General features: G+C 38.8%; 94 protein-coding genes, 1 tRNA gene and 1 rRNA gene (1 of these 96 running past the window's edge). 43 read left to right on the top strand and 53 right to left on the bottom strand.

Annotated features, from left to right (window positions below; all coding sequences use genetic code 11):
* Positions 1–332, bottom strand: the 5' end (the start) of a protein-coding gene (locus tag Q4534_RS12780) for an MOSC domain-containing protein (RefSeq protein ID WP_303613565.1). 463 nt of this gene lie to the left of the window's left edge; 332 of the gene's 795 nt are visible here — the first part of the coding sequence; it begins with the start codon at positions 330–332; its stop codon lies beyond the left edge, outside the window.
* 195 nt (positions 333–527) lie between these two features.
* Here Q4534_RS12780 and dnaK point away from each other — a divergent pair, with 195 nt between their 5' ends.
* From dnaK to Q4534_RS12765, 3 genes are all read left to right on the top strand, one after another.
* Complete coding sequence (gene dnaK, locus Q4534_RS12775) at positions 528–2,450, top strand: molecular chaperone DnaK (RefSeq protein WP_303613564.1); 1,923 nt, start codon at positions 528–530, stop codon at positions 2,448–2,450.
* Between the two features lie 261 nt (positions 2,451–2,711).
* Positions 2,712–3,086 carry a co-chaperone GroES family protein gene (locus tag Q4534_RS12770; RefSeq protein WP_014020692.1) on the top strand — a complete coding sequence of 125 codons (375 nt, stop codon included), beginning with the start codon at positions 2,712–2,714 and terminating at the stop codon, positions 3,084–3,086.
* Positions 3,087–3,452: 366 nt separating this feature from the next.
* A complete protein-coding gene (locus tag Q4534_RS12765) occupies positions 3,453–6,056 on the top strand; it encodes a PAS domain S-box protein (protein ID WP_303613563.1) in 2,604 nt (867 codons plus the stop codon).
* A gap of 91 nt (positions 6,057–6,147) precedes the next feature.
* Here the strand turns inward: Q4534_RS12765 and Q4534_RS12760 are convergent, their stop codons facing one another.
* The 5 genes from Q4534_RS12760 to rocD form a co-directional block, all read right to left on the bottom strand.
* Positions 6,148–7,317, bottom strand: coding sequence for a porin (locus Q4534_RS12760; RefSeq protein ID WP_303613562.1), 1,170 nt, complete (start codon positions 7,315–7,317; stop codon positions 6,148–6,150).
* Positions 7,318–7,435: 118 nt separating this feature from the next.
* Positions 7,436–8,734: an ammonium transporter gene (locus tag Q4534_RS12755; RefSeq protein ID WP_407933573.1), complete on the bottom strand. Its 1,299-nt coding sequence runs from the start codon at positions 8,732–8,734 to the stop codon at positions 7,436–7,438.
* A gap of 497 nt (positions 8,735–9,231) precedes the next feature.
* Positions 9,232–10,200, bottom strand: coding sequence for a porphobilinogen synthase (hemB, locus tag Q4534_RS12750; protein WP_303613560.1), 969 nt, complete (start codon positions 10,198–10,200; stop codon positions 9,232–9,234).
* A gap of 68 nt (positions 10,201–10,268) precedes the next feature.
* Entirely contained in the window at positions 10,269–10,925 is a 657-nt protein-coding gene (locus Q4534_RS12745; protein WP_303613559.1) for an HAD family phosphatase, read from the bottom strand.
* Between the two features lie 2 nt (positions 10,926–10,927).
* Complete coding sequence (gene rocD / locus Q4534_RS12740; protein ID WP_303613558.1) at positions 10,928–12,211, bottom strand: ornithine--oxo-acid transaminase; 1,284 nt, start codon at positions 12,209–12,211, stop codon at positions 10,928–10,930.
* Positions 12,212–12,432: 221 nt separating this feature from the next.
* Between rocD and rpmB the strand changes: the two genes are divergently transcribed.
* The 8 genes from rpmB to Q4534_RS12700 all read left to right on the top strand — a co-directional run bounded on the left by rpmB (position 12,433) and on the right by Q4534_RS12700 (position 21,701).
* The gene (gene rpmB / locus Q4534_RS12735) at positions 12,433–12,675 is read left to right on the top strand and encodes a 50S ribosomal protein L28 (protein WP_014020701.1); all 243 of its coding nucleotides are present in this window, start codon (positions 12,433–12,435) and stop codon (positions 12,673–12,675) included.
* A gap of 34 nt (positions 12,676–12,709) precedes the next feature.
* Positions 12,710–12,892, top strand: coding sequence for a 50S ribosomal protein L33 (gene rpmG, locus Q4534_RS12730; RefSeq protein WP_014020702.1), 183 nt, complete (start codon positions 12,710–12,712; stop codon positions 12,890–12,892).
* Between the two features lie 31 nt (positions 12,893–12,923).
* Positions 12,924–13,076, top strand: a complete 153-nt coding sequence (locus Q4534_RS12725) for a DUF4295 domain-containing protein (RefSeq protein WP_014020703.1) — start codon at positions 12,924–12,926, stop codon at positions 13,074–13,076.
* Between the two features lie 89 nt (positions 13,077–13,165).
* Positions 13,166–14,122 carry a signal recognition particle-docking protein FtsY gene (gene ftsY / locus Q4534_RS12720; RefSeq protein WP_303613557.1) on the top strand — a complete coding sequence of 319 codons (957 nt, stop codon included), beginning with the start codon at positions 13,166–13,168 and terminating at the stop codon, positions 14,120–14,122.
* A 265-nt stretch (positions 14,123–14,387) separates the two neighbouring features.
* Entirely contained in the window at positions 14,388–17,888 is a 3,501-nt protein-coding gene (locus Q4534_RS12715) for a family 78 glycoside hydrolase catalytic domain (protein ID WP_303613556.1), read from the top strand.
* A gap of 158 nt (positions 17,889–18,046) precedes the next feature.
* On the top strand, positions 18,047–18,937 hold the full coding sequence (locus tag Q4534_RS12710) for a cation diffusion facilitator family transporter (protein WP_303613555.1): 891 nt from the start codon (positions 18,047–18,049) through the stop codon (positions 18,935–18,937).
* Positions 18,938–19,343: 406 nt separating this feature from the next.
* Positions 19,344–20,231, top strand: coding sequence for a dienelactone hydrolase family protein (locus Q4534_RS12705; protein ID WP_303613554.1), 888 nt, complete (start codon positions 19,344–19,346; stop codon positions 20,229–20,231).
* Between the two features lie 120 nt (positions 20,232–20,351).
* A complete protein-coding gene (locus tag Q4534_RS12700) occupies positions 20,352–21,701 on the top strand; it encodes a M28 family metallopeptidase (protein ID WP_303613553.1) in 1,350 nt (449 codons plus the stop codon).
* Positions 21,702–21,734: 33 nt separating this feature from the next.
* On the opposite strand, the gene Q4534_RS12695 is transcribed toward Q4534_RS12700, so the two are convergent.
* Positions 21,735–23,291, bottom strand: a complete 1,557-nt coding sequence (locus Q4534_RS12695) for a serine protease (protein WP_303613552.1) — start codon at positions 23,289–23,291, stop codon at positions 21,735–21,737.
* Positions 23,284–24,153: a hypothetical protein gene (locus Q4534_RS12690; protein ID WP_303613551.1), complete on the bottom strand. Its 870-nt coding sequence runs from the start codon at positions 24,151–24,153 to the stop codon at positions 23,284–23,286. Before Q4534_RS12690 ends, Q4534_RS12695 begins: the two co-directional genes overlap by 8 nt.
* Positions 24,154–24,487: 334 nt before the next feature.
* Here Q4534_RS12690 and Q4534_RS12685 point away from each other — a divergent pair, with 334 nt between their 5' ends.
* From Q4534_RS12685 to Q4534_RS12655, 7 genes are all read left to right on the top strand, one after another.
* Positions 24,488–24,769 (top strand): YciI-like protein, encoded by a 282-nt coding sequence (locus Q4534_RS12685; RefSeq protein ID WP_303613550.1) that lies wholly within the window; start codon positions 24,488–24,490, stop codon positions 24,767–24,769.
* A 206-nt stretch (positions 24,770–24,975) separates the two neighbouring features.
* Positions 24,976–25,884 (top strand): hypothetical protein, encoded by a 909-nt coding sequence (locus tag Q4534_RS12680; protein ID WP_303613549.1) that lies wholly within the window; start codon positions 24,976–24,978, stop codon positions 25,882–25,884.
* Between the two features lie 385 nt (positions 25,885–26,269).
* A complete protein-coding gene (locus Q4534_RS12675) occupies positions 26,270–27,223 on the top strand; it encodes a ThuA domain-containing protein (RefSeq protein WP_303613548.1) in 954 nt (317 codons plus the stop codon).
* Positions 27,224–27,395: 172 nt separating this feature from the next.
* Complete coding sequence (locus tag Q4534_RS12670; protein WP_303613547.1) at positions 27,396–28,910, top strand: sulfatase-like hydrolase/transferase; 1,515 nt, start codon at positions 27,396–27,398, stop codon at positions 28,908–28,910.
* A complete protein-coding gene (locus tag Q4534_RS12665; protein WP_303613546.1) occupies positions 28,900–30,612 on the top strand; it encodes a sulfatase in 1,713 nt (570 codons plus the stop codon). The genes Q4534_RS12670 and Q4534_RS12665 overlap by 11 nt, the downstream gene beginning before the upstream one ends.
* Positions 30,613–30,677: 65 nt before the next feature.
* Complete coding sequence (locus Q4534_RS12660; protein ID WP_303613545.1) at positions 30,678–31,691, top strand: zinc-binding alcohol dehydrogenase family protein; 1,014 nt, start codon at positions 30,678–30,680, stop codon at positions 31,689–31,691.
* 67 nt (positions 31,692–31,758) lie between these two features.
* Positions 31,759–32,748, top strand: a complete 990-nt coding sequence (locus Q4534_RS12655; RefSeq protein WP_303613544.1) for a bile acid:sodium symporter family protein — start codon at positions 31,759–31,761, stop codon at positions 32,746–32,748.
* A 142-nt stretch (positions 32,749–32,890) separates the two neighbouring features.
* Here Q4534_RS12655 and Q4534_RS12650 read toward each other — a convergent pair whose 3' ends face one another.
* The 9 genes from Q4534_RS12650 to Q4534_RS12610 form a co-directional block, all read right to left on the bottom strand.
* Complete coding sequence (locus tag Q4534_RS12650; RefSeq protein ID WP_303613543.1) at positions 32,891–33,691, bottom strand: queuosine precursor transporter; 801 nt, start codon at positions 33,689–33,691, stop codon at positions 32,891–32,893.
* 2 nt (positions 33,692–33,693) lie between these two features.
* On the bottom strand, positions 33,694–34,608 hold the full coding sequence (locus Q4534_RS12645; RefSeq protein WP_303613542.1) for a ribonuclease Z: 915 nt from the start codon (positions 34,606–34,608) through the stop codon (positions 33,694–33,696).
* A gap of 12 nt (positions 34,609–34,620) precedes the next feature.
* Positions 34,621–35,004 (bottom strand): STAS domain-containing protein, encoded by a 384-nt coding sequence (locus Q4534_RS12640; RefSeq protein WP_303613541.1) that lies wholly within the window; start codon positions 35,002–35,004, stop codon positions 34,621–34,623.
* Positions 35,005–35,127: 123 nt separating this feature from the next.
* Positions 35,128–36,063: a phosphoribosylaminoimidazolesuccinocarboxamide synthase gene (locus Q4534_RS12635; RefSeq protein ID WP_303613540.1), complete on the bottom strand. Its 936-nt coding sequence runs from the start codon at positions 36,061–36,063 to the stop codon at positions 35,128–35,130.
* Positions 36,064–36,196: 133 nt separating this feature from the next.
* Positions 36,197–36,997, bottom strand: coding sequence for a toxin-antitoxin system YwqK family antitoxin (locus tag Q4534_RS12630; RefSeq protein ID WP_303613539.1), 801 nt, complete (start codon positions 36,995–36,997; stop codon positions 36,197–36,199).
* A 25-nt stretch (positions 36,998–37,022) separates the two neighbouring features.
* Positions 37,023–38,222, bottom strand: coding sequence for an acetyl-CoA C-acyltransferase (locus Q4534_RS12625; protein WP_303613538.1), 1,200 nt, complete (start codon positions 38,220–38,222; stop codon positions 37,023–37,025).
* Positions 38,223–38,237: 15 nt separating this feature from the next.
* Positions 38,238–38,876: a hypothetical protein gene (locus tag Q4534_RS12620; protein WP_303613537.1), complete on the bottom strand. Its 639-nt coding sequence runs from the start codon at positions 38,874–38,876 to the stop codon at positions 38,238–38,240.
* A complete protein-coding gene (locus Q4534_RS12615) occupies positions 38,860–39,513 on the bottom strand; it encodes a hypothetical protein (protein ID WP_303613536.1) in 654 nt (217 codons plus the stop codon). Before Q4534_RS12615 ends, Q4534_RS12620 begins: the two co-directional genes overlap by 17 nt.
* A 23-nt stretch (positions 39,514–39,536) precedes the next feature.
* Positions 39,537–40,502: a VWA domain-containing protein gene (locus tag Q4534_RS12610; protein ID WP_303613535.1), complete on the bottom strand. Its 966-nt coding sequence runs from the start codon at positions 40,500–40,502 to the stop codon at positions 39,537–39,539.
* A gap of 441 nt (positions 40,503–40,943) precedes the next feature.
* Here Q4534_RS12610 and Q4534_RS12605 point away from each other — a divergent pair, with 441 nt between their 5' ends.
* Both Q4534_RS12605 and Q4534_RS12600 read left to right on the top strand, forming a co-directional pair.
* On the top strand, positions 40,944–43,358 hold the full coding sequence (locus Q4534_RS12605; protein ID WP_407933572.1) for a TonB-dependent receptor: 2,415 nt from the start codon (positions 40,944–40,946) through the stop codon (positions 43,356–43,358).
* Positions 43,359–43,361: 3 nt separating this feature from the next.
* Complete coding sequence (locus tag Q4534_RS12600) at positions 43,362–44,192, top strand: DUF4249 family protein (RefSeq protein ID WP_303613533.1); 831 nt, start codon at positions 43,362–43,364, stop codon at positions 44,190–44,192.
* A 76-nt stretch (positions 44,193–44,268) separates the two neighbouring features.
* Here the strand turns inward: Q4534_RS12600 and Q4534_RS12595 are convergent, their stop codons facing one another.
* Positions 44,269–45,105 (bottom strand): SDR family NAD(P)-dependent oxidoreductase, encoded by an 837-nt coding sequence (locus Q4534_RS12595; RefSeq protein WP_303613532.1) that lies wholly within the window; start codon positions 45,103–45,105, stop codon positions 44,269–44,271.
* A 284-nt stretch (positions 45,106–45,389) separates the two neighbouring features.
* Between Q4534_RS12595 and Q4534_RS12590 the strand changes: the two genes are divergently transcribed.
* From Q4534_RS12590 to fucP, 4 genes are read left to right on the top strand one after another with little or no spacing between them, the layout of a single operon-like run.
* Complete coding sequence (locus Q4534_RS12590) at positions 45,390–46,211, top strand: 1-acyl-sn-glycerol-3-phosphate acyltransferase (RefSeq protein WP_303613531.1); 822 nt, start codon at positions 45,390–45,392, stop codon at positions 46,209–46,211.
* A 5-nt stretch (positions 46,212–46,216) separates the two neighbouring features.
* Positions 46,217–47,170 (top strand): GNAT family N-acetyltransferase, encoded by a 954-nt coding sequence (locus tag Q4534_RS12585; RefSeq protein WP_303613530.1) that lies wholly within the window; start codon positions 46,217–46,219, stop codon positions 47,168–47,170.
* A gap of 33 nt (positions 47,171–47,203) precedes the next feature.
* On the top strand, positions 47,204–48,238 hold the full coding sequence (locus tag Q4534_RS12580; RefSeq protein WP_303613529.1) for an aldo/keto reductase: 1,035 nt from the start codon (positions 47,204–47,206) through the stop codon (positions 48,236–48,238).
* A gap of 24 nt (positions 48,239–48,262) precedes the next feature.
* Positions 48,263–49,561 (top strand): L-fucose:H+ symporter permease, encoded by a 1,299-nt coding sequence (gene fucP / locus Q4534_RS12575; RefSeq protein WP_303613528.1) that lies wholly within the window; start codon positions 48,263–48,265, stop codon positions 49,559–49,561.
* A 219-nt stretch (positions 49,562–49,780) separates the two neighbouring features.
* On the opposite strand, the gene uxaC is transcribed toward fucP, so the two are convergent.
* A complete protein-coding gene (gene uxaC, locus Q4534_RS12570; protein WP_303613527.1) occupies positions 49,781–51,211 on the bottom strand; it encodes a glucuronate isomerase in 1,431 nt (476 codons plus the stop codon).
* Between the two features lie 240 nt (positions 51,212–51,451).
* Between uxaC and Q4534_RS12565 the strand changes: the two genes are divergently transcribed.
* Positions 51,452–52,348 carry a sugar phosphate isomerase/epimerase gene (locus tag Q4534_RS12565; protein ID WP_303613526.1) on the top strand — a complete coding sequence of 299 codons (897 nt, stop codon included), beginning with the start codon at positions 51,452–51,454 and terminating at the stop codon, positions 52,346–52,348.
* 129 nt (positions 52,349–52,477) lie between these two features.
* Here the strand turns inward: Q4534_RS12565 and Q4534_RS12560 are convergent, their stop codons facing one another.
* The 5 genes from Q4534_RS12560 to Q4534_RS12540 all read right to left on the bottom strand — a co-directional run bounded on the left by Q4534_RS12560 (position 52,478) and on the right by Q4534_RS12540 (position 58,267).
* Positions 52,478–53,863 (bottom strand): DUF1080 domain-containing protein, encoded by a 1,386-nt coding sequence (locus Q4534_RS12560; protein WP_303613525.1) that lies wholly within the window; start codon positions 53,861–53,863, stop codon positions 52,478–52,480.
* 411 nt (positions 53,864–54,274) lie between these two features.
* Positions 54,275–55,102: a universal stress protein gene (locus Q4534_RS12555; protein ID WP_303613524.1), complete on the bottom strand. Its 828-nt coding sequence runs from the start codon at positions 55,100–55,102 to the stop codon at positions 54,275–54,277.
* 170 nt (positions 55,103–55,272) lie between these two features.
* On the bottom strand, positions 55,273–55,869 hold the full coding sequence (locus Q4534_RS12550) for a DUF1080 domain-containing protein (RefSeq protein ID WP_303613523.1): 597 nt from the start codon (positions 55,867–55,869) through the stop codon (positions 55,273–55,275).
* A 237-nt stretch (positions 55,870–56,106) separates the two neighbouring features.
* Positions 56,107–56,853, bottom strand: a complete 747-nt coding sequence (gene ppgK / locus Q4534_RS12545) for a polyphosphate--glucose phosphotransferase (protein WP_303613522.1) — start codon at positions 56,851–56,853, stop codon at positions 56,107–56,109.
* 685 nt (positions 56,854–57,538) lie between these two features.
* Complete coding sequence (locus Q4534_RS12540) at positions 57,539–58,267, bottom strand: hypothetical protein (RefSeq protein ID WP_303613521.1); 729 nt, start codon at positions 58,265–58,267, stop codon at positions 57,539–57,541.
* Positions 58,268–58,554: 287 nt separating this feature from the next.
* Between Q4534_RS12540 and rfbA the strand changes: the two genes are divergently transcribed.
* Entirely contained in the window at positions 58,555–59,418 is an 864-nt protein-coding gene (gene rfbA, locus Q4534_RS12535; RefSeq protein ID WP_303613520.1) for a glucose-1-phosphate thymidylyltransferase RfbA, read from the top strand.
* 180 nt (positions 59,419–59,598) lie between these two features.
* Entirely contained in the window at positions 59,599–59,958 is a 360-nt protein-coding gene (locus tag Q4534_RS12530; RefSeq protein WP_303613519.1) for a response regulator, read from the top strand.
* Positions 59,959–60,159: 201 nt separating this feature from the next.
* Here the strand turns inward: Q4534_RS12530 and Q4534_RS12525 are convergent, their stop codons facing one another.
* From Q4534_RS12525 to Q4534_RS12515, 3 genes are read right to left on the bottom strand one after another with little or no spacing between them, the layout of a single operon-like run.
* A complete protein-coding gene (locus Q4534_RS12525; protein WP_303613518.1) occupies positions 60,160–61,692 on the bottom strand; it encodes a Ppx/GppA phosphatase family protein in 1,533 nt (510 codons plus the stop codon).
* On the bottom strand, positions 61,689–62,417 hold the full coding sequence (locus Q4534_RS12520) for a succinate dehydrogenase/fumarate reductase iron-sulfur subunit (protein WP_303613517.1): 729 nt from the start codon (positions 62,415–62,417) through the stop codon (positions 61,689–61,691). Before Q4534_RS12520 ends, Q4534_RS12525 begins: the two co-directional genes overlap by 4 nt.
* Positions 62,417–64,351 (bottom strand): fumarate reductase/succinate dehydrogenase flavoprotein subunit, encoded by a 1,935-nt coding sequence (locus Q4534_RS12515; RefSeq protein ID WP_303613516.1) that lies wholly within the window; start codon positions 64,349–64,351, stop codon positions 62,417–62,419. Before Q4534_RS12515 ends, Q4534_RS12520 begins: the two co-directional genes overlap by 1 nt.
* A gap of 284 nt (positions 64,352–64,635) precedes the next feature.
* Between Q4534_RS12515 and Q4534_RS12510 the strand changes: the two genes are divergently transcribed.
* Positions 64,636–65,517, top strand: coding sequence for a sterol desaturase family protein (locus tag Q4534_RS12510; RefSeq protein ID WP_303613515.1), 882 nt, complete (start codon positions 64,636–64,638; stop codon positions 65,515–65,517).
* A gap of 435 nt (positions 65,518–65,952) precedes the next feature.
* Positions 65,953–66,453 (top strand): GreA/GreB family elongation factor, encoded by a 501-nt coding sequence (locus tag Q4534_RS12505; RefSeq protein WP_303613514.1) that lies wholly within the window; start codon positions 65,953–65,955, stop codon positions 66,451–66,453.
* Positions 66,454–66,508: 55 nt separating this feature from the next.
* Here Q4534_RS12505 and Q4534_RS12500 read toward each other — a convergent pair whose 3' ends face one another.
* The 4 genes from Q4534_RS12500 to Q4534_RS12485 form a co-directional block, all read right to left on the bottom strand.
* Positions 66,509–67,549, bottom strand: a complete 1,041-nt coding sequence (locus Q4534_RS12500) for a DUF3500 domain-containing protein (RefSeq protein WP_303613513.1) — start codon at positions 67,547–67,549, stop codon at positions 66,509–66,511.
* Between the two features lie 43 nt (positions 67,550–67,592).
* Complete coding sequence (locus tag Q4534_RS12495) at positions 67,593–68,762, bottom strand: VCBS repeat-containing protein (protein WP_303613512.1); 1,170 nt, start codon at positions 68,760–68,762, stop codon at positions 67,593–67,595.
* Between the two features lie 79 nt (positions 68,763–68,841).
* Entirely contained in the window at positions 68,842–69,507 is a 666-nt protein-coding gene (locus Q4534_RS12490) for an SDR family oxidoreductase (protein WP_303613511.1), read from the bottom strand.
* 207 nt (positions 69,508–69,714) lie between these two features.
* The gene (locus tag Q4534_RS12485; RefSeq protein WP_303613510.1) at positions 69,715–70,554 is read right to left on the bottom strand and encodes a purine-nucleoside phosphorylase; all 840 of its coding nucleotides are present in this window, start codon (positions 70,552–70,554) and stop codon (positions 69,715–69,717) included.
* Between the two features lie 275 nt (positions 70,555–70,829).
* Here Q4534_RS12485 and Q4534_RS12480 point away from each other — a divergent pair, with 275 nt between their 5' ends.
* Positions 70,830–71,354 (top strand): NADPH-dependent FMN reductase, encoded by a 525-nt coding sequence (locus tag Q4534_RS12480; protein ID WP_303613509.1) that lies wholly within the window; start codon positions 70,830–70,832, stop codon positions 71,352–71,354.
* A gap of 3 nt (positions 71,355–71,357) precedes the next feature.
* Here the strand turns inward: Q4534_RS12480 and ftsZ are convergent, their stop codons facing one another.
* From ftsZ to Q4534_RS12410, 14 genes are all read right to left on the bottom strand, one after another.
* Positions 71,358–72,965 (bottom strand): cell division protein FtsZ, encoded by a 1,608-nt coding sequence (gene ftsZ / locus Q4534_RS12475; RefSeq protein WP_303613508.1) that lies wholly within the window; start codon positions 72,963–72,965, stop codon positions 71,358–71,360.
* Between the two features lie 50 nt (positions 72,966–73,015).
* Positions 73,016–74,332, bottom strand: coding sequence for a cell division protein FtsA (gene ftsA / locus Q4534_RS12470; RefSeq protein WP_303613507.1), 1,317 nt, complete (start codon positions 74,330–74,332; stop codon positions 73,016–73,018).
* 11 nt (positions 74,333–74,343) lie between these two features.
* A complete protein-coding gene (locus Q4534_RS12465; protein ID WP_303613506.1) occupies positions 74,344–75,111 on the bottom strand; it encodes a cell division protein FtsQ/DivIB in 768 nt (255 codons plus the stop codon).
* Complete coding sequence (gene murC / locus Q4534_RS12460) at positions 75,098–76,498, bottom strand: UDP-N-acetylmuramate--L-alanine ligase (protein WP_303613505.1); 1,401 nt, start codon at positions 76,496–76,498, stop codon at positions 75,098–75,100. Before murC ends, Q4534_RS12465 begins: the two co-directional genes overlap by 14 nt.
* Entirely contained in the window at positions 76,495–77,607 is a 1,113-nt protein-coding gene (murG, locus tag Q4534_RS12455; protein ID WP_303613504.1) for an undecaprenyldiphospho-muramoylpentapeptide beta-N-acetylglucosaminyltransferase, read from the bottom strand. Before murG ends, murC begins: the two co-directional genes overlap by 4 nt.
* A 4-nt stretch (positions 77,608–77,611) precedes the next feature.
* Positions 77,612–78,781, bottom strand: a complete 1,170-nt coding sequence (locus Q4534_RS12450; protein WP_303613503.1) for an FtsW/RodA/SpoVE family cell cycle protein — start codon at positions 78,779–78,781, stop codon at positions 77,612–77,614.
* Positions 78,781–80,127: a UDP-N-acetylmuramoyl-L-alanine--D-glutamate ligase gene (gene murD / locus Q4534_RS12445; protein WP_303613502.1), complete on the bottom strand. Its 1,347-nt coding sequence runs from the start codon at positions 80,125–80,127 to the stop codon at positions 78,781–78,783. Before murD ends, Q4534_RS12450 begins: the two co-directional genes overlap by 1 nt.
* Complete coding sequence (gene mraY, locus Q4534_RS12440; protein ID WP_303613501.1) at positions 80,128–81,339, bottom strand: phospho-N-acetylmuramoyl-pentapeptide-transferase; 1,212 nt, start codon at positions 81,337–81,339, stop codon at positions 80,128–80,130.
* Between the two features lies 1 nt (position 81,340).
* Positions 81,341–82,807, bottom strand: coding sequence for a UDP-N-acetylmuramoyl-L-alanyl-D-glutamate--2,6-diaminopimelate ligase (locus Q4534_RS12435; RefSeq protein ID WP_303613500.1), 1,467 nt, complete (start codon positions 82,805–82,807; stop codon positions 81,341–81,343).
* A complete protein-coding gene (locus Q4534_RS12430; RefSeq protein ID WP_303613499.1) occupies positions 82,804–84,912 on the bottom strand; it encodes a penicillin-binding protein in 2,109 nt (702 codons plus the stop codon). Before Q4534_RS12430 ends, Q4534_RS12435 begins: the two co-directional genes overlap by 4 nt.
* On the bottom strand, positions 84,909–85,289 hold the full coding sequence (locus tag Q4534_RS12425) for an FtsL-like putative cell division protein (protein WP_303613498.1): 381 nt from the start codon (positions 85,287–85,289) through the stop codon (positions 84,909–84,911). The genes Q4534_RS12430 and Q4534_RS12425 overlap by 4 nt, the downstream gene beginning before the upstream one ends.
* 2 nt (positions 85,290–85,291) lie before the next feature.
* A complete protein-coding gene (gene rsmH / locus Q4534_RS12420) occupies positions 85,292–86,197 on the bottom strand; it encodes a 16S rRNA (cytosine(1402)-N(4))-methyltransferase RsmH (protein WP_303613497.1) in 906 nt (301 codons plus the stop codon).
* Positions 86,190–86,639 (bottom strand): division/cell wall cluster transcriptional repressor MraZ, encoded by a 450-nt coding sequence (gene mraZ / locus Q4534_RS12415; protein WP_303613496.1) that lies wholly within the window; start codon positions 86,637–86,639, stop codon positions 86,190–86,192. The genes rsmH and mraZ overlap by 8 nt, the downstream gene beginning before the upstream one ends.
* 327 nt (positions 86,640–86,966) lie before the next feature.
* A complete protein-coding gene (locus Q4534_RS12410; protein WP_303613703.1) occupies positions 86,967–87,941 on the bottom strand; it encodes a polyprenyl synthetase family protein in 975 nt (324 codons plus the stop codon).
* 118 nt (positions 87,942–88,059) lie between these two features.
* Between Q4534_RS12410 and Q4534_RS12405 the strand changes: the two genes are divergently transcribed.
* The 3 genes from Q4534_RS12405 (at position 88,060) to Q4534_RS12395 (ending at position 91,708) form a co-directional block, all read left to right on the top strand.
* The gene (locus tag Q4534_RS12405; RefSeq protein WP_303613495.1) at positions 88,060–89,754 is read left to right on the top strand and encodes a 1-acyl-sn-glycerol-3-phosphate acyltransferase; all 1,695 of its coding nucleotides are present in this window, start codon (positions 88,060–88,062) and stop codon (positions 89,752–89,754) included.
* A complete protein-coding gene (locus Q4534_RS12400) occupies positions 89,732–90,793 on the top strand; it encodes an NAD(P)H-dependent glycerol-3-phosphate dehydrogenase (RefSeq protein ID WP_303613494.1) in 1,062 nt (353 codons plus the stop codon). The genes Q4534_RS12405 and Q4534_RS12400 overlap by 23 nt, the downstream gene beginning before the upstream one ends.
* A 105-nt stretch (positions 90,794–90,898) precedes the next feature.
* Positions 90,899–91,708 carry a metallophosphoesterase gene (locus Q4534_RS12395; RefSeq protein WP_303613493.1) on the top strand — a complete coding sequence of 270 codons (810 nt, stop codon included), beginning with the start codon at positions 90,899–90,901 and terminating at the stop codon, positions 91,706–91,708.
* 251 nt (positions 91,709–91,959) lie between these two features.
* Here Q4534_RS12395 and Q4534_RS12390 read toward each other — a convergent pair whose 3' ends face one another.
* Genes Q4534_RS12390 through Q4534_RS12380 form a run of 3 tightly spaced genes read right to left on the bottom strand, consistent with a single transcriptional unit; the run spans position 91,960 to position 95,077 of the window.
* Positions 91,960–92,748, bottom strand: coding sequence for a phytanoyl-CoA dioxygenase family protein (locus Q4534_RS12390; protein WP_303613492.1), 789 nt, complete (start codon positions 92,746–92,748; stop codon positions 91,960–91,962).
* A 37-nt stretch (positions 92,749–92,785) separates the two neighbouring features.
* The gene (locus Q4534_RS12385) at positions 92,786–94,015 is read right to left on the bottom strand and encodes a M48 family metallopeptidase (RefSeq protein WP_303613491.1); all 1,230 of its coding nucleotides are present in this window, start codon (positions 94,013–94,015) and stop codon (positions 92,786–92,788) included.
* 12 nt (positions 94,016–94,027) lie between these two features.
* Positions 94,028–95,077 (bottom strand): type IX secretion system membrane protein PorP/SprF, encoded by a 1,050-nt coding sequence (locus Q4534_RS12380; RefSeq protein WP_303613490.1) that lies wholly within the window; start codon positions 95,075–95,077, stop codon positions 94,028–94,030.
* A gap of 146 nt (positions 95,078–95,223) precedes the next feature.
* Between Q4534_RS12380 and Q4534_RS12375 the strand changes: the two genes are divergently transcribed.
* The 3 genes from Q4534_RS12375 (at position 95,224) to wecB (ending at position 102,330) form a co-directional block, all read left to right on the top strand.
* A complete protein-coding gene (locus Q4534_RS12375; protein ID WP_303613489.1) occupies positions 95,224–100,248 on the top strand; it encodes a gliding motility-associated C-terminal domain-containing protein in 5,025 nt (1,674 codons plus the stop codon).
* Between the two features lie 3 nt (positions 100,249–100,251).
* Positions 100,252–101,004 (top strand): peroxide stress protein YaaA, encoded by a 753-nt coding sequence (gene yaaA, locus Q4534_RS12370; protein WP_303613488.1) that lies wholly within the window; start codon positions 100,252–100,254, stop codon positions 101,002–101,004.
* Positions 101,005–101,232: 228 nt separating this feature from the next.
* Positions 101,233–102,330: a non-hydrolyzing UDP-N-acetylglucosamine 2-epimerase gene (wecB, locus tag Q4534_RS12365; protein WP_303613487.1), complete on the top strand. Its 1,098-nt coding sequence runs from the start codon at positions 101,233–101,235 to the stop codon at positions 102,328–102,330.
* Positions 102,331–102,359: 29 nt separating this feature from the next.
* Here wecB and Q4534_RS12360 read toward each other — a convergent pair whose 3' ends face one another.
* The gene (locus tag Q4534_RS12360; protein ID WP_303613486.1) at positions 102,360–103,124 is read right to left on the bottom strand and encodes a class I SAM-dependent methyltransferase; all 765 of its coding nucleotides are present in this window, start codon (positions 103,122–103,124) and stop codon (positions 102,360–102,362) included.
* Between the two features lie 197 nt (positions 103,125–103,321).
* Between Q4534_RS12360 and Q4534_RS12355 the strand changes: the two genes are divergently transcribed.
* The 3 genes from Q4534_RS12355 to Q4534_RS12345 are packed head-to-tail and all read left to right on the top strand — an operon-like array spanning position 103,322 to position 107,485.
* On the top strand, positions 103,322–104,635 hold the full coding sequence (locus Q4534_RS12355) for an efflux RND transporter periplasmic adaptor subunit (protein WP_303613485.1): 1,314 nt from the start codon (positions 103,322–103,324) through the stop codon (positions 104,633–104,635).
* A 53-nt stretch (positions 104,636–104,688) separates the two neighbouring features.
* Positions 104,689–106,002, top strand: coding sequence for an ABC transporter permease (locus Q4534_RS12350; RefSeq protein WP_303613484.1), 1,314 nt, complete (start codon positions 104,689–104,691; stop codon positions 106,000–106,002).
* Entirely contained in the window at positions 105,995–107,485 is a 1,491-nt protein-coding gene (locus Q4534_RS12345; protein WP_303613483.1) for a TolC family protein, read from the top strand. Before Q4534_RS12350 ends, Q4534_RS12345 begins: the two co-directional genes overlap by 8 nt.
* 217 nt (positions 107,486–107,702) lie before the next feature.
* Here the strand turns inward: Q4534_RS12345 and Q4534_RS12340 are convergent, their stop codons facing one another.
* From Q4534_RS12340 to asnS, 3 genes are all read right to left on the bottom strand, one after another.
* Complete coding sequence (locus tag Q4534_RS12340; RefSeq protein WP_303613482.1) at positions 107,703–108,155, bottom strand: hypothetical protein; 453 nt, start codon at positions 108,153–108,155, stop codon at positions 107,703–107,705.
* A 126-nt stretch (positions 108,156–108,281) separates the two neighbouring features.
* Entirely contained in the window at positions 108,282–109,799 is a 1,518-nt protein-coding gene (locus Q4534_RS12335; protein WP_303613481.1) for a hypothetical protein, read from the bottom strand.
* Positions 109,800–110,090: 291 nt separating this feature from the next.
* Positions 110,091–111,542: an asparagine--tRNA ligase gene (gene asnS, locus Q4534_RS12330; protein ID WP_303613480.1), complete on the bottom strand. Its 1,452-nt coding sequence runs from the start codon at positions 111,540–111,542 to the stop codon at positions 110,091–110,093.
* A 178-nt stretch (positions 111,543–111,720) separates the two neighbouring features.
* Between asnS and rpoN the strand changes: the two genes are divergently transcribed.
* Positions 111,721–113,175 carry an RNA polymerase factor sigma-54 gene (gene rpoN / locus Q4534_RS12325; protein WP_303613479.1) on the top strand — a complete coding sequence of 485 codons (1,455 nt, stop codon included), beginning with the start codon at positions 111,721–111,723 and terminating at the stop codon, positions 113,173–113,175.
* On the top strand, positions 113,175–113,798 hold the full coding sequence (locus Q4534_RS12320; protein WP_303613478.1) for a phosphatase PAP2 family protein: 624 nt from the start codon (positions 113,175–113,177) through the stop codon (positions 113,796–113,798). Before rpoN ends, Q4534_RS12320 begins: the two co-directional genes overlap by 1 nt.
* A gap of 67 nt (positions 113,799–113,865) precedes the next feature.
* Here Q4534_RS12320 and Q4534_RS12315 read toward each other — a convergent pair whose 3' ends face one another.
* On the bottom strand, positions 113,866–114,600 hold the full coding sequence (locus Q4534_RS12315; RefSeq protein ID WP_303613477.1) for a porin family protein: 735 nt from the start codon (positions 114,598–114,600) through the stop codon (positions 113,866–113,868).
* A 188-nt stretch (positions 114,601–114,788) separates the two neighbouring features.
* Here Q4534_RS12315 and Q4534_RS12310 point away from each other — a divergent pair.
* A tRNA-Arg gene (locus Q4534_RS12310) sits at positions 114,789–114,862 on the top strand.
* Positions 114,863–115,270: 408 nt separating this feature from the next.
* Positions 115,271–115,343 (top strand): 16S ribosomal RNA (locus tag Q4534_RS12305); the annotation flags it as partial.

Genomic DNA, 115,343 nt, shown 5'->3' with positions numbered 1-115,343 from the left:
AACCAGGTGTCGGCGGCTGAGGATACATGTAAAGCCTCCACAGGGTCATCCCATACTTGGCTTTTAATGATTTTGCCAGAGCTTTGATTGAAAGGGATTTCTATTCCGTTATTCGGATTAGATTGATGGTAAACATACAGGTTGTTTTCTCGAATTTCATTCTGGAACAAAGCCATTTCCGGCTTGGTTCTCTGGGTAAGGAATTTTCCATTTTCATCCACCAGCATCCAATTTCTGTCATATTGAAAACCTGACGTTTCTACAATTCCATCAGTTAAATTTATTCCTCCTAGTGATTTGATGGGGAAGATATTGATTTGAGAGACTTTCATTCTAAATAATCGATTGACCTATTTTGTAAATATCGGCTTCTTTTGCGGTAAAACGATGAGAAATATTGACATTTTTATAGATAACCTGTCACGATTTATGACAATGTGGCATTAATTTTTTGAATATTTCACTTGGCACATTGGTTGTTAGAATAGTTTTGTGTTTAAAACGAAAACGACAAAATATATATAATTATGGGAAAAATTATCGGTATTGATTTGGGTACCACCAACTCATGTGTCGCTGTAATGGAAGGGAATGAGCCTGTTGTCATTCAGAACAGTGAAGGAAGAAGGACCACACCTTCAATAGTGGCATTTTTGGATAATGGAAATGGAGAGAGAAAGGTTGGGGATCCGGCTAAACGTCAAGCGATTACCAATCCTGCAAATACAATTTCTTCTGTTAAGAGGTTTATGGGAAAGAAATTTTCCGAAATTTCAGAAGATAAAAAACATGCTTCTTATAAAGTAGAAAAAGGACCAAATGACACTGTAGCAGTTAAAATTGGCGACAGGTCATACACTGCTCAGGAGCTATCAGCTATGATTTTACAAAAAATGAAATCAACTGCTGAAGATTTCTTGGGTCAGGAGGTTTCAGAAGCAGTTATTACTGTGCCTGCTTACTTTAATGACTCTGAAAGACAAGCAACCAAGGAGGCAGGTCAAATTGCCGGACTTGATGTAAAACGTATCATCAACGAGCCAACCGCAGCAGCACTTGCTTATGGTCTAGATAAGAAAAATGCAGACATGAAAATTGCTGTATTCGATCTTGGTGGAGGTACTTTTGATATTTCTGTTTTAGAACTAGGCGATGGTGTATTTGAAGTTAAATCTACTAACGGTGATGTTCACCTTGGAGGAGATGACTTTGATCAAGTAATCATCAACTGGCTTGCAGAAGAGTTTAAAGCCGAAGAAGACATTGATCTTAAAAATGACCCAATGGCGCTTCAAAGATTAAAAGAAGCTGCTGAAAAGGCTAAAATAGAACTTTCTAGTTCTTCTGCTACAGAAATTAACCTGCCCTATATTACTGCCACTCAGACAGGGCCTAAGCACTTGGTTAGAAGTCTTTCTAGAGCGAAGTTTGAGCAACTTTCTGACAGCCTTGTGAAAAGATCTATGGAGCCTGTGCGTAAAGCAATGGCAGATGCTTCTTTATCTCCTTCTGATATAGATGAAGTAATCCTTGTGGGTGGATCAACTCGAATTCCTAAAATTCAAGAAGAGGTAGAAAAGTTCTTTGGCAAAAAACCTTCTAAAGGTGTAAACCCTGATGAGGTTGTAGCCATAGGTGCTGCTATCCAAGGTGGGGTACTTACAGGAGAGGTTAAAGATGTATTATTACTTGACGTAACACCTCTGTCTTTAGGTATTGAAACAATGGGAGGAGTGTTCACCAAGTTAATTGAGTCTAACTCCACTATCCCTACGAAGAAGTCTGAGGTGTTTTCTACAGCAGCAGATAATCAGCCTGCGGTAGATATCCACGTGCTTCAAGGAGAAAGATCCATGGCTAAAGATAACAGAACAATTGGTAGGTTCCAGTTGTCAGATATCCCACCATCTCCTAGAGGTGTACCTCAAATTGAGGTTACTTTTGATATTGATGCTAATGGTATTCTTAATGTGTCTGCCAAAGACAAAGGTACCGGTAAAGAGCAAAAGATTAAAATTGAAGCTTCTTCCGGTTTGACTGAAGAAGAAATCGATAGAATGAAGAAGGAAGCTGAAGCAAATGCTGCTACAGATAAAGAAGAGAAAGAAAAAATCGATAAAATCAATCAGGCGGACAGCTTAATTTTTCAGACAGAGAAACAACTCAAAGAATTTGGGGATAAATTATCTGAAGGAAACAAAACAGCTGTTAACGGAGCATTGGAACAGCTGAAAGCTGCTCACCAAAGTCAGGATTTAGCTGCCATTGATTCTGGAATGGAAGCCCTGAATACTGCTTGGAGTGCTGCTTCTCAGGAGATGTACAGTCAAACGCAAGGTGCTGAAGGTGCTGCCGGTCAGCCGGGACCTGATGCTGCTGCTGCGGATGATGCCGGAGATGGCGTTTCAGATGTGGATTATGAAGAAGTAAACGAAGAAGACAAGAAATAAAATATTCCATTTCTTTATTTTAAATTTCATATAATGGTGTCCCTGAGTGTCGGGGATGCCATTATTTTTAAAGGGGGGATGATTCAATTCCATGAAAACTGGATAGGGCAGGATGATCAAGGTGTTGATTTCTGAACAGCTGACTTAGATACCTAATCAAAAGGTCGGTTTAAATAATGCGGAGTCATATGCCTTCGTGTACCTGCTTAATGAAAGTTTAGTACTTAGCAAGGGGTTACTCCCATTTTAATTTAAAACGGTATGCAGTTAACATCTGAAAATAAACTTAAGAATTTAATTATAGTTGGTGATCGGCTACTTATTAAATTGAAGAAGCCCAATCAAAAAACTTCAAGTGGACTTTACCTTCCTCCAGGTGTACAGGAAAAAGAGAAAGTTCAGCAAGGCTATATCATTAAAGCCGGGCCTGGGTATCCGATTCCATTGCCTGTAGAAAACGATGAGCCTTGGAAAGATCCAAGTGAAGAAGTGAAATATATTCCCCTACAGGCCAAAGAGGGTGATTTAGCCGTCTTTTTATTGAATGGAGCTTATGAAGTGATGTATGAAGGAGAAAAGTACTATATCGTTCCTCAAAGCGCTATATTGATGCTAGAGCGAGAAGAAGAGCTTTAATTTCAGTTTATTCTAATTTATTAAAAAGTGAACTTACATTAAGTTAGTTCACTTTTTTTTTGCCATTTTTTTAACAATTGTGGGCAATGTAGGGTTTTGTCTTGTAAAGAGTCGTTAAAAGGAAAATATTTTCAGGTTGCATCGTTGTAATCATGGTTTGTTTTTATGTATTTTGTCTTTTACTTTACATTTTGCATATAAATAATTTCACATATTGTGTTTTGAACTAAATTAATTGTAGTTTAATTAGGTGGTTGTCAAGGGGAGACAATTTTATCGTGTTTGTGTCTTGATCGCCAGAAAGTTTTCAAGGTTATTGTTTATACTGGTCTCAAAAGTTAGTTTTTTTTAATTTAAAAATAGGAAATGATCACATCATCTTCTTTAGGTAGTATTAAGAGTACTGAGTTGTTTAATTTTTTGCGAGCTCATTTTAATGAAGGAATGCTTGTTTTTGAAAAAAAGGAACGGTGGTATTGCGATGGTGATGAATCCATGATGAATACCCTCGGGTTTTCAAACGTAGATAAGCCTATCCCGGATCTATTTGATTTGATTAGAGATAATGAAAAGTTTATTTTTATAGATTTTCTGAATAGTGGAATTCAGTCCAAACCCGGGGAATTGCTAAGTCGAAAGATAGTAATTCAAACGGCTCAAGGTAGATTGTTGACTTTAAAATTAAATGGCTTTCCTACAAAAGAATCAGGAAACGAAAGTCAAATTAGGTTGATTTTCTTTGTTGAGGATTTGACAGAAAGGCTTGATAGAGAAAACTTTCACCATCAGTGTAATCTTAATTCGGGTATAGGTTATTGGAGTATAAATTTTGAAAAGAACAAGCCGGAATGGAGTGAGGTTACCCGATTGATTCATGAAGTCCCTGAAGACTTTGAGCCTACCATGGATAAAGCCATAGAATTTTATAAGGAAGGTTGGAGTAGAGAGGTCATCAGTAAGGCTTTTAATAAAACGATTGAGACAGGAGAACCTTTCGAGCTTGATTTAATAATTGTCACCTATACAAAAAAGGAAAAATGGGTGAGGTCAGTAGGACAGGCAGAGTATGTAGATGGAAAGCTTGTTAGGGTATATGGTACTTTTCAAGATATCCATAACAGAAAAATTACTCAGTTGAAATGGGAGGAAGAGCAAAATAAATTTAAGTATGCGATTCAAGGTACGAACCTTGGGACTTGGGAATGGGATATTCAAACAGGCACTACCGTTTTTAGTGATCGATGGGCTGAAATCCTCGGCTATAGCTTGAGCGAATTGGAGCCAATAAATTTTCAAACCTGGGTAAATCTTATGAACCCTGAAGATTTAAAAGTGGCCAATTCAAAATTGAAAAGCTGTTTTGAAGGAGAGTCAGATTTTTATGACTGTGAGTTTAGGATGAAGCATAAAGATGGGTCTAAAAAATGGATTCATGCCAGGGGTAAAGTAATTGCGTGGACAGAAAATGGAGATCCTAAATTAATGTTTGGAACCCATGAGGATATCAATCATTCTAAAGCCCAAGTTCAAAAGCAGGCAATTTTTATTTCTCAGGCACCCCTAGCAATAGCCATGTTTGACAGGGAGATGAGGTACCTTGCAGTTTCCTCCAAATGGCTGTCAGATAATGGTCTGGTCAATCGATCTGTTATTGGTAAATATCATTATGAGATTTTTCCTGAGTTAGGTGAGTACTGGAAAGATATTCATAGAGAATGCTTGAAAGGGGCGATCAGGTCTAGTAAGGAGGATAAGTTAGTTAGGAAAGATGGATCAGTTCAATGGCTCAAATGGGAAGTGAAACCCTGGTATGAGGAAGCCGGCTCCATTGGAGGTATCATTATGGTTACAGAAGATTTGACCGAACATAAGCTTGTAGCTGAAAAATTGAATATATCTCTGAATGCATTTCAACGAAATTTTGAAAATGCTGGCATTGGTATGGCTATAGTCTCTCAGGAGGGTAAGTGGTTGAATGTCAATGATAAAATTTGTCAAATGCTGGGCTATGAAAAGGAAGAATTTAGTGAGTTGACCTTTCAGGATGTTACACATTCTGATGATCTAGCATTAGACCTTGAGTATTTGAAAGAAATCATTGCGGGGAAACGACAAACCTACCAAATAGAAAAAAGATACATTCATAAAAATGGTCATGAGGTGTCTGCAATTTTGGCAGTCTCGGTAGTAAAGGATTCTAGAAATACGATTTTATACTTTATCTCTCAACTTATTGATATTACAGCAGTTAAAGATGCTAAAACCCAAGTTTCTAAATTATTGAAAACGACCCAGAAACAGAATGAGCGTCTAAAAAATTTCGCCCATATAGTGTCCCATAATTTAAGGTCTCACTCCTCTGGAATGAATATGTTAATGGAGTTACTGGAGTTTGAGCACCCTGATTTTTTTAAAATGGAAATCATGACCTTGCTGAAAAAGGGCGGGGTAAACCTTTCGGATACAATTGAACATTTAACCGATATTGTTAATATTAATTTAAATGAATCTGCTGAGAAAGAACTTGTAGACCTAACCAAAGTTATTGACAAAACAATGGAGAGTGTTTATCCAATTGCCAAGAAGGAAGGGGTTGAGTTAATCTATGAAGTTCCACCAGAGACCTATGTGGTGGGTATTTCTGCTTATATCGAAAGCATAGTGTTAAATTTTATTACCAACGGTATCAAATATAAATCACCTGAAAGAGACAGTTATTTGAAAGTTCAAACTGTGTCAGATAAAGATGCTGTTGAGATTCGATTTGAAGACAATGGTTTGGGTATTGATCTTAAAAAAAATGGGGAAGCCTTGTTTGGGATGTATAAGACATTTCACAGGCATAAAGATTCAAGAGGTATAGGTTTGTTTATTACTAAAAACCAAATCGAAAGTATTGGTGGAAGTGTGGAAGTTGAAAGTGAGGAAGGGGTAGGTACCACATTTAGCGTGTTTTTGCAAAAGGAATAGGAGCCCTTTCCTTCTGATACGAAGCTTTAGGCATAAAAAAGCCATGGTGAAATTTCCACCATGGCTTTTAAATAGATCTTAGGATAAAGTCTTAGAAAGAGAATACGCCTGCGACCAAAAATGAAGCTAAATTTTTAGAATCTTGGTAATCATTGTTGATAAAGAAGTCATCAGACATTATGTCTAGCCTAGTTTCTGGAATAATGGTAAAGTTATCAGTGATTTTGATGTTTCCAGACAGGGTGCCTGCTACAACTCTACCATCACCAACACCGTTTAAACCAACTACACCATCCAGTCCATCATTGAAGACTTTAAAGTATTCTCCCCTTGCTCCAATAGAAAATTTATCAGAAGTGGCGAATTGTAGGTAACCGGCAACACCATAGAAACCATAACCATCTCCTGTGGCATCTTGAATAGAAGTGCCACTATACATTTGTCCGGCAGCAGTAGTGTTATAAGTGGTGTTTAGTCCTAAATACATTGATTCGGTAACATCATAACCAGCAGTAAGGTCTATTTGGAAAGTGTTTCCCATAGAACTGGGACCGAAAGATGATAAAGTATTCATGTCTAGTTTGCCATCTTGATCTCCATACAATACGTTCAAATAAGTTCCTCCGGCATCAGTAGCATAAGCCAGTTGACCGCCCAAGGTGTATGATCCATTGAAGTTAAACTCTGTCATGTCGGTTGGGTTCATTATAGCAGCCATAAATGACCAGTTGTCAGAAAGCTGAAAATCTGCTTTAAGACCGGTGTGTGAGAATGGACCGTATGAAAACATATACGATGTGGAATAATTGAAGTTCCCGGTTGGTGAAATTACCTCGTAACCCAAGTAAGTGTTAAAGTTACCCATAGTAAGTGTTACTACATCACTTACATTGTAATACATGTAGAGTTGGTTTACAATTTGAGAACTACCTGCCAATCCTCCGGTGTACATTGGAGAGCCAAACACTGCATCTTCACCTCTTGGGCCAAATACCAAGTCGGCTACAAATCCTACTTTTTCACCTTCATAAGTAGCAATTACATTGGCCATGCCTAATGAAAAGCCGGGAAGGTTAGCAAATGAAGTTGCAGGTGCTTGTGCGGCTTCGCCTTTATTTGGTGCGTTAAGATTGCTTCTGAAATAAGCGTCAACAGATCCTGAAAGTGAAAATTTTGAAGGTGTTTCTTGTTCTTCTTGAGCAAGGATAAATGTTACAGGAATTAAAAAAAGTACTGTTAAAATAGTAAATAATTTTTTCATTTTGGTTTTGATTAAATTTGGGAAATGGGAAAGATTTGTAAAGGATCCTGCCAAGAAATAATTTTAAAAAAATTGGCAGGATCCTAAAGTATTATAGTCCTAATAATGAGGTATTAAATTATTCATCATAAATGATGGTATATCCTCTGATGCCATGCTCGTGACTATCAAGTCCGGATATTTCATGTTCTTCAGAGACTCTGATACCAATGGTTTTCTTCAATATGAAGAAGATAGCAAGGGCTGAAAAGAAAGCCACAACACCACAAATTGCGATGCCTGCTAGTTGTGTTAATACGGAGTGTTCGGGGTTGGTAGAAAATAGACCTACAGCCAAGGTTCCCCAAACACCACAGGTAAGGTGTACAGATACAGCACCTACTACATCATCAAGTTTCAATTTATCTAATAAGATTGCTGACAATACCACCAAGATACCAGCGATAAAGCCTACCAAAAGTGCAAATATCGGATTGATCACATCTGCTCCTGCGGTGATACCAACCAATCCTGCGAGGATTCCATTAAGCACCATTCCTAGGTCAAGTCGTTTGAAAGCAATATAAGCAGCAAAAAAGCCACCGAGTCCACCTGCACAAGCAGCAAGAGATGTTGTTACAAGTACAAAAGACACTAATCCAGGGTCAGCAGAAAGAACAGATCCTCCATTAAAACCAAACCAACCTAACCATAGTAGGAAAACACCAATCACGGCCAAAGGAACACTTGAGCCAGGCTTTTCAATGGTTTTGCCATTAACATATTTTCCAATTCTTGGACCTACCATGATAACACCTGCTAAAGCTCCCCAGCCACCTACGGAGTGAACCAAGGTTGAACCAGCAAAATCATAGAATCCCATGGCGTCTAAAGCGCCACCGCCCCATTTCCAACTACCAATTATTGGGTAAACTATCCCTACAAAGATCACGGTGAAAACTAGGTATGCCCAAAGCTTAACTCTCTCTGCAATGGCACCAGATACAATTGTTGCGGCTGTGGCTGCAAACATTGCTTGGAAAAGAAAATCGGTCCAATAAGTATAACCTGCATCAGCATATTCAGTGCTAACATCTGCACTTGCAGGGCTAAACCAGAACATGCTCCATCCTGCTCCATCAAATCCGAACCAGCCTGGCACGTCAAAACCAGGATACATTAGGAAGAAACCAAGCAAGCCATAAGACAAAATACCAATTATCGGAGTAACGGTATTTTTAAAAAGTATATTCACTGTGTTTTTTGCTTGACCAAAGCCAGCTTCTACACCGGCAAAACCAAGGTGCATAATGAATACAAGAGCCGTTGCTAGCATCATCCAAACATTGTTTGTTGTGAGGAGATTCTGAGCGATTGCATCAGCATAGTCAATTCCACTAGAATCAACTTGTAATAAAGGTGGTAAAATGTTTTTCATAAGAAACCTAGAATTAAAGGGTTACAGGTTAAACTTTCACTTACAATTGTAATTTGAACAAATTTAGGTAATTAATAGTCAAAAAAACAACTAAAATCGACAAGATAAGTGTATAATTTACAAGAAATGGGTTAAAAAAAACCCGAAAAACAGGATTATTGCTGTTTAAAATATGCAAAAGGGTGAAAATTACACCTAAATTAAAAAAATAATATAAATCTGAAATTTCGGTATTTTGTAAACTTATATATTGTAAAAATCTTATCACCTTTTGTTAAAGGTGAGTTTAAATAAAAAAAGCCATCACTTATTTTAAATAAGTGATGGCTTGAGGTATTTTTTGTAAAAGGAATTAAATTGTATTATTCCAATAATTAATTTATTTTCATTTTTCTTACAAAAGTTGCATAAAAATTAACTATTACTCATCTATTTCAAATTAAATAGACTTGTTTTGCAATAATAACAGTAGGTTGTTGATAAAGTTACAGTATTGCCTATTGTTTTAGAAGAGCGAATTCCTTGGCAAAATAGGTGAGTATGATTTTTGCACCAGCCCTTTTAATGCTGAGTAATGATTCTGTCATTGCTCTTTCTCCATCCAACCAGCCATTGGCAGCAGAAGCTTTGATCATGGCGTATTCCCCACTTACATTATATGCAGCTATGGGTAAGGGGAATTTATCATGAAGCAATTTAATGATGTCCAAATAGGCTAGGGCGGGTTTAACCATTAGGAAATCTGCTCCTTCTTCAAAATCCAATTGTCCCTCAATTAATGCTTCCTGGCTATTGGATGGATCCATTTGGTAGGTTTTTTTGTCACCGGCTTTTGGGGCAGAGTCTAATGCATCACGAAATGGATTATAAAAAGCACTTGCATATTTTGCTGTATATGACATTAGTGAAACATCTTGAAAGCCATTCTTGTCAAGTAATCCCCTTAGGTATCCGATTCGTCCATCCATCATGTCTGATGGACCTATAATGTCGGCCCCTGCTCTTGCTTGTGCCAAGCTCATTTTCCCTAATATCTCAAGGGTTTCATCATTTAGTATTTTTCCGTCTTCAACCAATCCATCGTGCCCGTCTATACTGTAGGGGTCCATGGCTACGTCAGTCATGACACATGCCTCAGGAAAAGTTTGCTTGATGGTAAAGATGGCTTTAAGGTAAAAGGTATCCTCTTTATGGCTTTCACTTGCCCAACGATCCTTTTTCTCTTCCGGATAAGCAGGGAAAATATCGAAAGTAGAAATACCTAACTTCAAGCAACTTTCAATTTCTATTAGCATTTGATCCAGAGAATACCTGAAAATCCCCGGCATGGAATTTACGGGTACCTTTTGGTTAATTCCGTCAATTAAAAATAGTGGAAGGATTAAATCTTTGACAGATAATCTTGTTTCTTCCACCAAGGCACGTATAGCAGGGGATTTTCTATTTCTTCTTGGCCTTCTTAACATGGCTTTATATAATTAGGAGTGCTGTTGTATAATAATGGTAATTCGTGTTTTCTGCTTAAAAGCATTTCTCATTTCATTAGTTCCCGAACAGTATCAAGATTGACTTCAGAGTAATCGTTGATGTACAACTGACATGGGGGCAATTCTTCTTGCTTGTGTGAAGAAAGCACGCCGACCACCTTCATTCCGGCATTGATTGCTGCGGTAACTCCTGAAAAAGAGTCCTCAAAAACCAAACAGTTTTCGGGATTTACATCAAGTAATTTTGCTGAGGTAAGGTAAACCTCAGGGTCAGGTTTATGGTTTCTAACATTTTCACTGGCCAATATAGACTCCATCTTGGGCGCAAATTTAAGGGTGCCCATTATTAAGTCTAGATTGGCTCTTGGGGCAGAGGTGGCAACTCCGGTTCTGAAACCGTCATTTTTTAATGTTTCCAAGAATGGGAGAAATTCCGGTAGAGTAATGATTTTGTCTGCATAAATCTCTCTGAAAAGCCCTTCTTTTTCGTTTTCCAGACTAATGAATTCTTCGCCGACTATTTCTCTCCCCAAGAAATGTTTGAAAATGTATTTGTTGCTTTTGCCATACATGTGTTTTTCGAATTCCTCTTCGGTAGGGTTGAGCCCTCTTTTTCCAAAAAACACCTTAAAAGCTTCAGAGTGAAATGGGTTGGTGTGGCAGATTACCCCATCCATATCGAAGATTACTGCTTGGTTTTTCATTTTTATTTGGCAGGTTTTTCAAAATTTAAGATAGTATGTTCAATGATGTCACAGCAATCATGTAATTCTTCTTCAGTCATCACCAGTGGAGGAGCAAAGCGGATAATATTTCCATGTGTAGGTTTTGCCAGCAAGCCATTTTCTTTAAGTCCTACGCAAATATCCCAAGCGGTAGTGCTTTCCGGTTGGTCATTGATGACTATTGCATTCAGTAATCCTCGACCCCTTACTAGGGTTACCAGATCCGTTTTCGTGATTAGCTTCTCCATTCTTTCTCTGAAAAGTATCCCTAAACGTCTGGCATTTTGTGCTAATTTTTCCTCTTTTACCACTTCCAATGCGGCAATGGCTACTCTTGCGCCCAAAGGGTTTCCTCCAAAGGTGGAACCATGCTGTCCGGGGTGGATGACCTCCATAGTAGGGTTGTTGGCAAGTACAGCTGAGACTGGGAAAAAGCCTCCTGAAAGCGCTTTGCCTAAAATAAGGATGTCGGGCTCCACATAGCTGTCTTGCTTTTCACAATGCCCTGTGCATGTACAGTCACCACATACGGCTAATAAAGAGCCGGTTCTTGCAATGCCCGTCTGAATTTCATCCGCCATTAATAAAACATTGTGAGTCTCACACATTTTTTTGGCCTCTCTTATATAGTTCTGGTCCGGAGTAATTACTCCGGCTTCTCCTTGGATGGGTTCTATCAAGAAACCAACCACATCAGGATTGTTGACCAGTGCAGCATTAAGGGCGGTAAGATCATCGTAAGGGATTTGTATAAAGCCCGGTGTGTAAGGTCCAAAATTATTACGGGCATCATCATCTGTAGAAAAAGAGACAATGGTTGTGGTTCTACCATGAAAGTTTTCACTTGCGACAATGATCTTTGCCTGATGAGGTGCTACTTCCTTTTTGTCATAGCCCCATTTTCTAGCGATTTTAATAGCTGTTTCTACTGCTTCAGCTCCGGTATTCATTGGGAGAACCTTGTCGAAACCAAAATAGGAAGTAATGTATTCCTCGTAAGGGCCTAAAATATCGTTAAAAAAAGCCCTGGATGTTAGGGTTAGGTTGTTGGCTTGTTCAATAAGGGCATCTTTTATTTTAGGGTGGCAATGCCCTTGATTAACGGCAGAGTAGGCGGAGAGAAAATCATAATACCGTTTGCCCTCTACGTCCCAGAGGTAAACCCCTTCACCTTTGCTTAATACAACCGGTAATGGGTGATAATTGTGTGCTCCGAATTTATTTTCTAATTGAATAGCTTCTTGACTTGTCTTGATATCCTTCATTCTGGATCTCTTTTTTATGCATTTTAAATAGGTGTTGGCTACGTATTTGCCGTATTTTGACAAATATAACAAAAGGGTTTTGGAATCATGAATCAAAACCAAAAACTTGGAGTGCAGGGATTTATTAAATAATTATGGGGTACACTTTTGTTATTTAATATAATCTTCCGATATTTGCAAACCCAATTGAAAAAAGTCAATCATTACTGGATACATATATCATGGCAAAAATTTGTGACATTACTGGAAAAAGGCCTCAGGTAGGAAATAACGTATCACACGCCAATAATAAAACGAAGCGTAGATTTTACCCTAACCTGCATAAGAAGAGCTTTTATATCCCTGAAGAAGACGCATGGATCACTTTAAAGGTGTCGTCTTCCGCTTTGAGGACGATAAATAAAAAAGGAATCAGCGCTGTGTTAAAAGAAGCGCAGAAAAAAGGAGAGATTATTATTAAATAAGACTTGCCTCACACCAATATTAAATTAACAGGAAATGGCTAAGAAAGGTAATAGAGTTCAGGTGATTTTAGAGTGCACTGAACATAAAACAAGTGGAATGCCCGGGACATCTCGGTACATCACCACGAAGAACAGGAAAAACACCACAGAGAGGTTGGAACTTAAAAAATTCAATCCTATCTTGAAAAAGGTGACCGTTCATAAGGAAATTAAATAATCACACACCCCAAGGGTAAAACGATAATATTATGGCTAAGAAAGTAGTAGCAACACTGAAAAAAGAAGGTGGCGTCACTTATGCCAAAGTGATAAAGGCCGTTAGATCTGAGAAAACCGGAGCCTATACCTTCAAGGAGGAAATGGTGCCAAGCCAGATGGTTAAAGAAGTGCTTAAAAAATAAGGCTTCAGGGCTTACTAAGATTTTTACTATCCCTTTCGATTCCAATCGAAAGGGATTTTTGCGTATATTCGGCTCAGATTTAAAAAATTATGGGAATATTTGATTTTTTTTCTAAAGAGAAAAAAGAAAGTTTAGATAAAGGACTGGAAAAATCCAGTGAAAATCTATTTTCTAAGCTTGGAAAGGCCATCGTAGGCAAATCTAAGGTGGATGATGAAATCTTAGATGAGTTGGAAGAAATACTCATTACATCGGATGTAGGAGTAGATACTACGATTAAGATTATTCAGCGAATTGAAGAGAGGGTTGCCAAAGACAAGTACATCAGTACTGCTGAGCTTGACGTTTTGCTTAGAGAGGAAATCGCGGGCCTCTTGGAAGAAAATAATACCTTGGATATTGGAAGCTTTGACCTGCCTTCAGATAAAAAGCCCTATGTAATTATGGTGGTTGGTGTCAATGGAGTAGGCAAAACAACCACAATCGGAAAATTGGCTCATCAGTTCAAGCTGGCAGGAAAGTCAGTGCTGCTTGGTGCTGCAGATACCTTTAGGGCCGCCGCAGTCGATCAACTCATTCTTTGGGGTGAGCGGGTGGACGTGCCTGTGATTTCGCATGGTATGAATACAGACCCCGCATCTGTAGCCTTCGATACCGTAAAAAAAGCAGTGGACATGGACGCCGATGTGGTAATCGTGGATACTGCGGGAAGGCTACATACCAAGGTAAACCTAATGAATGAATTGACGAAGATTAAAAGGGTAATGCAGAAATTTATCCCTGATGCTCCTCATGAAATTTTATTGGTTCTTGACGGGTCTACAGGACAAAATGCTTTTATCCAAGCCAAAGAATTCACCAGAGCCACTGAAATTAGTGCATTGGCCATTACCAAGCTGGACGGTACCGCCAAAGGAGGTGTGGTGATAGGAATTTCTGACCAATTCAAAATCCCCGTAAAATACATAGGCGTTGGTGAGAAAATGACAGATTTACAGGTTTTTAACCGCAAGGAATTTGTTGACTCGCTATTCCAGAAAAAATAATTTTTAAGTTGAGCTATTGTTCTGTGAATGGCGCTACATGTTTGGATAAAGCTGCTTTGATTGAAAGCGGTGGTTAATACTGTAAGTGTTGAATAGGACTTACTTTCATTCTTCATATAGCCTTACCTTAACTTTAGCTTATTGAGTTAGGTTTCAGTGCAAATGCTTGGCGGAAGGAAGGTGTTAATTTGCCTTCAGGCAGGTAAGTGCAGTACGGTCAATTGATCGAATAGTAGTACATTTATATTTCATTAATTATAATCCCATGTATTCCATTTCTATAAGATTGGTGCTACTGCTGTTAGCCCTTAATGTTTTCAATTCCATTCAAAGTAAAGCGCAAGACCAGCGGCCTAATATTATTTTTATCCTAACTGATGACCAAAGATATGATGCCCTTGGTTATTCCGGCAATGATTTGATCCATACTCCGGAGATGGACAAACTTGCCGAGGAGGGAAGTTACTTTAAAAATGCATTGGTGACCACTCCCATCTGCGCAGCCAGTAGGGCTACGATTTTTACAGGACTATATGAGCGTAGTCATGCTTATACTTTTCAAACAGGACCCATTAAATCGTCCTATATGGACACATCTTATCCCAAATTGCTAAAAGAGGCGGGGTATAAGACCGGGTTTTTCGGGAAATTTGGTGTCAACTATAGCAACTTGGAAGGTCTTTTTGATTCTTTTGAATCTTACGATAGAAAAGGAAGTTTCCCGGATAGACGTGGCTATTTTTACAAAACCCTTGGAGCCGATACGGTACATTTGACTCGTTATACAGGACAGCGAGCATTAGACTTTATAGAAGAGGCAGATGCTGATCAACCCTTTTGCCTCTCACTTTCTTTCAGTGCACCACATGCACATGATAACGCAGAGAAACAATATTTTTGGCAGGATGAAACTGCTCCCTTGTTGGAAGGAGTGACTATTCCTGAAGCCAAAATTTCTGACGATAAGTATTTTGAAGCACAACCGGAAATTGTAAAAAGTGGATTTAACCGACTTCGATGGACCTGGAGGTACGATACACCTGAAAAATACCAGCACAGTGTAAAAGGCTATTACCGGATGATTTCCGGGATTGACTTGGAAATCGCAAAGATCAGGCAGCAGCTGAAAGCCAAGGGGATGGATAAAAATACAGTTATTATCCTGATGGGAGACAATGGCTATTTCTTGGGAGAAAGACAAATGGCAGGTAAATGGTTGTTGTATGACAATTCCATTAGGGTTCCCTTAATTGTAATGGACCCTAGGCAAAAGAAACCAGTTGATTCTGAAGAGATGGCAGCTAATGTAGATGTTCCCTCTACCATTTTGGATTTGGCAGGTGTAGAAATTCCTTCTGATTACCAAGGGAAAAGTTTACTTCCTGTAATCAAAGGGGCGCCATTAAATAGAGATACGGTGCTTGTAGAACACTTATGGGATTTTGAGAATATCCCTCCTAGTGAAGGATTGAGAACTAAAGGATGGAAGTATTTTCGCTATATCAATGACCAGTCGATTGCGGAGTTGTATGACTTGACTAAGGATCCAATGGAGATTAATAATTTAGCAAAGGATCCCAAATATGCTTCCAAGGTTGCTGCATTTGACAAAAAATTGGATGCCATGGCTACCGGATTATCAAATAACAGCACCGCAGCACCCGTTAATCGCCATGTAGAGATGATAAGGCGATCTTCTGAAAAGAAAATTATTGATAAAAGTCCTGAATTTGGTTGGCAAGTCCCGGAAGGAATCAATTTTCAATCTGCCTATCAATTATTGGTTAGTAGCACTGCTGAAAAGAGCAAAAAGAATATTGGAGATGTATGGAATAGCGGAAAAGTGGTGGATGGCAATGTGAGCAATATTCAATACATGGGCCCTGAGTTAAATGAAGGTAAAACCTATTACTGGAAGGTCAGGATTTGGGATGAAGACAACAGAACCGGTCGATATTCAGAAAGTCAAAGCTTTACTATTGGCACAGCAGAGCATTATATCACTACAGGTAATATTTTTGAAGTAGAAGAAATCTCCCCTTCTTCTATTGAGGAAGTAGAAAAGCAAACCTGGCTTGTAGATTTTGGTAAAGCAGCCTTTGCCAATATGTCCTTTGAATATAAAACTTCAAAGAATGAAACAATCACAGTAAGGATAGGTGAGCAATTAAAAGAGGGAAGGCTTAATTCTGATCCCCAAGGTAATATTCGATTTGAGGAAGTAGCCGTTGAGGTTAGTCCGGGTAAATTAAAATACACATTGGATTTGCCAAAAGATAAGCGAAATACAGGTTCTGCTGCTGTAGCACTTCCGGATAGTTTCCCCGTGCTGCTACCTTTCAGGTACGCAGAAATCGAGGCAGAAAACAAACCTGAGAAACTTACTCAGCAAGCTTATTTCAGTTTCTTTGATGAGGGTCAAAGTAGATTTTCAAGTTCAGATACCATTTTAAATCAAGTATGGGATCTCTGCAAATATTCAATGAAAGCTACTTCCTTTGCGGGAATTTATGTAGATGGTGATAGAGAAAGGATCCCCTATGAGGCCGATGCCTACATTAACCAACTGAGCCACTATGCGGTTGATTGGGAATACCCGATTGCGAGAAAGACCATCGAGTATTTTATGGAAAACCCTACTTGGCCCACTGAATGGCAGCTGCATGTGGCCTTGATGTTTTATGAGGACTATATGTATACCGGGAATCTAGAACTTGTAGAAAAATATTATGATGAACTAAAGCACAAAACGCTGATGGAATTGGCCCGTGAGGATGGGTTGATAAGCTCTGAAAAGGGCAGTCCCGAGTTCATGAAAAAATTGGGGTTCAAAGACCCCAAAGTCAAATTGAAGGATATTGTTGATTGGCCACCGGCTCAAAAAGATACCGGTTGGAAACTGGCCACTCCGGAAGGAGAGCGGGATGGTTTTGTGTTTACCCCTATTAATACGGTGATCAATGCCTTATACTTCCGTAATTTGGAGATTATGGGTGAATTTGCACGCCTTTTGAATAGGAATGATGAGGCCAGAGAATATGAATTGATGGCAGTTAAAGTGAAAAAGGCGGTTAATGAAAAGTTGATGGATCCTGAAAAAGGTGTTTATCTTGATGGTGAAGGTGCGGGGCATTCCTCTCTTCATGCCAATATGATGCCTTTGGCTTTTAATATGGTGCCGGAAGAAAAGGTAGCTTCAGTCGTCGATTTTATTAAATCCAGAGGGATGGCTTGTAGTGTTTATGGCTCTCAATACCTGATGGATGGCTTATATAACGCAGGAGAAGCAGATTATGCATTGGAGCTGATGACTGCTACACATGACCGTAGTTGGTGGAACATGATTGCCATAGGGTCTACGGTCACCTTGGAAGCATGGGACATGAAGTACAAGCCTAATGCAGATTGGAACCATGCCTGGGGAGCTGTTCCCGGCAATATTATTGCCCGCAAAATGTGGGGAATTGTACCTAAAACACCCGGAGCGGGCTTGTTGGAAATCAAGCCCCAGTTGGGTAGTTTGACAGCGACAGAAATAACCGTTCCATTTCTAACTGGAAAGGTGAATGCTTCCTACAAAAAAGTTAACAATCGGTTGCAACGCTATATTTTTGAATTGCCACCTAATGTTTCAGCGGAATTGCTACTGGAGTACAATACAGGTGATGCCATTTCCCTCAATGGGGAAAAGGTAAATACAAGTTTTGGCTCTATAAGGCTTTCCCCGGGAAAAAATGAAATTTTGCTACAGGTCAATTCATTTTAATAAGTATCTTGTAAATCATGGTTTTGTAAAAATAGGCAGATTGCTTTCAAAGTATGCCTTTTCGAGATTTTAATCCGGAGTATGTAATAGAAGGCCTATAGCATATTTCGGATTTAACAGTAATTGCATCATTGTTTTAGACTGGCTGAAACTATAATATGGGAGCGCACCATCATCACCACCATCAATCAGGGAAAAATCTGAAAATCGCATTTTTTTTAAATTTGGGATTTACCCTTTTGGAAATTGTAGGTGGCTTGTATGTAAATAGTATTGCAATCATTTCAGATGCAGTACATGACTTGGGAGATAGCCTTGCCTTAGGGTCTGCTTGGTATTTGGATAAAAAGTCTGAACAAAAATCAGACGCAAAATTTTCATTTGGCTACTCTAGATTTTCTCTATTAGGCGCGCTTATCAATAGTCTCGTGTTGATTGGTGGCTCTGTGTATGTGATAAGTGAGGCTGTCGGTCGCTTGCTAAACCCGGAGCAATCAGATGCTGCAGGAATGTTTTATTTTGCCATATTAGGTATACTTGTCAATGGTTATGCTGCATGGAAAATGAGTGGAGGAAAAACCCTAAATGAGAAAGTGGTTTCTTGGCATTTACTTGAAGATGTTTTAGGGTGGGTAGCAGTTATGATTGTAGCGATTGTTTTGTACTTCAAGGATATACCCTATTTAGATCCTGCTCTTTCTCTTTTTATAACGGCATATATTCTATGGGGAGTGATGGGGAGATTGAAGGAGACTTTGTATGTGTTTCTCCAAGGGGTTCCCAAAGAAATTGATTTGGTGAAAATTGAAAAAGAATTACTTTCAATAGATCATGTACAATCCTTACATCACACCCATATTTGGTCTTTAGAGGGCGAACATCATGTTTTCTCTACTCATTTGAAACTGGAGAGAATTGACTCGTTTGATCATATATTGAATGTGAAAAATGAAGCTAAGACCCTTTTGAAAAAATACCATTTTAAACATTTTACTATTGAGACTGAATTGGATACTGAGAATTGTACTTTGGTTTCAGAGGATAGTTAGTCCGTTTTTTTGAGGGCTTTTAAGCCTGTCAGTAGGCGGAATTTGAAATTGAACGCATAAGGCTTTATAATACCCATTAAATGTCAGCTAGTAATATTGAAAGGCTTCATTTTCATTGCATCAGTTAAATGAAAATTAAGTGATAGAATTTTTTATGTTTTATTTTTAGGCCTATACGACAATCTCAATGGGGCCATTAGGTTAAATAGACACTTTCGCGTGGGTAAAGAAATGAAATGCGTGGAAAAGAGACAGATATCTATTATATTTTTTATATTGAATAACATTATCAGGAGTTGGTCTCTAGGGCCTCGTAGGTAAGCAGCATCAATTAAGGTCACCTATAGTATCTTAATACTAGACAACTTTTGATGATATTCCATTTTAAACCTATAAAAACCAAGCCATGAAAGACTTAAAAAAGGAAGACCTTGACCAAGAAGTTTTTGACCTATATGACGATTATGCACACAGTAGGATCGAGCGAAGAGATTTTGTAAATAAGCTATCCAAATTTGCGGTTGGGGGCCTAACAGTGTCTGCCATCATGGGTTTTTTGACGCCAAATTATGCCAAAACAAGTCGGTTTTCTGCTGTGGATCCTCGACTAGTGGAAGAAACGATTACCTACGATTCACCAAAAGGTGCAGGAAAAATGAAAGCCCTTTTGGTACGTCCAAAAGAAGCAAAAGGTAAATTGCCGGGGATAGTGGTGGTGCACGAAAACAGAGGGCTCAATCCCTATGTCGAGGATACAGCCCGACAGGCTGCCTTGGATGGTTTTATTGCATTGGCTCCCGATGCCTTGTCACCTATGGGAGGATACCCCGGTACGGACGACGAGGGTAGAACAATGCAGGGGAAAAGGGACAGAGAAGAAATGTTACAGGATTTTATTGCGGGGTTTGAAACCTTGAAAGCCCATGAACATTGCACAGGTAAAGTAGGGGTAGTAGGATTTTGCTTTGGAGGATGGGTTTCCAATATGATGGCAGTGAGAGTACCTGACCTTTCTGCCGCTGTGCCATTTTATGGAGGCCAACCCTCAGCTGAAGAAACTGCAAAAATTCAAGCTCCTTTAATGTTACATTTTGCGGAATTGGATAAAAGAGTAAATGCAGGATGGCCGGATTATGAGGAAGCATTAAAGGCGAATAATAAAACGTATACTGCTTATATGTATCCAGAGGTGAACCATGGTTTTCACAACCATTCTACCCCACGATATGATGAGGCTGCAGCAAAACTTGCTTGGGGAAGAACCATTGATTTTTTTAAGGAAAAATTGAGTTGAAAATCTATTCCTTTGAGCCAATTCCCTAGTGAGACTTCTCACAGAGAAGGTTCATTTTGAGTCTTAGTGAAATTAATTCTGTATCGGGTGTACTGGCCTGATCCATTTAAATTTATACAAATGAAGGTTGTTTTTTTTGGATTTCTTTTCTTCTGGGCCATGTCCGGTTTTTCTCAAGTGACTACTATCATACGAAACCCTGAAATTCAAGAAATGACAGCGCAGGTTTCTTCTGATAGTTTAGCTTATTATTTGGAAGGATTGGTTGCATATGGTACCCGTCACTCCTTAAGTGAAGAGACTGAGAATAGAGGGATTGAAGCAGCCAGAAAATACGTTTTGGCAAAGTTCAAGTCATTTGAAAGTCAATCCAGAGGCAGGCTTAGCTCAAGCATCGATTATTTCCCTGTTTATACCGATGGAAAGCGGGTAAACAGGGAAGTGAAGATGGGGAATGTAATGGCAACGCTAAAAGGAAGCAACCCGAATGATGACAGGGTTTTTGTAGTGAGTGGGCATATTGACAGCAGGGTTTCAGATATCATGAATCAAGAGAGTGATGCACCCGGTGCTAATGATGATGGATCCGGCGTGGTGGCTTTAATAGAGATGGTAAGGATTATGTCAGCGCGGAGTTTTCCTGCCACCATAGTTTTTGTGGCTGTATCCGGAGAAGAACAAGGTTTGATAGGTGCTAGTCATTTGGCCAAAAAAGCCAAAGAGGAACATTGGAATTTAGTAGCAATGATCAACAATGACATGATTGGAAATAGCCAATCAAGCGGTACTGGAATTAGGGACAATTTAAAGTTAAGGGTCTTTAGTGAAGGAGTGCCCCTTTATGAAACGGAGGATATGGCTGCCTTTAGACAGCGGACCAATGCAGAGAATGACAGTAAGTCAAGGCAACTTGCCAGGTATATCAAAGAGGTGGCAGAACGCTATGTTGCTCATTTGGAAATAAAATTGATTTATAGAAATGATCGTTTTTTAAGAGGAGGAGACCATACTCCATTTTCCAGAGAAGGGTTTACCGCAGTACGGCTTTGCGAGATGAATGAAAATTATACCCAGCAGCATCAGGACCTAAGGGTAGCTGATGGCATAGCCTATGGGGACAAAGTGGAGCATATTGATTTTGAATACTTGCGAAAAAATACGGCTGCCAACCTAGCGGTTTTGGCCAACCTGGCAGGAGCGCCATCTGTACCTCAAAATGTGGGGATACGCATTAGCGAGCTCACAAACAGCACTCAATTGGTTTGGGAAGAACCAAAAAATGGGCAGGTTGCAGGTTACTATGTTTTACTTCGGGAAACCAGTTCCTCAATGTGGGAAAAGAAATTCTTTATCAAAGAAAAATCCATTGATTTGCTTTACTCAAAAGACAATTATTTCTTTGCTGTTCAAGCCGTAGGGGAAAATGGTCAAGAAAGTCTTGCTGTATTTCCTAAGCCTGTAAGGGATTAGCAAGGTGAAGTGCATAGTGGATGGATTATTAGTTTAATATGCGAAATTTAGCAAATGAGCTGCCGAAAAGGTTTTAAATACCTTATTGAAGTAATCACAGTATTCAGCAAACATCCCCGGATTATTGCAGTCCATACCGGATGATATCGCAAATGCAACTACCTCTGCCGGAATAGGTATGGTGGCAATTGACATAAAAGTCTTTTCTTCCGTCATCAGTAGGGTCATGTATACATAAAGTCCGTATTGAAGTCCATCCTGCCCCATAAGGTATTCGTTACCTAAGGATAATATCCACGCTATTTTCCTTCCTCCATCAAATTCATTCCAAAGAGAGTATTCAGTATCAATGGTGAAACCACTAACACCAAAGCGCATGGCAAAGTTTTGATTGATTATTTCACCAACAGCTACCAAAAGGTCTTCAAAGTTGGTCTGTGAAAAATCATTTTGCACACCATAAAAGTAAAGCTGCATGTCATTATTATCCGGATTAATGGCTTGAAATGCTTCTTCGGAAGGGTTGTACATAAGTGAGATCCCTTCGGGTACAGCAATGACTACTCCGGTATTGATGTCTTCATAAATATCAAAACGCATGGCGTCGTAATCCAATTGAATATTCATATCAAGCTCAAATTCATCTGAAAGCATGAGTAGGTTTTCAGGGTCATCAGAGGACTCAATCATATCGGTTAGGGATCTGTTCTTTGTAGGGTGAAATTCAAAACCAATGGCTTTGATAGGGGCGATATTTGTCCTTGCGGAACTTGATCCGGACAAAATCATTTTATTCGAATCAAATGATGTTGGGTTAGTACTTGGGGACTCAATAATGGCTGCAGCGGAAAAAAGTTGGCTTAAGTTTTCAAAACCACTGGGAAGGGAATTAGTTGATGAGTTTTCCAGTTCGGTTAGATATCCTGCGGGAATAATCCAGCTTACATTGCTGGCGCCTTTTTCAAGTCCGCCATCTCCTATACCAATGAGCTTGCTCTGCTGGTCAAATACCGGTGCCCCAGAAAATCCGGGTAAGAGGCTTCCCTCAAGGTAAAGGATATTGAGGTCAAGGGCCGGGAATCCGATTTTAGCCAAAGCTTCTTTGTCCTTTTTAGGTATCAGATGGCTGAGCGTTTCAGGGTTTACAAATCCTTTTTTCATTTGTCTAGAAGAACTTCCAGTCGCGCCCCCATTGTACCCAATCGCAAACACATCAGTTCCAAATTTCACCTTTGAAGTATTAAATTGGCTAATGGGGACCACTGTTGAAGGGGGAGGGGCTTGTCCTTCAATCAATTCCAAAAGAACCAAATCGGCTTTTTGAAGCACTTTTTTTATCCTTGCCTTTCGCCAAGCTTGCCCTTGATACAATATTCTTATTTCACCGTTTCGGCTCATGCCATGAAGGGAGGTAACCACTTGATTCGGTGTTTTCCATACAAAACCTGTTAAGGCATTGGAAGTATTGTTTTTTACCGGGACGATCACTTTAACCAAGGCATTTTTCACTTTATCCGGATCAAATTGTCTGGCAGAAATTTTATAGGAGAGTAACAATGACAGGACGAGGCACCAAATTATCTTATTCATGGTTGAAAATTTTAATCAGCGAATGAAGAATCATTTCCACTTCATCTGGTGTAAATTGATTTTTTAATCCATTTATCACCTCTGGCCAAGGGGCTTTGGATTTTTCAAAAGCAAGGATCATTTCTTTTAGACTGCTTTTTTGATTGAGTTGTGTGATTTCCTGGCCCACTATTATGCTGGAAGTAGCATTTAGGTTATCTCCACAGAAACTGTCTCTCAATATCAATAATGTTTCGATACTCAGCGGTTCAGCTAGGTCATTTTTAAAATTGATCGCCAATTCTTCCCATATTCCGCCGGCTGAGAGAAAAGTATTGTGGATTTCTTCCGGAGGGGTTTCGGAATTGGCATACACCAAAAAATCACAAGCTTCAATTTTAAACTCAGTGGTGTAGAGAACATTGGCCTCTCTTTTGGCGATGGTGGAGTCTGCCTGGATGAAACCTGTTACAAATTGCCTCGCCTCTTCCTCGGTATAGCCAATTTCAGTATAAGCAGTCATTTTATCAGCTAAGCTAGGGGCAAATGGATTGTTTGCTCGGATATAAAGCCCTAATAGAATTCCAACAACTGAAAATAAGCCAAAAGAACCTATTCTCAGACTTTTGATCGGATCCAAGAATTTTTCATTTAATCCCACCAAAATAGCCAATAAAGAAGAAATGGTTCCTATTACGCCGCTCACTACTGGGGAGACAGATAATCCCAAAAGCAAACCTAAAAATGCGCCAATCCCTAATCCATTGAAAATAGCAGCAAAAGCCTGAAACTTTCCAGGCTTATGGTTCCCTTGTCCATCAGGGATCAAATCTTTTAATGGTTTATCAGAAGAATTGCTTGTGGAGGGGTTCTGCTCTTCCATTACCTGAAGGGTTTGGTTATTGTAATGAAATGGTAGAAAATGTGGTTGTGCTTACTCTAATTTAACAAAAAAATCGGGATAGATAGATAATTAAGGATTTATTTCGTTTCGGGTCCATGTCTAGAATGTTCATTTTGTGGATGACTAGCTGATTTGTTTTCAGAAAAAACACTAAGGGGCCTAAATAACCAAAAATCCTTAGCATGTATAGTTAGGTACGATTACTGCTCTGATATTATATCAACAAATGTGAAGATAAATATTAGATAAAATTTTTCGTTGAGAAAGTATATTTTGATGATGTGTATTCAATAAATAATTAAAATAGAGAGCTATGAAATACTATATGTTAACTTATTTGTTATCTGAAGGCTATATGGAAAACAGGGGTGAGTTTAGAGAAGATCACTTGGCACTAGCAGATGAGTTTTATAAAAAAGGGGTGTTGTTAATGGGGGGAGCACTTTCAAGACCTGCAGATAAAGCTGTTTTGATTTTCCGATCTGAAGGAGAAAATGATGCTAGAGATTTTATAAAAGCGGATCCATACGTTACAAATGGACTTGTGGAAAGCTGGGAGCTGAGGGAGTGGAAAGTAGTTGTTGGAGTTGTTTGATCGATTATAGGGTCTCTGTTATAATTTTGCTTCCCATAAGGCTTCCCGTTTGTTCGAGGTTTAAGCTTGCTTTTTTTTAATTAATTTTTTATATTCATCATATATTAATTTTTTAATGGGGTTATTTTATAGTTTAAATATGGTTTGTTTTAAATATACTTTTATTGATAATAAAATATTTTGTAGCATTCTAATTTTATTTTAAGATGAGATATTCAATCGTTTTTGCATTTTTATTGATCTGTGAAAGTGTTATTGGTCAATCCACAGATAATAAAATTCAATCAAAAGGAAATATAGGTATAGGCACCCTCAATCCGGAAGATAAATTAGAAGTGGTTGGACGAACAGTGTTGCGTGGAGATCTATATATAATGGGAGACGAATTTGTGCAGTTTGTACAAGGAAAGGATAGTGATAAAAGAGGTGTATCCATTGGTGTTAATGATTTTGGACTTAAGACAAGGTATAGAAGGTGGAGTGGTGGTTCTAGGGCATATAATCAGATTTGGTATGATCAGGGCGGTAGTGATTTCTTTTTTGGAGGGTCGACACTTCCAATTTTTTCTATCTCAAATAAAGGTGTAGGTGTAGGGACAAAAGAGATCTCCCATAATCTCACCATAAATGGTTCAGGTAAATTTTTGGGAGGGGAGTCGAGTTACACCGAAATCAATTCAAACAATAGTGGTGCTTACATGCGTCAATACGGTAAAGGAGGAGCAAATTTGAGTTGGATCATTCGAGGTTATTCTAGCAATAATTTGCAAGCGGAATTTAATATGGGCGGAGTTTTAGTTAAAGGAAAGGTTCAGGCTGAAGAAGTGAATATTTCCTTAGATGGATGGGCGGATTATGTTTTTAAGGAGGGCTATCACTTAAGGAGCTTAGGGGAACTAAAATCGTTCATTAAGGAAAATGGACATTTGCCAGGAATACCAAAAACTGCAGAAGTGATAAAGGATGGGGTCAATTTAGGTGAAATGAACGCCAAATTATTAGAAAAAATAGAGGAGCTAACCCTTTATATCATTTATCAGGAAGAGCAGATTCAAGAGCTTCGAAAATTACAAGATGAAGTGAAAAAATTGAAAGAAGCAATGATTACCGATTAGGCTATCTTTTTAAGTTCCAATTTGTTACTCAAGATACCCTTACAAGAATAATTGGCATGACCGGGCGTACTTATTTTCGAGTATTTGATTAATAATTTTTTCATTAATTATTAAATAAGGAAATTGAACATAGCCTTTTTCATTATGGGTAATGCCAAGCCTTTTTTCCAAAGTGGAGGTTATTTATAATTTATTTTTTTAGATTAGTACATTGGAGTCCTACGCAATAAAAAATGATAATTCGGATGAGGATGTAGGGATTAGATTAGGGTATGTTCCATTTTACTGAATAAACGTTTTATCATTGTGTCAATTTAAGTTGTTTTGGACGGACAATGACAGCTTTGTATCTAAAAAATAAGTCATAATTATGTATTTAAAATCTATGTTTTTAATAGTATTGAGCCTATTGGTTCAATTTTCCTATGCCAACCCTGAAAACGATAAGATCAAGGTGTTAATCGTGGATGGGCAAAACAATCATTCAGCTTGGCCTAAGACAAGTTTGATGATGAAAAGTCAGTTGGAGGAAACCGGTCTTTTCGAAGTGACCATTGAGCGAACCAAATTTACCTGGAATGGTGCTGAAAACAGTTCTTATTTAACTAAAGCCGAGGCTGGTAAAACGGAAGATTTAAAGGAGCCAAAAGCAGATCCTGAATTTAGCCCAGACTTTATGTCTTATGATGTGGTGGTTTCCAATTTTGGTTGGAATGCAGCTCCATGGCCTGCTAAAACCATGAAGAAATTTGAGCAGTTTGTCCATTCAGGTGGAGGTTTTGTTAGTGTGCATGCTGCAGACAATTCATTTCCGGAATGGGAGGCATACAATGAAATGATAGGCATAGGAGGCTGGGGAGGTCGAAATGAGAAGGATGGGCCATATGTATATTATGATTCCGAAGGGAAATTGGTCAGGGACAATAGTTCGGGCACTGCCGGAGCACACGGAGCCAAAAATAATTTCACCATACATTTGACAGATGAAAGTCATCCAATTACAGCAGGTATGCCTAAAAGTTGGATTTCAGCTAAAGACGAGTGTTATGCCAGGCTGAGAGGCCCTGCCAAGAACATGACAATTTTAGCAACAGGTGAAGACCTCACCAATAAAAATAGAGATGGTCGATATGAACCGGTCTTTATGGTGATAGATTATGGAAAAGGAAAAGTGTTCCATACCACGCTTGGTCATGACCAAGGGTCTCTAGAAGGTGTAGGGTTTATTACCTCATTTACAAGGGGCGTGGAATGGGCTGCTACGGGGAAAGTTACCATTCCTATTCCAAATGATTTCCCAACAAAAGAGGCCTCCAAATCTAGGTCTTTTACCTTTTGAGAAAAGCTTTACTTTCAAATTGATAGCACTAATAAGTACCATTGTATCAATCAGTGTTTATTAATGAATTGGAAGAACAAATACTGAGTGATTATAATCAAGAATATAGCAATTAACCATTAAATTATTTCCTCTTTGCCTATTAATAGGCATTTACTAAATCTAATAATTGATGAAAAAAATTAAACCCTGCCTTTTTTTACTGAGCATATTTCTCCTCAGCTGTGGAACAAACGAGGTCCAACAGGAAAGCCAAGAAAAAAAACCAAACATATTATTTGTTTTTGCTGATGACATGACTTTTGAGGTCTTAGATCAGTTGGAACAAAATGAAATATATACACCAAACCTCGATAAGTTAATGACCGAGGGCACATCATTTAGAAAAGCCTATAATATGGGTAGTTGGTCCGGTGCAGTATGTACAGCATCTAGGAGCATGATGATTTCCGGAAGGAGCGTATGGAATGCATTTAATATTAAAGAGGAGTGGAAGAAAGGAGATAAAACAGATTTTACTTTGCCCAAGTTGCTTGAGAACTCCGGTTATGAAACCTATATGACAGGTAAATGGCATGTTGATGTTCCTGCAACAGATATATTTAATCATGCTGTTAACATTCGACCGGGAATGCCTAGGGATGCCTGGTCAGGAAATAATATGGGTGCGAAGTTTGATTCCATTAGTAAAATTGGAGTTGATCCACAAACCATCATGCCGATAGGCTACAATAGGCCACTCAGTGAAAATGAGGACAATTGGTCGCCTTCGGATCCGGCTTTTGGTGGTTTCTGGGAAGGAGGGACTCACTGGAGCGAAGTGGTAAGGAATGATGCCTATGCGTTTTTAGACAGTGCCTCTAATTCGAATAATCCATTTTTTATGTATTTGGCTTTTAATGCTGTCCATGATCCAAGACAATCCCCAGGAAGCTTTTTAGACCTTTATTCTGTGGATGATATAAAAATTCCTAAAAACTTCATGCCTGAATATCCCTATAAAGATGAGATAGGAAATGGACCTGCATTAAGGGATGAAGCATTGGCACCTTATCCCCGCACGCCTTATTCCGTTAAAAAGCATCTTCAAGAATATTATGCCATTATTTCACATATGGATCATCAGATAGGAGAAATATTTAATGAACTGGAAAGGAAAGGCCTTCGAGAAAATACCTATATAATTTTCACAGCTGATCATGGTCTAGCTATGGGGAGCCATGGCTTAATGGGGAAACAAACCATGTTTGACCATAGCATGGCTGCACCCTTTATCATTTCTGGACCCAACCTACCAAAAGGACAAAGGTTAGAACAAGACATCTATATTCAAGATGCTATGGCCACGATATTAGATATTGCGGGGGTAGAAAAACCGGATTATGTAGAGTTTAATAGTCTTTTGGGTCTTATTCATGGGAATGAGGAGCGGATTTATGAAGACATTTATGGGGCTTATTTGAAAAATCAACGGATGATAAAAAAAGATGGTTATAAGCTTACTGTCTATCCGAAGGCAAAAAAATTACTTTTATTTGATATGGAAAAAGACCCTTTTGAAATGAATGATTTAGCAGATCAACCAGAATATCAAGATAGAATTAAAACGCTATTTGCAGCACTTCAGCAAAAACAAATTCAATTAAATGATGCATTGGTTTTAAATGCAGCGGATTATGACATTTAATATTTCAGACACTTCTACTTTTAAGCAATTCGCCTCTTTTAATTCATTATGGTTGGTAATGTTATTGTTTTCATGCGGAACAGAAAACAAGAACGATAGCCAATCTCCAGAGAGGCCCAGGCCCAATATTATATACATTATGGCTGATGATCATACCAGTCAGGCATTCGGTGTGTATGGTAGTAGACTGGCAGGCTTAAACCCCACCCCTACTTTGGATAGCTTGGCCAAATCGGGTATGATATTTGTGAATTGTTTTGTCAATAATTCTATTTGTGTACCCAGTAGGGCTGCCGTCTTAACAGGTCAACGTGCCCAAACAAATGGTGTGATTGACCTAGAGGGTAGTCTAGCTCCTGAAAAACAATATTTGCCTTTGGAGTTAAAAAAACTTGGCTATCAAACAGCCATTATAGGGAAGTGGCACCTCAAAGAAGAACCGGCATCATTTGACTATTATAAAGTTCTTGAACAGCAAGGGACTTATTTTGATCCAACTTTTAGGGTGCAAGGGGAGAAGCCTTGGCCTTCAAATGAAGTTCAATATGAAGGACATTCTTCCGATGTTATCACTGACCAAGTAATAGATTGGTTTGAAAAAGAGAAAGAAGAGGATAAGCCATTCTTCCTCATGTACCATTTTAAAGCGCCTCATGATGATTTTGAAAATGCTCCAAGGTATGAGGATTATTTGGAAGAGGTTTTTATTCCTGAACCGGAAAGTTTATATGACAATGCAAACAATGGTTCGGTGGCGACAAGGGGTGAAGGAGATCGTTTGACCAGATACATAGGCTCTTCTGTTTCACATAGGAATTTGATAAGAAATCAGGCCATGAATATTTGGCAGGGGCCTAATCATAAAAACTATAGAAATGCAGCGGATATTTTACCCGGTGAATTGGTAAAATGGGAAATGGATGAGGACGAGAAGGCTTATGCTTCAAGTGTTTACCAAAGCTATTTGAAGAAATACCTTCGCTGTGTCAAGGGAATAGATGACAATATGAAGCGCTTTTTAGCCTATTTAAAAGAAAATGGATTGATAGAAAATACGATTATTGTTTACACCAGTGATCAAGGTTTTATGCTTGGGGAGCATGATTATATAGACAAGCGCTGGATGTATGAAGAATCCTTAAGAATGCCATTTTTCATTAGTTACCCTGACAAAATTCAAGCAAATACCAGGACAGATGCAATAATTAACAATACGGATTTTGCTCCAACGCTAATAGCAATGGCAGGAGGTGAAAAGCCTGAATATATGCAAGGGAATAGTTTCAGGGAAATACTGGAAACCAATGAAGAACCTGAAGATTGGCAAAAATCAACTTATTACAGGTATTGGATGCATTTGGCTCATCGGCACGGAAACCCTGCACATTTTGGGGTGAGGACCAAACGCTATAAATTGATTTTTTATTATGGGAAATATTGGGTAGATACAGAAGATCCCAATGCGGATTGGAATAAAGCTAGCTGGGGGAATGATTTTACTACCCATACCCCGGTAGCCTGGGAGTTTTATGATTTAGAAAAAGACCCTAAAGAAATGAATAATCTTTATGGTGATCCTGCTTACTCCGACACCATAGCTGAATTGAAAAAAGAGTTGAAAAAATTAAGGAAGGAATTAAACGAGACTGATAAAGATTACCCCCATATCCAAAAGGTAATCGACGCGCATTGGAATGATTAGCTTTATGGATAGCTGATTATCCAAATAAGAATAGTGAACGGTTAAATATAAAAAGAGGAAAGAAGATGAAGGCCATAGGATTTAGAAGATCGCTCCCAGTTACTGAAGAAGAAAGTTTTATTGCGTTTGACACTGACAAACCCAGTCCGTCGGGATTTGATATACTAGTAGAAGTTGCGGCAGTAGCTGTGAATCCGGTAGACTTTAAAGTCAGACAAAATGCGGCAAAAAGTATAATTCTAGACAGTCCAAAGATCATAGGTTATGATGGACTGGGAACCGTTGTGGAGGTAGGTGATAAGGTAAGCCATTTTGAAGTTGGGGATGAGGTATATTACGCGGGTGATATCAGCAGGAGTGGGAGTAATGCAAGGTATCAATTAATGGATGAGCGAATTGTAGGGAAAAAGCCTAAGACCTTGTCAGCAGCTGAGGCGGTGGCTTTACCATTGACCGGGCTTACTGCCTGGGAGTCTATATTTGACCGTATGAAGGTGGATCCTAAGACAGACAAAGGAAAGTCCATACTAATCCTTGCCGGTGCCGGAGGTGTAGGCTCAATTGCCATACAAATTGCAAAACAAGTAGCAGGGCTTACAGTGATCGCCACAGCTTCTCGTGATGAAACTGAACGTTGGTGCAAGTCCATGGGAGCTGACCATGTGGTAAATCACCATGAGCTAAAAACCAGTTTAGAGCAAATTGACTTCAAGGAAGTAGATTATGTACTCGACTGTGTGGATATCAATGGATATTGGGAAACGCTTGTAGATATCGTCAAACCGCAAGGGCATATTGTTACCATTACAGGCAGTGAAAAACCACTAAATTTGATGTTGCTGAAAGAAAAAAGTGTGACCTTCTCTTGGGAATATATGTTTACTCGTTCCCTGTTTATCACTTCAGATATTTTAAAGCAACAGCGAATCCTTAATGAATTGGCCGATTTAATTGATCGGGGAGTGTTAAAAACCACACTAAATACTATTTTCAATGGTTTTAGTGTGGATAATTTTAAAAAGGCGCACAAGCTTCAAGAATCAGGAAAAACTATAGGTAAAACTGTTATAGTATTTTAAGGGTGGGTTTATACTTGTTACATTTTGTGTAATTTGTGGAGACTTAAATTTGCATTATACTATAGGCATGGCTTCACTTAAAACCCAACTGGCTAAAGCCGGGATTAATAATTTTTTCTTTTTATTGCTGGGCACCATTTTATTGGCTTACCTATTTCCCGACTGGGGAATAGCTAGGGGAGATCTAAGCATAGATAAGTTAACCTATTATGGGGTATCTCTTATTTTCTTCTTTTATGGTGTGAAAATTAGTCCTTCTACCTTAAGATCGGGTTTGTCTAATTGGAAGTTACATCTGCTAATTCAAGGAACAACTTTTCTGGTTTTCCCTTTATTGATATTATTGTTTTATGGCCTTTTTGGCATTGAGGGTAATTTGTTTTGGCTAGGAGCCTTTTATTTGGCGGCTTTACCTTCCACTGTTTCCTCCTCCGTTGTAATGGTGTCGATTGCAGGAGGGAATCTTCCAGCTGCAATATTTAATGCCAGTATATCCAGTATTGTAGGCATATTAATTACTCCCTTATGGATGGGGGTTTTCCTTAGTGCCGAAAATGCCGATTTTGAAATTTTCAATACTGTTTGGGCACTGGTACAGCAAATTTTTATTCCTGTGGTGATAGGTTTTTTGCTTCATAAATGGCTTTTTTCTTGGGTGCAGACCTACAGTAAAATACTTAAAAACTTTGATCAACTGGTAATCCTATTGATTGTGTTTTCTGCTTTTTCTCATTCATTTGGGGGCAATATGTTTGAAGGCCAAAATATTTTAGGCTTAGGACTTTGGATGTTGCTCTTGTTTGTTTTTATGGCTTTGGGAATGTATCTGTTGGGGCGGTCGCTTTCATTCAATAGGGCTGATAAGATTACTGTCTTATTTTGCGGGTCTAAAAAATCTTTGGTGCAAGGAGCAGTCATGGGTAAGATTTTATTTCCTGATCCCACCATTTTTGGGGTGGTGTTGCTGCCGTTGATGTTGTACCATACCTTACAACTTATTCTAGGCAGTGCTTTGGCAGAAAGGCTGGCCCTTCAGCAAAACAAAGAGCAAGTTTAAGCGAAAAGAGCTATCAATAGAATTTTAATGTAAAACCTATATGCAGGTGCCACTCACCTGATATTAGCAATTAATTATTCACCAAGGCCCGAAATAGCTTAAGGGAATGATTACCGCAAGTCGAGATAAAACCTTTTTAACCTTAGGTAAATGATTGATCTCCTGAAGCTTCAGCGGTTAATCTTTCTGCAATTTCTTTACCTAAGTATCGATCGATTAATCCATGTCCTGCATACAGCACAGGAGTAAGCACTACGGCCACAGTAAATTTATAAACGTAATTGATTATTCCTACGGCTATGATCTGTTGTAGAGACCAATTTCCGAACACATAAAATGCGATACCAAGCACTACAAAAGAGTCAATAAACTGCGAAACTAAGGTAGAGCCGGTAGCCCTAAGCCAAATCATTTTTGCACCGGTTATGCGTCTTAATTTCTGAAAAATATAGACATCCAGTAACTGGCCAATTAAAAAGGCAACAAGTGAACCTATGATAATCCCTAAGCCTTGCCTAAAAATGGTGTTAAAGGCGTAGTCAATATTAAAAGGATTTCCTTGATTGTCCACTTGATTTACCTCTAGCCAGAAAGTTGCCGGAGGAAGTTTGGTGACAAGGGAGATAACTATAAAAACATAGGCTATAAGTGCAGCAGTGATAAAGCTGATTTTACGAACTCCTTTTTTTCCGAAGTATTCATTGATAATATCAGTGGTGATAAAAACCACCGGCCAAATTACCGCTCCCGCGGTCAGGTTAAAATCCAATATGTATGCATCAAAAAAGGTCCAATTGGCGGGAGTTAAGCCTAAAGTTTGCTCCCCTGAAAAAATTTTAACCCCAATAATTTCTGCTAAAATGGCATTGGTGAGAAAGACCCCTCCTAGAATTATAAATAAATTCGTTTTTTTGGATTGATAAACTTTCTCGTTGATGTTCATATTTATTTGATAGAATAAGAATTACCTTCTTCACTTAAAGAACTTCTCTCAAATATTTCTTTGGCTTCTTTTAGTAGCGGATCTAATTTGGAATACCTGCTCGAATAATGACCCAATAGCAATTGCTTTACCTTTGCTTCCTTGGCAATAAAAGCGGCTTCTTTGGCTGTACTATGCTTGGTGATTTTTGCTCGTTTTTTCTCATCCTCCATAAAAGTAGACTCATGATAGAGTAAATCTGATCCTTTGATGTGAGGAACTAAGTCTAAATTAAAAGCAGTATCGGAACAATAACTGTACTTTCTTGGTGGAGATACCTCACAGAAATCATCAGCTTTATACAGTACATTGCCTGCTTTGTCAAGAACATCTTTTCCGGTTTGCAGGGTGTGTATGGCTGTTACCTCAGGCTTATAATTGGCCATCATCTCTTTATTCAGGTGTACTCTTTCTTTCTTTTCTTCAAAACTAAATCCTGTGCAAGGTATTCTATGCTCCAAAGGATAAGAGTAAATTGTCAGGTCTCTGATTTCCACTAATTTTATTTTCCCCTGTGGAACAGTAGGGTGGAAAATTAATGGAAAGTTTAGCGTGCTGGCGGAGTACTTTAGCTGAATGGTGATAATTTCATCAAGTCCTTTAGGACCATATAAGTGTAAAGGGACCTTTCTGTTGTTGAGGCTATAAGTGTTGATCAATCCCATCAATCCCAAATAATGGTCGCCATGAAGATGGGATATAAAGATATGGTTGATTTTGGAGTATTTAATTTTAAACCTTCTGAGTTGTAGCTGTGTTGATTCTCCACAATCAATCAAAAATGATTCACCATCCCAGGAAATCAATTGAGATGTTTGGTTGCGTCCATGTGCAGGAATGGCTGAATTGGAACCTAGAATGGTGATATTAAAATCCAAAAGCGTATAGGGTTATTCTTCTTCTTCGTCTTTCTCGCTACCACTTTCTATTTCATGAATGAAAATAGCTTCTGCAGCTGCTTCATTGTCATCCACTACTTTAAAAACTTTATCAAGCATAGAAATTTTCAATAATTTAATTACATGCTCTTGGAGGGAGGACAATACAAAAACTCCACCTACTTCATTGAAAGCTCTATTTCCAACCAATAATGCACTTAACCCACTAGAGTCTGCATATTTCACACTTTCCATATCCAAAATTAAGTTTTTGTACCCTTCAGCATGAACGGTAAGCAATTCAGATTTTAATTGTGGAGAAAGTGTGCTGTCAAGCTTTTCTTCCAATAAGGTGAAAACAACAAATTGTTCTTTTTTATCTACAGCGTATTTCATTATTCTTTATGTATTTACCTATTTTGAACATGAGTGAAAGAAAAATGTTCCATTCATGTGTTTTTTTTAGATACGGATTTAAAATTAATTCAAAAACTGATGGGGCCAAAGGGATCCATTCAATTAAATATTTGCCAATATAGCTTCTTTTATTCTTTTTGAGGTGTCATTACTTGTCCCCGGCTGAAATTTCTTGCCGGTGATATGTTCATATAATTCAATGTACCTATTGGAAATGGACTCAATTAGATCAGGGGTCATTTCAGGAATTTCCTGACCTTCCTTGCCCTGAAAGCCATTTTCAATCAGCCATTGCCTTACAAATTCCTTTGACAATTGTTTTTGTTCCAACCCTTCTTGCTGACGTTTTTCATAGCCTTCCAGATAAAAGTACCTTGAAGAGTCAGGTGTATGTATTTCATCTATAAGGAGAATTTGATCTCCAAATTTACCAAATTCATATTTGGTGTCCACTAGGATCAAGCCTTTGCTTCGGGCCATATCACTTCCCGACTGAAACAAGTCTCTTGTATACTGTTCCAATTGCAAATAATCTTTTTCACTAACGATGCCTTCACGCAGGATGTTTTCTCTTGAAATATCCTCGTCATGACCTTGATCAGCTTTGGTAGTTGGGGTAATGATAGGGGTGGGCAGTTGATCGTTTTCTTTTAACCCGTCAGGAAGGGCTACACCGCAAATACTGCGTTTTCCTACTCTATACTCTCTCCATGCATGACCTGCCAAGTATCCCCTAATCACCATTTCAACTTTAAATGGAACACATTTTTTACCTATGGTGACATTGGGGTCAGGGGTAGAAGTGACCCAGTTGGGAACAATTTTTGCCGTAGATGCTAGAAAATAAGAGGCAATTTGGTTAAGAACTTGCCCTTTATAGGGTATAGGCTTGGGTAAAACTACATCAAAGGCGGATATCCTATCAGTAGCAACCACCGCGATTACTTGATCAAATATATAGACATCCCTTACTTTGCCTTTATAAAAGCCTAGCTGTCCCGGGAATTCGAATTGTGTATTTTTTATACCTTGGTTCATTGTGCCTTTGATTTTAAACACAAAAATAGAAAATAATCTGATGCTTGTTCTAAATTTTCAATGTTCCTGAAAATCTCTGTAATAAATTCTAAATGACTGCCTAAATTAACTCAGTAAATTTGAAGCAAAAGGTTTACCTGTTATCTTCCATGCCTTCCTTATAATTTTTTTCTTTGGTGATGTTGCCGGACTCGTCCTTCCAGATGAATTTCCCATGCCTAAAGCCACGCTTGTAATTGCCTTCAATAGCAATTTGACCGCTTGCATGGTAGTTGACAAAATCCCCATGCTTGATACCGTTTTGATAATTTATTTCTGTGGACTTGATGCCATTGGTGAAATAGGTGATAAAGGGTCCATGTAAACTTCCATTTCGGTAATTTTTTTCATGGGTTAATTGACTTGTAGAATCGAATTCGGATTGAATTCCATCTAACACCCCATTCCTAAAGGATTGCTTCTCATGAATGGCCCCATTTTCAAAATAAGTAATATGAGGTCCATGTGGTTTTCCTTTTTCAAATAAGGTCTTGCTTTTTAGTTTTCCTGATGGAAAATAACCAATAATCTCCCCCTCAATTCGCCCCTCATGGTAAGAAGCCATCTGAGATACCATGCCATTTGGATAGTAAGATTTTGCATTGCCGTGTGGTTGGTTGTTTTTATAGGGGGTGGTTTTTAGCGTATCTTGACTGATTGGATGTAAATCATAAAATATTCCTGAGAGATTACCATTTTCATACTGTCCTACTTGGATTAGATGGCCTTGCGGGTCATACAGCATATAGGGACCATTGGGCACCCCTTCTATAGTTTCAAACTTTTCCTTAAGGATGGTTTGTCCGGCATCATAATAGGTATTGTGAATTTGGGCGTACGATTTACCGGCGAAACAAGTAATTTGGAGCAGGAAGTAAAAAGTAAGTAGTTTCATTTATCTCCAATTTTCTTTTGTGTGTCTACCGAATATTTATTGCCCTTGTTTTTTCTATCACCATTGCAGAAGCCCCCCCGCCGCCGTTGCAAATCCCTGCTACACCTATATTACCGTCCTCTTGGTGCAAAATAGACAATAAAGTAGTGATGATTCGGCTTCCTGAACAGCCCAATGGGTGCCCCAGTGCCACAGCTCCTCCATAAACATTCAGTTTGTTTTCAGGGATTTGGAGCAATTGCCGGTTGGCCAATGCGACAGCAGAAAAAGCTTCGTTGATTTCAAAAAAGTCAATGTCTTTTAATTGGAGTCCAGCGATTTTCAAAGCTTTAGGGATGGCCAAAGAAGGAGCTGTGGTAAACCACAAGGGCTCTCTTGCTGCATCGGCAAAAGCTAGGATTTTACCAACAATAGGTAGGTTTAAGGCTAAGGCTGTTTTCTTTTCGACTAGTAATACGGCAGCAGCACCATCGCTTATATTTGAGGCATTGGCAGCGGTAACTGTTCCCTCAGGCGAAAAAACCGGTTTTAATTGAGGGATCTTCTCATAATTCACCTTACTAAAATCTTCGTCCTCAGTTATGGTATTAATGCTATTCCCCTTACTTGCTAATGTAATGGGGCTTACCTCATTTTTGAACAAGCCTTTTTCCCAAGCCCGGGCTGCCAATTGATAGCTTTTAATAGCATAATCATCCTGAGCTTCACGGCTTAATTCCATTTTTTTGGCAGTGTTTTCAGCACAATTCCCCATTGGAAAGTTGTGATAAACTTCCTGTAAACCGTCTTTCTGCAGGCCGTCCACCAAGCTGCCATCTCCATATTTATATCCAAAACGAGCCTTGGGTAGGTAATAAGGGACATTGCTCATGCTCTCCATTCCTCCGGCAACTACTATCTTTGCTTGTCCGCACATAATGGCCTGAGCACCCAGCATTATCGCCTTCATGCCTGAAGCACAAACTTTATTGATAGTGGTGCATGGGATTGAAGTAGGTAGTCCGGCTTTTATTGCTGCTTGTCTTGCCGGAGCTTGCCCTAGGTTTGCAGAAAGCACATTTCCCATCAATACCTCATCTATCGCTTCGAAATTTTGTAAACCACTCTTCTCCAAGACTGATTTGATCGCAATACCGCCCAACTCACTAGCTGAAAGTGAAGATAGCTTCCCTCCAAATCCACCGATGGGAGTTCTAGTAGCTGCAACGATATATACCTCTTTCATTTTGGTTAAGTGGTTTTAATAATCAGGAAGGCCTCTTTTAGGTTGTTGAGTAGGTTTCTTTTTGTTTTGTTGTATATACCGGAGTTCATTGCTGTTCATGGCGTCCAGAATCTGAGCTGCTTGCTCAGGGGTAATATTCATTTGCTCCAGTCTTTGCTTTAGTTCTTCCATGGCTTTTTCTCGCTCACTTAGGTCACTTTCCATATCACTTTGCTCGTCAGAATTTTCATTTTCTTCCGTTTGTTCTCCGCGCTGTTCTTCCATCTCATCCGACTCATCAGCACCATCTTCCTCGGTTTGTTCTTCGCCTTCTCCACTTTCCTGATCCTGACTTTCTTGGTCTTGTTGCTCTTGCTGATCTTGTTCTTGCTGTTCCTGTTGCTCTTGGTTTTGCTCGTCTTGATTTTCTTGATCTTGTTTCTCCTGATCCTCTTGATCATTTTTGAGCTTTTCCCAAAGCGCATTTAGCTTGGCATCCTCCGGGTATTTTTCAAGTCCCTCAGCCAGTAATTGACTGGTACCTTGGATGTCATCATTTACATATTGTTTCGCTGCTTTATTAAAGTAATCATCTTGAGATTGAGCCTTTCCGATGAAAGGAATCAATGCGATTACAAAAAGGGCGATTAGTTGATATTTATTGATTGATTTCATTGATATCCTTTAAGTGATCCATAAACTTTTGGTAGGAAGCTACTGTTTCGTCAATCTCCAAGGCACTTTCCATCGTTTTCATAGCCTCTTCAAACTCAAATCGATCTACCAGCTCATCAGCCTGTGCCTTCATCCTTTTTGCATAATTGGATGGTTCGGGTTTGTCTTCCTGCTCTTGATTTTCTTCGTTTTCCTGGTTCTCTTCATTTCCGTCCAACCATCTACTCAACAGCTCATAATTATAACGTGCTTTTTCATTTCCGGGGTCGTTTAGTAAAGCTTTTTTGAAGAGTGCCAAGGCCTCCTTGTATTTTTTTTCATTTCCAAGCATTACCCCTTGCTGATTAGAAGCAAAAGATGAGATTTTACCAATAGTATTATTGGACAACTCCTCATACGTTTTCTTTGCATCTTCTTCCTGTCCATTGTTTTGGTAACTTAAAGCCAGGTTGAATTTAATTTCCGGTTGCTTCATCCCATGCTCATCAATTAAAGCAAGGTGCTGTCTCACTGAATTTTCATAGTCTGCCTCTTTAAACGAAGTTGCCGCCGTGGTGATCGCCTCATTGGTAATCGCTATGTTTTTCCAGTCACTCGGCAGTAAAAGTAAAATCCATAGTATATATCTGGAAACCATTGTATTGATTTTTTTCTGTTAAATTATAATGATAAGGTTCTGACCGGTAGTATAGCATCTATAATGGCTAGAAATAATGCTGCCAAAAGGAAGTAGAAATACTTGTTTGAGGAGGCCTCAACAGTTCTACTGGCCATAACGGTGCCTTCCAATTTAGAGATTGCATCGATCAACTGAGGGATGTCATTTTGATCACTGCTTAATTCAAAGTAACCCCCTCCGGTATCGGTTGCGATCTTTTTTAAATTGTCTGAAGTTAGTTTCGAAATGGCAGGTCTATTCGTTGATTGGTCTATTACCACACCGCTGCCTCGAGGGATTGTACTGCCATTGGCTGTGCCTATTCCCATGCTGAAAACTTTGATGCCGTCCGCATTTAGATCATTTAGTGTCTGTTCCAAGCCCTCTCCAAAATCTTCACCATCACTTATTAATATAATCGCTTTCGATTTAGGCTCTTGACTCTCATCCGACTGAAACTTACTAAAAGCGAGTTTTAACGGAGCAGCTATATCAGTCCCTGAATTTGGAACCAATCCGCTATTCAAGCCATCTAAGTGCAGTTGTATCACATTTTGATCAAAGGTTAAGGGACATTGAATAAAAGCTTCCGAGGAGAAAATAATAATTCCTAACCTGTCGGAGCTGAAGTTTTTCACCAAGTTTTTTAATTCAAATTTAACCCTTTGAAGCCTGCTGGGATTAATGTCTTCCGCATTCATAGATCTGGAAAGATCGATGGCGAGGAAAATATCTTTGCCTTCCTGTTTAATCTCTTTCATTGCACTACCTATGGAAGGTCCTGCCAAAGCGATAAGAAATAAGGAAAAATACAAGCTGCGTAAAATCATTTTCCATATCAACCGCCGCTTCTTAACAGTGATTTTTTGATTGATTTTCCAAAATCGGTATAGATATAAACCGTATAGCAAAACGAATATTGCTATCAGTGTTATCATTAAACTATTGTCAGGATATGCCCAAATCATAAGTTGAAATTAATCATTATAACTTAAAACGGAATGAATGAAGATGAATTATTGATTTTTGGCAAAATTTTCATGCCATTGGCTTTTTTGCTCGGGTAGAAACAATAGGCCTTACTTGCTGGTTTTAAGGTTGAATTGTTATAAACTAATTAAAATTTCATGTATTACATTAATTAATCGATCACAAACTTAACAATTTTGTGGAGATACCGTTAATTCAATGATTCTTAAACCCATCTTAATTGCAATAGTATTCCCCTTACCTTTGGGATTGGCTGAATAATTAAGCAAAATCAAGTTGTTTGGAATCAAATGTAACCTGCTTAAACAACAGTGAAGACATGGTTTATTTTATTAGTTTATTATGCGTTAAATATCAATACTACATTTCCATCAGGTTTTCAATTTCTAGACTATTCTCTTTTAATCTCACAGTATATAATGAACCTTTTCTACGCGCTACCATTAAGGCAAATATTCGTTATTTTTATTACTGTAAATTTATTCACTGCCTATGAATCTATGAGCCAAAGCCAAGGCAATTTAAATGGACAGGTTTTTGACAATGGTTCAGGAGAGCCTTTGCTTGGCGCAACTGTATTCTGGACTAGCCAGCCTACTAGGGGAACGATTACAGATGAAAATGGTTTCTTTTCTCTAGAAATTGATTCGCTTCCCAATGTGTTGAACATTAGATTTTTAGGTTATGAATCAGTAAGCAGGCCTGTTAATGAGAAAGTTGAGTTAAAATCCATGAAATTTTTCCTCAGCCCAGAAGAGATGAACTTGTCTGAAGTAGTGGTTTCTGAGCGCAAACAAGACTACAACGTGAAAAGTACTGCCATTGGAAAAAATGAAATTTCCGGTGCTGAATTAAAAAGAATTCCAGCGCTTTTTGGAGAAGTGGATTTGTTAAGAAGTATTCAGCTTCTGCCGGGAGTAAATACCGCGGGAGAAGGAACTACCGGTTTATTTGTCAGAGGAGGTTCTTCCGATCAAAATTTAATTCAAATTGATGGCGCACCAATTTACAATCCTTCTCATTTTTTTGGTTTCTTCTCTGTTTTTAACCCGGATGCTATCAGTGATGTAACATTGTATAAAGGGAATATTCCAGCCAATTTTGGTGGAAGGGCTTCTTCTCTAGTAGATATCTCCTTGAAAGAAGGTAATACTCAAAAATTAAGAGGTGAAGGAGGAATAGGAAGTATCAGTTCAAGGATAACTTTGGATGGCCCTTTGTTTTCTGAGGATGCCTCATTTCTCGTGTCAGCCAGAAGAACCTATGCAGACGTATTTTTGGGATTTTCATCTAACGAGTCAATAAGAGAAAATCAATTGTACTTCTATGATTTAAGTGGCAAATTAATGTGGCGCAACGGTGAAAAGAATAAATTCACTTTCTCAACTTACTACGGTAGCGATTTCCTTGGTTTATCAGAACAGTTTGGCTTGGGATGGAACAATTGGGTTAATTCTTTCAAGTGGGATAGACAAATCAATGACCGGATGTTTTTGGATGTAACTGCTTATTATAGTTTTTATAAATACAAAATTACGGTCAGTGATGAAGACAATGGGTTTGACTGGTCTAACTATTTTTCAGAAAGTGGAGGAAAAGCTACTTTTAACTATGTCCCCAATGAAAATATTGATCTTAAGTTCGGGCTACACAGCCAGCTTTATTATTTTGCTCCTGTAGATCTGGAATTTACCGATTCAGAAAACTTAGTGCCTTTTGAATCAAGTACGAGAGTTGGGTTCCAAAACAGTTTTTTTATCGCCGGCAATGCTGAACTGACAGATAAACTGAGTGTAGAGGCAGGCCTTAGGTGGTCTGCTTACCAACAAATCGGCGATGGTGTAAATTACCTTTATGAAAAAGATGATCCAACCGTAGATGGTGTGGTATCCGATACATTGAGTTACAGTTTTGGAGAAAGGATGAAATTTTATGAAGGCCTTGAGCCAAGGTTAGCTTTAAGGTATCTTATTTCTGATGATTTGGCGCTAAAAGGAAGTTTTAACCGTAATTTACAATACATTCAGGTAGCCTCTAATTCTTCTGCAGGGCTTCCGATAGACCGATGGATTCCTGCGGGTAAATATATTGAACCCATAAGGAGCGATCAGGTTTCGGTAGGTGTTTTTAAAAACCTAAATGACAACCAGTGGGAGCTGTCTTTAGAAGGTTATTATCGTGATTTCAGAAATATTATTGATCTTAAACAAGATGCCAATGTGTTGTTTAAAGACAATGTAGAGACAGAGATATTGACGGGTGATGGTTGGGCATATGGACTGGAGTTTTTATTAAGGAAAAATATTGGTAAAACCACAGGGTGGTTGAGTTATACTTGGTCAAGGGTTTTCAGACAAATAGAAGGGATCAATCAAGGTCTTCCCTATAATCCTCGTTTCGATAGGCCTCATGATGTGAGTTTGGTGCTCACCCATGAACTTTCAGACCGCCTCTCCTTGTCTGGAACTTTCCTTTATACCACAGGAGTTGCAGTTACCTTTCCGGTAGGTTCCTATGTTGTCGATAATCAAAGAATACCGCTGTATGATGCTTATAGGAACAACAGCCGTTTCCCGGATTATCATAGAATGGACTTGTCATTGACGCTCAAGAATAAAGATAAAGGGCGATGGTGGAAAGGAAGTTGGAATTTTAGTGTATACAACCTATATGGCAGGAAAAATCCATTTTCCTACGAGTTTAGGGATATAGAAAACAACGATATTAATTTTGATCCTAGTGAAGGAATGGCTGTCACCTCTCAGAGACCCGGAGTGGTAATGACCTATTTGTTTGGAATATTGCCTTCAGTAACATACAATTTCACCTTTTAGAAAATGAAAAAAATTGGAATTATTATAGGCCTAATTTCTCTTTTATCTTGTCAGGAGGAGGTACAACTTGATTTAGGTAATGTATCAAAGAAACCGGTAATTGAGGCTGTTTGGACAAATGATGCTTCGGAGAACTTTGTCAAGATCTCTTATACAAGAGATTATTTTGACACCTTGGCCAATGAAATAGTGGACTATGCTTCAGTTAGCATCATAGACAATGCTTCCGGAACATTGGTTGATTTTATCTTTGAAAATGAATTGGGGTACTATGTCCCATTAAATGAACAATCAGCAATTCCCGGACACAGCTATACCCTGAAAGTAATAATGGATGAAAATGAATATACAAGTGAAGGATTGACCCAAGAGCCCCCCATTTTAGACAGTATTACTTATGTGTATGAGGAGGAAAGCTTTTTCTCCGACGAAGGGTATTATTTGACAGTTTATGGTAAAATTCCTTTTGAGGAAGGTAATTTTTACCGCTTGCTCCTCACTAAAAATGACACACTATTGAATGATAGAGGTGATTATTTTCTTTTTGATGATACCTTTGGGACCAATGTACTGGACAATGGTTTTGAATTGAATGGCTTTTCTTTTGAAGAAAACGATAAAGTCAAATTGCAATTGATACGACTGAATGAAAATGCATATGATTATTTAAATCAATTCGTTTCATTATTATTTAATGATGGTGGACTTTTTAGCCCTCCCCCGGAAAATCCTGAATCGAATATTCAGCCAATCGATGGAGAAGAGCAGGTTTTAGGATACTTTATGACAGGGTCAATAATCTCAAAAACAATACGTATAGAGGCATCGGAATAATTGCTCTGCTGAGGTGGAGCTGTTTACAAAAGTGGGGCTTGCTTTTTCCTGTAAATAAGGAAAACCTTTTTTATGCTTATTTATTTCCCAAAAATGGTTGTATCTGCTTTATGCTGTATTCCCATAGGAGATTTCTTAGCTTTTTAGAGGAGGCATCCTTTGTGGCTTTAGCCAATTTTCTCTTTTTGAAATACCCACCATTGCTCCTTTGGTCCAATTGGTTTGTAGCCAGATATATACCTGTTTGCGCTCCTTTTTTAGGACTAATCATAAAAGGTTTTGCCAAGAAAAGGATGAATTTAAATATCCCTTTGCTTTGGTTACCGAAATTGGTGTTGACCACTCCTGGGTGTAAAGCATAAGCCTCTATTCCTTTGTCACTGAATTTCTCCGCCAGAGATTTTGTAAAGAGCAGGTTGTATAGCTTGACATTGGCGTACGCCTTAAAGGAAGAAAAATCATTTTTTAGTTCTAGATCTTCCTCAATTATATTGGCCGCTTTATGGGCCTCAGAGCTAACACTGATGATTTTTCCACCTTTGCCGGAAGTTAAAAGAGGTAGCGTAAGGTATGTCAAAAGAAAGTGGCCCAGATGATTGACACAAAAAGTGAGTTCGTGCCCATCTGTAGTGATCGACTTTTCAGGAAAAATACCACCCGCATTGTTGATAAGAACATCCAATTGAGTGGTTTTTTGAGATAAAGTAGTCGCCGCTTTTGCCACAGAGCTTAGGTCAGAAAGATTACAATAAATCACGCTGATTTTTTCCTGATTGGAAGGCAGGGAATGAATCAGGTCTCTTGCTTTTTTTTCGTTTCTTACCAGTAGAAACATTTGTTCGCATAGCGGGGCTAGAGCTTTAACTTTTTCTGTTCCTATACCTGAGGTGGCTCCTGTGATGGCGATTTTCATTGACTTTTTTTTAGCTAAGTTGGGATGTTGGAAAAGTTGAAAAGTTAAAGCTATAATTAAGGATAATTTAATGGTAATTAAAAGTACAAGACAGAAAAATCGAGGGTTAGATTGGTCAATCAATTGAAACTGATAAATTAATTTCTGTATTTTTGTTGTACCTTATATTCAAAAAAGCACCGATTCAATAAACCTTTCACCAATATTAAGTTTACTGGTCTGTACATCAGTTGAATACCGGCCGTGAAGGGCAATGGTGAACCATTTATTAAAAATATTTTCAAGTGACAAATAAAAAATTCGTTGAGATAGAGAAAGTAATAGGGAAAAAAAATCCAGGTTTGTTGAAGTGGATTCCCGGGTTTTTGCTCTCCTATATCAAAAGAATTGCTCATGAGACAGAAGTCAATGAGATTATGGAAAAGCATGCCGACCTAGAGGAATTGGCCTTTGTTAATGCCTTGATAGAGGAATTCGGTATGGAAATAGAAGTAAAGAATGAAGCCAATATACCAATAACCGGAAATGTTATCTTTGCTTCCAACCATCCATTGGGAGGGCTGGATGGTATTGTACTGATGCATGTGCTTGGTAAATTCAGAAGGGACCTGAGGTTTTTAGTTAATGATGTCTTGATGAACATCCCTAATTTTGGTAAATTATTCGTTCCGGTAAATAAACATGGAGGGCATGGTAAAAGAGGTGTTGAGATTATCGAATCAACGTATGCCTCCGATAATGGTGTCATTATCTTTCCCGCAGGATTGGTTTCAAGAAAGCAGGAGGGTGGCATCAAGGATTTGGAATGGAAAAAAAGCTTTATCAACAAAGCGAAGAAGTATAAAAAAGATGTTGTTCCCATCTATATAGAAGGTAGAAATTCATCTTTTTTTTATAATTTGGCCAATCTTAGGAAAAAGTTAGGAGTAAAGGCCAATGTTGAAATGTTTTATTTGGCGGACGAAATGTTTGGTCAGAAAAACAAAAAAATTGTTGTCCATATAGGAAAACCGATTTCTTACAAGTATTTTGATGCTTCTAAAACGGATAAATATTGGGCAGAGGAGGTTAAAAAAATAGTATACAATATTGTCCAGAACAAGTAGGATTTATGCAAGACATTATCAACCCGATTGAAAGGGATGCCATAAAAAATGAATTGACACCCGATCGATTTTTAAGATATGTAAATAATGGGGAAAATGAAATATATTTGGTAAACCAACATAATGCACCAAATGTATTGAAAGAAATTGGGCGATTACGTGAGATATCATTTCGAGCTGCCGGAGGTGGTACTGGATTGCCCTTGGATATAGATGAAAATGATACTTGCGAAAAATGCTATGACCAATTGATCGCATGGAATCCTGTAGATAAAGAGATCATTGCAGGGTATAGGTTGATTAAATGTTCTGATGCAGGGTATACTGAAGAAGGTTCAGTGAATCTTTCTACAGCCCATCTTTTTAATTTTTCGGATGCTTTTATCAAGGATTACCTTCCTTACACCATTGAATTGGGCCGGTCTTTCGTACAGCCTAAATACCAACCCAGCGTAGACAATAGGAGGGGTATTTTTTCTTTGGATAATTTGTGGGATGGTTTGGGAGCGGTTGTAATGATCAATCCGGATGTCAAATATCTATTTGGTAAAGTAACCATGTACCCTCATTATAATGCAGAGGCCAGGGATTTATTAATTTATTTTATGAATCATTATTTCCCGGACAATGACAAGTTAATTGTACCCATAACTTCATTGGATTATAAAACTGACGAAAGCAATTTTAAGGGTACCTTTGATGGTTTGCCTTATAAGGAAGGGTATAAAGTACTTAATACAAAGGTGAGAAATTTGGGAGAAAATATTCCTCCATTGATCAATACGTACATGAATCTCTCTTCGACAATGAAAACTTTTGGAACTGCAATGAATTATGAGTTTGGTGCGGTAGAAGAAACGGGAATACTCATTACCATATCAGATATATACGAGTCAAAAAAGCACAGACACCTGGAGACTTTTGCCAGAGACAGGCATTATGGAATGAAAAGAAACTAAAAATAAAATGCTAGTCCTAGACCCTCGTTTGAAATGAATACAAGGCCATTTGGTAAAACTGGTTTAGAGTTTCCATCAATCATTTTTGGGAGTAGTGCTCTAGGGAACCTCTTCAAATCATATACAAAAGCAGAAAAGAAGCAAATATTAAAAGAGGCATTTGAACAAACACACCCTTTTACGGTATTTGATACTGCCGGAAAATATGGTGCAGGCTTGGCTTTGGAAGTATTGGGAGAATTTTTAGTAGAGGAGGGTATACCCAAGAAAAATGTCATTATTACCAATAAACTTGGCTGGACAAGAGTTCCTCTTACCACAGCAGAACCCCTTTTTGAGCCTAATATTTGGAAGGGGATAAAAAATGACGCCGTCCAGAAAATTAGTTATAAAGGGATTCTTGAGTGTTTCGAGAAGGATAATGCCCTTTTACAAGGCTATGTACCACAGCTCATTTCCCTTCATGACCCCGATGAATTTTTAGATAAGGCCAATACTGAGGAAGAGCGGGAGGCACTATGGGAAGATGTCCTAGGAGCGATTAGAGCCATGAAGGAGTTGAAAGAACAGGGCAAAGTGAAGGGGGTTGGAGTTGGAGCAAAAGATTGGAAAATCATCAAAGAAATTTATCAGCGTGTTCCACTGGACTATGTAATGATTGCCAATAGTCTTTCTCTTATCAACCATCCCCCTGAATTATTGGATTTTGTAGGCTTGTTGAGGAAAGAGGGGGTTGGGATAATTCTAGCGGCTATTTTTCAATCCGGGTTTTTAACAGGGGAAGATTTTTATGATTACAAAAGGCTAGACCCTGGTGATGTAGAAGACCATAAAAAAATACAATGGAGAAACAAGTTTTTTGAGGTATGTGAAGCCTATGCTGTGGACCCTTTTCACGCTTGCATTCAATTTTCTTTAAAGATCCCGGGAGTGACAAGTATTGCCCTTAGTGTAAATAAGCCGGAATTGGTAAAGAAAAATTTGATTGCCTCCGAAACTTCATTGCCTGAAGAATTTTGGCAGGAATTAAAAGATAAATCCTTAATTTCGGATTTCCCTAATATTTAAAAATCTAAATAATCTAAATCACCAATGAGTCAAACTATAAACCCAGCGAAAGCAGAATTAATTTCAAAGCAGAATTTTTGGCCCTTCCTATTGCTTACAGGATTGTTTATGTTGTGGGGGGTAGCGCACAATATGACAGATACCCTATTGGCCGCCTTTAAGAGAATCATGAGCATGACTGATTTTCAGACCTCATGGATTCAGTTGGCTTTCTATGGATCCTACTTTTGCTTGGCTTTGCCGGCAGCCATATTTATAAGAAAATACTCCTATAAATCCGGTATTCTTCTGGGTTTAGGTCTTTTTGCTTTAGGATCATTGCTATTTTATCCTGCGGGAATGATGATGTCTTATGGGTTTTTCTTGCTTGCTTTATATGTACTTGCCGGAGGACTTTCCATTTTGGAAACTGCAGCCAATCCTTATATTTTGGTGATTGGACCTCCTGAAACGGCCACTCAAAGGCTAAATTTGGCACAGTCATTTAATCCCATTGGTTCCGTAATTGGCGTTTTTCTAAGTAAAGTATTTATTCTTTCTAAGCTTAATACTGCCGAGGCTATAGACCGAACCAATATGGCACCTGAAGAATTGGAAGCCATACAGGCAGATGAACTAGCGGGAGTGGTAAGTACCTATGTCGGTGTGGCTTTGTTTCTGATTGTCGTATGGTTCATAATCCGAGCTGTTAAAATGCCTGCAGCCTCTGAAGAAACAGAAAAAGATGGGGTAATTGGTGGTTTTAGAAGACTGCTGAAAAATAAGAATTATGTGAGAGGGGTAATGGCACAATTCTTTTATGTAGGAGCTCAGATAGGTGTTTGGTCCTTTACCATCAGGTACGTAATGGCAGAACTTGATGTGATGGAAAGTGGGGCCTCAGATTATTATTTAATTTCTTTGGTGCTTTTTGCCGGTAGTCGTTTTATATTCACCTTTTTGATGAAGTTTTTTAAGCCATCAATATTATTGGCGCTCTCTTCACTTCTAGCCATACTATTGAGTTTTGTGGTGATTTATGGAAGTGGAATGATGGCTGTGATTGCACTGGTTTTGATATCCGTATGCATGTCACTTATGTTTCCAACCATTTATGGTTTGGCTGCTGAAGGTTTGGGTAATGATACCAAACTAGGTGGTTCAGGGTTGATTATGGCCATTTTAGGAGGTGCATTGATCACGGCTGTACAAGGTCAGGTTTCTGACATCAGTGGCAGTATTGGCCTTTCTTATTACGTGCCCATGTTTTGCTTTGGGGTAGTTATGTATTTTGGGCTTTCCCATTATTTCCAAGAATCGGGTAAGAATACTGCAGCAGCTTGATGCTTAATGGTGTTTTAGCGACATGTTGTTCCGCTAAATGTTTATACAAAAAAAAAAATCATCTAATAAAAAGCTCCATGCTAAGTAAATAGCATGGAGCTCTTCTTTGGGCCGGTAAATTTATTGTCCCGGAAGATTTATTCAATTCCCCTTCGATTTTGTATTGAGGAATTATGGCTTAAATTCGCTTGAATGCTGTCCGAATAAATCTCTTGATGACTATGAATAGAAGCCGAAATAGTTTCTGGCGTTTCGGTAACAAATATCCTCAACCATTTGTCCCAACCACTCCTCATCGGCAGGAAGTTCTCCATTGCTTACATCTTGTCCGATTAGGTTACAAAGGATTCTTCTGAAGTACTCATGTCGTGGGAAGGATAAGAAGCTTCGGCTATCTGTAAGCATGCCTACAAAGCAACTAAGGATCCCCATATTAGAAAGCGTATTGATTTGTTTTTCCATGCCATCTTTTTGGTCTAGGTACCACCATCCTGAGCCAAACTGAACTTTGCCTTTGATAGAGCCATCATTAAAATTCCCAACCATGGTGGCCATTACTTCATTGTCTGCCGGGTTAAGGTTGTATAAAATGGTTTTTGACAATTGATCTGTGCTGTCCAAGTTGTTAAGGAATTTGGCCAAAGCTACACTTTGTGAAAAATCTCCAATGGAATCGAATCCGGTGTCAGGCCCCAGTATTCTAAGCATTCTTTCATTGGTGTTCCTGAGTGCGCCAAGGTGATATTGTTGGGTCCAGCTTTTGGCATGGTACATCTTGCTAAGCGCTGTAAGGGTTTTAAATTTAAAATACTTCACCTCATCAGGCTGAAGAGCTTCACCTTTTTTGATGGTAGCAAACAAGGTGTCTATCGAATATTTTTCATTGTCAAAAAAGTACAATTGCTCAAGTCCATGGTCTGAAAGTCTACCTCCATTTTCATGGAAATAAGCGACACGATTTTCTAAAGCAGCCAAAAGGTCCTCATAGGTATTAATAACTAGTCCGCTAGCATCAGCTAACTTTTCCAAGTACGAAATGTATGCGCTTGGGTTTTCGACTGCATAGGCTTTATCAGGTCTAAATGTTGGGAGTAATTTTATGGCGATATTATCAGCTTTGGCCATTTGATGGTATTCCAGGCTGTCAATTGGGTCATCCGTCGTACATACTACTTCAACGTTCATTTTGGACAATAAGCCCCTGGTGCTGTATTCTTTTTGCTGTAGAAGATCTGTAGTAGTGTTATAGATTTCTGAGGCTGAACTTTCATTTAACAGTTTATCTACTCCAAAATAGCCTTTCAATTCAAGATGGGTCCAGTGATACAATGGGTTTCTCATTGTCTGTGGAACAATTTTTGCCCAATTTTCAAACTTTTCTTGATCACTGGAGTCTCCTGTAATGTATTTTTCATCGACTCCTAGCGTTCTCATGGCGCGCCATTTATAATGGTCCCCCTCTAACCAGATCGTAGACATATTGTTGAATTTTCGGTCCAAAGCGATGTCTTTTGGAGAAAGGTGACAATGGTAATCAATGATTGGCATTTTCTTCGCATAATCATGATATAACCTTTTGGAAAAATCATTTTTTAGAAGAAAATCATCAGTTAGGAATGTGTTATTAGAAGGTTTTACTGTGTTTTGCATTATCTGTTCTTTTAATCTAATAGTAATATTAAAAATTTATTTTTGCTTATTCCAGACTTTTGAGTGATTTAGCCAATCGATTGCATAAATAAAAACTGCAAGGATATTCATGAGGTTCCTTTTTTGTTGGTTATCTTAGGGGGTAAACGATTGTATAGCCTATTATTGTTTGTATTAACGATAAAAAATAATGTTAAAATTAATTTTGTCAATATTTTATAATTTATTCACTTAAAAAATATGAGCCAAAAACCAAGAAGAAGTTTTTTGAAAAAAGGGCTAGGGCTGACAGCTTTACCATTATTGGGTATTGCACCAAGGTCTGGATCTCTAAAGGTGAAAAATAAAAACCTTAAGCTTAGTTTAAATGCTTATTCTTTCAATGCATCCTTACGGGACAATTCACTTTCCCTTGATGGTTTGTTTAATTTTTGTGCAGAAAATGCCATACCTGCCATTGATTTAACTGCCTACTATATCAAAGCTTACCCTGAGGTTCCTGATGATAAGTTGCTTTATGACATCAAAAAAAAAGCACATTATAAAGGTTTAGACATAAGTGGTACCGGAGTCAGAAATGATTTTACTTTAGGTGATGCAGCCCAAAGGAAAAAAGAAATTAAACATGTAAAAGACTGGATAGTGGCTGCCTCAAAAATGGGTGCACCTGTACTGCGTGTTTTTGCAGGAAAGGCCAAAGTTCAAGGGGCAGAGTGGAAGGAGTTAGCTGAGGGAGTAATTGAAGCAATGCAGGAATGTGCTGTGTTTGGAGCTGAGAATGGAGTGATAGTAGCCATGCAAAATCACAATGATTTCATCAAATCTGCCGATCAAGTGAATTATATCATGGAAAATGTGGATGAAGAATGGTTTGGTTTGGTATTGGATGTGGGGAGTTATTCTTTAAAAGACCCTTATGAAGAGATAAGCGAAAATATTTATCATGCTGTCAATTGGCAAATCAAAGAAAACATTAACCATTTTGGTGAACAAAAACCTGTAGATTTAAAGCGATTGATGAAAATCATCAACAGGAGTGATTACAATGGTTATCTACCTATTGAAACATTGGGCCCGGGAGATCCCTTTGAAAAAGTGAAACATTTCCTCAAGGCGGTAAGGAAATCCATGGGGTGAAATTCATTTTTAAAATAATAAGTTTAGCAGTACCCAAATAAAGAATTAGCCAATTATCTTACTGTCGGTAGGAATTGGCATAAAAAAAGGTAAGCCGAATGGCCTACCTTTTTTTTATTAGGAATTATTTTATTTCAATTCCTTTAATTTAATGTTTTTGTAATGAACTTCATCACCATGATCTTGAAGTAGGATATGTCCTTGTTCAGCTTCTCCAAAATTATCCCATTTGGCATATTTACTTTCAGCAACCAATGCTCTGAACTCATCAGATCCCCTGGTGTATTCAACCACTTTAAGTCCGTTGATGTAATGCTCTACCTTGTTGTCAGGGTAAACAATCAAACGACCTTTGTTCCATTCGCCTATAGGACGTACAAATCGGGATTGTTTTTCCGCTTTGATTAAGTCATACAGGGAAGCCAAGGTTCTGTTACCATCCTTGCCTTTTTTGGCGTCCGGATGCCTTTCATCGTCAAGTATTTGGTATTCTAATCCAATTGCAGATCCGGTGTTATTTTCATTTAAAGTAACAAAATATTTTACACCACTATTAGCACCTTCTGTTATCTTAAAGTCAAAAGCCAAATCAAATGCACTGTATTGTTCTTCAGTAACAATGTCACCTGCATTTGCTGATTCTCTGCCATCAGAAGACTCTATGGTAAGTACACCTTCATTGATTGTCCAACCTTTTTCAGGGAAAGTTTCTGCTTTGGCACTTTTCCATCCATTGCTGGTTTTACCGTCAAATAGGAGTTTCCATCCATTGTCTTTTTCGTAAGAAGTTAATGTGTTGTCTATTGTACTGACCACAAATACTTCATTTTCAAAAGGTTTTGGTGTTAAGTTTTCAGTTTGAATACGGATATTTCTAAAGTAGGTCTTTTTACCGGCATTTTCAGGGTTTTTACCTATTCCATGAACTTGCAGAGCAATGAAACCAGTTGCATCCATATCATCTACCAAATAGGCAACTTCTTGTCCGTTCACCCAGGTCTTAAGCGTATTTCCAATAAACTCAATTCTATAAGTATTGAACTCACCTAATTTAAAAGCACTTCTTGCTTCAGGGTTATAAGTCAATGGATATAACCAACCTCTTCTGGCTTCGTCATAAACACCGCCAGACCAAGCCCTTTCTTTTGGGTCACATTCTACTTGATAGCCGAAAACTCTACCCGCGCCGTCATTAGCATCCGGGTTGTATTGGCCTCTGGCCATTACTCCTGAGTTGCTTGACTCATCATCCACTCGGATGTCTAATTCTAAAATAAAATCCCCGTAAGTTTTGTCAGTAACCAGAAAAGAGTTCGGTGTGTTTGGGACAGAAGTACCGACAATTACTCCGTCTACTACTTCAAATTCGGCAACCCCATCCAGCTGATGCCAGCCATTTAAGGTTTCTCCATCAAATAAATTTGTCCATCCGTCTTTCGTTTCTGCCGTTTTTTGCCCACAGGAGGTCATAAAGAAAATAGACAAGACAAAGAAACTTAAAATTTGTTTGTTCATGATATAGGTTATTTTTATTGTAAATTTCAATTTTCCCTAAAACTATCTACAGTATTAAAGGGATGTAAAGATAAACAATATCTTATAAAAATATAATTTATAGGCAATCGATTGCAAGCATAAAAATTAAAGGTAAAAGTAGATTTAACAAAATCTTGATAGGAGATTAAAGAATGTACAGAAGGGCAGTGGGTATGGTATTAATACTTATTTAAATAGAGGCCAACAATGATAATTTAAAATTGGTCATTGTTGGCCCTACTGTTCAATAAAACTATTTTTTGTTTATCCACCTTCAAAAGAATTTATTATATGATTGACCAAGCTATTGTCACATTTAGGTCAATTAATTTGGCTGGAAAATAATGGATGACACTCATAAGCATTAGCAGTATGCGTTAGAGGTTTTAATTACTCAAACTTCACGCTTAAAACGGGGATCTCAGATTTATATAATACTGTATCTGTAACTCCAATTTGGTAAGCTGAATTGGATTTCCGAAGGTTAGAAGCGATGGCAATGATTCCCGCTTTTTCTTTTTCGGCAAAGGCGATAATGCCTTTTTCCACCTCTTCATGGTTATAAATATGGCGATGGATCAATAATTCTTCTTGACCATATGCGTATTCCCCCATCCGCTCTTCTGCTTTACCTGTATCTATAAAATTTTCCGGGGTATTGACAAATAGGAAATAAACAACCGTTCGAATACTTTTAATAAAAGGCTTTAATCTAATGAATGCCGGTTTGCTGATTTCATTAAATAGTGAGGCAAAGACCAGTTTTTTCATGGCCCTGCCATCCACTATATTTTTAACAGCTAAAACAGGGCAATGAGCTTTCCTTAAAACTTTTTGGGTAGTTGAGCCTACAAATTTTCCTGGTTCCCTGTTTTTACCGTAAGCACCAATAACGATTAAGTCAGCATTTTGTTTTTGCGCTAAATCCACTAGTACTTGATAGGGAACACCTACTTCCACTACAGCCTCAACCGGTGTATTCTTGATTTTATGAGTAGCAACAAAAACGTTTAATTTATCTTTGGCTTCAGCCTCTAAATCCAAAATTTCTTGGTTTTTAATCTTCTCTGATGTAGAGAGATTCGCCCAATCCAGATCAGATTGAATGACATTTAAACAAGTAATAGTGGCATCACCTTTACTTGCTATTTTTGCAGCGCTATAGAAAGCGTTTTCTGAATAGCGTGAAAAGTCGATAGGTACAATGATACGTTTCATGGTTATTTTGTTCTAAATCCTAAATATTTTGTGGCTGCCGTTTAATCCCGCAGTATAGAATGCTGGATTAACGTATACCCAAAGTAAATGAATTATTTGTAGACAAAACATGATAAATATCACCTCATTACTTGAGGTTTATCTACTTTAAACCATAAAAATTTATGGTATTATAGCTTGCCTATCTTTATATCCTTAAAATCAATGCTCATATCATTTCCCGGGTGCAATTGAAGTCCAATAGGACCTTTTTCCGGCATGTTCTCTGACTGGTAAGTCACGACTTCTTTGCCATTAAGCCATACCGTATAGCTTTGTCCAACTACTTTTACCTTCATGGTATTCCAATCGTCTTGCTTTAGCAGATCTTTGACGCCATTGGCTTCTTTTGGATAAGATTTTCCGGGAATATATGGAGATCCGGTCATGTCTCTTTTTAATGATCCGGAGATACCAATTTGTATCTGATCTTTATCTGATCTTAAGAAAATACCGGAATCGACTGTTCCTTTGCCCATTAAAAAATCTAATTCTAAGATGAAGTCGCCATACTCCTTCTTTGACCATAAGGTTGAACCGGTATTGGTAGGATCGTTTTCAGTGTGAATTTTTCCATCTTTAACTTCCCACCAAATATTCTCCTCAGGATTTACCTCCCATCCTTTTAGATTTTTTCCATTAAATATGGATTTCATTTTTGTTTCTTGGGCAATTCCTTGGGTGGAAATCAGGAAAATAATAAACAGAAAAGGGAGTAAGTTTTTCATTTTTTTGGTTTTGGTTTATTTTGACACTTTTTGTTTTAACCTTCCTTTTTTTGCAAAAGGAGGCGCATTTAATATTCAATAATATTAGAAAAATTGTAAGGTAATTCGTGTAAAGGCTGGCCGAAAGGAAAACTTATTAAATATTATTAAATTAATATTAATGAAGGTCCATTTGGAGCCATTTTACCTAATCATTCTGTAGTTTGACTGAATACTTATTGAAAAGTAAACAGTAAATCATTCTTTTCCTTTGAGTTGGGCGGCAACAGCAGCGCCAATAATCCCTGCTTCATTTTTATTTTCTGCCACAATAACTGGGACATCTACGGTGATTTCGTCTTCAAATCGTTCCATTTTTTTGCTCGCTCCACCACCTAATATAAATAAATCCGGCGAGATAATTCTTACTGTATGCTTAAGGAACTTATTAAAGCGCTTGCCCCATTCACTGTAACTTAGATTTTCTTTTTTTCTGGCAGAATCTGCAGCAAAATACTCAATAATTTCGCCGGTTTTATAATATATTCTTCCCAATTCAAAATTAGGGATCAATACACCATTGTAAAATACCCCTGTACCTAAGCCCGTTCCAATGGTAACCGTGACCACTAAACCTTTTTTACCTTGGCCTGCACCAAAAGTCATTTCTGCTAAGCCTGCTGCATCTGCGTCATTGATTACTGTCACAGGAAGGTTCACTTTTTCTGAAATTAATTCATCAATTTGAACACCTACCCAGCTTTTGTGGAGGTTACTTTTTGTCATGCATTTCCCGTTGTTTACCACGGTTGGAAAACCACAGCCAATAGGTCCAGTCCATTTGAAGTGATCAACGATTTCTTTTACGGCAATTGCGATGCTTTCGGGTTTGCTAGGTATTGGGGTTGGGACTCTGAATCTTTCGGCTGTAAGTTGTCCGGTTTCTATGTTGACAGGTGCTCCTTTGATCCCAGAGCCACCAATATCCAATCCTAATATTTCCATTAAGTCAAATTTTAAACTAATTGTAATATGATTCTTCTTGTTTTGATAATTAAAGTTAGCTAAAAAAATATGGAATTCTAATACCTTCGTAAAAAGTAAGCTTGGGTACTAGCTTTCAGAAAAGGCTTAGTCGATATTTTTGCCAAAATAGCAAAAGTCAAACAAGGGGGATATAATTTTAAATGAGGTATCGAGCAATTAGTATGGTCCTAGAATATTAATAATTACGGATGATACAATACGATTAGTGATGCCTGTCTTGAGCTTTCTTAGGGAGGAATGCAATCGTAAGAAAAATAGGCGTATTGGAGATTTTAACAACTCATCGCTATGGTGAAATGAAATAGCGACGTAGAGGCTGATTTTGAAGGGATTTCAGTACAAAATAAAAGGTCTTCTGCATATTTGGAGATAAAAAGTCCTGCATACTTTGTCTTAGATTTAGTCCAAAAAAAAATTCTACCTAGATTTTACTCAAAAAAAACAATTCTTTTTTACCAGTGGTTATCAAATATCCCCTACTTTTTTATGAGGTCGATCACTAGCAGGGATTCTATAAAAATTAATGAAACGCTAAATATCTTTTAATGCTCTTTGCCTGATAAAAAAATCAAAAAGTACTTTTCATGGTTAACTCTTTTTTATCCTCACTTACTTTAAATTGGGGATGATTTTTAGAGGTATTTCAAGGCAAATTAAATGGTTTAAAAGGGTGTAGGTATCTTTTAATAATAATTTGGCCGAAAATTGGAAGGTCGTTTAGTCTATTAAATCCTTCATTGCCATCCAAAGTGTCAGAAAAAGTCATCATTAAGGTCCCCTCCAAAGCAATATCCGTATACAAATCATAGCTGTAACTTATGCCAGCCCTAAAAGGGATATATGCTACGGCTTGTAAATCTTTACTGTTGTAGACACCATTAAAAGTGACATTTGTGGTTTTCTTAAAGTTTAAAAGCATTCCTATACCAGTCCCTCCATATGCATTTATTCTTGATCTAAAGGCATGGTTATCAGCGCCAAATAGGTAGAAGTTCGGTGCTATGTCAAAATAAAGTAAATCGTTTTTGCTTGCAAATGCCTGATTATTATTGAACCAAGATTGGGTTACTGTGGCAGGGTAGTAATCAATGTCCTGACTGCGGTACCTTTGGTATCCAACATTTGCCCTTATGTCAAAATGTTTATGTATTTTCCTCCCGTAGGCAAGAGAAAGGCCCGGCCTCAATAAAATGTCAAGCATTCGAATGCTTCCTAAATTATCCGCGTATAAAGTGCCTAAACCCAGTCCGGCTTGCAAAAAATTATCTCTGGAAATTTTTTCTTTATAAAAATTCTGCCCATAAGCCACGTTAATGTTTAAAACCATAGCGGTAAAAGCGATGGTTAAAGTGGAAATCAGGTACTTTTTCATATTTTTAATTAAAAATTGATCAAAGAAATTCATAATCAAGTAAATCAATAAACGAACAAAAGTACCAATTCTTACATATAACTAATTATATTGATGTAATTAAATTAAAATATTCACAACTTGTTTGCGAAATATTGGTTAACTTAGAAAGTTTAATATTTGTTTTAAATGGAAATTTAATAGTTTGAAACTAGTTTTTTTATTTGTTTTTTGAAGTTTAGGAGTAAAAATCTTCTTTTTTATTTCTTGTCAAATTTCGCTAATAATAGCAATAAATAACAGTCTTTATGAAAGGAATAATTTTAGCCGGAGGTTCTGGCACGCGTTTGTATCCATTGACTATTGCTGTAAGTAAGCAATTGATGCCTGTTTATGATAAGCCAATGATTTACTATCCATTGTCCGTTTTGATGATGGCGGGAATTAATGAAATTTTAATAATAACAACCCCTGAGGACAATGAAGCCTTTAAAAAATTGCTAGGGGATGGAAGTCAAGTAGGCTGCAAATTTACTTTTGCCATCCAACCAAAGCCTGAAGGTTTGGCTCAAGCATTTATCATTGGAGAGGACTTTATTGGAGAGGATAAAGTTGCCCTTATACTTGGAGATAATATTTTTTATGGGACAGGTCTCTATAAAACGCTAAGGGAACATACGGATCCTGAAGGTGGAGTAGTATTTGCTTACCATGTCAATGATCCGCAGCGATATGGCGTTGTTCAGTTTGATGATGAAAATAATGTTTTGAGCATCGAAGAGAAACCAAGCTCACCAAAATCCAATTATGCGGTGCCTGGGTTGTATTTTTATGACAATGAAGTTGTGCAAATAGCTAAAAACATTAAACCGAGCAGTAGAGGTGAACTTGAAATAACTGATATCAATGTGGCTTACTTGAATAAAGAAAAATTGAAAGTTGGTATATTGAATAGGGGAACAGCTTGGCTGGACACCGGGACACATCAGTCACTGCTGCAGGCCGGGCAATTTGTGGAAGTAATTGAAGAGCGGCAAGGCTTAAAAATAGGTTGTATAGAGGAAATAGCATACCGAAATGGCTTTATCAATGCAGACCAACTTATGAAAGCATCCGAAAAGCTAGGGAAAAGTGGCTACGGTGCTTATTTGAGAGCGTTAATTGGAAAATGATGTAATGGAAAATCCGCGGTTTTTATGGTTTTAACCACTGTTTTGTGGTTAAATGCAAAAAAAGGTATTTGAATAGCATAAAAAACAGTAATAAATCACTTCAATATTTGGGAGTGATTTAATTTTTTTATACTTTTACATCAAGTTAAATGTTTTTTAATATAAAATAATTGTATTTCGATGCTAAATATTGTGATTATTGATGATGATGAGGTGAGCACTTTTGTTACGGAGCAATATATTAGAAGATGTTTATCTGTTCCTTTCGAAATTCATAAGTTCTCCTCCGCAGTAGGGGCTTCTCAACAAATTGCTAATTTAAATCCTAATTATTTATTTTTGGATTTAATGATGCCACAAATGACGGGTTGGGATTTTTTAGAAGAGATCAAAGGATCAGGGCTTACATCTGATGTATACATATTGAGTGGCTCTCTTGATATATCAGATGTTGAAAAGGCCAGTAATAATCGAATGGTAAAGAAATTTCTTCCAAAGCTTTCTGTTAAAGAAAGTATACTTGATATTTTCAGAAATTAAAAATTTTTGTAGGGTTTAAGATTAATTATAATCGCAAATGCATAGGCTTCTAACTTTGTTTGAAGCCTATGTTTTTTGAAAAGGATTATCGAAAAGATCAGAGACTTGTTAGTAAAGTAATCCGGTAATAGCAGGGGGGGGTAGTTTTTGATGCATTGCCCTTGCATTAGAGGTGACTTTTTGCATTGAGTGTTAGTTTATTTAGCCGGGTATTAACACAATTTCTTTTTTCAGATGTTTTGCTAGTGTGTCAGCATAGCGTTGTGCTTCCCATATTTCAAGATCTAGGTTCTCTTCACCAAATACCTTAATTTGTAATTGCTCCTCCTTTTCTACACAATGGACATTTTGAACCCATTGGTTTTTTGTTTTATCCAACCCAACGGCAATTCTCAAAATACCTGCTAAAAGACGCAGGCGCTTTTTCTGATCTTTTTCTAATTTCTTGAATTTTTTATGTCTCTTAGTAGGTCCTTTTTTCCTATGGTACCTTGCCAGGTGCCCTAATAAAAAGACTTCCTCGTTGGTAAAACCACGAAGTTGACTATTCTTGATAAGATATCTTCCATGTTTATGAAAATCTTGAAATGCTACAAATGAGCCGATATCATAGATTAGACAGGCATAGGAAATTAGATCTCTTTCATAATTTTCTGCCCCATGAAATTCCTTTAGCTGGTCAAATAATTGCAGGGCTATTCCCATTACATGACGTTTTTCTGAAAGGTCCGTCTCGTATTTCATTGCCAACCTTATGCAACTTTTCTCTTTCAAGTTTTTGCCTAGGCTTACCTCTTCTATTTTTAGGCCATGTTTTTCTATGTGATTGATAATCATCCCATCCCTTAGAGATGCATCAGATACAGTGATGGATGTAGCATCAATTTGTTGTAATATTTCTACCAATAAAAGCGCTCCCAAATGAATGGCATCAGCTCTGCTTTCACTAATTCCCTGAATTTCTCCTCTTTCTTGGGGGCTTGATTCAAGCAAGCGATCGCGTAGCTTGATAAGTTCTTTAAGTGGAATGGTTTCGGCATTTACTATTTCCGGTGCAGGGTTCTCAGCTTTTATAAGACATGCTTCAGCTAATGCTCGGATTGTTCCGGATGTTCCGATTACTCGATCAAATCCGATTTTATTGATTTTCTCAAGTACCAAAGAAGATGCTTGCTTGATGTGCGATTTCAATTCCTTTTGAGATTTGGGGTCAATTTTATCTCGCCCTCCTGTATAATCCAGTAAGCGTAGGACTCCAAGTTTCATGGAATTGCCATAGTGAATTTGAGATTGGTTACCAACAATGGCCTCCGTACTCCCACCTCCAATGTCCAATACGAGGATGTTTTCCTTTTTTATTGCGATGGCCTCCCTTACTGCTAAAAAAATCAATTTAGCCTCCTCTTTACCTGAAATCAACTGGGGAGAAACCCCAGCTTCGTGAATCAACCTGTCCAAAAATTCTCTACCATTTTTTGCCTCCCTAGTAGCACTTGTAGCAGATACTATGATGTCATCCACTCCGTATTGATCGGCAAGTTGCACATACCTTTGAACGGTAGCCACACCCAAGTCCATGGCTTCCTGACTGAGCTCTTTATTGGCAAAAACACCCACCCCAAGTTTTACCATGCTTTTCTCCTGCATGAGAATATCAAAGCTGGTTCTGGTTTGCACCTTAACAATAATCATGTGGATACTATTCGTACCTATGTCTATGGCAGCTATGTTCATTTAAAATAGGATTTGTTCATAAAAGCGATGTGACTAATGGAAATTCCTTGAGGACATTCTACCTCGCATGCTCCGGTATTGGAACAAGAACCAAACCCTAATTCATCCATTTTTCTTACCATTTGATTGGTTCTACTTTTATGCTCAATTTTGCCTTGAGGCAATTGGGCCAAATGGCTAATTTTTGCTGCGGTAAATAGGGAGGCACTGCTGTTTTTACAAGACGCAACACAAGCTCCACAACCAATACAAGCGGCAGCATCAAAAGCAGCCTCCACAGAGTCACTGCTAATAAGAGTTTGATTGGCCTCTGGAGCCTGTCCTGTATTGACACTAATAAATCCACCAGAAATGATGATTTTATCTAAAGCACTGCGGTCTATTTTTAAATCTTTTTTTATAGGAAAAGCAGCAGCTCTAAAAGGTTCTATGTAGATGGTGTCTCCATCTTTAAAAGACCTCATATGGAGTTGACAGGTGCTGGTATGTGCATTGGGCCCATGTGCTCTTCCATTTATAAAGAGGCCACATTGTCCACAGATTCCTTCCCGGCAATCTGAATCAAATGAAACAGGGCTTTGGCCACTTAGTGTCAAATTTTCGTTGAGCTGATCAAGCATCTCTAAGAATGACATGTCCGGAGAAATGTCCTTTACCGAATAGCTTGTCATTTTTCCTTTTTCAGACGATTGCTCTTGTCTCCAGATTTTAAGTTTGAAATCCATTATTTATAACTCCTTTCTGTTGGTGTGGTAAATTCAAAATCAAGGGTTTCTTTGATCAATACAGGGCCATGGTCCGATTTCTGCCAGCATGATATAAAGTTAAAAGCCTTGTCATCCCTAATGGCTTCACCATCATTGGTCTGATGCTCGGTTCTAAAATGCGCCCCACAGGACTCCTCCCTGCTTAAGGCATCAATACACATCAATTCAGCTATTTCGAGGTAATCTGCAACCCGTCCGGCTTTCTCCAGTTCTTCGTTTATTCCATCAATTTTTTTTGGAATCTTAAGGTCTGTATAAAAAGATTTTCTCAAATTTTTTATGGCTTCAATGGCGGTTGTCAGCCCTTTTTCTGACCGACTAAGTCCACATTTATCATATAGAATTTTCCCTAGCTCTCGGTGGAAATAATCCACTGTTTTGTGTCCATTTATTTCGCCAAATTCCTCTAGTTGCTTTTTAACCTTAAGCTCACTTTCTATAAAAGCCGGGTCATCACTATTGATGGGGTCAGGTTTTCCTGATTGGGCAAGATAATGGGGGAGGGTCTGTGGTAAAATATAATAACCGTCTACACAGGCCTGAAGTAGGGAATTGGCTCCAAGTCTGTTGGCCCCGTGGTCAGCAAAATTTGCCTCACCAATTGCAAATAATCCGGGTATATTGGTGCTCAGTTCATAATCTACCCAAAGCCCACCCATGGAAAAATGTGCAGCAGGGGAAATTTTCATCGGTTCATTGTAGGCATTGATACCGGTAATTTTTTGGTACATGTCAAATAAGTTGCCGTATTTTTTGGCAATGGCTTCTTTTCCTTGCTTTTCAATGGCGTCTTTAAAATCAAGGTATACCGCATTTTTTAAAGTGCCAACGCCATGTCCAGCATCCACCCTTTCTTTGGCAGCCCTTGAAGCAATGTCCCTAGGGGCTAAATTTCCAAATGAAGGATACCGCCGCTCAAGGTAATAATCACGGTCTTCTTCAGGGATGTCTGCGGCTTTTCTGTTCTCATTTTTGCTTAAAGGGACCCAAATTCTGCCGTCGTTTCGTAGGGATTCTGACATTAGAGTGAGTTTGGACTGATAGCTGCCCGACTGCGGCAAGCAGGTAGGGTGAATTTGAGTCCAGCTGGGGCTGGCAACCCATGCGCCCTTTTTATGGGCCCTCCAAATGGCTGATCCATTGCAACCCATGGCAAGGGTAGATAAATAATAGATCTTTCCAAAACCACCGGTAGCCAAGACCACAGCATTGGCAGTATGTCTTGTAATTTCACCGGTATCAAGATTTCTTGCAATAATGCCTTTGGCCACACCATTAATTAATACAAGGTCAAGCATCTCATGCCTGGTATAACTCTTTATTTTCTTAGCCTTTACCTGACGCATCAAGGCCTGATAGGCACCCAAAAGTAACTGCTGCCCTGTTTGTCCTCTGGCATAAAAAGTACGACTGACTTGTACGCCCCCAAAAGAGCGGTTACTCAAATAACCACTGTATTCACGAGCAAAAGGAACTCCCTGAGCAACGGCTTGGTCAATTAGATGGGCTGAACATTCTGCCAACCTGTAAACATTGGCTTCCCGGGCCCTAAAATCCCCACCTTTCAGCGTATCATAAAACATCCTGTAAATACTATCGCCATCATTTTTGTAATTTTTCATGGCATTTACACCTCCTTGTGCAGCTACCGAATGAGCTCTTCTGGGAGAGTCCTGAAAACAAAATACAGAAACATTGTAACCTAGTTCTGCTAATGACGCTGCAGCAGAGGCTCCCGAAAGACCGGTTCCGACAATGATCACATTGTAATTCTTTCGGTTATTAGGACTAATGAGCTTCGCCTGGTTTTTGAAATTGGACCATTTATCTTTAAGCTCACCTGATGGAACTTTTGATTTGGGTATTTGCTTTTCGTCAGTACTAAAATACATGCCTGTGTAATTAATTTACTGTTTTTGATACCTAATAATAACAAATTTATATGTCGTTTTTATGAAATTTTCGGTTTAATACAGATGATATGTACAAACTGTAACCAAAGTCACTAAATCTCCCTAATTAACAGCTTAATTTTAGGTAGTCATACAGGGTGTGATTATTCAATCTCCTGCTAAACCAAAATTAAAATAAAAAGGTTGTTAGCTTGAGACCATTTAAAGTCGAAATGCTGCCCATTAAAAGAAATAGAAATGGTGGGGAGTTTTGAAGTAGAATCATGGAGAGATATTTGAAAATTATAGGAGATGCCTATTACGGCTACTTCAATTACTTGATCAATGAGATCATGTATCCATCTTGGGGAAATTATTTCTGGTGGTTGGTGGGCCTTTCCCTATTCGTTTGGCTACTGGAGTTGGTTTTTCCTTGGAGAAAAGGTCAGCCGGCGCTCAGAAAGGATTTTTGGCTAGATGGATTCTATATGTTTTTTAATTTTTTCTTATTCTCTTTGATTGCATTTAACGCGATCTCAAATGTAGCAGTGGAGGCATTTAATGACTTCTTGGGACTTTTTGGTGTCAAAAATGTTGTGGCCATAGAAATTAGTTCTTGGCCTGCTTGGACACAGTTTTTGACCCTCTTCATAGTAGCTGATTTTATACAATGGAATGTGCACCGCCTATTACATAGAGTGCCTGCTTTTTGGGAATTTCATAAGGTACACCATTCAGTGGAGCAGATGGGCTTTGCTGCTCACCTAAGATTTCATTGGATGGAAACAATCCTGTACAAAACAGCTCAATACATTCCCCTTGCCATGATTGGCTTTGGTTTAACGGATTTTTTTATTGTTCATATATTTGCCACGGCTATTGGTCATCTGAATCATGCCAACCTGAGGATAACTTATGGGCCTTTTAAATACCTGCTTAACAATCCCATTATGCATATTTGGCACCATGCCAAGGATCTGCCCAAAGGTAGCCATGGAGTTAACTATGGGCTTACATTAAGTGTTTGGGATTACTTATTTGGCACAGCCTATATTCCCCACGAAGGAAGAGATATTCCACTAGGCTTTGATGGGGTAGAGAAATTCCCTAAAACTTTTTGGCAACAAATAAGCTATCCATTTAAGAAAAATAAAATGGAAGGCTAATCTTTCGAATGGCAATTCGCCATTTTAATAATCAGTAGCTCAAATGTCCTTTCAAATTAATTTGAATCAGTTCGATTCCCGCCATAATTATGGATGGATGCGAGATGTAATTTGATTATTAAGTATTTCTATTGATTGAAAAAACCTTTTGATTATTTTCTCAACTTCCTAAGTACTTCTCGTTTTTAAGGCTATGTTGTTTAATTTTTCCTGAAAACATCGATTTAGGCTTTCTTTTTGTAAGTGTTTTCCATGTAGTGAAATATTGACCGCATTGGTTTATGTAAACCCTTAGAAATAATGACCACCAAAGCTTTTAGATAACAGGGATCTTGGGTTTCCCTAAACTGGATTTTTTAGTGCTAATATGGGGTGTGTGGATAAACAAAATGAGGGCAGAGCGGAATGAATATTATTCAATAAAATTAATAAATAATGAGTAGAGGATTTGTGAAAGAAGATGATCAGGAAGAGATTCCATTGGTTCCTCCTAGGGCTGACTTACCATCGGGAGCTGCGAATTATGTAACAGTAGTGGGTATGGAAGAATTATTAGCGGAGAAGAGCAGGCTAATAACTGAAAGGGAGCCATTGGATATCAATGATGACAAAGACCGGAGAATAGCATTCAATCATATCAATGCAAAGTTGAAATTGCTAAATGGAAGAATAAATAATGCAATTACTGTTGACTTAAGCAAACAGCCGAGTGATGTTGTGCGTTTTGGTGCAAAGGTTACCCTCAAAATAGACAAGGCTAAAGAAATCATACTATACCAAATCGTAGGGGTGGATGAAGCAGATGTTTCAAAAGGAAAGATCTCCTTTGTGTCTCCAATAGCAAACTTATTAATGGACAAGAAAATAGGAGATAAGGCAATTCTAAAATTACCGAAAATGGAAAGGGTGTTTGAAATTGTGGACATTCAGTATTAAACATTTTCTTGCCCCCTTTCCCGTCAGTTGTTTTATCAATTGCTAGAAATATTTTTTATTCAACAACATGGGCCATATTCTTGCCTGAATGGTTTTTGAGATAATGGCTTTGAAGTAAATCTCCACCAAAATCGTTTTCTAGGTCCCTCATTACGGCATGAACATGGTTGGCATTGTTTTGAACATTGTCATATTCTATCAATAATCCTGCGCCTTGAATACTGTAATAATGGGGATCCCCTACTTTATTTGTTTGAGATCCTGCCCAGGCAAAGGACATGTTTTCCCAACCTGTGCTTTTGATTCTATCGAGTAATCTGGTATGGTACTCAGTTGTGTAACGAGAAAGATAGACGCCAACAAGTCGCTTAAGTAATAGCAACTGATCTGTTTTCAAATCACTCCCTTTGATACCACTTTGGGTTAGAACTTTTGCTTTTCTATCATTACCGGTAATGATATCAGCAGGGGCTTTGTCTGCAAACAGGGCTTTCTCTTTCTGTGAATCACTTAAAGAGTGCAATAATTCAAACCCCATATTGGTTTCATCCGCCAATACCTGTCTGTCCATCTGTGGTCCGGCCAAGACAATGCCCGGGTTTGACCCCATAAAGGAAGGTGTGGCGGAGGTAATTGTTCCTTCAGCAGAGGAGAAATTTAGAGACAAATGATGTCCTTCTAATCTCCAGCCCCAAGGCTTGTCTGAAGAAGGCTTGCCAAACACACTAAAATGATAATTTAAAGGGTCTCTATAGGTGTCATTTTCAGGTCTGTTTTCGACTTCCCTTAATACGTTTTCAAGTTCGATAATGGACGCGGCTTTTTCTTGTCCAATGGTACCCAAGGAAGCCCGCATCAATTCCAATGCATGCATGGTTTGCTTGGTATTGAAGTCATGAAATGTTGGTCCATTTCTTTCTCTGGGAACAAAGTGCCAGTTGAAGCGTTCGGTATGATCAAAAGGGAAACAGGCTTGTTTTTTTAATTCGGTATCAAGACTTTCGATAAATTGATTGGCTATCGAAGATAGGTCTTGGGCTTGATTATTGATGGTAACGGACAACAATAAAAGAAGGGTGAAGCAGATGGTTTTCATATGATAAAGCATTTGGATGGGAGTAAGGTGGTAATTATTCTTTTTAATAACTTTTGTTCCAATAGATTTTTAAGTTTTTACTGGCTCTTCCTGAGGCTATTATTTCCGGTTTCCCATCGCCATCTAAATCGGCAACTTTTAAATCTTCGCATGCCATTCCATTTTTGTCCAACCAATGCTTTTCCCATGATCCATCCTCTTGAGGGATCAATATTTTTATTCCCAAATCTCCATCATCATTGGGCTCTCTCCACCCCACTACAATTTGGTCCATGCCCATATTCAATAGGTCTCCGGTAGCTAATCCATGCCCTTGTTTCATGGCAGCAGTAAGCACTGTTCGATTTAATTTCCCCAAGGCAAATGATTTATCCTCTTCAGGAGTATATATAGAGAGTGTTGGCCCATGAAAAGGTTCTACACCGGTAAGAAATGGCTTTCCTTTGGCACCCTTACCTAAGCGTATTTCACCAAAGCCATATTCATTAACTAGCCAACCATCATTACTTCCCGGCCTCCAATCGCCATCTTCATAGTTGAAGGTTTTAACACCTTCCTTACCTCCGATATGCAATATTTCTCCATTATCTCCGGGAACCGGATCCATATTATGGGTTACGTGCATGCTCTGGTCAATTACCCAATTTTTCCATTGTCTCCCTTTTTCATCTTCCTGTTCATAAGCAATGACCTTTACACCTTCACCCGCACCACCTTTGTTTCCTTGACCATGTAAAGGCAAAACTACAAGATGAAACAAATCCTCTGCTGCCTTTATCCAGCGCATGCGGTGAACGGTAGGTTCATGGTGCAATTTAACCGGTTCCCAAGTTTGAGTCGGGTCATCGGGCCTGATAAGGAAATGTACGGAACCTGATTTTTGTTTGTCTACTGTCTCACTAGGATTCCATTGTGCCCCAACGGCTACTTCCACCATGCCGTCTCCATTTATGTCTCTTGCAGCAATGCAAACATTGTCAGATTCAGTGAGGTTTTCCACCATAACAAACCTTTTCCAATCACCATTTCTGTACCAAACAAATTCTTTTTTATCTGCAAGTAAAATGTCAGGCTTTCCATCACCGTCGACATCCCCTATAGCCAGGCCATAGCCTATCTCTATATTGCTGTCCAGGGTTTGCGCTTGAAATTGTGGTTCAGGGGAATTGTTTATTAAAACAGTTGAAAACAAATAGGTGAGCCAATGTATCATAGTTATCTTTCTTGGGTTACTGTTCCAATAAATTTAATTAAAAAAATGATAAATGGCTAAATTCTAATAAATAAGAATATTAGGTTACTGCTTGGCCTGTTTTAAGAAATAAACGAATAGCATCAGGGATGTCCACCTTTCCTTCTAATATTTCAAAAACCTGCTTGCCGTCAATTCCATGATCCAGCATGTGTATCAAGACAGCAGCAACATCTTCCCTTGAAATGCCTCCCTTTTCATTGAAAATATCGGCTACTTTTATTTTCCCTGTGTAGGGGCCGTCAGTTAAACTACCTGGTCTAATAATGGCATAAGGCAGGTTGGTTGCTTTGAGGTATTCATCCGCAGCTTTTTTTGCCAATAGATAATGCTGCATGGTCTCATCCGCCTTTTCTGCATTCTCTGCTCCTCTTGAACTTAACATGACCAACTTTTTAATGCCATGTTTTATGGAATAATCTACACTTTTTATGGCTCCCTGTTTGTCTACCAAATCTGTCTTGTCTTTTCCTGTTTTTGAACCGGATCCTGCTGCAAAAATTACCTTGTCTATATTTTGAAGGGCATGCTCAAAATTTTCTTCAAGATCAGCAATGACTGTAGAAATGCCCTTGTTTTCAAAATAATCCTCTTGGGATTTTTTCCGAATCATGGCTACAGGTGAATAATCTGAATGTTTTGCAAGGTTTTCGGATAGTATCCTGCCTATGTTGCCATTTGCTCCAATTATCAATACTTTTTCCATAGTTGTTTTAGTTTGTTTAGAAACCGTCCAATAATTGTTCCAATCCTACCAATTATTTCCGTGAAGGACTTAACATTCTAAAAAACAATAATTTGTATCCATGGAATGTAGCCTAAAAAAATAAATAGCCTATTAAATAGAGGGAGTTGATGGTTTCAATCAAAGAAAAACAATTTTATTTTTACTCAGGAAATTATTAATAGTCGGTTAAATCTTTTTCACTAGCTCCAGGATGATTTTCCGCATTAAAGGTTCTGCTTTTGCAGCTGCCTGAAGAATATCTGTAAGGGTGATTTTTTTGATGTTCCCCGGGGTGCATAGGTCCGTAATAGCTGAAAGAGCAAAAGTCCTCATTCCTGATTGGACAGCAACGATTACCTCTGGGATTGTACTCATTCCTACTGCATCTGCGCCAATTGTCCTCAGGTACCGGTATTCTGCTGGTGTTTCCAGATTTGGTCCTTGAACTCCGGCATATACTCCTTTTCGCAAAGATGTATGGTTCTTTTGATCTACTTGAAAGGCCAGCGAAATCATTTCCTTGTTGTAGGCTTCACTCATGTCCGGAAAACGGTCTCCAAAGGCTTGTTCATGCCTTCCCCTCAGCGGGTTTTCAGGAAAAAGATCAATATGATCTTCTAAGATCATGACATCCCCAATTTCAAACTCGGGGTTCAGTCCACCTGAAGCGTTTGATATCAACAAATGTTGGATACCTATCCTTTTCATCACTCTAATTGGAAAAGTTACTTCTTTCATCGTGTAGCCCTCATAGTAATGAAACCTGCCTTCCATAACCAGTACAAGCTTCCCCCCAAACCTTCCAAGGATTAATTTTCCTTTATGAGAAGTGACCGTGGAGGTTGGAAAATGAGGGATTTCTTGATATGGAATCTCTTTGATTAACTCTATGTCATTGAGCAAACCTCCCAAACCTGTTCCTAAAATAATTCCTATGATCGGTTTGTCATCCAAAAATCCTTCTAAGAAAGTTGCCGACTCTCTGATTTTGTCTGAGTAATTGGTTTCAATACCTTTGTTCTGCATAAACTTGTAAAAGATGAGAAGGTGAAAATTGAAAAGTAACACCTGTAAATATAGGTATATGCCTTAAATATTTCTTTCTGAATATTGTAATTTCAATAAGAATGTTCCTTTTCTGTCATTAAAAAAAAAATAACTTTTGACTTCAATTTTTCTTTAATCCGCCCCCAAAGGAGAGGGGAAGGCTTTGGATAATTAGGGTTAGCTTTGAAAATAAAACAGGAAAAACAGAAACTTTATAAGCACCTCAATTGTAGTATTGTATTAAATTAGCTTGTATGATTAAAATTATTGTCGGGACCAACCGTAAGAATGCGATTTCCGGTATCATTGCCAAAATTTATCAGCAACTGTTGGCTCAGCATGGTGCCACAGCAGAGGTAATCAGCCTTGCAGACCTACCTAAAGATTTTGTTTTCACGGCCTTGTATGAACACAATGGGAAAAATAAAGCCTTCAATACCATACACAATCAAATTAAAAGTGGTGATAAGTTTGTTTTTATTGTACCGGAATACAATGGTTCATTTCCCGGTATTCTAAAGTCTTTTATTGATGGCATGACTTACCCCAATAGCTTTAATTCAAAAAAATGCGCTCTGGTCGGGATTTCTTCAGGTATCGGAGGCGGTGGCATTGCACTCAGCCACCTTACCGATATCTTCAATTACCTGGGTATGCATGTACTGGCCAATAAAATCAAATTGGCCAAAATAGAGGAAAATATGTCAAACGAACATGTTACCAACAGGTTGTATATGACCTTATTAAATGAGCAAGCAAAAATGTTGATTGACTTTTAAAAGTCAATCAACATTGTCATGCAAAAACCTGTTATTACTAATGATTTCATTGTCATCATTCAGGTTGAATTTTGAAATACTTCTTTCTGAGCTGTGTTGCACCTCTTGAAGTTTTATCTTTTTTCTTTGATAGGCTGGCACTTCAATTTTTTCCTTAAATTCTTCCGGCGTCTGATTTACAGATCGCATATGCCTTAATTTTTCAAACCTATCATGGGCTCGTTTAAGCGCCTTGGCCTTAATTTGCTCAAAATAATCAGATTGATTAATTGTTTGCGTATCCGGTTGCTTTACCTCTTCTTGTTTGGGTTCGGGCTTGTCAAATAAGGACAATACCTTTTTTGGTTCAGCTTTCGGCTGAGGGCTTACATATTCAAAGTCGTCTGAATTCTCTGATTCTGCAGTATCCATACTGGGATTCTCCTGAGCAGAATTTTCTGTAGGCGTCTCATTATTTATCGCAGGCTCCTTTATTTGGGGCGTTTCTTGAGCAGGTACTGTAGATTGCTGTACAGTAAAGCTTACGGATTGTCCGGGACTTGTGCTTTCCTCTTCCTTTGAAGTTTTACCGGATTCCAAATCAATTACCTTTTTGGTCTCACTGTCATCTTTTTTATTGCTGTTGACTTTATCAGGGAGGGAATTGGTTTCAAAACCCGTAGCAATGACTGTAACCCTAATTCCTTTTTTAAGGTCTTGGTCGATGCCTTGGCCAAAGATCACGTCCGCCATGTCTCCTGCGCGTTCTTGGATATACTCAGTGATTTCCACAAGCTCGTCCATGGACAATTCTTCTTCCTCACCTGACATGATAGAAAGTAGAATTTTTTCTGCTCCTTTGATGTCTACATTGTTGAGTAATGGAGAAGAGATTGCCTTTTCAGCAGCTTTGATTGCCCTGCCTTCTCCTTCTTCCATGGCTGAGCCCATTACTGCAGCTCCGGCATCTTTCATTACTGTTTTAACATCTTCGAAATCCACGTTAACATCTTGTGTTTCAGTGATGATTTCAGCGATGGATTTTGCCGCGGTACTCAATATATTATCAGCCTTACCGAATGCTTGACGAATCGGTAAATTTCCATAAATGTCCCGCAATTTGTCATTCAGGATTACCAATACGGTATCACAACTCTCTTTTAAAGATTCAATGCCTGCTTGGGCAGAAAATGTTTTTTTCCTTCCCTCGAAGATGAATGGGGCAGTGACAATCCCTACTGTTAGGATGTCCATGTCCTTGGCAATTTTTGCAATTACCGGTGCCGCTCCAGTACCGGTTCCTCCACCCATACCCGCCGTGATAAATACCATTTTGGTATTGTCTTCAAGAAGCTTTCTGATATCATCCTTGCTTTCCAAAGCAGCATTTTTACCCCTTTCAGGGTTTGCGCCTGCACCTAACCCTTCGGTCAGGTGAGCTCCTATCTGGAGTTTTAATGGAACAGGACTGCTTTTTAAAGCCTGGGAATCAGTGTTGACTACCACAAATTCCACATCCTTTATCCCCTGATTAAACATGTGATTCACTGCGTTGGAACCACCTCCTCCTACACCGATGACCTTAATGATTGATCGGTGGTTTTTCTGAATATCAAATTTATAATCTTTCATGATGTTTGACATTTTTCCTCTATTGAATACTGTATTTTTTACCTCTGATATTAATAATTTTCGGAGTCGTCTCCGATATCATCGGTAATGAATCTCTTTAGCTTTTTGGTTATTGAACCGAAAATATCACTTCCACTTTGGTCTACACGGAATCCTTTCTTTTCTGTAGTAGTTTTTAAACTCTCTTTTTGTCGATAATTGTCTTCCCGATCATCTAGCCCTCTAAAGCCTGCCAATACCAAGCCAACTGTGGTGGCATACATCGGACTTTTCACATCCTCTACTTTAGATTTACCTAAATGTTCATTTGGATACCCAATTCTGGTATCTAATCCGGTAATATATTCGAATAGGGGACCTACTCCATGCAATAATGAGCCCCCGCCGGTCAAGACGATTCCACCGGCTAGTTTCTTGTACACCCCACTGGTTGCAATCTCGGATTGAACCATTTCAACAATCTCTTCCATTCTTGCCTGTATTATTGAAGCAAGGTTTTTAACTGAGATTTCTTTAGGTGGCCTATTTCGCAGACCCGGTATAGAAACTATTTCATTTGGATTGGCTTCTTCCGCTATGGCTTTTCCAAATTTTGTTTTTAGCAATTCTGCTTGGTGCTGCATCACCATGCAACCTTCTTTGATGTCTGCGGTTATTATATTTCCTCCAAATGGTATTACTGCCGTATGTCGAATAATATTGTCATAAAAAATGGCAACGTCAGTGGTGCCACCCCCAATGTCTACCAGACAAACTCCTGCTTCCTTATCCAAGTCGCTAAGCACAGATAAGGAACTTGCCAAAGGTTCAAGGATCAAAGCTTTGGATTGTAGGTTGCCACGTTTTACACATCGATCAATATTGTTAATGGCAGCAGATTGTGCAGTGATAATATGGAAATGAGCTTCCATTCGTGCTCCGGACATACCCACAGGATCCCTGATGCCTTCCTCATAATCTATGGTATAGTCTTGAGGCATTACATGAATAATCCTGTTTCCCGGAGGTACCACTATGTTTTCCATATCGTTGGATAACCTTCGAACATCTTCAACAGTTATTTCTTCATCATTAGGGCTTCTAATGATCACACCATGGTGAATTGAGCTACGTATGTGTTGCCCAGCAATCCCCACAATTACTTCCCCTATGTCTACATTAGACATTTCGGAGGCTTCATTTACTGCTTTGGTAATGGCATTGACAGTTTTGTCTATGTTGGTAACGATGCCCCTGATTACGCCATCAGAAACTGCTTTCCCCATACCCAACACCTCTAGCTTACCATATTCGTTCTTCCGACCTATAATGGCACATATTTTTGTGGTGCCGATATCCAGTCCTACAATGAGTTTTTCGTTTTCCATAGCGCTAACAATTATTCACAAATAATTTGATCCTTGTATTTTACATTTACCCTTGAATAAGTATTCCAACCTTTTTCAGGAAGAATTTGCTTATAATAGGTTTTGATTTTTCTAAACTTTAATTCAATTTCTTCAGGCTTTCCAAATTCAATCACCTGTTTTCCTACTTGTTGGTGCATATTGATATCACCATTTGCAAGTAAGTCCAAGGCACTTATTTGGGCTGACCAGAAAGGGTCTGAACTTATAAACCTTATCAATTCCAACAATGGTTTTTGTTGTACTGAAAGGTCACCTTCCTTTAGTAATTCCTCAGCTTTTTTACCGGTTAGGATTAAAACCCTTGTGGTATAATTAGAAGAGGTGGGGAGTATTTTCCCTGAGGAACTAATGTAGCCATCGGCTGCCATTGGCCGGACTATTCTAGCCATTGGTACGTGCTGACTTACTTTTACTATTAGTGTTCCTTTCAAATCTTCATACACCTCAGCCTTTTTTACAAAGGGATGGGCCTCTACTTTTTTTTCTACCTCGTGAGTGGAAACCTTCGTTTTTGGTGAGTGGCCAAGTATTCCCGGAAAGGCATTGGTCAATAATTCAGCTACTTCTTTTTCATCCACAAAATAGACATCGCTTACAGCTTCAACATAAACGTCCAGATTGGAAAGCGCACGCTTCTCTATCTTATGCTCTGTAAAAGCAATAAACCCTAGCAATGTCATTCCCAACAATATCATTAGGAAGGACTTTTTAAATTTCCATCCCTTACGCTTTATCATTTTTTATCCATTTTTCAATTGGTTTTACCAAACGATCAATATCACCGGCGCCTATTGTTACCAAAACTTCAGGCTTGTGCTGTTCCAAATGATCCAGTAATTTATCCTTATCCACCACTGACTTATTTGGACTTGTTATCGCTGGGAGTAACATCGATGAAGTTATGCCTTCAATAGGCAGCTCCCTGGCAGGGTAGATGTCCAATAGTACTACAGTGTCCGCTATCGATAGGCTTTCAGAAAAGCCTTCTGCGAAATCTCGTGTTCTGGTAAATAAATGTGGCTGAAATATCGCCGTCACTTTTTTATCAGGATACATGGCCTTGATGGATAGCAAAAATGCTTTAATCTCCTCCGGATGATGCGCATAATCGTCTATATAAATAATACGCTCATTCGTGCAAATCTTCTCAAATCTTCGCTTTACTCCTTTATAGGTCGCAATGCCATCAATTATTGTTTCTTTTGAAAGTCCGTAATGAACGGCTACAGCTATGGCGGCCAAAGCATTTTCTATATTGTGAAATCCCGGAACACTCAATTCCAAGCCATCAATCCTAATTCCTTCGGACACATAGTCAAAAGAAAATGTCCCTGTGCCCACTTTAATATTGTCAGCATGAATATTTCCTGAGTTCAAACTGTACTGATAGACTTGTGCAGCCCCCAAATCTGCATGACTTATTTTTTGATAAGCATCTTGATGAATGATTAATTTTCCATCAGTATGGGTAAGCCTGATAAAAGAAGCAAATCCTTCTTTCAGTTGTTCGGCATCACCATAAATATCTAAATGATCTGGGTCAATGCTGGTAACAATACTCAAGTCTGGATGGAGGTGAAGAAAAGAACGATCAAATTCATCTGCTTCCACCACTACCACCGGAGATTCAGTACTACCCTCATCATGAAGGATTAGGTTGTTGCTATAGTTTTGTGTCAGACCTCCTAAAAAAGCAGCAGTATTGTGACCTGAATGCTTTAGCAAGTGTGCCACCATGGAAGAAGTTGTGGTTTTTCCATGGGTTCCTGCTATGGCCACCGATTCCATGTTTCTGGTAATCAGTCCTAGTACTGCCGCCCGCTTTTTAATGACAAATCCATTGCTGTCAAAGAACTTGTATAAGGCACTGTTTTGAGGAACTGCCGGAGTCCACACGACTAATTTGTCGACTCCCGAAGTCGTAAATGCTTCAGGGAGGCTTTCAACTTCATCTGCATATACGATCTGCATCCCTTCTTGGGATAGGGTTTCAGTAAGTGGTGAAGGAGTTTTGTCATAGCCGTAAACGGGTACTCCAATATGATTGAACCACCTGGCAATGGCACTCATTCCTATGCCTCCTATACCTAGAAAAAAGACGCTATGTAAGTTTTTTAAATTCATTGGATCAATTCTTCCATTACTTTAACAATGTCCTTGGCAGCCTCAGGCTTTGCTAGGGTTTTTATGGCTTGAGACAATTGGTCTCGTTTTTCTTGGTCTCCTAGCAATGAATGTACCATGGAGCCCAATTGATTGATGGCTTTATCATCCTCCAAGAGCATAGCGGCATTTTGAGAAACATAGGCCATAGCATTTTTTGTTTGATGGTCTTCTGCTACATTCGGAGATGGAATAAAAACCACAGGTTTTCCCACCAAACTTAGTTCAGAAACGGATAGAGCACCCGATCGTGAAATCACCAAGTCTGCTGCGGCATATGCCAAATCCATGTCCTTGATAAATTCCAAAGGATAAATACCTTTAACTCCGGCATCCTTTACTTGCCCCATTACTTTTTCATAATAGTATTTCCCTGTTTGCCAAAGCACTTGGTAGCCTTTGGATTCAAAATCATCCATTGAATGAAGCAAGGCTTGATTAAGCGTTCTGGCACCCAAACTTCCTCCAATAGAGAGGATGACGGGTTGATCCGGATTAAGTCCAAAATGGGCTAAAGCTTTTTCCCTTTTATCTGCTACCGCCAAGATGTCTTTTCTTACCGGATTTCCTGTGTACTTGATTTTTGAAGCAGGGAAGTAACGCTCCATTTCAGGATACGCTACACAAATGGCATCGGCATTTTTAGCTAGTAATTTATTCGTCAATCCCGCATAACTGTTTTGCTCTTGGATCAACGTGGGTAGTCCCTTACGCTGGGCCATGAAGAGTACAGGACCACTTGCATATCCTCCAACACCTACCACCAAATGCGGTTTAAAGTTTTTTATAAGTTTTTTGGCTTTTTGTAAACTGCCTAATAATTTAAATGGAAAGTTTAAGTTCTCTAAAGTCAACCTCCGCTGGATCCCCGCTATCCTTAAGCCTTCTATTCTATAGCCTGCCTCAGGAACTTTTTGCATTTCCATCTTACCTTCAGCACCTACAAATAAGACCTCACTTTCAGGGTGTTTTTCATTCCATGCCTTGGCTATAGCAATGGCAGGATAGATATGGCCACCGGTGCCTCCTCCGCTAATAATGATTCGATATGTTTCTTCAGCTTTATTCAATGTTTCAAGCTACTTTTACTTTTCTGGAAACCGATTTTTGTTCATTTATAAAGGCATCTTCATGATCACCCCTGCTAATACTTAATATAATGCCAAGTGAAATGCCTGTGAATATTAAGGAGGTTCCTCCCATACTCACCATAGGTAATGGCAAACCTGTAATGGGTACCAATCCCACTGCTACACCCATATTGATCATGGCTTGAATAACCAGTGAGAAGCTCAAGCCTGCTGATAACAAACCTCCAAATGGTCTAGTGGAAATGGCAACTACACGCATCCCTCGATAGAGCAATGCCAAGTAAAGAAAAAGCACAAAACCGCCTCCAATCATGCCGTATTCTTCCACGATGATGGCATAAATAAAATCAGAATAGGGGTGGGGAAGAATGTTCCTTTGTTCACTATTTCCCGGGCCTTTGCCCGAAATACCTCCTGTAGCAATGGCTATATAGGAATGCTTTGCTTGAAATGGGATCTCTGCAGGATCGTCATTCATGAATCTTTCAATCCTTGAAAAGAAAACCCCTCCTCTTTGCCCCATTAAAATGGCCGTGGTAAGCACCAAGGCACCCACCATGCATACAACCAATAGGTATTTTAAGGGAACACGGCCAATGAACATAAGCAATAGACATGTGGAAAGTAACATGACTGCTGTAGACATATTGGCTATGGCGATGAGCAAACAAATGATACCTATCCAAATGATAATTGGGATAAATGTTCCTTTAATATCTGTAATCTTTCGTTGCCTTTTTGCCAGCATGCCTGCTACTGCAGAAATAAGCGCCAGTTTTGCCAAGTCGGATGGCTGAAAGGCTTGATTGATAATAGGAACAGTAAGCCATCTGTTGGCCTCATTAATAGTAGATCCAAAGAGGTAAGTGATCATGAGTAAGGGAACACTTACCCAAAGCGCAAAAAGGCTCAACTTTGAGAAATATTTATAGGGGATGTTATGCACTGCCCACATGACCACAATACTGGCGAAGATCAAGGCGCTGTGCTTGAAAAGGTAGACTTCTGTATTGCCTCCCATTTTTCTGTAAGCAAGTGAACCTGTAGCTGAATACACAGCCAAGATGCTGATCAAAGACAATAGCAGGACGATTCCCCAGATTACCGGGTCGCCTTTTAAATTGTCTTCTAGCCAGATTTTTACTTTAGTCATTAATATTTATTCTTTAATGTAATTACAGCCTCCTTGAATTGATCCCCTCTGTCCTCATAATTGTTGAACAAGTCAAAGCTTGCACATGCCGGAGATAAAAGGGCCACATCACCTTCACTTCCATTTTCCAATGACCACTGCACCGCCTCTCTGATGTCTTCAGTAGTTAAAATGCATGGTATTTTTCCCGAAAAGGCAATCTTTAGCTTTTCGTTGTCTTTGCCCAAACAGATTAGCAGCTTGACATGATCGATAACTTTGTCATCCAGCAACCGGTAATCATTTCCTTTGTCAACACCGCCTGCAATCCAGATGATTGGCTCCTGAAATGCTCCAAGGGCAAATGCCGTAGCATCAACATTGGTGCCTTTGCTATCATTGATAAACTTTATTCCCTTTATGGTGGCAACCTGTTCCATTCTATGGGCTGCATTGACAAAATCTTTGAGTGAGGGACCGATTTTTTCCATTTCAACACCTGCCAATAATACACTCATGGTAGCCGCGAGAGAATTGATAAAATTATGCTCTCCTTTAAGCACCATTTCATTGGTAGGCCAGGACCAATTAAGTCCATTTATGGTCAAATTCAATTGACCACCTTCAATGTATCCCTTAGCTCCGTTATGGTTTTCAAGGCCAATTGGAACCGGTGTAGGATTCCCTTTTTGGTTATTCATGGCTTCCGAAATATTGCTGTCAGGCTCAAAGAACACGAAATGATCTTGTGCATCCATCTTGTCGGTAAGCTTCATTTTTGCAGCAGCATATTCTTCTAGAGAATAATGGTACCTGTCCAGGTGGTCCGGACTAATATTCAATAGCACAGCAATGGAAGGTTTTAATTCGATAAACCCTTCGATTTGAAAACTGCTTACTTCAAGGACCCACCAGCTGTGATCTCTATCCACTAATTGCAAGGCCCAGCTTTGTCCTACGTTTCCTCCCAAGCCTACATCCATTCCAGCACCTTTCATCAAGTGATAAATGAGTAAGGATGTGGTGGTTTTTCCATTGGTGCCTGTAATGGCAATAACTTTTCCTTTTGAAAAGCGATAGGCAAACTCCAATTCATCTATCACAGGAATACCTGCCTCCATTAGCTTCACAACCAGGGGAGCACTAAATGGTATGCCGGGAGATTTGATGACCGTTTGCGCATCCAATAGAAGGTTGATACTATGCTGCCCTTCTTCAAAAGCGATGTTTTTTGCATTAAAGGCCTTCTTTTTGTCAGCCGCAATCTTCCCTGCATCAGACACAAAAACCCTGTGCCCATGCTTATGGGCCAATAAAGCAGCGCCAAAGCCACTTTCACCGGATCCTAAAATAACTGTCTTCTGCATTTACCTTAACTTTAATGTTGCCAATGCCATGATTGCAAACAAGATTCCCAAAATCCAAAACCTAACGGTGATCTTTGCTTCAGGAATATTCATTTTTTGATAGTGGTGGTGCAATGGGGACATCAAAAAGACCCTTCTGCCTTCACCAAATTTTTTCTTGGTATATTTAAAATAACTGACCTGAATAATGACTGAAAGTAATTCAATAAGAAATATGCCACACAACACAGGTAGTAGTAATTCTTTTCTTAAAGTGAGGGATAACACGGCGATTACTCCTCCAATCATTAGGCTTCCGGTGTCACCCATAAAAACTTGTGCCGGGTAAGAATTGTACCATAAAAAGCCTACGCATGCTCCCACAAATGCAGAGCAGAAAATCACCAGTTCACCCGAATAAGGAATAAACATCACATTTAAGTATTGCGAAAAAGTAACATTTCCACTGATATAGGCATATATGGCGATGGTGAGGCCAATTATGGCCGAAGTACCGGCTGCCAAACCATCAATTCCATCTGTAATGTTGGCCCCATTAGAAACGGCTGTTACCACAAAGATCACAAGGATGATATACAATATTGGTGTAAAATTGTCTCCCAAGAATCCGAAAACAACATCATAATTGAGCTCATTATTTTTGAGGAATGGTATGGTTGTTTTCATGGATTTCACATCTTCATAGGAAGGGGTAGCAACAATCCCTTCTTCAATAGATACACTTTCCTGAAACTCTCTTATCACCACATCTTCATGGAAGTATAAAGTGATACCAACGATGATTCCTATGCTGACCTGGCCTACAATCTTAAATTTACCGGCCAAGCCTTCTTTGTTTTTTCTAAAGACTTTGATATAATCATCCAAAAAGCCAATCCCTCCCAACCAAAGTGTGGTAACCAGCAAAAGGATAATGTATACATTGTAGATATCAGCAAACAAAAGGGTTGGAATAACTATGGCAGCCATGATCATGATTCCTCCCATGGTAGGTGTGCCCTTTTTTTCAAGTTGGCCCTGAAGACCCAGTTCTCTTACCGTTTCTCCAATCGATTTTTTCCTAATCCAATCGATAATGGTTTTTCCTAGAGTAATGGTGATTAGCAAGGAAACCAATGCAGCCATGCCTGCCCTGAAGGAGATGTACTTGAATACGCCTGCCCCGGGCAAATCAAAAGTTTGGTCGATATAATCAAAAAGGTGGTACAGCATCTTAATCCTTGAATAAAAGCTTTAAAAATTCACTCACTATTTTTTTGTCGTCAAAGGGATGTTTCACCCCTTTTATTTCTTGGTAGGTTTCATGCCCTTTTCCTGCTATCAGAACGATATCGCCCGGTTTTGAGAGGTGGCAAGCGGTTTTAATAGCCGACTTTCTGTCTTCCATTGATAATATTTTTCTTTGATCTATGGGACTTAACCCTTCTTCCATTTCATGTATGATGGCCATTGGCTCTTCATCTCTAGGATTGTCAGACGTAAGGATAACCTTATCACTAAATTTGCATGCAATTTTAGCCATGATGGGTCTTTTACTCTTGTCCCGATTGCCCCCACAGCCTACCACCGTGATGAGGGTCTCTGTACCGGTTCTTAGCTTTTGGATGGTTTTCAAAACATTTTCTAAGGCATCGGGGGTGTGCGCATAATCTACTATGGCAGTGATACCCCCTTGTACGAAAAGGTCAAATCTACCTACAGCCCCTTTTAGCATAGACAACTGTCGCAATACCTCCTCTTCATTTTCTCCTAACAATTGGGCTACACCCAAAACTCCCAAAAGATTATAGGCATTGAATTCTCCGGAAAGCCTGAACCATACAGGCTTTCCACCCAAGTCCATCTCCAACCCTTGTATGGAATTGTCAATAATACGGGCTTTAAAGTCCGCAGGGTATCTCAAGGCAAAAGTGTATTTTTTAGCCTTGGAGTTTTGTACCATCACCAAACCTCTTTTGTCATCCGCGTTGACAAGGGCAAAAGCGTCCTTTGGCAACTCATCAAATAATTTTTTCTTTGCAGAGATATAATGATTGAAGTCACCGTGATAATCTAAATGATCATGGGAGAGGTTGGTAAATAAGGCGCCTGCAAACTTCAAGCCAGCGGTTCTTTCCTGCACGATGGCATGTGAACTCGCTTCCATAAAGCAATGAGAACAGTCTTCTTTCAGCATTTCTACCAGCAGTTTATTGATAGAAATCACATCTGGAGTAGTGTGGCTAGCAGGAATGATTTTATCCTTTATTTTATTCTCAACCGTTGAAATCAAGCCTGCGGAATAGCCCATTTCTGTATACAATTGATGCAATAGAGTAACCGTGGTTGTTTTGCCATTGGTACCCGTGACGGCAACAACCTTTAATTTTTCAGAAGGGTGATCATAATAGTTGCCAGCCATTAAACCCAAAGATTTTGCTGCATCAAGCACCTGAACATAGCTGATGTCGTCTGCCAGATTTTCTGGTAGATGTTCACATACTATCGCCTTGGCCCCATTTTTTATTGCCTTTTCTATATAAGCATGACCGTCTACCTGTGTCCCACGAATAGCAATGAAGACAGCACCCGGGCTGACATTCCTACTGTCAAATGTCAATTGGGTGACCAATACCTCCATGTTTCCTTTGGTGGAGACTAGGGAAACTTTGTACAATATGTCCTTTAACTGTTGGCTCAACTCAGTGATAATTTTATGATTTGGTCATTTTTAAAGGGAGTGCCTTTGGATAAGGATTGAGCGCTAACTCTTCCTGAACCTGAAAATTCCACTCTTAGCCCTTTGTTTTCTAAAATATACAAGGCATCTCTTAATGTCATGCCGGTTACATCAGGTACCAATGGTTTTTCGACAGTATTCCCGACCCATTGAATGGACTTGTTGGAAATACTCGATTTCACCCAAGTTTCAGATCCTGCATAGTGGTTAGATATACCCATGCTGTTGCAAATCATTTGCAACTCAGCAGCTTTCCCGGCTTTGATATAAGGGAATTCCTCATTGTTTGCCCGGACAATGTTTTCATCTTTGGTTTCAATTTGTTGGATGTTCATGTCTTGGGCATAAATTTTATCTGCAATTTCCTTAAATACCGGCGCTGAAATATCCCCTCCATAGGCATTGAAACCTTTGGGACTGTCAATAACCACAATGGCACTGTATTTAGGTTTTTCTGCAGGAAAATAACCCACAAAAGACGTATAATATTTTTGGGTATACCGGCCATTGATTAATTTCTGTGCAGTTCCCGTTTTTCCTGCAATGGAATATGTGTCCGTAGAAATATTGCTTGCAGTTCCTTTTTCAACCACTCCTTTAAGAAGGTCCTGTAGAGTGTTTATTGTTTTATTGGAGGCGATACTTCTTGTCAATGTTTCTGTTTCAAATTCTTCTTCAATGCTATTGCCTCTAGAGATTTGTTGCACAATCATTGGCTTTACCATTCTTCCTCCATTGGCAACGGCATTGTATAAAGTAAGTGTTTGCAGCGGTGTTATTTTTATTTCATAACCGATAGACATCCATGGCAAGGTAGTTCCGTACCAATTTTTATCATCAGGGTGCTTGAAATAGGGGATACCTTCACCTTTAAGTTGAAAACCAAGAGGTTTGTCAAGTTTTGCTTTCTCAATATAATCGATAAACCTTTGGGGCTGATGACCAAAATGTTCATCTACCAACTTTGAAATGCCAACATTTGAAGACTTTTCAAATACTTCCCTAATACTCAGCATGCCATAGCCACCGCGCTTGGCATCCCTCATGTACCGATCGTAAAATTTATAACTTCCATTTCCGGTGTCTACACTATCGTTTAAATTGATCTTGCCTTCTTCCAACAAGGCCATCATTGATAGCAACTTGAAAGTGGATCCCGGCTCTGTCAATCCTTGCTCTCCTACGGCATAATTGTAATATTCACCATAACCGTAAGACTGTTTGTTTTTCTCCAAATTGGCAATGGCTTTAATATGCCCGGTGGCCACTTCCATTACAATCACTGAGCCGAAGGCAGCATCTTTGTTGATAAGCTGTTTTAAGAGCACAGATTCTGCTACATCCTGAATATTGACATCTAGGGTGGTGACGATGTCAAAACCATCTGTAGGTTTGATGTCATCTGCATCATGTAGAGGCTTCCAACTTCCACCAACGATCTTTTGAAACAAAGCTTCTCCGTTTCTTCCCTGTAAATATTCATTAAAACTGTATTCCAAACCCGCTCCATACTGATCTTCATTTAAAAAGCCGACTGTTCTTCCGGCTAAATTTTTAAATGGACGATATCGTTTGTCAATCTTCTCGAATATAACACCACCTCCCATTCTTCCTTTTTTGAAGATGGGCCAAGTGGACATGGTTAATTTTTCTTGGTAGTTAATTTGTCTTCTATTAAGAATCAAGTATTTCTTACCATCATTTCGAGCGTCGAGAATCATTCTTTTATAAGCATTCGCAGACCGATCCTTGTAGAAGGCAGCCAAGTTTCTGGAAAGAGAATCTACACTTGATTTCCAGTCGGGGCTTTTATCAATGGAAGGATCGAGAGCCACCCTGTAAAAAGGAAGGCTCGTAGCCAAAAGGCTTCCATCTGCACCATAGATATTCCCCCTGGTGGCTTTTACCGGCCGGTATTGCAAATTGATCTCTTCAGACAATTGCGCCCACTTGTCACCCTCAACAACCTGTATTACACCAATTCTATAAAAAATAGAAATGGCAATAAGTGTTACTGCCAAAAAGGAAAGCCTTACACGGAGCAATATGGATTTTTTAATGTTCACTTTTCCAATATTAATTTCTGTGGAGGTTCTTCAATTTCAATGATACCTAAGGGCTGAATTTTTTTTGCTACTTCAGACTGTTTGCTTGCATACATGTATTCTGCTTCCAAAGTAGTGACATCGGCCCGAAGGTCTTCTACTTCTTGTTGGAGTCGGTCTATTTTTCTAATGGTATTTTCTGCTTTATAATTACTCCATATATAGGCCATTGCCAAAAAAGAAGCATACAGCAGAGGGAGTACCAATTTAATTGGAACATTTTCTCCCACAATCGCACTCATGTCAAGCTTTTGCTCTATAAAAGCAAATGGATTGAATTTTGATTTTTTCTGCTCCCGGGAGGACTTAATCGGTTTTTTGAATGTATTTCTTCCCATGATCAAAGTTTTTTAGCGATTCTCAACTTGGCACTTCTTGCTCTTTTATTGGTTTCTATTTCTTCCTGAGCTGCTATGATTGGCTTTCTACTGACCGGCTCAAGTGGTCGGACAGGGTTGCCATAAAAGTCTTTTTCAAGTTCACCATGAAGTTTTCCTTTGGTGATGATGTTTTTAACCAGGCGGTCTTCCAGGGAATGATAACTCATGATAACCAATCTCCCGTCTTTTTTTAACAACTTGGTACTTTGTTCCAACATCTCTTCCAACGCAATCATTTCCTGATTAACTTCTATTCGCAATGCCTGAAATACTTGGGCTGAATATTTTGCGTATTTCCCTCGGGGAGCATATTTGTCCAGCAAATTTTTAAATCCTTGGATGGATTCAAAAGGAGTATTTGCTCTCGCGGACACAATTGCTCTGGCAAGGGTTTTGGCATTTTTTATTTCCCCGTAAATACCGAAAATCTTATGAAGAGATTGCTCATCATAAGTATTCAAAATACTGGCAGCAGAAAGATCGCCTGATTGACTCATTCGCATATCAAGTGTCCCCTCAAATCTTGTGGAAAAACCCCTGGAAGGCTCGTCTATTTGATGAGAAGAAACTCCCAAATCTGCCAAAATACCATCCACTTTATCTATGCCGTATATTTTTAGGTACCGGCGTAAATCACGAAAATTGGCCATGACAAAAGTGAAGTTTTCATCATCAGGAGCATTTTTTTCTGCATCCGGATCCTGATCAAAACCATACAAGTGTCCCTTGTCCAGCATTTTCAAAATCCCACGAGAATGCCCTCCTCCACCAAAGGTCAGGTCTACGTAGATGCCATTGGGGTCAATGTTTAACCCTGAAAGGCATTCCTCAAGCATTACGGGAATATGGTATGCTGTATTATGCACTTCTACCTAAGAACTTTTTGTTTAAATCACTGAATTTTTCTTCCTCTTTACCCATGAACTCATCATAACATTCCGGGTTCCAAATCTCAATCTTTGTGCCTATGCCGATCACAATAGCTTCTTTTGTCAATTTAGCATGACGTAACATGGTTTTGCTAATAACAAATCTACCTGTGGCATCTAAGTCTACCGGAGATTCTCTTCTAAAAAAAGATCTCTTGAAAAACCTTACCTCATCATCTGTGTCGTCTAGGCTAGCAAGTTTGTTATGGTCTTTCTTTACTTCGACCATTGGTATCAATTCAAGACATGGCTCCAAACCTTTGCGCAGCATCATCTCCTGACCCAAGGATTCAGGTATTAAAGCCTTCATTTTTGAAGGCAAAACCAACCTGCCCTTGGCATCCAGTTTACACTCAAACTCACCGGTGAATGATGCCATATCTGATCTTCCTGCTAATTGATTACAAAAGTAGTAAATAGCTAAACACTTTTTACCACTTTGCCCCACTTTTTACCACATTGCTATAAAAGTATCCAAAACTAACTAGAAACACAATTATTTTACAAAAAAATAAAAGCATTGGTGGGTGCTTGCAATTGACTAAAAATCAGTCGTTAATAGGGGGCTAATCCTAAGTTATATGCAATTAAGGTCGGATTTTAAGGAAGTTCCGAACTTATAAATTGATAAGAAATTTACTAAGCCTCAAAGTGGGAGGAATTCCCGTAAGTTTTCAGTTTTTTTAGGATAAAGGGGCTTTAAACCTTATTTTTTCCTTTCAATGGTATAGGTTACCAGCGTTGTCAAAGAATTTTTGAAAGGAGACTCGGGAAAGTTTTCCAAGAGGGCCAATGCTTCTTGATAATAATTGTTCATTATTTTCTGGGCATATTCAAGTCCACCGGATTTTTTAACAAAATCTATAATTTCGTTGATCGTCCCTTTGTTCTCACTCTTATTCCTGATCTTGTAAATTATTTTTTTTCTGTCTACCCAAGAAGCCTTTTGCAAGGCATAGATAAGGGGGAGGGTCATTTTTTTCTCCTTAATGTCTATTCCAACTGGTTTTCCAACCACATCTTCCCCATAGTCAAAAAGGTCATCCTTGATTTGAAAAGCCATGCCTACTTTTTCTCCAAAAAGCCGCATTTTTTCGATGTTTTCTTCGCTTGATCCGGTGGTGGCTGCGCCCACTGCACAACAGGAGGCAATCAGGCTGGCCGTTTTTTGACGAATAATTGTGTAGTAGACCTCTTCAGTAATGTCAAGCTTTCTGGCTTTGGAGATTTGTAAAAGTTCACCTTCGCTCATTTCCTTAACCGCATTGGAAACAATCTTAAGTAGGTCAAAATCACCATTGTCTACACTCAAAAGTAGGCCTCGTGATAAGAGGTAATCTCCTACCAAAACAGCAATTTTATTTTTCCACAAGGCATTGATAGAGAAAAATCCTCGTCTATAATTAGCATCATCCACCACATCATCATGCACAAGTGTGGCTGTATGCAATAACTCGATTAAAGCGGCACCTCGGTAGGTAGATTCTGAAATCGAACCACTCACTCCAGCCGTCAAGAAAACAAACATCGGCCGCATCTGTTTTCCCTTTCTGCGGACGATATACTGGGTGATATGATCCAATAATTTCACCTTACTTTGCATGAAAGTGCGAAATTTCTTTTCAAAATCGGCCATCTCGGTGGCTATCGGGGCTTGTATCTGCTTTAAATCTTGATTCATTTGAGCTTTAGATGTTGCAATAATACAATCTATTCCACCATTGACAAAGCCGGTCAAATGATAATTCTGCAAATGAATTCTATTTTTGGTTATCTTTGATCAACTAAACTGCATAAACTTGACCGACGACTATATCAAACACCAGTATGAACCGATACTTCCGAAGAAGGATGAATGGCCTGTGGTAAAATTAAGTAAAAGCCGCAAAGCATTTATCCAACAGGTGGTGACGTCTAGTGTTAGAAATATTAAAGGACTTACCGGCAATCAGTTACAGGCGATAAAGGAAGGGCTTGAAGTTACTCTTTTTAGAGAGAGGATGAGGATCAAACAAAATTCTTGGGCTGTTGATCCGGAAGACGAAGAGGAGTTTTGGGCGGAAGTAAAGGCCTCTCTCTTGGCCATGGATGCCGACCAACAGCTTGATGATCAAAAAAAGAAAGCCAAGTATTTTGAAGTACTAACGCGGATCACCAGCAGGTATGCTGAAGAAATAGCAAGCAATTTTAAACACAGCCATTACAAATTGACAAGGAGGCTGGTGTCCTTTGGTTTTTCCCGTTTATTGAATACTTCGAGAGTTAAAGGTTTCAAATCCATTTTTAGTAACCAATACAGGCTTCAGGATAAAATTCAAATCATTGGAGAGACTGATCAAATAAGAGATTTGGCTTCTAAGGGAACCATTGTTATGGTGCCTACACACTTTAGTAATTTAGATAGCATTTTGATTGGTTGGACCATTAGTACCTTGGGATTGCCCCCATTTATTTATGGTGCGGGATTGAACCTCTTTAATATAGGGATTTTTGCCTATTTTATGAATGCCCTTGGAGCCTATAAAGTGGACCGGAGGAAGAAGAATCAAATCTACCTTGAAACTTTAAAAACGTATTCAAGGGAAGCCATTCAATTTGGATGTCACAGTCTCTTTTTTCCCGGAGGAACACGTTCACGAAGCGGAAATATTGAATCAAAGGTTAAACTTGGTTTGCTTAGTACAGCCATAGAAGCACAACGTTCAAACTATCAGAAAGGGAATGATGAAAATGGGAAAGTTTTTATTGTACCTGTCACCATCAATTATCACTTTGTCCTGGAAGCCCCAAGTTTAATCAAGGAGCATTTGGACTATACAGGACAGGAAAGGTATTACAGTGAGTCGGATGAGTTTTCTACCTCCTATAAAATTTCTAAGTTTTTGGTGAAATTTTTTACTAAGGGATCAGATATCTCTGTTTCTATAGGTAAAGCGATGGATATTTTGGGCAATTATGTGGATTCAGAGGGGAACAGCAGAGATGCGCACGGGAGAAGTATCGATTGTAAGGATTATTTTATGTTGGACGGGAAAGTAAATGTGGATTTGCAACGCGAGGAAGAGTATAGTAAAAAATTAGGTACGCGAATTGTTGAAGAATTCCACAAAATAAACAGAGTCTTCAGCAGTCATATAGTAGCTTTTACAGCATTCCGATTGCTGAAAAAGGAAAACAATAAATTGGACCTTTTTAGTTTGCTTAGGCTTCCGGAAGAGGACCTTTATTTACCTTATGACACCTTCAAAGGAGCTTGTTCTCGTGTTTTGGAGAGAATCAAGCAGCTGAGAGAGGAGGGTGCAGTGCACATGGCGCCTCACTTAAATACCGACTTGGAACAAATCATTCAGCACGGTTTGCAAAATGTGGGTATGTACCATGCAAAGAGACCCCTAAGGAAGAATGATGAGGGGAATATTGTTACTGAAGATATAAGTTTATTGTATTATTACCATAACAGACTTGATGGATATGAATTGGAAAAAATCATCTGAAAATAAACCGGTAGGTGTTATTGGAATCGGTAGTTTCGGAACGGCAATTTCTAATTTGTTGGCTGAAAAAAACAATGTTTTGGTTTATGCCAGAGATGAGGCGGTGGTGAAAGCCATCAATGAGACCCATATGGTGAAAAACAGGAAATTAGCTGAAAGCATTCGCGCGACTACTGACCCTGAGATGATTTGTGATTCTTGCGATGTCATGTTTCCAATGATACCTTCTGCAGCTTTCCGAGAAGTGATGATAAGGTTTGCCCCTTTTCTTCACCCTTACCATTTCTTAATCCATGGCACCAAAGGACTGTCACTTAGCCTTCCTGAGGGTAAAGATTTGGGCAACATCAAAAAAATCAGACGAAAGAATATTTCGACCATGAGTGAGGTGATCTTGGAAGAGACTGTGGTGGAAAGAATAGGTTGTTTGGCAGGGCCAAATCTGGCCAAAGAACTCTTGGAAAACCAGCCGGGAGCTACTGTAATCGCGAGTAGATACAATGAGGTGATAAGAGAAGGACAGCGACTTTTGCGTTCTGATAATTTTCAAGTTTATGGGAATTCAGACATTGTGGGCGTAGAGCTATCAGGAGTTTTAAAGAATATTATAGCGATTGCTTCAGGTGCTTTGTCAGGGCTAGGATTAGGAGATAATGCCAAAGGGCTTTTAATTTCTAGAGGTATGGTCGAATTGGTTTACCTAGGTAAAGCCATGGGAGGAAGTACCCAATCATTTTTAGGGCTAGCAGGTGTGGGTGATTTAGTCACCACTTGTAATTCCACACTTTCAAGAAATTTTACCTTAGGCTATCGATTGGCCAAAGGAGAAAAACTTACAGATATTGTAGCAGATATGGAGGAGGTTGCGGAAGGTGTCAATACTGTGAAATTGATAAATTTGTTCTTGGAATCTACCGATCTTAGGGCTCCCATCGCAGAAAACCTTCACAAGGTTTTATTTGAGGATTTAAAGGTAGAAAATGCTCTGCAAAACCTAATGAAAATCCCGATCTATACGGATATTGATTTTTTTGATTAAAATATTATCAGCATAGTACAGGTGAGAATTGGTTAATTCTTTTGACTATATTTGTTTAAAGACAGTAGTGATTTTTATATGATTCTCCCTTTAAATAAACTATGCATGAGATTTCGATTGAATATTTATTTGTTTTTGGTGGCGCTTGCTTTTGGAATTTCATGTTCGGAAAAAGAGCAAGCGTCTTTTAGTTTTGTGCAATTGTGTGACACTCAATTAGGTATGGGAGGCTATGCTCATGACCTGAAGACTTTTAGGCAGGCGGTTAAACAAATCAATGAAATTAACCCTGATTTTGCTGTGATATGTGGTGACTTGGTTCACAATGCAAGCGACAGTTCTTATGCAGATTTTCTAGAAATCATGGAAGGTTTTAACGTGCCTTGCCATGTGGCTCCAGGAAATCATGATGTAGGCAATGTGCCAACTGATAGTACCTTAAGCTATTATAGGAAAACCATTGGAAAGGACTATTTCGATTTTGAAAATAAGGGTTATTCATTCCTTGTTACCAATACCCAATTATGGAAAGAAGATGTAGCCGACGAATCACAAAAACATAATCAATGGGTTGTTGAGACTTTGGAAGCCCAAAAATCCAAAAATGCCCCCGTTATTGTGGTTGGTCATTATCCCTTGTTTTTGGAGCGACCGGATGAGGAAGAAGAATATTTTAATATACCTCCCGCAAAACGAACAGAGATATTGGATTCATTCAAAAAGAATGGTGTAGTGGCTTATTTATCTGGACATACCCATGAGTTGGTGGTTAATCAATATGAAAACATTCAATTTGTCAGTGGAGAAACCACAAGCAAAAACTTTGACAAGAGGCCTTTTGGATTTCGAGTTTGGGAAGTTTCCAAGGATTCCCTCCAGCATCATTTTGTTCCATTAAGCGATGTAGATCAATAAGAATTTTGTTTTCCGATAAGGGTTTTAAGGGAGGGGTATATAAAGTTGGACCAAATAATACCAAGTAGAAGCTTTTTTTAAAAAAAAAACTAAGCGCATGACCCAATCTTACACACCATTTTTGACTTTAGAGATCGACCATCCCTATTTTAATGGGGATAGTAAAGCTCCAATTTCAATTTCACCTACCAGAGATACAGCTTGTTTTATTGCCCGCTACGGATTGGTGATAAATAAGAAGCAAGGTGCTTTTACTCACTTTCTTCTAAACCTAGAACGAATGCCGCTTCTTTGGAAATTCTATCCAGCGTACTTTTCTTTATAAACTTACTTTGGTCCGTTTGTTGGACTTGGTCTCTTTTACAAAAATAGCTATGAATGGCCCTTCTTGGCTGGGTGCTATGATTAGTAGTGCCACCATGCCAAGTATGGGAATTGAAGATAACAACAGACCCTGCCTCAGCTAAAATGATTTTTTCATCGGGATGTGAATCCATCGGGTCATTCATGACATCTGCAGGCAATGTGGGTTTCAAATGGGTTCCCGGAACTACTCTTGTTGCACCATTTTCTATATAAAAATCATCTAATAGCCAGATTGAATTGCAAACCTTAAATTCTTGGTTTTGAATAGACTCAGGCCAGTCTACATGAAGCTTCTGTAAGCCTGCCCCCGGAAGTGCAGCCCTGTAATTGAGGGAGGAAAGTTTAAATTGCTCTCCAAGCACCAGCATGATTGCTGCCAAAACTTTAGGATGGGTATAAAAAATATCGAAAGCCTCTCCTTTATTGACCAAGTCCCCGAGTCTGCATGCTCCGGACTCTTTTGGATGCCTAATGCTTGGAGACTGCATCAATTCAGCTCCAGCATTTTCACCCTCTGCTTCCAGAATTTCATTCACTCGATTTCTTATGACTTGAAGACTGGCATTGTCCAATAGTTTACCTAGGTTGAGGTAACCGTTTTCCCTTAAAAAGCCTTGTTCTTCTTGGCTCAACAAGTTAGAAGAGACGCCCATTTTCTGGAGAATATTTTTCATGGTGTTTTGGGTTTGTTTGCTACAAGTATTATCCGGCTTATTCAAGCCTTTCTAATCTCTTTAATAATGGAGGGTGAGAATAATGGATAAAAACATATGCAGGGTGTGGATCTATATCAGAAAGTGTCTTGACCGAAAGGGTTTTTAAGGCTGTGGCTAATGGCGGACCACTGAAAGTGGTTTTTGCAAAATGGTCTGCCTCAAATTCATTCTTTCTGCTTAAATAGTTCATGCCTATGCCAATAATCATAGATATTGGCGAGAATAACATGGTAAAACCTATGATATTAAGATGAATTGCCATTTGGTTTGCCCCAAGGGCCATGCTTAAAGGTTCACTGAAAATAAAAAGAGAGAGTATATAAAGCAACAGACCTGTTTGAATGACTCCTGCAAGCATTCCGGTTTTTATATGCCCTTTTTTGTAGTGTCCAATTTCGTGAGCCAAAACAGCGACCAGCTCTTCCTGTGAATGTTGATCGATCAACGTGTCATATAATACCACTTTCTTCCTTTTGCCAAAGCCTGAAAAAAAAGCATTGGCTTTCGATGAGCGTTTACTCCCATCCATCACAAATACATTTGTTAAAGAAAAACCAACGGATTGGGCGTAACTGGTAATGGTTTCTTTCAATTCACCTTCTTCTAAAGGAGTCAATTTATTAAACAAAGGCAGGATAAGGCCGGTATAAAATAAATTGGCTAATAGCATAAAGAGAGCGGCTACAATCCAGAAAATCCACCAAAAATCCTGCCCCAGCTCCAAGATTAACCATAATAATAGGGAAAGTAAGGTGCCACCAATAATTATGGAAAGGAGGTATCCCTTTACCTTGTCCATAAAAAACGTTTTTACTGTACTTTTATTAAACCCAAAGTCATTCTCTATTTTGAAGGTTTGGTAGTAATCGAAAGGTAGAGAGAGAAGGTCTGATCCGATAAAGACTATGGCAAAATAGGTCAAGGTAAGGACCATTGGGGATTGAAGATATTGTCTCAACCATTCATCCAACCAGCCAAATAAACCAAAAGCAATCAAAAGAAAAGTCAGCACAAAAGAAAAAGTGTCGGAAAACAATCCGAAATTATATTTAGTACGTTGGTAGGCTTTGCTTTCCTTTAGTTTCTCCTTATCCAAGTAACCATTAAGGTTTGTCGGGATAGCTGCAGTATTTCTATTTACATTGAGGTAGTCAATGATTTTTTCAACGATAAAATTAAAGCTTATAACGAGCAGTATTAGGTATTTGATAGTCTCTTGATCCATGGCGTAAAATTATTAAAATTTCGGACATGGCAGAATTGTATCCCTTTTTCTAGGCGCTCCGGGGTTTTTTGGTGGGAAGATATAAGAAAGGCTCACTTCATGTGCTCCTCCGGATTGAATTCCTAGTTTGGAAACTGTATAATCAAAACTGTAGCCCATGTTTAGCCCGGAAGGTAAATTAAAACCAAGCATCAGAACGATAGCATCTCTATTGCTCTGTTTTTCTACCGGTTTGTATGGAAGTCCTCTGTACCATAATCCCAGTACAACCGGCTCTAGATAAAGGTAACCACCCAGGTCTAGTTGCTCAAAAGGTCCTTGGCGTTTGTAATTGATGGTGGGTGTGAAATACCTTTCCCTATAGGTATGTGTAAAATCATTTCGTGGCGCCCCTCTGCCCAAAGATATCCGGTACCCAGTATGAATGGAATACTTGATGGGAAGACGGCTAATGTTTTCGTCCAGAAAACTTTGGTTGGGCCGATTAACATGATGCGTGGAGAGTCCGAACCAAAAATTGTCAGTAAATATTAAGCCGCCAAATGAGGCGGAAAATAAACCAACAGGGTCTCCCAATCCAATTATATTGTTTCCGGGCAGAATTGGTCCAAAAGGATCTGACGGATTTATTTGATTGGCAAAGACCAAGTTTTCATAAAAACCAATGTCTCTACGAATATAACTGGCTTGAAAACCCGGCTTAAAATAAAGATTGTCTCCAAGTTTGAGTTCATAGGACAAGATCCCGGAAACAGTGGTGGATTGCAAGCCGGAAACTCCTTCGGTGTCATTGGTGACCAAAAATCCTACCCCTACATTATACTCTTCCAGAAAAGCATCTCCATAAGCAGAAAATGTAGAAAAGTTAGCATCCATACCCGGCCATTGGTTCCGGTAATTTACGCCCACTCTTGTGGCTAGCTCTGCACCTGCAAAAGCAGGGTTTAAATAAAGTGGAGCAGCATAGTATTGGCTGTATTGCGGGTCCTGGCTATAGGCGTTAAATCCGAAGACCATTAGGACAAGAGTTAAAAAAACTGTATTTATTTGTGCCTGAAACAAAGATTTATTCGTTTATTGAATACCAAACAGTTTATAAACGTATAGCTATTACAAACTGTATGCAAAGTTGTGCCTAATTTATGAAATCTAATCATTATAAATGCATATTTAATTTATTTATTAAGGTAATACCTTTGATAGGGTGTTTGAGTTTTCCCGTGAACTCGGATGCTCAAAGCTATAACAACAATGAATGGATCTTTGGATATTGTGAAGGGGGAGACAATAATTACATCTCTTTTGGTAAGGATGGAAAAGCCAATGTTGAAAGCCTTTCGGAAAGTATAACCTTCGGTAAGGCCAACTCAGCCATGGCCATAGATCCGATTACAGGAGAAATACTATTCTATACCGACGGGGCTTTGGTTTACAATTATTTAAACGATGCCATGCAAGGGGTAGTTGGGGAATTGGGTGGTGTAGAAACAGCCAAACAGTCCGTAGCAATATCTGCTTTGGATTATGACGTGGACCCCAATGGAGCCAAAGATTTTTATATTTTTTATATCAGTTCTGATGGCCAGTTGCAATACAGTTTGGTGGACATGAATGACCAAGGGGGGGCTCCGGCAAATCAACCTCCGGCAGGGGCGGTTAGCCAAGGGGGCAGCATTGGGAATGCTCAAGGTGCTATTTTAACAGTAAAGTCAGGTAGTTCACCGGACTATGTTATCAGTTATGATGATGGGGATTTAACAGCAAAACGGCTTGAAGACCAAGAGGGCCAGTTTACAGATACAGATACCTTGTCCTTGTCCTCAGTACCTCAAACCATGATGTTTGATGAAGAGAGTGGTGTATTATACATCGTTTCCGACATTGCCGGAGAAGATATTTTGTCCATTCCTTTCGATCCTGATACAGGGACCTTTGGGACATCTGAAACCTTGACGGGAACAGGAGGAGCTGAATTGGTAACGGGTCTGGAAGTGTCCCCGGATGGAGATTTCCTGTATTATGCGCAAGGGGATGACTTGATGAGGTTTTTTATTAGCGATGAAGAAATAGACCCGGAAATTCCGGAAAGCCAAATCCCTTCCGCTACGGCAGTTGCTATGCCTCTTGAAGCTGAAATATTCAAAATTTATGATGTCAAGGTAGGGCCTGATGGGCAGCTCTATTATATATACGAAGAAGTAGAAGGCGGTCCCCAGTATGTTGGCAGAGTTGCCAATCCGGATGAATGGACATTGGTAGGCTTGGAAATAGAAGAACTTCCATTTAATGGAAGTGATTTTTGTGGTACCGTATTTCCCCAATTTTCGCCCAATATTGATTTGGGGCCAACGGTTGATTTTACTTGGCAACCCGAAATGCCTTGCATGAATACTTCCATTCAATTGACAAGTGAAGTGACGCCCTTGAATTATCAGCCTGTAAGTTTTGAGTGGGAGATTTTACCCCCGCTTACTGACGAAAATGGAGAAGAGATTGAAATGGACCTTACTGTTGAGCATTTGTTATTACCCCAAGAGGCTACAGCGGAGGAACAAGTCACTGTTAGCTTAACTGTCACTTATGCCAATGGCGAAACTGGGAATGTCACCAAGAGTATTCCATTAACGGAAAACAATTTAACTGCCCAATTTAGCCCTTCTGATACTACCTTATGTGAACCTTCTTGTATTGATTTAATGCCATTAATTGAAGCACAGAGTGAAAGTGAGGATGGCGGCCAAGGTGGGCAACAAGGAGGAGGATTAGGTGGAGGTACAGGAGGACAGGGACAAAGCGACCAGAATTACGAATATTTTTGGTCCAATAAGCGGGATGAAGGCTGGGGCCCGGAAGCTCCGAATGAGGTTTGTGAACCGGGCTATTATTGGGTATTGGTAAGGGAGCAAGGATCCAATTGTTATGCTTATGCAGGAATTAGGATCAAAATATGGGATGTAGAAGATCAAAGCAATAATATTTGGTATTTTGGAGATGGTGCAGGTTTGGATTTTAACATAGATCCGGATGATCCGGATGCCCCTACACCACGTCCCATAGAAACTCCACATCCACAGGATATTCCTGCAGGAGTTACCACTGTATCAGACCAAACAGGTCAGGTGTTGTTTTACACAGACGGACAAACAGTTTGGGACTTAAATGGCGACCCAATGCAGAATGGTGAAGACATAGGCGGGGATAACCTTTCGAGTAGCAGTGTCCTTGCCGTGCCAATTGCGGCAGATGAGACCATGTATTATTTATTTACCACCCAGTTGGGAGCCGGAGGACAAAACGAAGTGAAGTACTCACTTGTAGATATTAAAGGAGATAACCCTGAGGGAATTGGGAATGTAGTTACCAAAGACAATCTATTGTTTAGCCCCAGTACTCAGCATTCTGCAGCGTTTAATTCCGGAGACACCATTTGGGTGGCTTTCCATGAGCAAGGGAACAATACCTTCAGATTGTATCCAGTCAGCGATGAAGGGATAGGACAGCCGGTGTTGAACTCGGTAGGAAGTAATTTTGATTTTGGAGATGGTGTAGGAACCATGAAATTCTCAAATGATGGCAGCAAGGTGGCTGTAACATTTCAAGTGGGGGGAGAGAATAAAGTTGAAATTTTTGATTTTGATCAAGAAACCGGCGAAATGACCATCTATGCCCAACTGGATATGGGCTCCCAAGGTGATATATATGGGTTGGAGTTTTCGGATGATTCCAACAGGATATTTGTGTCCTATACCAATGGAGGTCCCGGGATAGAAGAGTATTTTATACAGGGCTTCGAAGAAACCGATAACAGTGATCCGGAAAATCCGGTGACCACCGTGTGTCCGGATTGCTTTGAAGATGCCGGAAGTCAAGAGGAGATTCAAAGTTGTATCCTGTCAAGTAAAGAAGTGATTAATGATACAGAGAGTCTTTCTTTGGGCGCACTTCAAATGGGGCCTGATGGGCAAATTTATTCCGTAGTGGTAGGATCAAATCAGATCGGGCAAGTGCAAGTAGGAAGTAGTTGTAACCCGTCCACTTTTACCCAATCAGGAGTAGAGGCCATGCCAGGAACCAGTAATTTGGGTTTGCCGTCTTTTGTGCAAAATTCGGGCAGTTCTATTCCTGATCCTGCACTTGATGGTCCGGATAGGCTATGTTTGAGCAATGATGTTGGTGCCTTGGGACAATTTGAAGCAGGTGGGGAGCCTGATATTGACATTTACAATTGGACCATATTCAATGAGGAAGGGGAGGTTGTGGATGAATTTTTGAATGGAGGAGAGGATCTACAAACGTTAGAGTATTTCTTTCAGGAAGTCGGCATATATACGGTTCAGCTACAGGTAGACCGGTGTGGCAGTCCCTGGGAAGAAGTGTTCAGACATGAGGTGGAAGTTGTTCCTTCCCCTGTAACTACCCTGCCTGATGAAATATCACTTTGTGGTGAGGAGATATCATTGGTAGCCGTTGACCCTGAAGATCCCAGATTGGATGAATATTTGTTCAGGTGGGTAAATGCAGCAGGAGAGGTAGTTGGCAATAGCAATGAATTGCTAGTAACAGAAGAAAGCATTTACACCGTTTTTGTAGCCTACGATATACCGGAAGACTATGAGGGGGATGAGGAATACCAAACCTGTCCTGCCAGTCAGTCAGTTTTTGTTGGCCCACCTTTTGAATTTACAATTGAGCAGTCTTCAGCTACAGTATGTTATGGCGATTCTGTCCGTTTTTCGCCGGATACACCCGTGTCAGGACTTTGGTCAATTCGTTTGGGAACAAGTGGTGAATATTCAGAAATCGGTGAAACTCAGGAATTAACTTTAAACACCGCTGAGCTTGATGGGCCCGGGGCTTATGAGTTACTGTTCCAGACAGCTGATCCGCTAAATAGCAATTGCTTGGTTGAAAGATCAGCCACTTTACAAGTAAGCGGATTGCCTGAATTTACTTTGACAGAAATAGAACCTTCAGAAAGCTGTACGGTGAGTAGCGGAAGCATAGTAGTGGAGGCGAATTCTCTATTGGATAGTTTGGTTTTGGAAGAAACAAATCAAGTCTTCGCAGAAGTACAAGAAAATGCCCAAATAACCTTTGATGGCTTGGCGCCCGGAATTTACACTTTTACCGGCTATATTGGTACTTGTGAAAACACCCTTTCAGCAGTTGTGGAAAACAATTCCCCACCTGATGATGTGACTTTTACTGTCTCTACCCTGCCTGAATCATGCAGTGATGCCGGACCTCAGGACGGTGCCATTGTGATTGTTTTTGATGGTGATCCTGTTTCCGGAGAATACTCCATAACGAATGTAGCCACAGGAGAAGAAGTAAAGGCTGCTTTTACAGATCAGACCAGTATGAATATAGTTCTTCCTGCCGGAACATATGTAGTGGAAGTTTCCAATGAATTGGGTTGTGTGGTTCCTGCTCCGGGTACTTATGATATTGCATCGGGAGAAGAAGAGATTTCACTGAGTAGTCCCGGGTTTTGTGGAGGAGTGCTTACTTCAGAAATTTCATTAGACAATGAAATTTCTTCTACAGATCGAATTGAATGGTACAGGGTAGTGGGCGCTACCAAGAATTTGATCGCCGGTGAGGAAAACCCTGTATTAATTGTTAGAGATCCCGGAACCTATGAGGTTCGACTGCTCAATGAGGCCGGCTGTCTTTTAGGTACTGAACAAATTACCATCAATCAATCTGATGCTTTACCCCCGGTATTGTCCCCAAATTATATTATTTGCGCAGCATCAAATGATTTGGTTACACTCGATGTGGGCGTTTGGGACATTTATGAATGGAGCAAGGATGGGGCTTTGGTAAGTACCACACCTACATTTACACCTACAGAAGAAGGAGACTATGAATTGTTTGTAGTTGATTCAGAAGGTTGTGATTACACCATCGAATTTAGAATTACGGAGGTTTGTGAAGTGAATGTGACTTATCCCAATGCCATAAGACCAGGTGATCCGGACAGAAATTTCCTGATTTATACTACCGGGGATATTGACATGCTTTCTGTTTTGATTTACAATCGCTGGGGTGAATTGATTTATTTCTGCGAGCAGGAAAATATTTCAGAAAACCTTTCTATCTGTTCTTGGGATGGCATGGTAGATGGTAGGAAAGTGCCTTCGGGAACATATCCGGTGATTGTTAAGTTTACCAATGAACAACAAAATATTAACAAAGTAAAAAGAGACGCAATTGTCGTAATTGAATAGAATATGATAGTATTGATTTCCCCTGCCAAAACCCTTGATTACAGTCCCACAGCTATTTCTATCAAAAGCCAACCCGAGTTTAAAAAAGAAATTGCAGAACTGGTTTCAATAATGAAAAAAAAATCCGGCAAAGCGATTCAAGATTTAATGGGGGTAAGTGAAAACTTAGCGGACTTAAATGTAGAGCGGTATAAGCAATTCTCAGATGTTTTCAATGAAGAAAATGCCAAACAGGCGCTCTTAGCATTCAAAGGAGATGTATATACCCATATAGATGTAGAATCTTTTTCTGCAGAGGATTTTTCCTTTGCTCAGGAACATTTAAGAATTTTATCCGGGCTATATGGACTATTGAGGCCCATGGATATGATTCAGCCCTACAGGTTAGAGATGGGGATAAAATTAAAAAACAAACGAGGTAAGAACCTCTATGAATTTTGGGGGGATAAAATTACAAAGGCACTTAATGAAATTGCCGATGAGAAGCCTGTAATTAATCTCGCCTCCAAAGAATACTTTAAAGCAGTAAAAAAGAAAGCCTTAAAATCTCCGCTAGTAAGTCCGGTTTTTAAGGAATATAAAAACGGTTCCTACAAAAATATTGGTATTTTTTCCAAACAGGCAAGAGGCTTAATGACAGATTTTATTATTAAAAATAAAGTAGAAAACCCTGAAATGCTGAAAACCTTTAATGAAGGGAATTATGAGTATTCAGAAAGTAAAAGTAGCTCCGATGAATGGGTGTTTATTAGGTAATAATTAATTATCTACCTATTTATTTTTTTGGAGGAAGTATTTCTATTGTCGTCCTTTGTAGGAAAAATATATTATATAAAAATTGAACGAGCTGAAAAGATGGGATATTTAATTAAATGTTTTACCTTTTTTAAATTGTTTTAGTTATATTATTCGAAATATTTAAGGGGTGAAATCCTCTTTTTTTCATATTTATTTGGTAAACTTGGTAAATTTAATTTTTGAAATATGATAAGCGTAGACTTGATTGCAGGGGCTCGCCCTAATTTTATGAAAATTTCTCCTATAATAGATGCGATTACTGCAGCTGCAGGAGAAGGAAAGGCAATAACTTTTAGACTGATCCACACGGGCCAACATTACGACAAAAACATGTCCGGAAGTTTTTTCGAACAGTTAGGTATTCCTGAACCGGACGTCAATCTTGGCGCAGGTGGGGGAACTCAGGCTGAGCAAACAGCAGCCATTATGGTTGGTTATGAGAAATTGCTGATGGATGGCAAAAAACCGGACCTTTGTTTGGTGGTAGGAGATGTGACTTCTACCATGGCTTGCACCATAACAGCTCAAAAGCTTCATGTAAAAGTAGCTCATGTGGAGGCAGGAATTAGATCCGGAGATTGGTCCATGCCAGAAGAAATCAACCGTATGGTTACCGACAGTATCACGAATTACTTTTTCACTACCTCCGAAGTGGCCAATGAAAGTTTAAGAAAATCCGGTGTTGAGGATGAGCGTATATTTTACGTGGGCAATACCATGATTGATACTTTACTTAAGCATAGACCTAGATTTCAAAAGCCTGAAGTTTGGGATAAAATAGGCTTGGAAAAAGGGAAATACATCGTGATGACTTTGCATAGACCTGCAAATGTAGACCAAGAAGAAAAACTTAAAGAATTGATTCAAGAAATCATAGATCATTCAGGTGGCTTGCCATTGGTTTTCCCTGTTCATCCCAGAACCAAAAAAATGTTGCAAAACTTAGGGATATCTCATGAAAGGCTACATATGATTGATCCTCTGGGATATTTGGAGTTTAATTACCTAGTTGAAAGTGCAAAGGCAGTGGTTACCGATTCAGGAGGGATCACGGAAGAAACGACAGTTATGGGAATCCCATGCATGACTTTGCGGGACAATACCGAACGTCCGGAAACCATTACCGAAGGCACCAATGAGCTGCTTGGGACAGATCCGAAAGCCATTAAACCTGCCATGGAAAAATTGTTTTCAGGCAATTGGAAAACAGGAAAAGTACCTTATCTATGGGATGGTAAAACCGCTAAAAGAATAGTAGATATTTTGCTTCAAAAGTTGGGCTAATTCCTTGACCTATAGTAGCTAATAACGATTTACTGCCCTTTCTGACAATAGAAGATTATTTCTTTTTCAGGAAGGGCATATTTTTTCACCATGTCTTCTGATAATTGCTTCACAAAGTTATTTTCAGTAACCCTTAAACCTGATTTGCTCAGCCTTCTGGCATAATCTTTACCGTATTTTCGGACATGATCACTTTGACCAAACACCCGTTCCCTTTCTTTCGGGTCCGTGATGGTTTTGTCTTCCAGCGTCACCTCATGTTCGTATACAGGAGACTGGATAATTCCCCAACCATTGGGCTTCAGAACTCGATTGATTTCGGCACAAGCTTTTATGTCATCTTCTACATGTTCCATAACATGGTTGCAAAAAACAACGTCAAATGAATTGTCTTCAAAGGGGATGTGATGGATGTCCATTTTTACATCTGCCAGAGGTGATTCTATGTCGCCGGTAATGTATTCAAGGTTTTTCAATTTTTTAAAACGACCTAGAAAACACAGCTCCGGAGCTACATGCAAAACTTTTTTTGGGGCTGTGAAAAAGTCAGTTTCCTTCTGTAAAAAAAGCCACATCAGCCGATGTCTTTCCAAGCCCAAGCAGTTGGGACACAGTGCATTTTCTCTAGCGATTCTTCCATAGGGTAAAAATTTACGAAATCCTCTTTGACATATATTGCAGGTTACAGTTGATCCTGTATAAATCACTGCAGCGACCTTTAAGAAGAAATGGCTAAAGAGCTGTAAATATTTTCTTGGGATGTGGCGAATTGTCCAACTAATCATCGATTTCATATTGCAAATATATAAGGTAGCATCGAAATGGCACTTCCTTTGTGGAAAATGATTGTTGCACTATTTGGAGGCTTACCATTTAAATTTAAATGTAAAATGAACACTTTAAATATTATTCTAATGGCTATATAAAATGCTATGTGGAGATGTTTTAGGTTTCAAAATGGTTAAGTTTGAATGTATTTAACACTATCAATATGAAAAGGAATCTAATATACGTTGCTCTTGGAAGCCTATTGGTCATCGGAGCCTTGTATTTTTTCTTTGCTTCGGGAAGTACCGGAGTGGAAAATAATATTTTGGCAACTGTTGATAAAGGAGAATTTCGTGTAGAGATCACTACATCCGGAGAACTGGAGGCGCTACGTTCGGTTCAGGTTTTCGGTCCGGGTGAAGCAAGAAGATTTCGAATTGGAAGTTTTACCATTGACAAGATGGTGGATGAAGGAACGGTAGTACAAAAAGGAGATTTCATTTGTTCTATAGACAAAACTGAATTATTCGGTCGTTTAGAAGATAGAAGGTTAGATTTAGAACAGACCAAAGCCCAATATGAGCAAATTCAGTTGGACACTTCTTTGAATTTACGCGTAGAACGAGACAATATTTTAAATCAGGAATACATTGTACAGGAACAAGAATTGATATTAGAGCAATCACAGTTTGAGCCACCTGCCATTATCAAACAGAATGAGTACAATGTAGAAAAAGCCAAAAGAGAGCTGGATCAAGCCAAAGAAAGGTATAGAATTAAAACCCTTCAAGAAAAAGCCCGCATGATGGAAATCGCAGCCAAACTCAGGGAGGATGAGTTGGAGGTGAAGCAAATGGTGGAAGTTTTGGATAAATTTGTAGTAACAGCTCCACAGGATGGCATGGTGATTTATGTGGATTATAGGGGCTCAAAGGTGAAAGAAGGCTCTCAAATTAACTCTTGGAATCCGGTTGTAGCTACTTTGCCGGATTTAACTACCATGCAAAGTATTACCTATATCAATGAGGTGGACATTAGAAGGGTTAAGGTAAACCAACAAGTTGAAGTGGGAATGGATGCTTTTCCGGATAAAAAATACACAGGTGAGGTCAAAAAAGTGGCCAATGTAGGGCAGCAAAGACCTAACTCTGATGCCAAAGTTTTTGAGGTTATTATAGAAATTAACGAAAGCGACCCACTACTGCGTCCTTCCATGACCTCTAGCAACACGATTATTGCTGATAAATTAGACGATGTGCTATACGTACCATTGGAAGCTGTAAATGTTGCCAATGATAGCATCAATTATGTTTACCTAAGAAATGGAGTCAAGCAAGAAGTATTGTTAGGGATGACCAATGCCAATGATGTAGTCATTGAAAAAGGTTTGAGTCAGGGACAATATGTTTACCTAAATACCCCTGATTGGGGGGAAAACATTGCCATAAATTTACTTGAAGAGTTGAATGGTAAAAGAAATCGTGACAAAAAAGAGGAGGAGGAAGAGCCATTGGCTACAGTGACAGATACTTACTAGATAACTGGATTTTTTAATTATAACAATCTCCTTTAAAAAACCAACCAAGATTTATGTTCAATGAAAGGTTATTAGCAAATTTCTACATTGCTTTCGAGGCTGTATTGGCCAATAAGGTTCGATCATTATTGACTGCTTTGGGAATTATTTTTGGTGTGGCTGCGGTAATAGCCATGCTGGCGATTGGCACCGGAGCCCAGCAGGAAATTATGGAGCAAATCAAGCTTGTAGGGGTAAATAATATTGTCATAGAACCTATTGTTGAGCAGATTGAAGAGCAGGTAGACCAAGACAACGGAATGGAGCGGGAGAAAAGTAAATTCTCTCCTGGACTGAAACTCGAAGATGTCCAGGCCATTCAAAATGTAATTCCCGGGATCAATCGCATTAGCCCTGAAATTGTCATGGACACTTATATTGTCAAAAGTGGGATTCGCCGTTCTGCCAAACTAGTAGGGGTGGATGTAGCTTATTTTGATGTGTTGGATTTTCAACTGAAAGAGGGCCGGATGTTCAGTGAGAAGAATCTTGTTGAAGGAAACCCCGTTTGTATCATTGGCAGAAATGTGGCAGCCAGATTTTTCCCCAATGAAAATCCCATAGGCAAACGAATAAAAAGCGGAAGCCAATGGTTGGAGGTAATCGGAATCCTTGAAGAGCGGCTTGTTTCTGAATCCAGTATCTCTAAATTAGGGATAAGGGATTTCAATATGGATGTTTATATTCCTATCCAAACCATGTTGATCCGATATCGAAACAGGGACCTGGTCACAGAATCAAGGTTAAATGATTCCAATAGTAACAGCTCCGGCAATTATCACCAAATTGATAAATTGGTCATTCAAGTTTCTGAAAGTGAACTCCTAAATCCAACAGCAGAGGTTTTGGCAAAAATGCTGGAAAGGAGACATTTTAATGTGGTTGATTTTGAGATCACCATCCCTGAACTGTTACTTAAACAGCAACAAAGAACGCAGAATATTTTTAATATAGTCCTTGGAGCAATCGCAGGTATCTCTCTATTAGTGGGGGGAATAGGGATAATGAACATCATGTTGGCTTCTGTGATGGAAAGAATAAAAGAAATTGGCCTAAGACTTTCGTTGGGAGCAAAAAAGAACGATATTGTAAATCAGTTTCTGTTCGAGTCAATTATGATCAGTGTAAGTGGAGGACTGTTAGGTGTTATATTGGGTGTGGTTTTGGCACATTTGGTATCCACTTTTGCAGATTTTCCCACAGTGATTACTTTAAGTTCCATCGTTTTGTCTTTTGGTGTAGCAGCCACTGTTGGATTGGTTTTTGGGATCACTCCGGCAAAGCGTGCTGCAAGTCAAGACCCTATAACTTCTCTGCGTTATGAATAAAAAATATTTATCAATTACAATTGCCCTTCTCTTTCAGTTTATTTTTTCTGCCTCTGCCCAAGAAGTGGTAAGTTACACACTTGAAGAAATTATTGAAAGGGCAAAAAATCAATCTCCGGCGGCATTAAATGCAGATACAAGAAGAGAAAACAGTTATTGGAGTTATAGATTCTTCCAAGCCAACTTCAACCCTCAATTGAGTTTGGAAGGTACCCTTCCACGTTATTCCCAATCTTTTACTAATGTCACTCAACCGGATGGAACCCTTGAGTTTAGAGAAGTTCGACAAAATTTCGCAGATCTTGAGTTAGGGTTGAGACAAGTAATAGCCCCTACCGGAGGAACCTTATCCGTGAATAGTTCAACAAGTAGATTTGATAATTTTCTGGCTGCAGACAATGAAAACCAGACAAGATGGAACGGGGTGCCGGTGAATGTTCGTTTGTCCCAACCAATTTTTGCCTATAACCCTTACAAATGGGACAAGAAAATTGAACCTATTAGGTATGAAGAAAGTAAGCGGGGATATGTGGAAGAAATGGAACAGATTAGTGGGCGAGTGACCCAAATGTTTTTTCAATTTCTCATAGCACAAGTAAATTTGGACATCGCAACAAAAAACTTACAAAACTCAGAAGCGATACTAAAAATTGAGCAAGGAAGGTACAATATAGGGACCACTTATGAAGATAAATTGCTTCAGGTAGAGTTACAGGTCCTAGAAGCCAGGCAGGGAGTTGCTCAGGCAAGATTGGATATGGAATCATCCTCCTTATCACTAAAATCTTATATTGGCTTGAATGAAAACACTACGCTAAATTTATTATTGCCTAGTGAAATTCCTGATTTTGACGTTGACGTACAAAAGGCCATTGAGTATGCTTTCCAAAACAGATCGGATGCGATCAGGTTTGAAAGGCAAAGAACAGAAGCTGAAGCTAATGTCGCTCAAGCTAGGGGGCAAAGATTTCAAATGAATTTGAATGCCAGTTATGGGTACAATAAAGCAGACCTTATGTGGTCGGGTATTTATTCGAATCCAAATACCCAAGCCTTGGTAAGTTTAGGCATTAATGTGCCTATTCTTGACTGGGGCAGGAATAAAGCCAGAATGAGTATGGCCAAAGCCAATCAAAAATTGACCGAATTTGAAATTGAGCAGGAAATCATCAATTTTGAACAAGAAATTTTTACTAAGGTAAGGAACTTTATCATGCTTAAACATCGGGTAGAAATCACAAAAACATCTGATTTAGTGGCAGATAAACGTTATGAGATTTCTTTCAGAAGGTACCAAAGTGGCAATGTGACCATAACAGATCTAGGCATAGCGCAGCAAGAAAAAGATCAAAATAGAAGAAGTTATGTGGAATCCTTGAGGGAATTTTGGGTGGCTTATTATGAGCTTCGTGAACTTACCCTATACGATTTTGAAGCAGATAATCTACTATATACGCCTGATATGGGCTTTTTGGAAGATTGATTAGATAAGTAAGAAAGCTTGGGATTAGCACAAATTGCCTGAAATTGCTGACATTAATAGTTTTCTATATTGTGAAGTTTTCCTAAGAATGCCTGTAAAATACAGGACTAGAACTATAAAAAAGCATCCGATTTAAGGATGCTTTTTTATTTAAGGCCGGCTATTCCGGAAAGAAGCCTCAAAATTTAATTAAAATGTTTGTTCAAATAATTTAGTCTTAATGCGGCCAAGGCTTGGTAATTCTTTCTTTGATATAGGCTTTATAAGAATTGCCTAAACAATAAATACCTGCTCCAAATAAAAGGGCAATATGAAAAAGGCCATTGTTATATACACCTAGAATGGCGCCGAAAGCATCTAAAAAAGAATGTGACTGTAAAATGTGATCTCTTACCCAGCCTATTGAAAAAACAACCCGTAAAAAGATGGAAAGTACAGCCAATACTCCGGCAGCTATACCAATAATAGGTTTTTTGTAGTGAATAAGCAGACCAAAGGCAGCAAACGTTTCGATAGCGGCCAAAATTATTGACCAAAATAGGTTGTATTCCAATGCTCCTATTAATATCAGCTTAGTGAAGCCTCCAAATAATAGCAGACAGGCCAGAGATATTCTAATAATATGACCTCCTATGGCCTCAGCTTTCAGATATTTTAAGAATGTTTCCAAGTAATCAATATAAGAATTATAGCGAAGTAATGCATAAAGGATGCCATTTTTATTCTCTTATCCGATTAATTGATTTAATCATATAGAGAAATACCATAATGCGCCTATTTTGAGACTTTATATCGATCATTTTGCTTGTATCAATGCCAGGCTTCCTGTGTTAGTAGGTGGTTGAATGGATTGTTTAACGCCCCCTTTTAATAATATGGACTCTCCCCATTCTGATTCTTCTAAGCTTATCCAAGACATTTCAAATTCCCCGGTGTGTTCGTTCAAGTCTAATTTCACCTCTCCTTCTGCAGGAAAATACAGCAAGTACGACTCACCTGCCTTACCTATGAGGTAAGCTTCATTTTCTTCTCTGTCAGATAAACCCTCCATCAGAGGTTTTAAATTCCAAAATTTCACCTTTTCCTCTATTTTCCTTAAAGTTTTAATGCTTTGCATGGGCCAATGACTTAATCCCAAACCATGAGGGGGTCTGTGAAATCTACTGGAAGCAAAGCCACCTAAAATATTTCTAAAGAATGTTTGCACGGCATGTTGGGTATTAATTCCTCTGGAAAGCCATGCTCCATGTGCATCACTACCATAAATTTTGACGGAATTTACCGGTCTGGGTTTGCTCTTGATGTAATTGAAGACATATTGAGCATTGTTCCAGTTGGTTTCTCCTGTTTGGTGACTGTTTTGGGAGATGTCTATAAAGTCATACCGCTCGGGATGGTCTAAAGATCTTTTATGTTCTGCTGATTTCAGGTCCCAATGGTCCCACATTTCTGTTAGGGCAATAGCTTTATCACCGGATTTCTCCCTTAAGAATGCCGCCCAATAGGTGGCCCATTCCTCAACTCCACTGGTTTCATTGTCCAGGCAGTAAAGGACGTTATTGTAATTTAGGGATATGGAAAGTAATTTTTCAACAAATGCCTGTTGGTATTTTAAAAGCACTTGATTGTCCTGTAAGCTAGGAGGAGTAAAAAAGAAAGGTTGTTTGTTTTGTCCCGGATGATCGGGATAGAGGCTATCCAACTTGGCTTCTTCATAAGTGTAATTCACATTGTTTTTGGGGTTGAAGGGATCCGTTTGCCATTGTTCCCTGGCATGGTCAAAGCGATCCCAGATTTCAATTTGTACGATGATATTTCTTTCCTTTGACAATTTCAAAAGGTTTTCAAATCTTTCCCAATAGGCCGAATTCCATTGACTAAGGTCATACTTTCCGGTTTCATTTTTATAGAAGGCCTTTTCATCAGTTTCATCCCTATCACTCATGGTGTTTCTAATATAATTTCCTCCAATTTGTGATAGGCTGTCCAAGTGCGATTTCAAATGAGGCAATTGAAATAAATTGTCATTGTCTGAAGCACCTAGTAGGAGTACAGGGTTTCCATTGTATTCCCAATAGCTGGGGTTTTCTGACCAAGGTTGGATCCCTGATTCCTTTTTTACCTCATTGTTTTCAATTTTACTATTGCAAGCAGCGATTAAAAAGATAATAGATAAAGGATACAAGTAGTTAACTCTTGTGGTTTTTTTTAACCGGCGACCCATAGAATTGTCGGCTGAAATAATAATAGCAAAAAAGTTAAGTATTTTACTAGAGAATTGACTCCTGAAAATGGCTTTTTTCATAGGGTTCATGGAAATGTTGTTTACAAGGGAGATAAATAATTAGGTGAATCTTATATCCTTAACGGGATTATTTACTGGCTTACACCTTACTCGAAATAGGAAATACCCTTCTAATATCAGCTATTTATTCCACAAGAAGAATTATTCATATCGAAAATTTAAAAGAAGCCTAGGTATTATATTAATTAAATAGCTATTCTCAATCGTACATTTATTTTGGTATTATATTATTTATTAAACAAAAGAGGCTCAAAATTTAATTTTTGAGCCTCTTTAACTTTAGATATGAATACATCCATATTAAAACTCCGCATTTCCCGGAGTTCTTGGAAATGGTATTACGTCACGAATGTTGCCCATGCCTGTGACAAACTGTACCAGCCTTTCAAATCCTAAGCCGAAGCCGGCGTGGGGAGCTGTGCCAAATTTCCTGGTATCGAGGTACCACCACATTTCTTCCTTGCTTATTTCCAATTCATCCATGCGTTGGGTTAGTTTGTCAAGGTTTTCTTCTCTTTGCGACCCTCCCACAATTTCACCTATACCAGGGAATAAAATATCCATGGCTGCCACTGTCTTGTTATCCGGATTTAACTTCATATAAAATGATTTGATTTCTTTCGGATAGTCAGTGATGATCACAGGTTTTTTAAAATGCTTTTCTACCAAAAACCTTTCATGTTCAGATTGGAGATCTGTCCCCCAATCTTCTATGGGATAGGCAAATTTTTTCTTTTTATTTGGTTTTGAAGCCTTTAAAATATCAATAGCTTCTGTATAAGTGATTCGCACAAATTCATTTTGGGTTACAAAGGAAAGTCTTTCCAATAAGCCCAATTCACTGCGTTGGTCAGCTTTTTTGCCTTTCTCTTCATCTTCGGCACGTTTGTCCAAGAAAGCAAGATCCTCTTTGCAATGCTGTAATGCATAACCTATGACAAATTGAAGAAAATCTTCTGCTAGATTTTGGTTGTCTTCGGCATCATAAAAAGCCATTTCAGGTTCAATCATCCAGAATTCCGCCAAGTGCCGGGTGGTATTGGAGTTTTCAGCCCTAAAAGTGGGGCCAAAGGTATAAATTTCTGATAGGGCCATTGCTGCAAGTTCTCCTTCCAATTGTCCGGAAACGGTTAGGTTGGTGGCTCTTCCAAAAAAGTCCTCTTGAAAATCGATTTGTCCTGCTTCGTTTTTTGCAGGATTCTTCAAGTCCAAGGTGGTTACCTGAAAGGTTTCGCCTGCACCCTCAGCATCAGAAGCGGTGATGATGGGAGAGTGTATATACACAAAGCCTTTGTTGTTGAAGTATTGGTGTATGGCAAAAGAAAGCTGGTGACGGATCCGGAAGATGGCGCCAAAGGTATTGGTCCTTACCCTTAGGTGTGCATTTTCCCTTAAAAACTCAAGTGAGTGTTTTTTAGGTTGAATAGGAAATTTTTCCGGATCAGCTTCTCCCAAAACCTCTATGGAGCTCGCTTGAATTTCTGTAGATTGTCCTGACCCTTGAGAATTTACAATTGTTCCTGTAATTTTCAAACAGGCTCCGGTATTTGCTTTCTTAAGAATATCTTCAGAAATTAATTGTGGATCGGCTACACATTGGTAATTCTGGATACAAGATCCGTCATTAATGGCAATGAAAGTTACATGTTTGTTGCTCCTTTTGGTTCTAACCCAACCCATTAGGGTAGCTTTTTCATCCGGAGTAGGGTTCTCCAGTAAATCTTTTATTTTAATTCTTTTGTTAAATGACATGACGATACCTTGTTATAAAGTAAAAAACCCAAAAGGGGGAACATTTAATTTGAATGCAAAAAAACGATATAATAAGCTTTTTATCAAAATTTTGATCTTATTTCCTAAATTTGAATTCCAATTGAGTTTATTTGAACACAAAATGGAAATAACTTAATACCGTAATAGGTTTTAATATATGCAGAAACTGAATTTAAACCAGATATTATCTCAGAAATTATCCCCTCAGCAGATACAATTTATTAAATTGTTGCAGGTTCCTACAGCTGAACTTGAATCCAGGATAGAAGAAGAGTTAGAGATTAACCCCGCCTTAGAGGAGGGGAAGGACGTGGAAGCTGAAAACCAGGTGGAGGAGTTTGCAGACAGTGCTGATGTTTCTGAAACAAAGGATGACAAAGACATCAATATTGAGGATTACCTAAATGAGGAGTACGGCGGGTATAAGATGCAAGGGGATGGTAATTATTCACAGGATGATGAAGAGAGAGATATGCCCCTTTCCAGTTATAGTTCACTTCACGAGCAACTGCTTTCACAATTGAATTTCCTGAAATTAAGCGATACCCAAAGGCTAATTGGTAAGCAATTAATCGGGAGTATAGAAAATGATGGTTATATAAGAAGGGACTTGGAGGCTATTATTAACGATTTGGCATTTAGTCAGAATGTTGAGACAGATCTGGATGAGGTAGAAGAAATATTATTTAAAATACAAACCTTTGACCCTCCGGGAATTGCTGCCAGAAATTTGCAGGAATGTCTGATTATTCAATTGGAGCGAAGGAATACAGAAGAAGATCCACTGCTAAAAAGAGCCATTTTTGTAGTGCAAGAATGTTTTGAAGAATTTACAAAAAAGCATTACGACAAGATTCTTAAAAAAGCTGGAATAGGAGAGGAAGAGCTCAAGGAAGTGATTCAGCTAATTACCAGGCTCAATCCAAAACCGGGTGGGATCTCTGATGGTATGGTAAGAAACCATTATGTAATTCCTGACTTTATCCTAAATAATGTCAATGGAAAATTTGAAATTGTCTTGAACTCAAAGAATGCACCTGAACTTAAAGTGAGCAGGTCATATTCAGAGATGTTCAATGCCTATGATAAGAGTGATAAAAAAGATAAAAAGCTCAAGGAAACGGTTTCTTTTGTAAAGCAAAAGCTAGACTCCGCGAAATGGTTTATAGATGCCATTAAGCAGAGGCAACAAACATTAATGCGTACCATGCAATCTATTTTGGATTACCAACATGATTTTTTCCTCGATGGTGACGAAACCAAATTGCGGCCAATGATCCTGAAAGACATTGCTGAAAAAATAGATATGGATATTTCTACTGTTTCTAGGGTTGCCAATAGCAAGGCCATTCAAACAGAATTTGGAGTGTTTCCTTTAAAGTATTTTTTCTCCGAAGGTATCGCCACAGATGGGGGAGAAGATGTGAGTAACCGAGAGGTGAAAAGTGTTTTGAACAAGCTGGTAGACGAGGAGGACAAGAAAAAGCCACTTTCTGATGACAAACTGGTTAAATTATTGAACCAGAAAGGGTATAATATTGCAAGGAGAACAGTGGCCAAATACAGGGAGCAATTACAAATTCCGGTAGCAAGGCTTAGAAAAGAGTTGTAGTGTACAGAAAATTAGCTTTAGGTATATCGGTAATTTTTCAGCCTTTGGTAATCCCTACTTTGATGGTGGTTACCTTGTTTTATATGGTTCCGGAAGCAACGGTTGTGCCCAAAGGAGCCAAGTGGGCTGTACTGCTATTGATCAGTTTCTCTACCTTTATGGTGCCGCTACTTGGATTGGTGGGCTTGAGGTTTTCAGAAGTAATCAATAGCTTACAGTTGCCCGAAAGAAAGGAGCGGATTTACCCTTTTGCATTGGTTTCTGTTTTTTACAGCATGACCCTTGTGTTTTTTTACTGGAAGCTTAATATTGACCAGTTGCTAATTGTTACCCTTGGATTGGTTACAGTTTCTTTAATTTTGTTGACCTTGATAACTATTTTTTGGAAAATCAGTGCCCATCAGACAGCCATGGGAGGATGGTTAGCTATCGTTTCGGTTTTATCAATAAGATTCAATTCTGAACCTATGTTTTATTATTTCTTATTGATAATTGTGCTTAGTGGTTTGATTGGTACTGCCAGGTTGTACTTAAATGCACATCGGCCTTCTGAAGTTTACGCCGGTTTTATTTTAGGTTTTGGGATTTGTTTTCCCGTTTATTATCATTTACTTATTAATTGATTGACATAAAAAAAGGAGTGGATTTAAATTTCCACTCCTTTATATATACAAAAAGAATAAATCTCTTTTAGAACAAAGCTACTGATACACCGAAGTTGAATTGGGTAGATTCTGTCCCATATGGGCCTTGGTTGCCTTCGAAGACTCCGTTGAGACCATAGTATCCCCACACATTAAAACCCGGGAATCCTAAACGGGTATAAACACCATAACGGATAGGGTTTAAACCGTAATTCTGTGCGTTTTTAATTTTCTGTTCTAAACCATCTCCGTTGGTATAAGCAATTTTAGTATGTGCATTGTATAGCAAACCTATTTTACCACCTACGGCCACACGGATTCCACTATCATAGTCATCATGATTTACATGGTATCTAAATTCTAGGGGAATGTCAAAATAATTTAATGCCATGGTATTGGTAGAAACACTAGCATCTTGCCCATATACATTAGTAATAGAAGTAAGCATACTTGAGTTCACAGATTTGTCTGGATCAGACACCAATGTCATCTCATCTTTAAAGGCGAGTTTTTCAAGGCCGAGACCTATGCCCGGATTGAAAGTAAAACCTGTATTCTGACCTAAAGGAATTTGTGTTTGGTAATATACATTAAACACTCTTGAAGCGATAAAACGTGTATTTAGATCCTCTGGCCTGTTATTTAGCATATTGAATCCAAAATCCAGAAACAAGTCCCCGGTAATATTTGGTCTGCCACCTATAGATGAACGTTCCTTTTCTTGGGCTTGGAGCTGAAAGGTGATCAATAAAATAAAGGATATAATGGAAAGTCTTTTCATGAAAACAAATATTTTTTAACCTATCGAACGGCTAAATTAGGAAATAATGCTTGATTTGGTTGCCTGTTGATCTTAATTATTCTTAAAATATAATTAATAGGCAGTTAAAAATCATTTCATTTTTCTCTCAAATCATACTTTGTATTATTCATTTTATTCTTTACCTTTGCATTCCATTTAAAAGAAATGGCCTCGTAGCTCAACTGAATAGAGTACTTGATTACGGCTCAAGAGGTTCCAGGTTTGAATCCTGGCGAGGTCACAAATTGAAATAATAGCATTGAATTTTTACCTTATATATATGGTGAAAAAGTTTTTAAAAAAAAGACACTTTTCCCATTGTAAATTAAAAAAGAAAGTGCACCTTTGTCATCCCAAAAGCGGGGAACGAAAGTAAGAAAGAAGGGATTAAAAGAGTCTCAAAATTTATTTTCAAAAACATTTTGCAGAGTTAAAATTTTCATTTATCTTTGCACTCCCTTAACGAAACAGTCAGAAAACGATCTGACAAAAACGGGGTCAAAACGAGAGAAATCGCAAGAGATTTCCTTGAAATAAGTTCTTTGAAGTGATGTTAGACATAATAAAAGAAACAGACTAAATAATTCATAGAGTCACGGAAACAATAGATTGATCAATCTTTCGGGATTGAGAGATCACAACAAGCTTTACAATGGAGAGTTTGATCCTGGCTCAGGATGAACGCTAGCGGCAGGCCTAATACATGCAAGTCGTACGGGATT

Source organism: Cyclobacterium sp. 1_MG-2023 (assembly GCF_030546805.1).
Classification (GTDB): Bacteria; Bacteroidota; Bacteroidia; order Cytophagales; family Cyclobacteriaceae; genus Cyclobacterium.
This window is presented reverse-complemented; position numbering and strand designations above follow the sequence as displayed.

Bases quoted from the DNA above. Each gene is read 5' to 3' on its own strand.
- Q4534_RS12635 (WP_303613540.1), bottom strand. From the start codon at position 36,063: ATGAACCAAGGTATAAAAAATACACAATTCGAATTCCCGGGACAGCTA.
- mraY (WP_303613501.1), bottom strand. From the start codon at position 81,339: ATGCTGTACCACCTTTTTGATTATATCGACCAAACTTTTGATTTGCCC.
- Q4534_RS12315 (WP_303613477.1), bottom strand. From the start codon at position 114,600: ATGAAAAGACTTTCCATTATATCCTTTATTTTATTGATCACCTTTCAG.
- Q4534_RS12725 (WP_014020703.1), top strand. From the start codon at position 12,924: ATGGCTAAGAAAGTAGTAGCAACACTGAAAAAAGAAGGTGGCGTCACT.
- Q4534_RS12620 (WP_303613537.1), bottom strand. From the start codon at position 38,876: ATGAAATCAATCAATAAATATCAACTAATCGCCCTTTTTGTAATCGCA.
- Q4534_RS12565 (WP_303613526.1), top strand. From the start codon at position 51,452: ATGAGCCAAAAACCAAGAAGAAGTTTTTTGAAAAAAGGGCTAGGGCTG.
- Q4534_RS12385 (WP_303613491.1), bottom strand. From the start codon at position 94,015: ATGGATCAAGAGACTATCAAATACCTAATACTGCTCGTTATAAGCTTT.
- Q4534_RS12360 (WP_303613486.1), bottom strand. From the start codon at position 103,124: ATGAAATCGATGATTAGTTGGACAATTCGCCACATCCCAAGAAAATAT.
- Q4534_RS12410 (WP_303613703.1), bottom strand. From the start codon at position 87,941: ATGAATCAAGATTTAAAGCAGATACAAGCCCCGATAGCCACCGAGATG.
- murC (WP_303613505.1), bottom strand. From the start codon at position 76,498: ATGAATTTAAAAAACTTACATAGCGTCTTTTTTCTAGGTATAGGAGGC.
- fucP (WP_303613528.1), top strand. From the start codon at position 48,263: ATGAGTCAAACTATAAACCCAGCGAAAGCAGAATTAATTTCAAAGCAG.
- Q4534_RS12715 (WP_303613556.1), top strand. From the start codon at position 14,388: ATGTATTCCATTTCTATAAGATTGGTGCTACTGCTGTTAGCCCTTAAT.
- Q4534_RS12665 (WP_303613546.1), top strand. From the start codon at position 28,900: ATGACATTTAATATTTCAGACACTTCTACTTTTAAGCAATTCGCCTCT.
- Q4534_RS12760 (WP_303613562.1), bottom strand. From the start codon at position 7,317: ATGAAAAAATTATTTACTATTTTAACAGTACTTTTTTTAATTCCTGTA.
- Q4534_RS12755 (WP_407933573.1), bottom strand. From the start codon at position 8,734: ATGAAAAACATTTTACCACCTTTATTACAAGTTGATTCTAGTGGAATT.
- Q4534_RS12390 (WP_303613492.1), bottom strand. From the start codon at position 92,748: ATGAAAAATATTCTCCAGAAAATGGGCGTCTCTTCTAACTTGTTGAGC.
- Q4534_RS12600 (WP_303613533.1), top strand. From the start codon at position 43,362: ATGAAAAAAATTGGAATTATTATAGGCCTAATTTCTCTTTTATCTTGT.
- Q4534_RS12685 (WP_303613550.1), top strand. From the start codon at position 24,488: ATGAAATACTATATGTTAACTTATTTGTTATCTGAAGGCTATATGGAA.
- Q4534_RS12495 (WP_303613512.1), bottom strand. From the start codon at position 68,762: ATGATACATTGGCTCACCTATTTGTTTTCAACTGTTTTAATAAACAAT.
- Q4534_RS12680 (WP_303613549.1), top strand. From the start codon at position 24,976: ATGAGATATTCAATCGTTTTTGCATTTTTATTGATCTGTGAAAGTGTT.
- Q4534_RS12500 (WP_303613513.1), bottom strand. From the start codon at position 67,549: ATGAAAACCATCTGCTTCACCCTTCTTTTATTGTTGTCCGTTACCATC.
- Q4534_RS12345 (WP_303613483.1), top strand. From the start codon at position 105,995: ATGAATAAAAAATATTTATCAATTACAATTGCCCTTCTCTTTCAGTTT.
- dnaK (WP_303613564.1), top strand. From the start codon at position 528: ATGGGAAAAATTATCGGTATTGATTTGGGTACCACCAACTCATGTGTC.
- rpmG (WP_014020702.1), top strand. From the start codon at position 12,710: ATGGCTAAGAAAGGTAATAGAGTTCAGGTGATTTTAGAGTGCACTGAA.
- Q4534_RS12480 (WP_303613509.1), top strand. From the start codon at position 70,830: ATGATTAAAATTATTGTCGGGACCAACCGTAAGAATGCGATTTCCGGT.
- wecB (WP_303613487.1), top strand. From the start codon at position 101,233: ATGATAAGCGTAGACTTGATTGCAGGGGCTCGCCCTAATTTTATGAAA.
- Q4534_RS12505 (WP_303613514.1), top strand. From the start codon at position 65,953: ATGAGTAGAGGATTTGTGAAAGAAGATGATCAGGAAGAGATTCCATTG.
- Q4534_RS12400 (WP_303613494.1), top strand. From the start codon at position 89,732: ATGAATTGGAAAAAATCATCTGAAAATAAACCGGTAGGTGTTATTGGA.
- Q4534_RS12745 (WP_303613559.1), bottom strand. From the start codon at position 10,925: ATGAAAAACCAAGCAGTAATCTTCGATATGGATGGGGTAATCTGCCAC.
- Q4534_RS12580 (WP_303613529.1), top strand. From the start codon at position 47,204: ATGAATACAAGGCCATTTGGTAAAACTGGTTTAGAGTTTCCATCAATC.
- Q4534_RS12395 (WP_303613493.1), top strand. From the start codon at position 90,899: ATGAGATTTCGATTGAATATTTATTTGTTTTTGGTGGCGCTTGCTTTT.
- Q4534_RS12625 (WP_303613538.1), bottom strand. From the start codon at position 38,222: ATGAAAGAGGTATATATCGTTGCAGCTACTAGAACTCCCATCGGTGGA.
- Q4534_RS12425 (WP_303613498.1), bottom strand. From the start codon at position 85,289: ATGGGAAGAAATACATTCAAAAAACCGATTAAGTCCTCCCGGGAGCAG.
- ftsZ (WP_303613508.1), bottom strand. From the start codon at position 72,965: ATGAAAGATTATAAATTTGATATTCAGAAAAACCACCGATCAATCATT.
- Q4534_RS12490 (WP_303613511.1), bottom strand. From the start codon at position 69,507: ATGGAAAAAGTATTGATAATTGGAGCAAATGGCAACATAGGCAGGATA.
- hemB (WP_303613560.1), bottom strand. From the start codon at position 10,200: ATGTTAAGAAGGCCAAGAAGAAATAGAAAATCCCCTGCTATACGTGCC.
- Q4534_RS12595 (WP_303613532.1), bottom strand. From the start codon at position 45,105: ATGAAAATCGCCATCACAGGAGCCACCTCAGGTATAGGAACAGAAAAA.
- Q4534_RS12615 (WP_303613536.1), bottom strand. From the start codon at position 39,513: ATGGTTTCCAGATATATACTATGGATTTTACTTTTACTGCCGAGTGAC.
- Q4534_RS12560 (WP_303613525.1), bottom strand. From the start codon at position 53,863: ATGAACAAACAAATTTTAAGTTTCTTTGTCTTGTCTATTTTCTTTATG.
- Q4534_RS12770 (WP_014020692.1), top strand. From the start codon at position 2,712: ATGCAGTTAACATCTGAAAATAAACTTAAGAATTTAATTATAGTTGGT.
- yaaA (WP_303613488.1), top strand. From the start codon at position 100,252: ATGATAGTATTGATTTCCCCTGCCAAAACCCTTGATTACAGTCCCACA.
- rfbA (WP_303613520.1), top strand. From the start codon at position 58,555: ATGAAAGGAATAATTTTAGCCGGAGGTTCTGGCACGCGTTTGTATCCA.
- Q4534_RS12585 (WP_303613530.1), top strand. From the start codon at position 46,217: ATGCAAGACATTATCAACCCGATTGAAAGGGATGCCATAAAAAATGAA.
- Q4534_RS12675 (WP_303613548.1), top strand. From the start codon at position 26,270: ATGTTTTTAATAGTATTGAGCCTATTGGTTCAATTTTCCTATGCCAAC.
- Q4534_RS12555 (WP_303613524.1), bottom strand. From the start codon at position 55,102: ATGAAACGTATCATTGTACCTATCGACTTTTCACGCTATTCAGAAAAC.
- Q4534_RS12630 (WP_303613539.1), bottom strand. From the start codon at position 36,997: ATGAAACTACTTACTTTTTACTTCCTGCTCCAAATTACTTGTTTCGCC.
- rocD (WP_303613558.1), bottom strand. From the start codon at position 12,211: ATGAAGGATATCAAGACAAGTCAAGAAGCTATTCAATTAGAAAATAAA.
- Q4534_RS12690 (WP_303613551.1), bottom strand. From the start codon at position 24,153: ATGGAAGAGCAGAACCCCTCCACAAGCAATTCTTCTGATAAACCATTA.
- Q4534_RS12610 (WP_303613535.1), bottom strand. From the start codon at position 40,502: ATGATTTGGGCATATCCTGACAATAGTTTAATGATAACACTGATAGCA.
- Q4534_RS12660 (WP_303613545.1), top strand. From the start codon at position 30,678: ATGAAGGCCATAGGATTTAGAAGATCGCTCCCAGTTACTGAAGAAGAA.
- murD (WP_303613502.1), bottom strand. From the start codon at position 80,127: ATGCAGAAGACAGTTATTTTAGGATCCGGTGAAAGTGGCTTTGGCGCT.
- ftsY (WP_303613557.1), top strand. From the start codon at position 13,166: ATGGGAATATTTGATTTTTTTTCTAAAGAGAAAAAAGAAAGTTTAGAT.
- Q4534_RS12350 (WP_303613484.1), top strand. From the start codon at position 104,689: ATGTTCAATGAAAGGTTATTAGCAAATTTCTACATTGCTTTCGAGGCT.
- Q4534_RS12640 (WP_303613541.1), bottom strand. From the start codon at position 35,004: ATGAAATACGCTGTAGATAAAAAAGAACAATTTGTTGTTTTCACCTTA.
- Q4534_RS12705 (WP_303613554.1), top strand. From the start codon at position 19,344: ATGAAAGACTTAAAAAAGGAAGACCTTGACCAAGAAGTTTTTGACCTA.
- Q4534_RS12510 (WP_303613515.1), top strand. From the start codon at position 64,636: ATGGAGAGATATTTGAAAATTATAGGAGATGCCTATTACGGCTACTTC.
- Q4534_RS12670 (WP_303613547.1), top strand. From the start codon at position 27,396: ATGAAAAAAATTAAACCCTGCCTTTTTTTACTGAGCATATTTCTCCTC.
- Q4534_RS12700 (WP_303613553.1), top strand. From the start codon at position 20,352: ATGAAGGTTGTTTTTTTTGGATTTCTTTTCTTCTGGGCCATGTCCGGT.
- uxaC (WP_303613527.1), bottom strand. From the start codon at position 51,211: ATGCAAAACACAGTAAAACCTTCTAATAACACATTCCTAACTGATGAT.
- Q4534_RS12530 (WP_303613519.1), top strand. From the start codon at position 59,599: ATGCTAAATATTGTGATTATTGATGATGATGAGGTGAGCACTTTTGTT.
- Q4534_RS12550 (WP_303613523.1), bottom strand. From the start codon at position 55,869: ATGAAAAACTTACTCCCTTTTCTGTTTATTATTTTCCTGATTTCCACC.
- Q4534_RS12520 (WP_303613517.1), bottom strand. From the start codon at position 62,417: ATGGATTTCAAACTTAAAATCTGGAGACAAGAGCAATCGTCTGAAAAA.
- Q4534_RS12695 (WP_303613552.1), bottom strand. From the start codon at position 23,291: ATGAATAAGATAATTTGGTGCCTCGTCCTGTCATTGTTACTCTCCTAT.
- Q4534_RS12515 (WP_303613516.1), bottom strand. From the start codon at position 64,351: ATGTATTTTAGTACTGACGAAAAGCAAATACCCAAATCAAAAGTTCCA.
- asnS (WP_303613480.1), bottom strand. From the start codon at position 111,542: ATGTCATTTAACAAAAGAATTAAAATAAAAGATTTACTGGAGAACCCT.
- rpoN (WP_303613479.1), top strand. From the start codon at position 111,721: ATGCAGAAACTGAATTTAAACCAGATATTATCTCAGAAATTATCCCCT.
- Q4534_RS12710 (WP_303613555.1), top strand. From the start codon at position 18,047: ATGGGAGCGCACCATCATCACCACCATCAATCAGGGAAAAATCTGAAA.
- Q4534_RS12605 (WP_407933572.1), top strand. From the start codon at position 40,944: ATGAACCTTTTCTACGCGCTACCATTAAGGCAAATATTCGTTATTTTT.
- Q4534_RS12540 (WP_303613521.1), bottom strand. From the start codon at position 58,267: ATGAAAAAGTACCTGATTTCCACTTTAACCATCGCTTTTACCGCTATG.
- Q4534_RS12485 (WP_303613510.1), bottom strand. From the start codon at position 70,554: ATGCAGAACAAAGGTATTGAAACCAATTACTCAGACAAAATCAGAGAG.
- Q4534_RS12335 (WP_303613481.1), bottom strand. From the start codon at position 109,799: ATGAACCCTATGAAAAAAGCCATTTTCAGGAGTCAATTCTCTAGTAAA.
- Q4534_RS12655 (WP_303613544.1), top strand. From the start codon at position 31,759: ATGGCTTCACTTAAAACCCAACTGGCTAAAGCCGGGATTAATAATTTT.
- ppgK (WP_303613522.1), bottom strand. From the start codon at position 56,853: ATGGAAATATTAGGATTGGATATTGGTGGCTCTGGGATCAAAGGAGCA.
- Q4534_RS12765 (WP_303613563.1), top strand. From the start codon at position 3,453: ATGATCACATCATCTTCTTTAGGTAGTATTAAGAGTACTGAGTTGTTT.
- Q4534_RS12355 (WP_303613485.1), top strand. From the start codon at position 103,322: ATGAAAAGGAATCTAATATACGTTGCTCTTGGAAGCCTATTGGTCATC.
- Q4534_RS12450 (WP_303613503.1), bottom strand. From the start codon at position 78,781: ATGACTAAAGTAAAAATCTGGCTAGAAGACAATTTAAAAGGCGACCCG.
- ftsA (WP_303613507.1), bottom strand. From the start codon at position 74,332: ATGGAAAACGAAAAACTCATTGTAGGACTGGATATCGGCACCACAAAA.
- rpmB (WP_014020701.1), top strand. From the start codon at position 12,433: ATGGCAAAAATTTGTGACATTACTGGAAAAAGGCCTCAGGTAGGAAAT.
- Q4534_RS12650 (WP_303613543.1), bottom strand. From the start codon at position 33,691: ATGAACATCAACGAGAAAGTTTATCAATCCAAAAAAACGAATTTATTT.
- Q4534_RS12525 (WP_303613518.1), bottom strand. From the start codon at position 61,692: ATGAACATAGCTGCCATAGACATAGGTACGAATAGTATCCACATGATT.
- Q4534_RS12465 (WP_303613506.1), bottom strand. From the start codon at position 75,111: ATGATAAAGCGTAAGGGATGGAAATTTAAAAAGTCCTTCCTAATGATA.
- mraZ (WP_303613496.1), bottom strand. From the start codon at position 86,639: ATGGCATCATTCACCGGTGAGTTTGAGTGTAAACTGGATGCCAAGGGC.